The sequence below is a fragment of the Paenibacillus sp. UASWS1643 genome, from assembly GCF_008693195.1.
Taxonomy (GTDB): Bacteria; Bacillota; Bacilli; order Paenibacillales; family Paenibacillaceae; genus Paenibacillus; species Paenibacillus amylolyticus_B.
This window is the reverse complement of the sequence record NZ_VXKZ01000109.1, coordinates 1-112,916: the sequence shown is the minus strand read 5'-3', so window position 1 is coordinate 112,916 and position 112,916 is coordinate 1. Positions and strand designations below refer to the sequence as shown.

At 46.4% G+C, this 112,916-nt stretch carries 144 protein-coding genes, 3 tRNA genes and 1 pseudogene (1 of these 148 running past the window's edge); 133 read left to right on the top strand and 15 right to left on the bottom strand.

What is annotated here, in order from left to right; genetic code table 11:
• The 3 genes from FE296_RS16325 to FE296_RS16315 all read left to right on the top strand — a co-directional run.
• Positions 1-42, top strand: the end of a protein-coding gene (locus tag FE296_RS16325) for a hypothetical protein (protein WP_150365673.1). Its footprint begins 156 nt before the window's first position; the window shows 42 of its 198 coding nt (coding positions 157-198); its start codon lies off the left edge, out of view; its stop codon occupies positions 40-42.
• A gap of 127 nt (positions 43-169) precedes the next feature.
• Positions 170-568, top strand: coding sequence for a sigma factor-like helix-turn-helix DNA-binding protein (locus tag FE296_RS16320; RefSeq protein WP_223868908.1), 399 nt, complete (start codon positions 170-172; stop codon positions 566-568).
• Positions 568-1,374 carry a hypothetical protein gene (locus FE296_RS16315; protein ID WP_150365671.1) on the top strand — a complete coding sequence of 269 codons (807 nt, stop codon included), beginning with the start codon at positions 568-570 and terminating at the stop codon, positions 1,372-1,374. The genes FE296_RS16320 and FE296_RS16315 overlap by 1 nt, the downstream gene beginning before the upstream one ends.
• Positions 1,375-1,388: 14 nt before the next feature.
• Here FE296_RS16315 and FE296_RS16310 read toward each other — a convergent pair whose 3' ends face one another.
• Positions 1,389-1,610, bottom strand: coding sequence for a helix-turn-helix domain-containing protein (locus FE296_RS16310; protein ID WP_150365670.1), 222 nt, complete (start codon positions 1,608-1,610; stop codon positions 1,389-1,391).
• A 108-nt stretch (positions 1,611-1,718) separates the two neighbouring features.
• On the opposite strand from FE296_RS16310, the gene FE296_RS33770 reads away from it, so the two are divergent.
• Complete coding sequence (locus FE296_RS33770) at positions 1,719-1,850, top strand: hypothetical protein (protein WP_263364219.1); 132 nt, start codon at positions 1,719-1,721, stop codon at positions 1,848-1,850.
• A 36-nt stretch (positions 1,851-1,886) separates the two neighbouring features.
• Here the strand turns inward: FE296_RS33770 and FE296_RS16305 are convergent, their stop codons facing one another.
• Positions 1,887-2,258, bottom strand: coding sequence for a hypothetical protein (locus tag FE296_RS16305; protein ID WP_150365669.1), 372 nt, complete (start codon positions 2,256-2,258; stop codon positions 1,887-1,889).
• 50 nt (positions 2,259-2,308) lie between these two features.
• Between FE296_RS16305 and FE296_RS16300 the strand changes: the two genes are divergently transcribed.
• The 34 genes from FE296_RS16300 (at position 2,309) to FE296_RS34065 (ending at position 29,920) form a co-directional block, all read left to right on the top strand.
• Complete coding sequence (locus FE296_RS16300) at positions 2,309-2,515, top strand: hypothetical protein (RefSeq protein WP_150365668.1); 207 nt, start codon at positions 2,309-2,311, stop codon at positions 2,513-2,515.
• 563 nt (positions 2,516-3,078) lie between these two features.
• On the top strand, positions 3,079-3,897 hold the full coding sequence (locus FE296_RS16295; protein ID WP_150365667.1) for a hypothetical protein: 819 nt from the start codon (positions 3,079-3,081) through the stop codon (positions 3,895-3,897).
• Positions 3,898-4,313: 416 nt separating this feature from the next.
• Positions 4,314-4,514 (top strand): hypothetical protein, encoded by a 201-nt coding sequence (locus tag FE296_RS16290; RefSeq protein WP_150365666.1) that lies wholly within the window; start codon positions 4,314-4,316, stop codon positions 4,512-4,514.
• A 94-nt stretch (positions 4,515-4,608) separates the two neighbouring features.
• Positions 4,609-4,998 carry a phBC6A51 family helix-turn-helix protein gene (locus tag FE296_RS16285; protein WP_317889416.1) on the top strand — a complete coding sequence of 130 codons (390 nt, stop codon included), beginning with the start codon at positions 4,609-4,611 and terminating at the stop codon, positions 4,996-4,998.
• Positions 4,999-5,968: 970 nt separating this feature from the next.
• Positions 5,969-7,576: a phage terminase large subunit gene (gene terL / locus FE296_RS16280; RefSeq protein WP_223868907.1), complete on the top strand. Its 1,608-nt coding sequence runs from the start codon at positions 5,969-5,971 to the stop codon at positions 7,574-7,576.
• Between the two features lie 363 nt (positions 7,577-7,939).
• A complete protein-coding gene (locus FE296_RS16275) occupies positions 7,940-9,181 on the top strand; it encodes a phage portal protein (protein ID WP_223868906.1) in 1,242 nt (413 codons plus the stop codon).
• Positions 9,181-10,023, top strand: a complete 843-nt coding sequence (locus FE296_RS16270; RefSeq protein WP_150365664.1) for a phage minor capsid protein — start codon at positions 9,181-9,183, stop codon at positions 10,021-10,023. The genes FE296_RS16275 and FE296_RS16270 overlap by 1 nt, the downstream gene beginning before the upstream one ends.
• A complete protein-coding gene (locus FE296_RS16265) occupies positions 10,024-10,278 on the top strand; it encodes a hypothetical protein (RefSeq protein ID WP_150365663.1) in 255 nt (84 codons plus the stop codon). It begins immediately after the preceding gene.
• Entirely contained in the window at positions 10,278-11,285 is a 1,008-nt protein-coding gene (locus FE296_RS16260) for a glycoside hydrolase family protein (RefSeq protein WP_150365662.1), read from the top strand. Before FE296_RS16265 ends, FE296_RS16260 begins: the two co-directional genes overlap by 1 nt.
• Positions 11,285-11,965 (top strand): hypothetical protein, encoded by a 681-nt coding sequence (locus FE296_RS16255; protein ID WP_150365661.1) that lies wholly within the window; start codon positions 11,285-11,287, stop codon positions 11,963-11,965. Before FE296_RS16260 ends, FE296_RS16255 begins: the two co-directional genes overlap by 1 nt.
• 78 nt (positions 11,966-12,043) lie before the next feature.
• Positions 12,044-12,733: a phage scaffolding protein gene (locus tag FE296_RS16250; protein ID WP_150365660.1), complete on the top strand. Its 690-nt coding sequence runs from the start codon at positions 12,044-12,046 to the stop codon at positions 12,731-12,733.
• A 66-nt stretch (positions 12,734-12,799) separates the two neighbouring features.
• Complete coding sequence (locus FE296_RS16245) at positions 12,800-13,891, top strand: SU10 major capsid protein (protein ID WP_150365659.1); 1,092 nt, start codon at positions 12,800-12,802, stop codon at positions 13,889-13,891.
• 60 nt (positions 13,892-13,951) lie between these two features.
• The gene (locus tag FE296_RS16240; protein ID WP_150365658.1) at positions 13,952-14,191 is read left to right on the top strand and encodes a hypothetical protein; all 240 of its coding nucleotides are present in this window, start codon (positions 13,952-13,954) and stop codon (positions 14,189-14,191) included.
• Positions 14,192-14,206: 15 nt separating this feature from the next.
• Entirely contained in the window at positions 14,207-14,593 is a 387-nt protein-coding gene (locus tag FE296_RS16235) for a hypothetical protein (protein WP_150365657.1), read from the top strand.
• Positions 14,593-14,913: a hypothetical protein gene (locus FE296_RS16230; protein WP_150365656.1), complete on the top strand. Its 321-nt coding sequence runs from the start codon at positions 14,593-14,595 to the stop codon at positions 14,911-14,913. Before FE296_RS16235 ends, FE296_RS16230 begins: the two co-directional genes overlap by 1 nt.
• On the top strand, positions 14,913-15,317 hold the full coding sequence (locus FE296_RS16225) for an HK97 gp10 family phage protein (RefSeq protein ID WP_150365655.1): 405 nt from the start codon (positions 14,913-14,915) through the stop codon (positions 15,315-15,317). Before FE296_RS16230 ends, FE296_RS16225 begins: the two co-directional genes overlap by 1 nt.
• A complete protein-coding gene (locus FE296_RS16220; protein ID WP_150365654.1) occupies positions 15,317-15,691 on the top strand; it encodes a minor capsid protein in 375 nt (124 codons plus the stop codon). Before FE296_RS16225 ends, FE296_RS16220 begins: the two co-directional genes overlap by 1 nt.
• 55 nt (positions 15,692-15,746) lie before the next feature.
• Positions 15,747-16,277, top strand: coding sequence for a hypothetical protein (locus tag FE296_RS16215; RefSeq protein WP_150365653.1), 531 nt, complete (start codon positions 15,747-15,749; stop codon positions 16,275-16,277).
• 66 nt (positions 16,278-16,343) lie between these two features.
• On the top strand, positions 16,344-16,739 hold the full coding sequence (locus tag FE296_RS16210) for a hypothetical protein (protein WP_150365652.1): 396 nt from the start codon (positions 16,344-16,346) through the stop codon (positions 16,737-16,739).
• A gap of 77 nt (positions 16,740-16,816) precedes the next feature.
• Positions 16,817-17,023, top strand: a complete 207-nt coding sequence (locus tag FE296_RS16205) for a hypothetical protein (RefSeq protein WP_150365651.1) — start codon at positions 16,817-16,819, stop codon at positions 17,021-17,023.
• Positions 17,024-17,029: 6 nt separating this feature from the next.
• A complete protein-coding gene (locus FE296_RS16200) occupies positions 17,030-21,304 on the top strand; it encodes a phage tail tape measure protein (RefSeq protein ID WP_150365650.1) in 4,275 nt (1,424 codons plus the stop codon).
• A complete protein-coding gene (locus tag FE296_RS16195; RefSeq protein ID WP_150365649.1) occupies positions 21,301-21,843 on the top strand; it encodes a phage tail domain-containing protein in 543 nt (180 codons plus the stop codon). Before FE296_RS16200 ends, FE296_RS16195 begins: the two co-directional genes overlap by 4 nt.
• 11 nt (positions 21,844-21,854) lie before the next feature.
• Positions 21,855-22,253: a phage tail fiber protein gene (locus tag FE296_RS16190; protein WP_150365648.1), complete on the top strand. Its 399-nt coding sequence runs from the start codon at positions 21,855-21,857 to the stop codon at positions 22,251-22,253.
• Between the two features lie 22 nt (positions 22,254-22,275).
• The gene (locus tag FE296_RS16185; protein ID WP_150365647.1) at positions 22,276-24,129 is read left to right on the top strand and encodes a lactonase family protein; all 1,854 of its coding nucleotides are present in this window, start codon (positions 22,276-22,278) and stop codon (positions 24,127-24,129) included.
• 10 nt (positions 24,130-24,139) lie between these two features.
• Complete coding sequence (locus FE296_RS16180; RefSeq protein ID WP_150365646.1) at positions 24,140-24,445, top strand: hypothetical protein; 306 nt, start codon at positions 24,140-24,142, stop codon at positions 24,443-24,445.
• A complete protein-coding gene (locus tag FE296_RS16175; protein WP_150365645.1) occupies positions 24,445-24,660 on the top strand; it encodes a hypothetical protein in 216 nt (71 codons plus the stop codon). Before FE296_RS16180 ends, FE296_RS16175 begins: the two co-directional genes overlap by 1 nt.
• Entirely contained in the window at positions 24,653-25,174 is a 522-nt protein-coding gene (locus FE296_RS16170) for a phage distal tail protein (protein ID WP_223868905.1), read from the top strand. The genes FE296_RS16175 and FE296_RS16170 overlap by 8 nt, the downstream gene beginning before the upstream one ends.
• 20 nt (positions 25,175-25,194) lie before the next feature.
• Positions 25,195-27,348, top strand: a complete 2,154-nt coding sequence (locus tag FE296_RS16165; protein ID WP_150365643.1) for a phage tail protein — start codon at positions 25,195-25,197, stop codon at positions 27,346-27,348.
• 50 nt (positions 27,349-27,398) lie between these two features.
• On the top strand, positions 27,399-27,938 hold the full coding sequence (locus FE296_RS16160; protein WP_150365642.1) for a stalk domain-containing protein: 540 nt from the start codon (positions 27,399-27,401) through the stop codon (positions 27,936-27,938).
• A 76-nt stretch (positions 27,939-28,014) separates the two neighbouring features.
• Positions 28,015-28,230 carry a hypothetical protein gene (locus FE296_RS16155; protein ID WP_150365641.1) on the top strand — a complete coding sequence of 72 codons (216 nt, stop codon included), beginning with the start codon at positions 28,015-28,017 and terminating at the stop codon, positions 28,228-28,230.
• Positions 28,231-28,297: 67 nt separating this feature from the next.
• On the top strand, positions 28,298-28,519 hold the full coding sequence (locus FE296_RS16150; RefSeq protein WP_263364217.1) for a hypothetical protein: 222 nt from the start codon (positions 28,298-28,300) through the stop codon (positions 28,517-28,519).
• A 28-nt stretch (positions 28,520-28,547) separates the two neighbouring features.
• The gene (locus FE296_RS16145) at positions 28,548-29,426 is read left to right on the top strand and encodes a peptidoglycan recognition protein family protein (protein ID WP_150365763.1); all 879 of its coding nucleotides are present in this window, start codon (positions 28,548-28,550) and stop codon (positions 29,424-29,426) included.
• Position 29,427: 1 nt separating this feature from the next.
• Positions 29,428-29,673 (top strand): hypothetical protein, encoded by a 246-nt coding sequence (locus FE296_RS16140; protein WP_150365639.1) that lies wholly within the window; start codon positions 29,428-29,430, stop codon positions 29,671-29,673.
• A 43-nt stretch (positions 29,674-29,716) separates the two neighbouring features.
• Complete coding sequence (locus FE296_RS34065; RefSeq protein ID WP_150365638.1) at positions 29,717-29,920, top strand: DUF2614 family zinc ribbon-containing protein; 204 nt, start codon at positions 29,717-29,719, stop codon at positions 29,918-29,920.
• A 71-nt stretch (positions 29,921-29,991) separates the two neighbouring features.
• Here FE296_RS34065 and FE296_RS16130 read toward each other — a convergent pair whose 3' ends face one another.
• On the bottom strand, positions 29,992-30,393 hold the full coding sequence (locus tag FE296_RS16130) for a YhjD family protein (RefSeq protein WP_150365637.1): 402 nt from the start codon (positions 30,391-30,393) through the stop codon (positions 29,992-29,994).
• Between the two features lie 275 nt (positions 30,394-30,668).
• On the opposite strand from FE296_RS16130, the gene FE296_RS16125 reads away from it, so the two are divergent.
• A tRNA-Ala gene (locus FE296_RS16125) sits at positions 30,669-30,741 on the top strand.
• A 48-nt stretch (positions 30,742-30,789) separates the two neighbouring features.
• On the opposite strand, the gene FE296_RS16120 is transcribed toward FE296_RS16125, so the two are convergent.
• The gene (locus FE296_RS16120) at positions 30,790-31,971 is read right to left on the bottom strand and encodes a site-specific integrase (protein WP_150365636.1); all 1,182 of its coding nucleotides are present in this window, start codon (positions 31,969-31,971) and stop codon (positions 30,790-30,792) included.
• Positions 31,972-32,154, bottom strand: a complete 183-nt coding sequence (locus FE296_RS16115; RefSeq protein WP_150365635.1) for a hypothetical protein — start codon at positions 32,152-32,154, stop codon at positions 31,972-31,974.
• 117 nt (positions 32,155-32,271) lie between these two features.
• Between FE296_RS16115 and FE296_RS16110 the strand changes: the two genes are divergently transcribed.
• The 3 genes from FE296_RS16110 to FE296_RS16100 all read left to right on the top strand — a co-directional run bounded on the left by FE296_RS16110 (position 32,272) and on the right by FE296_RS16100 (position 34,602).
• On the top strand, positions 32,272-32,973 hold the full coding sequence (locus FE296_RS16110) for a hypothetical protein (protein ID WP_150365634.1): 702 nt from the start codon (positions 32,272-32,274) through the stop codon (positions 32,971-32,973).
• A 63-nt stretch (positions 32,974-33,036) separates the two neighbouring features.
• The gene (locus tag FE296_RS16105) at positions 33,037-33,894 is read left to right on the top strand and encodes an ATP-dependent DNA ligase (protein WP_150365633.1); all 858 of its coding nucleotides are present in this window, start codon (positions 33,037-33,039) and stop codon (positions 33,892-33,894) included.
• A gap of 36 nt (positions 33,895-33,930) precedes the next feature.
• Positions 33,931-34,602, top strand: coding sequence for an SOS response-associated peptidase (locus FE296_RS16100; RefSeq protein WP_150365632.1), 672 nt, complete (start codon positions 33,931-33,933; stop codon positions 34,600-34,602).
• A 35-nt stretch (positions 34,603-34,637) separates the two neighbouring features.
• Here FE296_RS16100 and FE296_RS16095 read toward each other — a convergent pair whose 3' ends face one another.
• Positions 34,638-34,847 (bottom strand): hypothetical protein, encoded by a 210-nt coding sequence (locus tag FE296_RS16095; RefSeq protein ID WP_150365631.1) that lies wholly within the window; start codon positions 34,845-34,847, stop codon positions 34,638-34,640.
• Between the two features lie 303 nt (positions 34,848-35,150).
• Here FE296_RS16095 and FE296_RS32795 point away from each other — a divergent pair, with 303 nt between their 5' ends.
• The 41 genes from FE296_RS32795 to FE296_RS15895 all read left to right on the top strand — a co-directional run bounded on the left by FE296_RS32795 (position 35,151) and on the right by FE296_RS15895 (position 64,163).
• Positions 35,151-35,312 carry a hypothetical protein gene (locus FE296_RS32795; protein WP_190945281.1) on the top strand — a complete coding sequence of 54 codons (162 nt, stop codon included), beginning with the start codon at positions 35,151-35,153 and terminating at the stop codon, positions 35,310-35,312.
• Between the two features lie 31 nt (positions 35,313-35,343).
• Positions 35,344-35,411: transfer RNA gene (locus FE296_RS16090), tRNA-OTHER, on the top strand.
• A 46-nt stretch (positions 35,412-35,457) separates the two neighbouring features.
• Positions 35,458-35,928 carry a hypothetical protein gene (locus FE296_RS16085; protein ID WP_150365630.1) on the top strand — a complete coding sequence of 157 codons (471 nt, stop codon included), beginning with the start codon at positions 35,458-35,460 and terminating at the stop codon, positions 35,926-35,928.
• A 3-nt stretch (positions 35,929-35,931) separates the two neighbouring features.
• A complete protein-coding gene (locus FE296_RS16080; RefSeq protein ID WP_150365629.1) occupies positions 35,932-36,936 on the top strand; it encodes a glycoside hydrolase family protein in 1,005 nt (334 codons plus the stop codon).
• Positions 36,937-36,939: 3 nt separating this feature from the next.
• Entirely contained in the window at positions 36,940-37,674 is a 735-nt protein-coding gene (locus FE296_RS16075) for a hypothetical protein (protein ID WP_150365628.1), read from the top strand.
• 80 nt (positions 37,675-37,754) lie between these two features.
• The gene (locus FE296_RS16070; RefSeq protein ID WP_150365627.1) at positions 37,755-38,063 is read left to right on the top strand and encodes a hypothetical protein; all 309 of its coding nucleotides are present in this window, start codon (positions 37,755-37,757) and stop codon (positions 38,061-38,063) included.
• Between the two features lie 25 nt (positions 38,064-38,088).
• Positions 38,089-38,346: a hypothetical protein gene (locus tag FE296_RS16065; protein ID WP_150365626.1), complete on the top strand. Its 258-nt coding sequence runs from the start codon at positions 38,089-38,091 to the stop codon at positions 38,344-38,346.
• 307 nt (positions 38,347-38,653) lie between these two features.
• On the top strand, positions 38,654-39,151 hold the full coding sequence (locus tag FE296_RS16060) for a hypothetical protein (RefSeq protein ID WP_150365625.1): 498 nt from the start codon (positions 38,654-38,656) through the stop codon (positions 39,149-39,151).
• 458 nt (positions 39,152-39,609) lie between these two features.
• Positions 39,610-40,137: a hypothetical protein gene (locus FE296_RS16055; RefSeq protein ID WP_190945280.1), complete on the top strand. Its 528-nt coding sequence runs from the start codon at positions 39,610-39,612 to the stop codon at positions 40,135-40,137.
• Positions 40,134-41,993 (top strand): phage terminase large subunit family protein, encoded by a 1,860-nt coding sequence (locus FE296_RS16050; protein ID WP_150365623.1) that lies wholly within the window; start codon positions 40,134-40,136, stop codon positions 41,991-41,993. Before FE296_RS16055 ends, FE296_RS16050 begins: the two co-directional genes overlap by 4 nt.
• 27 nt (positions 41,994-42,020) lie before the next feature.
• On the top strand, positions 42,021-42,260 hold the full coding sequence (locus FE296_RS16045; protein WP_150365622.1) for a hypothetical protein: 240 nt from the start codon (positions 42,021-42,023) through the stop codon (positions 42,258-42,260).
• Complete coding sequence (locus FE296_RS16040; protein ID WP_150365621.1) at positions 42,257-43,939, top strand: phage portal protein; 1,683 nt, start codon at positions 42,257-42,259, stop codon at positions 43,937-43,939. Before FE296_RS16045 ends, FE296_RS16040 begins: the two co-directional genes overlap by 4 nt.
• Positions 43,939-45,033, top strand: coding sequence for a head maturation protease, ClpP-related (locus tag FE296_RS16035; RefSeq protein WP_150365620.1), 1,095 nt, complete (start codon positions 43,939-43,941; stop codon positions 45,031-45,033). Before FE296_RS16040 ends, FE296_RS16035 begins: the two co-directional genes overlap by 1 nt.
• A complete protein-coding gene (locus FE296_RS16030; RefSeq protein WP_150365619.1) occupies positions 45,033-45,428 on the top strand; it encodes a head decoration protein in 396 nt (131 codons plus the stop codon). The genes FE296_RS16035 and FE296_RS16030 overlap by 1 nt, the downstream gene beginning before the upstream one ends.
• A 15-nt stretch (positions 45,429-45,443) precedes the next feature.
• Positions 45,444-46,490, top strand: a complete 1,047-nt coding sequence (locus tag FE296_RS16025; RefSeq protein ID WP_150365618.1) for a major capsid protein — start codon at positions 45,444-45,446, stop codon at positions 46,488-46,490.
• A gap of 24 nt (positions 46,491-46,514) precedes the next feature.
• Positions 46,515-46,727, top strand: coding sequence for a hypothetical protein (locus tag FE296_RS16020; protein ID WP_150365617.1), 213 nt, complete (start codon positions 46,515-46,517; stop codon positions 46,725-46,727).
• 19 nt (positions 46,728-46,746) lie between these two features.
• Positions 46,747-47,088: a hypothetical protein gene (locus tag FE296_RS16015; RefSeq protein ID WP_150365616.1), complete on the top strand. Its 342-nt coding sequence runs from the start codon at positions 46,747-46,749 to the stop codon at positions 47,086-47,088.
• Between the two features lies 1 nt (position 47,089).
• Positions 47,090-47,650 carry a phage tail protein gene (locus FE296_RS16010; RefSeq protein ID WP_150365615.1) on the top strand — a complete coding sequence of 187 codons (561 nt, stop codon included), beginning with the start codon at positions 47,090-47,092 and terminating at the stop codon, positions 47,648-47,650.
• Positions 47,647-48,210 (top strand): hypothetical protein, encoded by a 564-nt coding sequence (locus FE296_RS16005; protein ID WP_150365614.1) that lies wholly within the window; start codon positions 47,647-47,649, stop codon positions 48,208-48,210. Before FE296_RS16010 ends, FE296_RS16005 begins: the two co-directional genes overlap by 4 nt.
• Complete coding sequence (locus FE296_RS16000; RefSeq protein WP_150365613.1) at positions 48,194-48,523, top strand: hypothetical protein; 330 nt, start codon at positions 48,194-48,196, stop codon at positions 48,521-48,523. The genes FE296_RS16005 and FE296_RS16000 overlap by 17 nt, the downstream gene beginning before the upstream one ends.
• A complete protein-coding gene (locus tag FE296_RS15995) occupies positions 48,523-49,980 on the top strand; it encodes a phage tail sheath family protein (RefSeq protein WP_150365612.1) in 1,458 nt (485 codons plus the stop codon). The genes FE296_RS16000 and FE296_RS15995 overlap by 1 nt, the downstream gene beginning before the upstream one ends.
• Positions 49,981-49,996: 16 nt before the next feature.
• Positions 49,997-50,515: a phage major tail tube protein gene (locus tag FE296_RS15990; RefSeq protein ID WP_150365611.1), complete on the top strand. Its 519-nt coding sequence runs from the start codon at positions 49,997-49,999 to the stop codon at positions 50,513-50,515.
• A gap of 15 nt (positions 50,516-50,530) precedes the next feature.
• Positions 50,531-50,887, top strand: coding sequence for a hypothetical protein (locus FE296_RS15985; protein WP_150365610.1), 357 nt, complete (start codon positions 50,531-50,533; stop codon positions 50,885-50,887).
• A gap of 163 nt (positions 50,888-51,050) precedes the next feature.
• Positions 51,051-52,205 (top strand): phage tail tape measure protein, encoded by a 1,155-nt coding sequence (locus tag FE296_RS15980; RefSeq protein ID WP_150365609.1) that lies wholly within the window; start codon positions 51,051-51,053, stop codon positions 52,203-52,205.
• Between the two features lie 14 nt (positions 52,206-52,219).
• The gene (locus FE296_RS15975) at positions 52,220-53,287 is read left to right on the top strand and encodes a GIY-YIG nuclease family protein (protein WP_190945278.1); all 1,068 of its coding nucleotides are present in this window, start codon (positions 52,220-52,222) and stop codon (positions 53,285-53,287) included.
• Between the two features lie 146 nt (positions 53,288-53,433).
• Positions 53,434-54,990 (top strand): hypothetical protein, encoded by a 1,557-nt coding sequence (locus FE296_RS15970; protein WP_150365607.1) that lies wholly within the window; start codon positions 53,434-53,436, stop codon positions 54,988-54,990.
• Positions 54,987-55,205 (top strand): tail protein X, encoded by a 219-nt coding sequence (locus FE296_RS15965; protein ID WP_150365606.1) that lies wholly within the window; start codon positions 54,987-54,989, stop codon positions 55,203-55,205. Before FE296_RS15970 ends, FE296_RS15965 begins: the two co-directional genes overlap by 4 nt.
• Positions 55,198-56,370, top strand: a complete 1,173-nt coding sequence (locus FE296_RS15960; protein ID WP_190945276.1) for a phage late control D family protein — start codon at positions 55,198-55,200, stop codon at positions 56,368-56,370. The genes FE296_RS15965 and FE296_RS15960 overlap by 8 nt, the downstream gene beginning before the upstream one ends.
• Positions 56,361-56,888, top strand: coding sequence for a phage baseplate assembly protein V (locus FE296_RS15955; protein ID WP_150365604.1), 528 nt, complete (start codon positions 56,361-56,363; stop codon positions 56,886-56,888). Before FE296_RS15960 ends, FE296_RS15955 begins: the two co-directional genes overlap by 10 nt.
• A 12-nt stretch (positions 56,889-56,900) precedes the next feature.
• Positions 56,901-57,314 carry a phage tail protein gene (locus FE296_RS15950; RefSeq protein ID WP_150365603.1) on the top strand — a complete coding sequence of 138 codons (414 nt, stop codon included), beginning with the start codon at positions 56,901-56,903 and terminating at the stop codon, positions 57,312-57,314.
• Entirely contained in the window at positions 57,314-57,637 is a 324-nt protein-coding gene (locus tag FE296_RS15945) for a hypothetical protein (protein ID WP_150365602.1), read from the top strand. Before FE296_RS15950 ends, FE296_RS15945 begins: the two co-directional genes overlap by 1 nt.
• On the top strand, positions 57,638-58,771 hold the full coding sequence (locus tag FE296_RS15940; protein WP_223868904.1) for a baseplate assembly protein: 1,134 nt from the start codon (positions 57,638-57,640) through the stop codon (positions 58,769-58,771). It abuts the gene before it with no gap.
• A 2-nt stretch (positions 58,772-58,773) separates the two neighbouring features.
• Positions 58,774-59,331, top strand: coding sequence for a phage tail protein (locus FE296_RS15935; protein WP_223868914.1), 558 nt, complete (start codon positions 58,774-58,776; stop codon positions 59,329-59,331).
• 97 nt (positions 59,332-59,428) lie between these two features.
• Positions 59,429-60,346, top strand: a complete 918-nt coding sequence (locus tag FE296_RS15930) for a pyocin knob domain-containing protein (RefSeq protein WP_190945274.1) — start codon at positions 59,429-59,431, stop codon at positions 60,344-60,346.
• Complete coding sequence (locus tag FE296_RS15925; RefSeq protein ID WP_150365599.1) at positions 60,347-60,985, top strand: hypothetical protein; 639 nt, start codon at positions 60,347-60,349, stop codon at positions 60,983-60,985.
• Positions 60,985-61,515 carry a hypothetical protein gene (locus FE296_RS15920; RefSeq protein WP_150365598.1) on the top strand — a complete coding sequence of 177 codons (531 nt, stop codon included), beginning with the start codon at positions 60,985-60,987 and terminating at the stop codon, positions 61,513-61,515. The genes FE296_RS15925 and FE296_RS15920 overlap by 1 nt, the downstream gene beginning before the upstream one ends.
• 222 nt (positions 61,516-61,737) lie before the next feature.
• On the top strand, positions 61,738-62,136 hold the full coding sequence (locus tag FE296_RS15915) for a hypothetical protein (RefSeq protein ID WP_150365597.1): 399 nt from the start codon (positions 61,738-61,740) through the stop codon (positions 62,134-62,136).
• Positions 62,137-62,967, top strand: coding sequence for an N-acetylmuramoyl-L-alanine amidase (locus FE296_RS15910; protein WP_150365596.1), 831 nt, complete (start codon positions 62,137-62,139; stop codon positions 62,965-62,967).
• A 3-nt stretch (positions 62,968-62,970) separates the two neighbouring features.
• Positions 62,971-63,405, top strand: coding sequence for a hypothetical protein (locus FE296_RS15905; RefSeq protein ID WP_150365595.1), 435 nt, complete (start codon positions 62,971-62,973; stop codon positions 63,403-63,405).
• A gap of 115 nt (positions 63,406-63,520) precedes the next feature.
• Positions 63,521-63,814 carry a hypothetical protein gene (locus tag FE296_RS15900; RefSeq protein ID WP_190945272.1) on the top strand — a complete coding sequence of 98 codons (294 nt, stop codon included), beginning with the start codon at positions 63,521-63,523 and terminating at the stop codon, positions 63,812-63,814.
• Between the two features lie 13 nt (positions 63,815-63,827).
• A complete protein-coding gene (locus tag FE296_RS15895) occupies positions 63,828-64,163 on the top strand; it encodes a YolD-like family protein (protein WP_150365594.1) in 336 nt (111 codons plus the stop codon).
• A 59-nt stretch (positions 64,164-64,222) separates the two neighbouring features.
• On the opposite strand, the gene FE296_RS15890 is transcribed toward FE296_RS15895, so the two are convergent.
• On the bottom strand, positions 64,223-64,429 hold the full coding sequence (locus tag FE296_RS15890; protein ID WP_150365593.1) for a YqaE/Pmp3 family membrane protein: 207 nt from the start codon (positions 64,427-64,429) through the stop codon (positions 64,223-64,225).
• Positions 64,430-64,589: 160 nt separating this feature from the next.
• Between FE296_RS15890 and FE296_RS15885 the strand changes: the two genes are divergently transcribed.
• From FE296_RS15885 to FE296_RS15865, 5 genes are read left to right on the top strand one after another with little or no spacing between them, the layout of a single operon-like run.
• Complete coding sequence (locus tag FE296_RS15885; protein ID WP_150365592.1) at positions 64,590-64,904, top strand: hypothetical protein; 315 nt, start codon at positions 64,590-64,592, stop codon at positions 64,902-64,904.
• A 15-nt stretch (positions 64,905-64,919) separates the two neighbouring features.
• On the top strand, positions 64,920-65,501 hold the full coding sequence (locus FE296_RS15880; RefSeq protein ID WP_150365591.1) for a hypothetical protein: 582 nt from the start codon (positions 64,920-64,922) through the stop codon (positions 65,499-65,501).
• Complete coding sequence (locus tag FE296_RS15875; protein WP_150365590.1) at positions 65,498-66,040, top strand: accessory gene regulator ArgB-like protein; 543 nt, start codon at positions 65,498-65,500, stop codon at positions 66,038-66,040. The genes FE296_RS15880 and FE296_RS15875 overlap by 4 nt, the downstream gene beginning before the upstream one ends.
• Positions 66,033-66,161, top strand: a complete 129-nt coding sequence (locus FE296_RS15870) for a cyclic lactone autoinducer peptide (protein ID WP_150365589.1) — start codon at positions 66,033-66,035, stop codon at positions 66,159-66,161. The genes FE296_RS15875 and FE296_RS15870 overlap by 8 nt, the downstream gene beginning before the upstream one ends.
• Positions 66,162-66,176: 15 nt before the next feature.
• On the top strand, positions 66,177-66,572 hold the full coding sequence (locus FE296_RS15865) for a hypothetical protein (RefSeq protein WP_150365588.1): 396 nt from the start codon (positions 66,177-66,179) through the stop codon (positions 66,570-66,572).
• 259 nt (positions 66,573-66,831) lie between these two features.
• On the opposite strand, the gene FE296_RS34060 is transcribed toward FE296_RS15865, so the two are convergent.
• A complete protein-coding gene (locus tag FE296_RS34060) occupies positions 66,832-67,059 on the bottom strand; it encodes a helix-turn-helix transcriptional regulator (protein ID WP_150365587.1) in 228 nt (75 codons plus the stop codon).
• A 173-nt stretch (positions 67,060-67,232) separates the two neighbouring features.
• On the bottom strand, positions 67,233-67,616 hold the full coding sequence (locus FE296_RS15855) for a helix-turn-helix domain-containing protein (protein WP_150365586.1): 384 nt from the start codon (positions 67,614-67,616) through the stop codon (positions 67,233-67,235).
• Between the two features lie 200 nt (positions 67,617-67,816).
• Between FE296_RS15855 and FE296_RS15850 the strand changes: the two genes are divergently transcribed.
• The 34 genes from FE296_RS15850 (at position 67,817) to FE296_RS15695 (ending at position 85,837) form a co-directional block, all read left to right on the top strand.
• Complete coding sequence (locus FE296_RS15850; RefSeq protein WP_150365585.1) at positions 67,817-68,065, top strand: hypothetical protein; 249 nt, start codon at positions 67,817-67,819, stop codon at positions 68,063-68,065.
• Between the two features lie 92 nt (positions 68,066-68,157).
• Complete coding sequence (locus tag FE296_RS15845) at positions 68,158-68,625, top strand: hypothetical protein (protein ID WP_150365584.1); 468 nt, start codon at positions 68,158-68,160, stop codon at positions 68,623-68,625.
• 25 nt (positions 68,626-68,650) lie between these two features.
• Entirely contained in the window at positions 68,651-68,905 is a 255-nt protein-coding gene (locus FE296_RS15840) for a DUF7667 family protein (RefSeq protein WP_150365583.1), read from the top strand.
• Positions 68,902-69,276 (top strand): type II toxin-antitoxin system PemK/MazF family toxin, encoded by a 375-nt coding sequence (locus FE296_RS15835; RefSeq protein ID WP_150365582.1) that lies wholly within the window; start codon positions 68,902-68,904, stop codon positions 69,274-69,276. Before FE296_RS15840 ends, FE296_RS15835 begins: the two co-directional genes overlap by 4 nt.
• Positions 69,273-69,419 (top strand): hypothetical protein, encoded by a 147-nt coding sequence (locus tag FE296_RS32790; protein WP_190945269.1) that lies wholly within the window; start codon positions 69,273-69,275, stop codon positions 69,417-69,419. Before FE296_RS15835 ends, FE296_RS32790 begins: the two co-directional genes overlap by 4 nt.
• A 5-nt stretch (positions 69,420-69,424) precedes the next feature.
• Complete coding sequence (locus FE296_RS15830) at positions 69,425-69,640, top strand: hypothetical protein (RefSeq protein ID WP_150365581.1); 216 nt, start codon at positions 69,425-69,427, stop codon at positions 69,638-69,640.
• A gap of 222 nt (positions 69,641-69,862) precedes the next feature.
• Positions 69,863-71,443, top strand: coding sequence for an ATPase (locus FE296_RS15820; protein WP_150365579.1), 1,581 nt, complete (start codon positions 69,863-69,865; stop codon positions 71,441-71,443).
• Positions 71,440-71,832 carry a hypothetical protein gene (locus FE296_RS15815; RefSeq protein ID WP_150365578.1) on the top strand — a complete coding sequence of 131 codons (393 nt, stop codon included), beginning with the start codon at positions 71,440-71,442 and terminating at the stop codon, positions 71,830-71,832. The genes FE296_RS15820 and FE296_RS15815 overlap by 4 nt, the downstream gene beginning before the upstream one ends.
• On the top strand, positions 71,829-71,981 hold the full coding sequence (locus FE296_RS32785; RefSeq protein WP_179132668.1) for a DUF6906 family protein: 153 nt from the start codon (positions 71,829-71,831) through the stop codon (positions 71,979-71,981). The genes FE296_RS15815 and FE296_RS32785 overlap by 4 nt, the downstream gene beginning before the upstream one ends.
• 14 nt (positions 71,982-71,995) lie before the next feature.
• Positions 71,996-72,883: a RecT family recombinase gene (locus tag FE296_RS15810; protein WP_150365577.1), complete on the top strand. Its 888-nt coding sequence runs from the start codon at positions 71,996-71,998 to the stop codon at positions 72,881-72,883.
• Positions 72,884-73,025: 142 nt separating this feature from the next.
• Positions 73,026-73,244: a hypothetical protein gene (locus tag FE296_RS15805; RefSeq protein ID WP_150365576.1), complete on the top strand. Its 219-nt coding sequence runs from the start codon at positions 73,026-73,028 to the stop codon at positions 73,242-73,244.
• Positions 73,245-73,850 (top strand): hypothetical protein, encoded by a 606-nt coding sequence (locus FE296_RS15800; RefSeq protein ID WP_150365575.1) that lies wholly within the window; start codon positions 73,245-73,247, stop codon positions 73,848-73,850.
• Positions 73,847-74,608, top strand: coding sequence for an MBL fold metallo-hydrolase (locus FE296_RS15795; protein ID WP_150365574.1), 762 nt, complete (start codon positions 73,847-73,849; stop codon positions 74,606-74,608). The genes FE296_RS15800 and FE296_RS15795 overlap by 4 nt, the downstream gene beginning before the upstream one ends.
• Positions 74,605-75,324, top strand: coding sequence for a hypothetical protein (locus FE296_RS15790; protein ID WP_150365573.1), 720 nt, complete (start codon positions 74,605-74,607; stop codon positions 75,322-75,324). The genes FE296_RS15795 and FE296_RS15790 overlap by 4 nt, the downstream gene beginning before the upstream one ends.
• 13 nt (positions 75,325-75,337) lie before the next feature.
• The gene (locus FE296_RS15785; RefSeq protein WP_150365572.1) at positions 75,338-76,237 is read left to right on the top strand and encodes a replication protein; all 900 of its coding nucleotides are present in this window, start codon (positions 75,338-75,340) and stop codon (positions 76,235-76,237) included.
• Positions 76,167-76,571 (top strand): hypothetical protein, encoded by a 405-nt coding sequence (locus FE296_RS15780; protein ID WP_190945309.1) that lies wholly within the window; start codon positions 76,167-76,169, stop codon positions 76,569-76,571. Before FE296_RS15785 ends, FE296_RS15780 begins: the two co-directional genes overlap by 71 nt.
• Positions 76,564-77,949 (top strand): replicative DNA helicase, encoded by a 1,386-nt coding sequence (locus FE296_RS15775; RefSeq protein ID WP_150365570.1) that lies wholly within the window; start codon positions 76,564-76,566, stop codon positions 77,947-77,949. The genes FE296_RS15780 and FE296_RS15775 overlap by 8 nt, the downstream gene beginning before the upstream one ends.
• Positions 77,946-78,323, top strand: a complete 378-nt coding sequence (locus FE296_RS15770; RefSeq protein WP_150365569.1) for a hypothetical protein — start codon at positions 77,946-77,948, stop codon at positions 78,321-78,323. The genes FE296_RS15775 and FE296_RS15770 overlap by 4 nt, the downstream gene beginning before the upstream one ends.
• Positions 78,324-78,334: 11 nt before the next feature.
• Entirely contained in the window at positions 78,335-79,015 is a 681-nt protein-coding gene (locus FE296_RS15765; RefSeq protein WP_150365568.1) for a hypothetical protein, read from the top strand.
• Between the two features lie 20 nt (positions 79,016-79,035).
• A complete protein-coding gene (locus FE296_RS15760; protein WP_150365567.1) occupies positions 79,036-79,482 on the top strand; it encodes a hypothetical protein in 447 nt (148 codons plus the stop codon).
• 4 nt (positions 79,483-79,486) lie between these two features.
• Positions 79,487-79,891: a hypothetical protein gene (locus FE296_RS15755; protein WP_150365566.1), complete on the top strand. Its 405-nt coding sequence runs from the start codon at positions 79,487-79,489 to the stop codon at positions 79,889-79,891.
• Positions 79,888-80,430, top strand: coding sequence for a dUTP diphosphatase (locus tag FE296_RS15750; RefSeq protein ID WP_150365565.1), 543 nt, complete (start codon positions 79,888-79,890; stop codon positions 80,428-80,430). The genes FE296_RS15755 and FE296_RS15750 overlap by 4 nt, the downstream gene beginning before the upstream one ends.
• Positions 80,431-80,453: 23 nt before the next feature.
• The gene (locus FE296_RS15745; RefSeq protein WP_150365564.1) at positions 80,454-80,771 is read left to right on the top strand and encodes a hypothetical protein; all 318 of its coding nucleotides are present in this window, start codon (positions 80,454-80,456) and stop codon (positions 80,769-80,771) included.
• Positions 80,772-80,804: 33 nt separating this feature from the next.
• Positions 80,805-81,665, top strand: a complete 861-nt coding sequence (locus FE296_RS15740) for a DNA cytosine methyltransferase (protein ID WP_150365563.1) — start codon at positions 80,805-80,807, stop codon at positions 81,663-81,665.
• Positions 81,666-81,729: 64 nt separating this feature from the next.
• Positions 81,730-81,900 (top strand): hypothetical protein, encoded by a 171-nt coding sequence (locus tag FE296_RS32780; RefSeq protein WP_190945267.1) that lies wholly within the window; start codon positions 81,730-81,732, stop codon positions 81,898-81,900.
• A 35-nt stretch (positions 81,901-81,935) separates the two neighbouring features.
• Positions 81,936-82,211 (top strand): hypothetical protein, encoded by a 276-nt coding sequence (locus FE296_RS15735; RefSeq protein WP_150365562.1) that lies wholly within the window; start codon positions 81,936-81,938, stop codon positions 82,209-82,211.
• Between the two features lie 32 nt (positions 82,212-82,243).
• Entirely contained in the window at positions 82,244-82,867 is a 624-nt protein-coding gene (locus FE296_RS15730; RefSeq protein ID WP_150365561.1) for a hypothetical protein, read from the top strand.
• On the top strand, positions 82,864-83,364 hold the full coding sequence (locus FE296_RS15725) for a hypothetical protein (RefSeq protein WP_150365560.1): 501 nt from the start codon (positions 82,864-82,866) through the stop codon (positions 83,362-83,364). The genes FE296_RS15730 and FE296_RS15725 overlap by 4 nt, the downstream gene beginning before the upstream one ends.
• Complete coding sequence (locus FE296_RS15720; protein WP_150365559.1) at positions 83,357-83,575, top strand: hypothetical protein; 219 nt, start codon at positions 83,357-83,359, stop codon at positions 83,573-83,575. The genes FE296_RS15725 and FE296_RS15720 overlap by 8 nt, the downstream gene beginning before the upstream one ends.
• Positions 83,576-83,802: 227 nt before the next feature.
• Complete coding sequence (locus tag FE296_RS15715; protein ID WP_150365558.1) at positions 83,803-84,180, top strand: hypothetical protein; 378 nt, start codon at positions 83,803-83,805, stop codon at positions 84,178-84,180.
• 56 nt (positions 84,181-84,236) lie between these two features.
• Positions 84,237-84,920: a putative metallopeptidase gene (locus FE296_RS15710; protein WP_150365557.1), complete on the top strand. Its 684-nt coding sequence runs from the start codon at positions 84,237-84,239 to the stop codon at positions 84,918-84,920.
• Between the two features lie 59 nt (positions 84,921-84,979).
• The gene (locus tag FE296_RS15705; protein ID WP_150365556.1) at positions 84,980-85,441 is read left to right on the top strand and encodes an ArpU family phage packaging/lysis transcriptional regulator; all 462 of its coding nucleotides are present in this window, start codon (positions 84,980-84,982) and stop codon (positions 85,439-85,441) included.
• 2 nt (positions 85,442-85,443) lie between these two features.
• Positions 85,444-85,638 (top strand): helix-turn-helix domain-containing protein, encoded by a 195-nt coding sequence (locus FE296_RS15700; RefSeq protein WP_150365555.1) that lies wholly within the window; start codon positions 85,444-85,446, stop codon positions 85,636-85,638.
• 126 nt (positions 85,639-85,764) lie between these two features.
• Positions 85,765-85,837, top strand: a tRNA-Ala gene (locus tag FE296_RS15695).
• A 521-nt stretch (positions 85,838-86,358) separates the two neighbouring features.
• Here FE296_RS15695 and FE296_RS34055 read toward each other — a convergent pair.
• A pseudogene (locus tag FE296_RS34055) lies at positions 86,359-86,541 on the bottom strand (JAB domain-containing protein); the annotation flags it as partial.
• 114 nt (positions 86,542-86,655) lie between these two features.
• Complete coding sequence (locus tag FE296_RS32775) at positions 86,656-86,817, bottom strand: hypothetical protein (protein WP_190945265.1); 162 nt, start codon at positions 86,815-86,817, stop codon at positions 86,656-86,658.
• A 200-nt stretch (positions 86,818-87,017) separates the two neighbouring features.
• Between FE296_RS32775 and FE296_RS15685 the strand changes: the two genes are divergently transcribed.
• The 6 genes from FE296_RS15685 (at position 87,018) to FE296_RS15660 (ending at position 95,316) form a co-directional block, all read left to right on the top strand.
• Positions 87,018-88,175 carry an ABC-three component system protein gene (locus FE296_RS15685; protein WP_150365554.1) on the top strand — a complete coding sequence of 386 codons (1,158 nt, stop codon included), beginning with the start codon at positions 87,018-87,020 and terminating at the stop codon, positions 88,173-88,175.
• 1 nt (position 88,176) lies between these two features.
• Complete coding sequence (locus tag FE296_RS15680) at positions 88,177-88,680, top strand: three component ABC system middle component (RefSeq protein ID WP_150365553.1); 504 nt, start codon at positions 88,177-88,179, stop codon at positions 88,678-88,680.
• On the top strand, positions 88,680-90,665 hold the full coding sequence (locus FE296_RS15675; protein WP_150365552.1) for a DUF3732 domain-containing protein: 1,986 nt from the start codon (positions 88,680-88,682) through the stop codon (positions 90,663-90,665). Before FE296_RS15680 ends, FE296_RS15675 begins: the two co-directional genes overlap by 1 nt.
• A gap of 360 nt (positions 90,666-91,025) precedes the next feature.
• Positions 91,026-91,790: a hypothetical protein gene (locus FE296_RS15670; RefSeq protein WP_190945263.1), complete on the top strand. Its 765-nt coding sequence runs from the start codon at positions 91,026-91,028 to the stop codon at positions 91,788-91,790.
• A gap of 12 nt (positions 91,791-91,802) precedes the next feature.
• Positions 91,803-92,531 (top strand): hypothetical protein, encoded by a 729-nt coding sequence (locus tag FE296_RS15665; protein ID WP_150365550.1) that lies wholly within the window; start codon positions 91,803-91,805, stop codon positions 92,529-92,531.
• Between the two features lie 145 nt (positions 92,532-92,676).
• The gene (locus FE296_RS15660) at positions 92,677-95,316 is read left to right on the top strand and encodes an nSTAND3 domain-containing NTPase (RefSeq protein ID WP_150365549.1); all 2,640 of its coding nucleotides are present in this window, start codon (positions 92,677-92,679) and stop codon (positions 95,314-95,316) included.
• Positions 95,317-95,833: 517 nt separating this feature from the next.
• Here FE296_RS15660 and FE296_RS33405 read toward each other — a convergent pair.
• Entirely contained in the window at positions 95,834-98,089 is a 2,256-nt protein-coding gene (locus FE296_RS33405; RefSeq protein WP_223868903.1) for an S-layer homology domain-containing protein, read from the bottom strand.
• 44 nt (positions 98,090-98,133) lie between these two features.
• Positions 98,134-99,405 (bottom strand): sugar-binding protein, encoded by a 1,272-nt coding sequence (locus tag FE296_RS33400; RefSeq protein ID WP_223868902.1) that lies wholly within the window; start codon positions 99,403-99,405, stop codon positions 98,134-98,136.
• A 497-nt stretch (positions 99,406-99,902) separates the two neighbouring features.
• On the opposite strand from FE296_RS33400, the gene FE296_RS15650 reads away from it, so the two are divergent.
• Positions 99,903-108,212 carry an immunoglobulin-like domain-containing protein gene (locus tag FE296_RS15650; protein WP_150365548.1) on the top strand — a complete coding sequence of 2,770 codons (8,310 nt, stop codon included), beginning with the start codon at positions 99,903-99,905 and terminating at the stop codon, positions 108,210-108,212.
• Between the two features lie 94 nt (positions 108,213-108,306).
• Here FE296_RS15650 and FE296_RS32770 read toward each other — a convergent pair whose 3' ends face one another.
• Positions 108,307-108,507 carry a hypothetical protein gene (locus FE296_RS32770; protein WP_190945261.1) on the bottom strand — a complete coding sequence of 67 codons (201 nt, stop codon included), beginning with the start codon at positions 108,505-108,507 and terminating at the stop codon, positions 108,307-108,309.
• A 536-nt stretch (positions 108,508-109,043) separates the two neighbouring features.
• Between FE296_RS32770 and FE296_RS15645 the strand changes: the two genes are divergently transcribed.
• Positions 109,044-109,712: a Type 1 glutamine amidotransferase-like domain-containing protein gene (locus FE296_RS15645; RefSeq protein WP_150365547.1), complete on the top strand. Its 669-nt coding sequence runs from the start codon at positions 109,044-109,046 to the stop codon at positions 109,710-109,712.
• A gap of 234 nt (positions 109,713-109,946) precedes the next feature.
• Here FE296_RS15645 and FE296_RS15640 read toward each other — a convergent pair whose 3' ends face one another.
• Positions 109,947-110,567 carry an FAD:protein FMN transferase gene (locus tag FE296_RS15640; RefSeq protein ID WP_223868901.1) on the bottom strand — a complete coding sequence of 207 codons (621 nt, stop codon included), beginning with the start codon at positions 110,565-110,567 and terminating at the stop codon, positions 109,947-109,949.
• A gap of 199 nt (positions 110,568-110,766) precedes the next feature.
• Between FE296_RS15640 and FE296_RS15635 the strand changes: the two genes are divergently transcribed.
• The 3 genes from FE296_RS15635 to FE296_RS15625 all read left to right on the top strand — a co-directional run.
• Positions 110,767-111,576 (top strand): alpha/beta hydrolase, encoded by an 810-nt coding sequence (locus FE296_RS15635; RefSeq protein ID WP_150365546.1) that lies wholly within the window; start codon positions 110,767-110,769, stop codon positions 111,574-111,576.
• Positions 111,577-111,623: 47 nt separating this feature from the next.
• Positions 111,624-112,139 (top strand): MarR family winged helix-turn-helix transcriptional regulator, encoded by a 516-nt coding sequence (locus FE296_RS15630; protein ID WP_150365545.1) that lies wholly within the window; start codon positions 111,624-111,626, stop codon positions 112,137-112,139.
• Positions 112,140-112,341: 202 nt separating this feature from the next.
• On the top strand, positions 112,342-112,916 hold a 575-nt coding region (locus tag FE296_RS15625), incomplete at its 3' end, for an FAD-binding oxidoreductase (protein WP_150365544.1).

Here is a 112,916-nt window from a genome sequence, read left to right as displayed (position 1 = left end):
TACGTAGAGAACGAGTTGGGGATTACGCGGTCATACGTATGAAAACGTAAGTGTTCAAAAAATTCACGATAGAGGAGCGGCAGGCTCGGGCGGTGTCTTGTTAACGTGAGATCATCCGCTCGGCCTGCGCCTTCTCATCGTTAAAAGGGAGCGGATTACCATCGGTCATGTGAAGATTGACATAGAAAAGGGTTCGCGCAGCTACAACGTTAGATACTCGCTAAACGACGCGGCCGGAGTTAAGGCGTTATTACGCGATCGCCACCGGATTAGCTCGGCTCGCTTTCGCGGCGATTATGACGCGGTCTGTATCCTCGTTGATTTGCATAGCGCAATTAACAGCGCTGCCTTGACAGATCGCCAGACGGAAGCGATTGCGTTTGTATACGGAATTGACGTTACACAAGCGGAAGCAGCGCGTCAGATGGGAATTACGCAGCAGGGAGTCGCCAAGTTGATCGATGACGCGGCGGAGAAGATGGCGGCGGTTTATAAGCGTTGGGAGTACGGAGAGGTTAGCGTTGAGTTTGACGGAGAAATCGAAGATAACGAAGAGGAGGCGGTTTAATGACAACAACATATCGCGAGGATACGGTACAGGCAACGGAGGCTATGGAGTTTATACTACGCGCAAGGTTCAAAGCTGCGGGTTGTCCGCAAATTCCGTTCGAGTACGGAGGGATTACGCATGACTTGCGGGATCGGGAGACGCGGATGCTACTGGTTGCTGCTATTCAAAAAGAATACTACGGCAGTCATGGTGAGTTTAATCAACGGATTGTCGATGAGTGGTTCGCTGCGGGCGCTAAAGGAGAGCGTCCTGCTGCAGTACCAACTGATATGAAGCTAATGGATCGGCTAACTAACATCGTCCTCCACGAAGAGCTTGTAGACGAAGACCCTTATAAATGTGAGCATAATGAGTACCCGATATTCTCTGATACAATGATGGCGCGCAGAAGAGAAGGGAGGAGAGGAACCGAGGATACCAATATGGGCGGGGAGACCGGTCTTAATGTTGAAGGAGATGGTGGGACGGCGGAGATGCACTCTAAAACAGGCGTACACCTGGCTACTGACGGAAAGGATTACCGAAGACCCATTCGCAGGACTCGTTCAATGAGCGAGCTGTTACACGTGGACTCGTCCGCTAAGATACGGAATAGGAAACGTGCGATCCAATACTTACGCGACATCGCGCCTGGTAAAGTAGTTACGTATAATCTCTACGAAAATGGCGGCGAACTTACGGAGCCCTTCGTTAATTGCGTCGGCATTGGCAAGCGTTGGGCTACCGAGATGGGCGCGATGAATGAAACGGAGATAGTGCGTGAGGAAGCGGAAGAAGTTGCCGAGCTATTAACGGCCGCATAACGAAAAGAAGCGCCTCATTCCGGGGCGCTTTCGTCGGTTTCTTCGATATGGAATAGCGCCTCGACCGGAACGTTCAACGCGCGGGCTATTGCGATAATATTAGCGTATGAACCTTGTGACGCGCGGTCAAAACGTGATATTGCGGCCTGCGGTATCCCGGCCTTTTCTGCGAGTTCTACCTGTGTCATGCCGGCGGCTTTGCGTAGTTCGTCGAGGCGTGGCGTTACTTTTAACATACGTGACACCTCCGTTCTCCTCAATTATAACTATTATTTAATTTTAGTCAAACTATTGACTATTGAATATACACTAGTGTATAATTAGTATATAAGGAGGTGAACAACATGCAGGTTTTAGAGTGGGTCTTGCTCCTAACGGCAACCGTAAACATGACGACGGCTATCGTCAACTTACGAAGTACTGCTAAGAGCAAGAAGAATGGAACCCGAAACAAGCGTAAACGGCGCAAGCGTTAAGGGATTCCAAAAGAGGGCGGCTAACACAGCGCCTTCTCACTCCAATATACCACAATGAACCGCGCATGTTAAACATATATGGGAGGTAATCGATATGACAACGGTAATAACGATCATCGGAGTAGTCGGATTGGTGATATCCATCGTAGCTCTGACGCTATCAATTCGGAACAGTCGGCGGAAGTAGCCTACGTACGCTGCGAACGATGCAACGGAACCGGCCGCTACAACGAAACCTACGTATGCTACGGATGCGCCGGCACAGGCAACGCTAATACGCCGACTAAGCGCGTTATCTGCGTTAAGCCTTTCGCTAAATTCGGATTCCCGCCGCGCACCTTCGCAATCGCCCGCATGACAACGCCGGCCGCTTACACCGGTGAGACTCGCTGGATCATCCGCGGCCATACGTTACTTGATCGCCAGGTTAACGAATACTTTCGGGAGGTGGGCGGAAGATGAGCAAAGAAATGTACGCGTCAATCTTATTACAACACGTTTATGCGTTCGATCCCAGCGAAAGAGAGCGCATTTCGCTAATCTCCGCGACATTCATCGGTATCGTTGACTCTATCGTGAATCAAGCGGACTATACAACCGACCAAAAGATAGCGAAATTACGTAACTTAAACGATGCGCGCAAGGAGGTACTTGCGTATGAATAAGCGGATGTTTGCGGCAGGCAAACGTATAGGTGGGCGGAGCTATATACGGGTAGCAGGCGGCGAGTGGCGTGAGGTTAAAGCGGCGGTGTCGGATGAAAAAGCGCGTTGATGTGCGGAAGATCGCTAGGCAGACGGGATTGGCGCGGAAATGGCGGAGGATATTGCGATTGATACGAAGGTGGGACCGGAGCTAATCCGGTCTTTTTCGTGCCTGCTGCGCCTTAAATACGAAGATATCGCGCCTGAAATACGTGCCGGCGATCTTAACGTAATCTGGCGTATACTTTTCGACTGTACCTCCGTAATCTGCGATCGTATGTGCGCCGGGTTCGTAAATAGTAACGCGGACTTGTGCGAGGGCGGCGGTCTGTAATTAGCGTTTTCATACGAAAATAAATTCGTCAAATTGGCGGAAAATCCTTCTTGGGAGGTTGTTTTTTACGCATTCTGCGGACTTAGAAGATAGGGGCCGCCACTGAGCGGCTCATCCCGTTTGGGGAACGAACGATGCGGGTATATTCCGCACGCCCTTACGTTAATCCAACGTTAAGGAGACGATAAGATTGGCCGAATATAAACGCTTAATGGACCCGGAAACGGGCGAAATATACGATCGAACAGCGGTACTTGCGGACGGTGACCGTGTTACCAGCGCCGCACAACGAGAGTCTTACGCAAAGAAACAGAGCGGGCGCACAGCGGAGTTTACCGTGACTCAGATGCGCAATATTGACGAAGTAATCGAGAGGGTATCCGATAAACACTGCGGGTACCTTCTTTATTTGCAATGCTTCGTTAATTACGACGCGATCCTTGAGAATCCGGACAAATCCGCTATGAGCCGCGAGGACATGATGCGTACACTCAAGATCGGCCGAACTACGCTGCACCACTTCCTGCGGGAGACAACGGAGGCTGGCGTGATTGAGGAGGACGGCGATAAATACCGCCTTAATCCGCGCTATCACTTCCAGGGTAAAACGGATAACACTGCGGTAATCAAGACGTTCGTTGCGAAGGTGAAGGAGTTGTATACGGAAGTTAACGCGAAGGATCTCGGCTTCGTGTATAAGTTGCTTCCGCACGTGCACCTCGAAACGAATACGATCTGCGCAAATCCTTACGAGCGTGACGTTGAGAATACGCTGCCGCTTACGAAAGAAGATATCGCACAGTTGACGCGTGTTACAGAGAAATCGGTATATACGAAGTTGCGTAACTTGCGATTCGGCGATCAATACGTATTTGCCGAAGTGAGTTACGGGAATGCGCGTTATTACAAGATTAACCCGTTCGTATTCTACCGTAAATCCGGACAACCAGACGCTACACTCCGTGAGATGTTCTCTATCCGAAACAACTTTGCGAAGCGCTCAGCGTGAATCTATCGGTAAAAACGCGAACAAAAACGGGCATCTATCGGTAAAAACGCGAACACGAAAAAAGTGGCCTCCGCCTTACTGCCGCAAGGGTTTGCGCGTTTTATGGGGTCAAATTTATTCTTAGTCTTTAGATAACGGATTTAACGCGCAGTTAGATATGCGAGACAATACAGACATTCGGGCAAGAGCGGCCCGACACTTCGGACTTAAAACATGTCCTTGTGAATAAGGAATAACGCGTAATCAAATATATGTTCCAGAGCCGCTAGGCGATGGGCAAGGCGAAGCCGCAGCATTCTTTAATCTCAAACCTTTGTCTGTAAGAAGCATGAAGCGTACTCTTCGAAGTCCCTCATGTAGTCAAACATCTAACTACGCGGATTAAATTACGTTAAGCGAACGGAGAGTGAGCGTATATGGTCGATTTATCAACGGTAAGTAAGCGTGATTTACAAGCGGAACTGTTACGTAGAGTAAGCGTTGATCCGCTCTATGTAGGTCCGGATATTCGCGTTACTGTTGCGGGCCAATTCGGAGGTCATATCGAAATGCAAAGCGATAAGCCGCGTGAATTTACAATCGTAGGTCCTGCGTTTATCACGGTAAATATCGATTAAACAACGTACAAATAGCGCGTCTATCTTACGCCTTGCCTGAGCGTGGGATGGCGCGTTATTAGCGTTAAATACACGGAAGGAGCCTGACGTAATTATGGCAAAGCAATTAACGTCTGAACAGTTCATCGCGATTGAATGGCTCGCTAAGCCGCGTAAGGGCGGTAAGACGTATGAGGAGATCGCTTCTATATGCGGAGTAACAGCGCGCACACTGGAGAACTGGCGTAAGGATGCGACGTTCGAAGCGGAGTTTAAGCGTGCTATTGTGCGTGAGAACAGCGCTAAGTTACCGGAGTTAGTCGACTCGTTATCCACGATAGCTATACGGGATGGCAATGCGGCAATGGCGAAGCTAGCGCTACAGATCAGCGGTATGTTGACGGACAAGATCGAAGTGGAAACGAAGGATGGCGAAGGAACGGATCTGGCTGCGTTGAAGGCACGGATAGAGGCCGCGAAGGTGAGATCCGAAATGGCGGAGTAGGTGGGGCACTATATGAAGGAAGATGCGCGGAGGGACTTCGGATGCTTTCGGATAGGTCCGAATAACCTACAAGCCGCTCATTCCACGCAGCCTCCCCGAAACTTTTCGCTTCATCACGGTAAAGCACAAAGGTTTATACATAGCGCTTATTTTTCGCTGTATATTGCCCGTATAATAGGCGCGATAGGCTCCGGGAAATAGGCGCATAACCTTCCAGCTACTAACGGGCATAATCCGCGTAGGAATGCGGGTTGCACGCGTTAATAACTGGAAATGTATATGCGATGTATAAGGTGCGTTTATGCAGCGGAAATAAACGTAGGCGGGGCGCGGGTTTGCGGAGCGGACTATTGCACCGTATACGGGATTTTGTGCACATGTCCGTGCATATCCGTGATTAAACGGGATCGTTACGATTATGCAGTACGGATGAATAAACGGGGCGAGGCGGATGGATTTCGGAGAGGGGCGGCGGTGCTTGCGTGACCCCCAAGGGGGCCTGCGCTGGACGGCCGGTCAGGTACATTTAAAATCCGCGTATCAAATTTGAACTTTGGACTTTACGGAGGTGCTCGTGGATGGGAACGGATAAAGACGTCTGGAGATTTATCGCGTTTATGCTGATTACGGGAGCTATCGTAGTCGTCACGGTGCCTATCGGACTGATTGCGTGGTTACTGTACGTAGTATTCACGTAGAATCACCGTACAAATAGCGCGTTTCACCCGTACGGAGTGTATCCGTTGGGGTCAGCGCCTAAACACGCTAATTTCACGCTAAATCAACGTAATTATGAAAGGAGGCGGTATCTATCGCATGGACTAACGGAAAATGGATCGGACGAGACGAGCGCGCGACGAAGCTTAACGAGCTGTCCGCGCTATTAGACGTTCTCGAAGGCGTAGATATCGCCGAACTTTCAGCGGATGACGCGGCGGACATTGACGCTCAGCTTGCGGAGTATGAGCGGTTGGAACGGATTCACCGATGCGAAACGGATCTGATCGAATTTGCGCTAGAGTACTTCTCGGAAGCGCGGAATCCCGGCAACGACGGAAACTGGGACGGCTTCGATATTACGGACGCGGACTTAGCGCCTGTATTTCACCGTGAAATTGCCGTGATAATGGACGATGTCTCCAACGTTACGACAAACGATAAGGTCGCGGTGGCGGCGCCCCGTTCTCACGCGAAATCAACGTATTTATCCAAGGGCTTCCCTTTGCGGGAGATTGCGTACAGGAAGCGTAAGTACGAGATCATTATTTCGGATACGCCAACGGTCAGCTCCGGCAACCTCGATTGGATCGCGATGCAGCTTAAAAGCAACGTTAAACTGCGCGCAGACTTCGGTCCGTTGTTGAGTCCGAAGCAGCAGGAGAATCCGAAGGACAACAGCTCGGAGTTTATCGCATGGGAGCCGCGCGAAGACGGTACTAAGAAGCTACTTACGAAGGTTGAAGCGGCATCAACGGGCCAGGCGCTCCGTGGACGTAACTGGAACGGCGTGCGTCCGGACTTGATCGTATGTGACGACTTAGAGGATGCGCGGCCAGGCGGTAACGCATCAACGCCGGACTTGCGTAAGAAGCTGCGGGACTGGTTCGCTCAAACGGTCGTACCGCTCGGAGATCCGAAAGGTAAACGGACGGCATTCGTTTACATGGGAACAACGGTCCACCACGAAGCTCTCCTCGTCGACGTGCTTTATAATCGCGCAGACTTTAAAAGCCGTATATATCGCGCAGTTATCGATTGGCCTGAACGGATGGACTTGTGGGAAGCGTGTCGGCTCGTCTATAAAGATCCGGACAGGCCGAAGGAAGAACGCGCAAAGGATGCGGTCGAACTTTACGAAGCGAATCGCGAGGAAATGGAGCGCGGAGTCAGCGTACTGTGGCCGGAAGCACAACCGATATGGCGCTTGATGAAATTCAAATGGGACAACGGATCGAAGGCGTTTAACACGGAGTATCAAAACAATCCGGTTGACGAGGAATCGATGGTGTTTAACCCGGAGTCATTTACGTATTGGGACGGAAAGACGGAGCTTGACGCGATCCTGCGAGAATCAGACGTCTACACCGGCGTTGACTTTGCGATGGGTAAACAGCGTGGAGACTATTCCGCTATTGTTACGATCGCGCGGCACAAGAAGACCGGCACGAAGTACGTTATCGATGCTTACGGGGAACGCGTTAAGCCTGACGAGTTTATTCGCGTAATCGTCGAAAAGGTCGTGCGGTTTCAGCCGGTTGGAATCGCGGCTGAGGCACAAGCAGCGCAGGAATTTTTCGTACAGAAGCTAAAAGAGGCGCTGAGAGCTGCGGGATATCCGGCGGGAACTCGCGTTAAGGAGATACATCAGCGGTCGCGTAAAGAGCTTCGGATTGAGGCGATGCTGCCGGATATCGAAGGCGGCGCGATACAGTTTTCGAAGAGGCACGCGCTGTTACTAGAACAATTCGAGTATTACGGAACCGGTAGCCATGACGATTTACCGGATGCGGCGGAAATGGCGATCAGCATATCGAAATCAGGACGCAAGAAAGTCCGCAATAAACCACGCGGAATGTAACGGAGAGGAGGACGCAAATTGACCGAATTTTATACGGTGAAGGAAACGAAGCTGTTTTACCCAGGCGCTCAATATCCGCCACAAACGGAGATACGACGCTTAGCTAAGTACGAACGCGGACGTAAGATATTCGAAGGCAGACACGCTGAAATATACGATAGAGCATCCGCTTTATTGAAAGATACGCCACACGCACCGCAACTTAAGACGTTGTTTATCGCGGTGAATATCGTGGACGTACTCGTAACGAAGCCCGCGGACCTATTAGTCGGCGAAAAACCTACGTACAACAGCGGAAAGGGGCCGGATTCGACCGAGCAATCACGGTTAAACTCGATCGTAGAGGAAAACGACTTAAATCAAATGATTCACGAGACTACGGTTGGTGGCGGTTATCGCGGAGACTCGTTCGTGAAAGTCCGGTATGACTACCGCGACGACTTTACGGAAACGGATCAGCTCGAACTCGAACGTCCGCCTACGAAGAAGGAACCGATCATCGAAACGGTTGACCCGTCGATTGTATTTCCGGAATTAGCGCGCGGATCAAAGAAACGGTTTAAGGCGGTTAACGTTGCGTGGGTAGAGTGGGAGATTGAGCAGACCCGGAGCATTATGTCGTATATTCGCGGTAAAGTTACGCTGAACGAAGCGCCTTTTCTGAACGTTGAAAGACACATTCCCGGTTACATCGTATTCGAACGTTACAAGCTCATTCCGAACGGAGTCGATACGTCAGAAGGAGTCCCAATTCCGCTATATATCGTCGGAGAGAAGGTCGAGACAGGACGCGAAGTAAACATCATGAAGACCGGAACGCCACACTTGAACATCGATCATATTCCGCATAAGACAACGGATGACCACTGGGCCGGTATCTCGACAGTTGAGAAAATGGAAAGTAAGCTGGCCGCGATTAACGACCGCCTCGTGCAGATCGATTATATTCTCTGGAAGCATTCCGATCCGACCGCTTTTGGTCCGGACATCGACGAAGAGGACGACCGATCTGTACGGTTTGGTGGCAAGTACATTCCGCTTGAGAAAGACGACGTCACGCCGGGCTACATGACATGGAACTCGCAACTAGACGGCGCGTTTAAAGAGCTTGAGCTCCTTCTCGGACTTATCTACCAAATGGCAGAGACTCCGCAATGGTTATTCGGGACGACAATCACTTCCGATAGCGGCGGAACAGGCACGTCTCACACTGACGGTGCGGCGATTAAAGCTCGTTTCATGCCGATACTCAAGAAAGTCGAACGTATCCGCACTCATGTAGATCGCGCGGTTAGAAACGCACTTTGGAAAGCGATGCTACTTGAAAATATCGCGAATAAAGGCGTTCCAACGTTCGAAAAGTACGATGAAGTTTACCCGACGATAGGGTGGCGCGATGGAATACCGCGCAACGAGAAAGAAGCGGCTGAGGTCGCAGGCATCCGTACAGGTAACAAACCGACATGGTCCGTAACAGACGCAATCAAAGACCTCGACGGAGTAACCGACGCAGAGGCGGAGGAAACGATACGCCGTATTGACGACGATGAGAAACGCGTAAACGGAACGGTCGATAGCGAAATATTTAACGAGGTCACCGTATAATGGCGATCCTACCAGATCCGAATTACGACCGCGACATCGCCCGCCTCGTCGACGCATACAAACGCGGAATCCTCGCCATCGCAACGGAGCTATCACGCTTAGACATATCCGATATATCACGCGCAAACGCAAAGGCCGCCCTCGCTGAGGTTGCGGTTATTTTGCGTGAACTAAACGCGGAGTCGGCCGCCTGGGTTGCGGAGCACATTCCGAAGGCAGCAATAGACGGAGTAACGCGGGCAATCGTTGAACTCGGCGTTGCTAAGACGGTAGTCGAGGCGGAGAAAATCGTTAAGTTTAATCGAATCAATCGTGAACTTGTTGCGTCGGCGATTGCGGATACTCAGGCGGATTTACTTGCGGTAACCCAAAACATCGACCGCCGAGTTCGTCAAGCCGTCCGCCAAGCAACTGCGGAATCTTTTCGCGCTAATATGGCGTCAGGCATTAACGGGCGCCGTACGATTAATGCGGACACGCTCGCAGGCATCCGTAAGACTCTAGGCAGTGCGACAGACACCGGCATTATTGACGCGGCTGGACGGCGCTGGAAGCCGGAAGTATACGTCGATACCGTGACGCGAACTAAACTGAATTCCGCGCACCGAGACGCAACGATAAACGAAGCGATCGGACGCGAAGCATATTACGCCAGGATATCAAGCCATGGCGCGAACGATGCGTGTGCTCAATGGGAAGGACGCATCGTTAAGTTAATACCGGATGCTCCCGGAGAGTATCCTTACGTAGGCTTCCTACCTCGTCGCGAAATATTTCACCCACGTTGCCGTCACGTACTGACTCCGGTCCGCAATCCGGAAAATATCGGAGGAGGAATTTAGATGGCGGACCCAATCGCAAGAGACCCGTTTTCAGGAACGGGGACGGCGAACGTACCAATCAAGAACACCGCAAATTACATCGTTGTCTTTAACGATGGGACAGCGGACATTACCGTGACAGCCGGAAAGTTTGTAACAGTAGTAAAAGGCGGGGACGCATTGGATGAGCGCGTTGATCCGTTCACAACGCTTTCTATTAGCGGAAATTCAGCCTACCGAGGTTATGTTCGCGTTATTCCGGGAGGTGTCGGCTAATGGCCGGACGTGACACGATCGCAAGGAATAGCGCAAGAAAGGCGGCCCTCACCGCTAAGAGAGCGAATGATGGCGTAGCGCCATACGGATTTGGTGCGCAAGTTGAGTCGTACGCGCCGAAGTTTACGAAGCTGAACGGACAACCGATATTTACTGCGGCGATGTCCGGGAAGCCAAGTATATATTGGTTCCGCGTAATTAAAGTCGACGGACTGATCCCGAATGCACTCGGCAAGTACTACGCGACGTTCTCTACTAACCATAATGCGCGGGGCGGTATCGGACTTGCTTACGCAGACGATCCGAAAGGTCCGTTCAAGAACTACGGTGAGATTTACGTTGATACCGTTGTGGGAGATTCGACCGAGACACCGTTCGTAATTTACAACGAAAAAGAACGGCTGTTTTATATGTACTATCAGCAATCAGGAGCAGGAATCAACCAGTCTACGCTACTTGCGACCTCTCCCGATATGTTGACGTGGACGCGGATAGGAATCGTACTCGACAAACCGGATGGCTACCCAGGAGACGGACACACCGGTTACTTTGCCGTATTCAAGTTCGCGGAAAAGTGGGTCGGATACAGCGTTATGGGCGGCGGAGATTATGGCCGTAAAGCGATATCGTACTCAAACGACGGAAAGTTTTGGTACTCTGATCCTCGCGCTATGCTCGGCGGTAATGACGCAACGCTATCCTACGGTGAGAATTTCTCACGCTCTAACGCCGGACTCTTCATGTATCGCGGACAAATGTGGTGGATCGGAATGATGTCCGCGTATGCTTCTGGCGGAGTCACAACCGTAGCCCGTCCGGCCATTGCACGCATAAGTCCTGATTTGCGGCAGCTCCTTCACCGTCCGATAGATCTCGTTCCATTTCCGACTTTACCGTGGGAGACGACGAATATGCAATCGATGATGGTATCCGTATTGGACGGAAACATCTACGTCTACTACAACACGGACAACAATGTCGGACTTGTTCATACGGAGGTGGCGTAATGTTACATCGCGGACTAGACGGTAAAGAGATACCGAGCGGTAAGATACACAAACAACTCTGCGCTGACTTTTTAGACGGCACGCTGCCGGCGTGGCTGACAACCGTAGGAACTCCGGCATTTGAGCCGCCACCAGGTCGTGGGCTACTTCGCCTGACGACGGCCGCAACCGCAGGCAGTTCCGTAGAGTTAAAATCGACGGCAGTGTTCAATAGTACGCAGTTTACTGAAATTGCGTACACAATCGAAGGTCTGCAGTTTAACGGGAACATCCAGATATCGGCGCAGATAGGTATTAAGAGCGCGGACAGCAAGGCGGGGATAACGTTTTTCCACAACGTCAATCAGCCGAGTGGCATTATCCGCGCATACAAAGCGGACGGGACCTATACTGATTACCCTACGAAGATGGTATTTTTCACGGTTAACACGGCGGGAGACGAAGGACAGAACCGCAAGAATTTGACGGTCCGCCTCTTTACCGGACAGCAGTACGCAACGTCAACCGGTAGGCGCGTTTATGTCTACGTACAAAATGACGACCAGGTCGGAGCCCTTGCGGACGTAACCGACTCGTTTACCGACGGGGACTTACAGTGTATTGCGCGGCTCACTACAAGCGCTGCCGCAGCTAAGACGTTGGTCGCATCGCAAGTCAAGATCGATTTATGGAGCAATTAACGCAACACGACCTACGATAAGTCGCTAAACTGACGGATACTATGCGCTACGCGGCGCTAAAACGCGGGAGGAAACAATATGACAAACGTTAAGTATCCGATGAACTTGCAACTTTTCGCAGATGAAGACCCGAATCCGGAACCAACTCCGCAAGACCCGCAGGCTGATCCGCAGCCACCGAAGACATTTACGCAGGAGGATATGGACCGGACAGTGACGGAGCGCCTTGCGAGAGAACGCAAGAAGTACGGAGACTACGACGATTTGAAGGCCGAGCTCGCCAAGTTAAAGAGCGCGGAGGAAGAACGGCAAAAAGCGGAGATGTCCGCAACAGAGAGAGCCGAAGCTGAACGGACTCAAGCGTTAGAACGCGCAGCAGAAGCCGAGAAAGCGAAGGAAGACGCGATGTCAGCCGCTAACCAGCGCCTTATCAAAGCGGAGTTCCGGGATGTTGCCCGCGAGCTTAAACTTCGTCCGGAAGCCGTTAAATCTGCGCTGAAACTCGTCGATCTATCCGCGGTAGAAGTAGACGGTGACGGCAACGTAAAAGGGCTACAGGACGCGGTTAAGGCGCTGATCGAAGATAATCCGTACATGGTCGAACAGGCACCGGTCGAACCGTTAACAATCGGAGCGCCGTCCGGAGGCGAAGCAAAACCTTTGAAGACAAAAGAGCAGATCCTGGCGGAAGCCAAAGCAAAGGCCAGCGAGAATCCAACACCAGAAGTAATCGCTAAGTTTACACAATTAAAAAGAGAACTGAGCTAAGGGCTGTCCAAAACTGGGCAGCCTTTTTGTTTACTCAAAAACCCACATAAACGGAGGAACTAAACAATGACTAAGATTTTTAACGTAGACCTGATCGGTAAACCGGAATCCGTAACAGAAGAGATTTTGCTACTCAACCCACACCAAACGCCAATGTTGGCAATGCTCGGATTCGCCGGTGCCGTTAGCCAGGTTGAACACAACTGGTATGAGGACGCAATGTTCTCGACGGAGTCCACAATCACAGCGGACATTGCAAACAGCGCAACAGCAGTCGTTGTCGCGTCCGTAGAGCCTTTCCGCGTTAACGACGTAGTAAAACTCGGCGATGAGCTGCTGAAAGTTACCGCGATCAACACGGGTACTAAAACGTTGACTGTAACGCGCGGATACGCAGGTACTACCGCAGCAGCCGGAGTAACTGGCGACGTAATCGAGTTCCAGTTCACGGAATCCGTAGAAGGTCGCGACGCAATCGACGCGCGATTCAAGCGTAGAGAGCGCAAGTCGAACCTGACGCAAATCTTTACGGATACTGTGGAGATCACAGGTACAGCCGCAGCAGTCGCTAACTACGGTATTTCCGACATGTACACGTACGAGCAATCGAAGAAACAGTTGGAACTCGCGTTGCAACTGGAAAAAGCGCTGATCAACGGTATCAAGTATGAGAACGGAAACGTTCGCCAAATGGCCGGTCTACGTAGCTTGATCAATACCAACGTTAAGGACGCGGCAGGTGCGGCGCTGAGTCTGGACATGGTCAACGATAGCCTGCAAGCGATTTATACGAAAGGTGGATTCGCAACAGGCGGCATGTACGAAATCGTCGTTCCTGCGAAACAAAAACGCGTAGTTTCCTCGTTCGGAGACGATAAGATCCGCATCGACCAAGCGGACAAACGTCGCGGTACCGTTGTATCACAACTGACTACCGACTTCGGTGAGTTCCCGGTGTCCATTAACGACAACCTCGCGGCCAACGAAGTATTCATCGTCGATAAAAACCGCGCGAGCATCCGTAACCTGAACGGCCGTGACTTCCAACACGAGTACCTCGGCAAAAAAGGCGACTACTACCAAGGTATGATCGTCGGAGAGTACACGTTCGAATTGCACCAAGAACAAGCACACGCACGCATCAAAGGTTTGGCGTAAGCCGACCGCAAATAACCGGGAGTTCTTTCGGGAGCTCCCGTTAAATACGGAGGTTTTACGATGGCAAAGTATAAATCGCGCTATCTGGAACTCGCGTTTTACGTTAACGGCGTAGAGCGCAAGTTTTCCGGTGGCGCATACGAAGCAAAGACTGCGGAAGAAGTGACGGTACTTAACCGCTTATCTGACGCTGAACCAGATACGGAGGAACCTGCGCAAGTAGACGAAGTGGATGCGGAAGACAAACCCGCTAAAGCTCCGGCTAAGCGCAAAGCTAACGCTGCGTCCTCCGCAAAATAAACGGAGGTGTAACGGATGGCAATTACGGTAGACGACGCAAATGAGTATATCAACGCGAATTGCATCGATATTGAAGATTGGGCGGAAGCAGAAGACGCGAAAAAACAACGAATTGTTACGCGCGCTTCCTTCGTGCTAACGAACAAATATCCGAAGTATACGATACCTGACGCAGCCGTATACGAATTTGCTAACGCACTCGCAACGGCATTTAACGATACGAACCGCCTGCAGCAACAAGGTGTAGCGTCATTCGGAGTAACCGGTGTCGCTAACTTTACGTTTAAGGACTGGTCAAAGAACGGAGAGGAAGCGTGGATACCTGACGCAGCTCTCGATATTATTGGCGCGGAGAACGGCGTTAAGATCGGCCGTAAAACCGCGAAGTGGGTGACGTTGTAATGGGGTTTATTCAACTCAAACAAACCGTTATTGTGTCGCCCTTTCTCGGTAATGATCCGGATTACAACGAGCCTATCTACGGAGACGATTACGCAATGAAATGCCGCTTTTCCGAAGGCGTCAATCTTGTTCGTAACCTGCGCGGAGAGGAAGTTGCTAGCATAGGCTCGTTCCTCTTCGATAGGCTGCCACGCATTAGTATCTCGGACAGACTCACGTACACAGACGAAAATATGCGGACGATAACGTACACACCCATATCGATAAGCGTAAAGCGGTGGATCAACGGTAAGCCGATATTGACGGAGGTGAACGTGTAATGTCGATCGAGTTCGATATGGACGGATTTTTTAAGGCGATGGACTTTTCGAAAGCAAACGTACAGGCGGCGGCTGTCCTTGGGATGCACGATGCAACAGACGCGCTGCTTGCGGAGTCGCGCGATGAGGCACCGCTAGATAAAGGTACGCTGAGGGAAACGTCAGGTAAACGGGTTACTGCGAATGCGACCGGTGTACGCGGGGAGGTTTACTTTTCCGCAGTCGAGAAAGGCACTGGAGGAGGACGCGTTAACTATGCGTTGATTGTTCACGAAATGAGCGGTTATCAGAATCCGACTACGCCCGGAACGAAGCCGAAGTACCTCGAAGATCCGTTAACGCAAAACGCGTCGCTATATCAGCGCCTGATTGCGGACGCGATACGGAAGGGGCTGGCGAAGTAATGGCGACCCTTGGGATACCGGACATTACCTCATATTTGCGCGTATCGGTGCCATTTACCTACGTAGCTAACGAGTTTGCAGCAGGCAATCCGGACGACTGCGCCTACGTGCGTATGAGCGGCGGATATGAACCAAGCGAATGGACGAGTAAACGAAGGCCGGCGTTTCAGGTATTAGTGCGCGCCAAGTCACCGGCTAAGGCTACGCAAATAGCAGACGCGATATTCGATGATCTGGCGAGTAAGAGCGAATTTAACTTCGGAGCTATTCGCATAGTTAAATGCCGCGCCAATCAGTCATCTCCTATCTATCTAGGCAAAGACACGAATGAGCGCACGATGTTTTCACTTAATTTCACATTGACAACAATCTAAGGCGGTCCTAGTGGGCGGCCTTTTTGCGTTGTCCAAAATCGAGGAGGACGTATAAATGGCACAAGATTTTTCGAAGATTGAACTCGGTCCTGCAATCGTTGAGTACGGTACCGGCGTAGACATGATTACGTTTGAAACTACGATCGGCGGCGTATCTTTCACGACTGAGACAACGTACCGTGATCAACTGACGGACCAAACGGGCGAGACCGTAGTCGGCAAGCGGATTACTGGACGTAATGTCAGCGTAACGATTCCGTTCGCGGAGTACGAGTTGTCCGTTATTCCGAAGATCATGACGGGCGCGGCAGTAGTAACGGATGGTACGGATTCCAAGATCGAAATCATGACCGGCGTCGGCATGAACTTGATCGATACCGCGAAGAAAGCCGTAATCAAGCCGCTGGCTAAGCGTAATGACCCGAATTACTGGGTGACGATGCCGCTTGCGTACTCTGAGACGGACCTGTCTTACGCGTACGATAACGATAATGAGCGGATCACAAACGTTACGCTCCGCTCAACTCCAGACGAAGACGGAGTAGTCGCGATTCTGGGAGACAGCTCTATTACAGCCACACCTTAATACCGCGACAAATATACGGGACGGCTCTTCGGAGTCGTCTTTTTAAAATTAACGGAGGCGATAATATTGCGACTAATTGGCGCGAACAAATACAAGATCGGCGGTAAGACGGTAACGCCGCGCAAGATCACGATTGCACAGTGGCGCGACCTTTTCGATAGCATCCACGCAGTACCGCAACTCATCGTGAGTGTAATGACCGCTGCTCCCGGAGACAAGGCGGCTTATTTCGTTGCAGCTATCCGCGAATCCTTTGACGATATCGTGCGCGTGACGGCCGTCCTGACGGGCATTGACGAGGAGTACATCGAACAAAACGCGTCAATTGACGAACTAGTTGCGTTCTATGGCGCGGTAGCAAAGGCTAACAATTTCGGTGATCTGTTAAAAAACGGACGGGGCGTCCTGAGTCTGGCGGGCTTGAGCGGCATACCGACTCCGGACGCAGTGAACGCCGAGTAACGATAGACGAGTTTTTCATAGAGTGCGCGGTTCGTCTCGGCAAAACGCAGGTCGAGTTCGAATCGGGCTATTTCGTCATGGACTTATTTACCGCGCTGGAAGCTAAACGCAAAGTCGAAGCGGAGGATTGGCTTACATCCTTATCCGTTCAGCATGCGACAGGCGATGACATGAAGAAGCTGGTCGGAGGTTTGCGGGAGCGCGCCGGCATGAATGGCGCAAGTAAGGCGGAATTTGACGAATCAGGATTCGAGGCGATGCGGAGACAATTGCGCGGCCATTAACGAGAGGTGATAACGATTACTACAGTAGATGTCGGAGGAATACGCGCGGTTATTACCGCAGATGTCAACGGATATAACCAAGCGATTGATAAGGCGAAGTCGAAGGCGCGCGAGCTCGGTGACTCCGGAAAGGCCGCGTCCGCATCGTTTGGGGCGCTAAACTCTCGCTTGTCCGAAGTCGGCGCGTCGTCAAAACAGATCGAGAAGATTAACGCAAGCCTGCGGAAAGCCAATCCGGAATTACTACGCAAGCAACTCGAAGCCGTACGTGAGGAAATGAAGCGGCTCGGAGCAAGTAGCGCGGAGATCGACAAGGTTACGCAGGAATTAGAGAAGAACGCAAACTCAACTAACCGCGTAAGTGGCGAAGTCAAAGCGCTCGGCGTTGCGTATGCCGCGCTATCCGTTGCGATGGCTGGAGTAATAACAAAAGCGGTACAGACGGCGGCTACGTTCGAACAGTCGATGGCGAAGGTAAAGGCGATTTCCGGAGCAACTGCGGATGAGTTCGCAAACTTACGTAACCAGGCGCTAGAACTCGGTGAGACAACGGTATTTACCGCGTCACAAGCGGCGGATGCTCAGGGATTTCTCGCTATGGCCGGATTTAAGACGGAACAAATTATGAGCGCGATGCCTGGCGTATTGAACCTCGCAGCGGCGGGCCAGATGGAAATCGCAAGGACTGCGGATATCGCATCGAACATATTAACGGGGTTTCAACTCGAAGCTGGCGAAACGGGCCGCGTAGTTGACGTTATGGCAAAAGCGATGACGAGCTCTAATACGAATATTGAGCAACTTGGATACGCGATGAAATACGTCGCACCTGTCGCGGCATCCTTGAGCACATCTATCGAAGAGACAGCGGCAGCGGTCGGCATTCTGTCAAACGCCGGTATTCAGGGCGAAATGGCCGGTACGCAGCTACGTATGATCTTGCTTCGTTTAGTTAAGCCGCCGAAACAGGCGCAATACGCAATGGAACAGCTCGGAATAACCGTAGCAGATGCGGCCGGTAACCTCCTCCCACTCGGCAACATAATCGGACAGTTGGAACGCTCATTTGCGAATTTGACCGAAGCGCAACAAGTACAGGCGGCCGGTATGATCGCGGGCGTCGAGTCAACTTCGGGCCTATTAACGCTGATCAATAACGGGCAGGCTTCGTTTGATTCGTTCACGAACTCGCTACTAAACGCGGGAGGTACGGCGCAAGAGATCGCGGAGATCCAAATGGATACGCTAAAAGGCGCCATTGACGAAATGCAGTCCGCGCTTGAAGGCGTCGGAATTACGGTAGGTGAAATGTTTGCGCCGGCCGTGCGTAAGGTTGCGGAAGAGTTGACGGGGCTTCTCCTCGGATTCAACAACCTTAATCCCGCTATGCAGGCGTCAATCGTAACATTTGCAACGGTAACTCCGCTTATCTTGGGCGCGATTGTGGCTATCCGAGCATTATCGGTTGCTCTTAAAGCCTTGGTTGTCACGAATCCTATCTTACTCGCGATATCTGTAACACTCGGAATTGTTGCGGCGGGGATTTCGGCACTAGTATCCAGTAATAACTCCGCGGCAGAAGCGGCACGTAAACATGACGAGGCTCAAAAGTCGTTGAACCAGACGCTTAACCAGTCTCCGATGGAGCGTACGATTAAGGACGTTGAGCTGCTACAGGAGAAGACCGAAGACTTGAACACAGCACTCGATGAGCGCGCTAACCTCCAACAACGGCTATCTGAAATCGAATCGCTACAAGAACAAGGGCTCGGAACACCTGCGTTGTTAACGGAGATGCTGGAAATCAACGATCAACTGTCGGAAATGGACAATAAGCTTCGCACGATGGGATATGACGGAATCGAGGACGCGACTAGCAAGCTTGGCGAAATGAATGACGCAATTAACGAATCAACGCCGGCACTCCTTGCGATGAAAGAGGCGGAGATTGCGGACATTGCCGCGAAGTACCGTCAAGTGGAATCGATGGAAGCGTTACTGGAGCGTTTCAAAACGTTGTCATCGGCTCAGACGTTGGATGATGCGCAGAAACAAGAGCTAATCAACACAACGGAAGCACTCCGCAAACAGTATCCGGACCTAAACGCCAAGATGGACGAATCCGGACGAATCCGCGGCCAGAACATCGACGTTATCGAGGATCATATCGCGGCGGAACGGTCGTTTATCGATCAGTCTGCGGCAGCGGCTAACGCGTATATCGACAACCTGCAGGCGATGGCTAACGCGAACAAAGCGTCTATTGAGGCGCAGATAAGTAACCTCGAAAGTCTTGCGAAAGCGATGAGCGCTGTTGCAGGCGTACAGTCCGCTCCTTTCAAAAAGAGCGTAACTGCTGTCGGTGGATTTAGTGTGAACAAGTCGTTTGAGACGTTTGCGAGCGGAGGGGCGGAAGAGCAGCTATCCGGATTGTACGATCAGCAGGTCAAGGCTCAACAAGCCGCGCTGGAAGTGGCACGTGCAAAAGAGTCGCTTAAATCGGGATCAGCCTACGCGAAAGCGAATCCGACCGGTAAATTCTCCGCGGTCAAGGAGAAGACCCCGAAATCCAAGAAGGCAGCATCGAGCAAGGCTAAGAAGGAAAAATCCGCTGCGGAAGTCGCTCAAGACCTACGCGATAAAGCCTATAATGCAGACCTCGCATCTATTCGTTATCAAGCGGAGATGTACGATTGGTCGGCGGAACAGCAGATTAAGGCGTACGAGAAGTTGCGGAAGGCTCACGCGCAGCACCTCAAGGAAACGGTTGAGGATGCGCGTACACTCAATTTGCAGCTCAAGCGGCTGCAGGAGGATAGTGTTAAATCGCGCTATGACTTCTCGATGACGTGGATCGACAAAGAGGAGCGCCGCATGGAGGATTCCGGCAAGTCCGAAGTAGCAATCGCGGAAATGAAGATCTCCGCCCTCACTCGCGTACGTGACCGCTACAAGAAAGACTCCGACGAGTACAAAGACGTTGACGAAGCGCTGTACAAAGCGCGCAAGGATCTCGTTAAGGCAAACGAGCAAGCGGTAGCCGACGCATACTCCGCATCCGAGAAATGGATCGGTAAGGAAGAACGCCGTATGGAAACCGCCGGCAAATCGGAACTCGAGATTACGCAGATGAAGATTGACGCCTGGACGCGCGTAAGAGATCGCCATAAAAAGGATTCGGAGTACTACGAGAAGGCGGAGGATCAGCTTTATAATCTGCGTAAGAAACTCGTCAGCGAAACGGAGAAGATTGCGGATCAGCTCTTGAAAACGGAGAAGACGAATATTGACGCCGCGTTAAAGGCCGACCTCGCTGCGATTGATGAGCGTAAGAAGGCGTACATCGCGGAAGTAGACGAGAAGATTGCGGCGATCGATCGTCTGCTTGCGAAAGAAGCGGAATACAACTCTGACGCGGATTGGGAAACGCAACGTGCGGAAAAGCTTGCGCGCATAGACTTGTTGTCGTCCGCAGTTGGTCCGGAAGGAATCCAGGAGCGCGAAGACCTCATCAAAGAGGTTGAACGCATGGAACTCGAACACGACCGCGAACTCCGCAAGCGCGAACTCGAATCGCAGAAGCAGGCGCTACAGGACGCGAAGGACGAACGCAGCTCCGCCTTTGACGATGAGAAAACGGAGGCGCAGCGCCAATACGATAACTTGAAGGACGCGTTCGAGAATCATGCGGATGACGTTAAGTTTATCGAATCGGCAATCTCCGAGTTCCGCAAGAACGCTAACGCAGAGGCCAACGCAACTATACTCACGTCGCTAGATTCGTTCGTCACCGAGTATAACGCGAAGATGGCTACGCTCAGTGCCGGTCCTTCTGGCGTAGGAGCGTCGTCCGACCTTACGGAGTACAACGCGAATAAAGACGCGTGGGCGGCGGCTAAGTCGAAAGGTGATAGCGCAGAGATGGCGCGGTTGACGGCCCGTAATGAGGAGCTGCGTAAGCTCTACGGCATCGACAAGGATACCGGGAAGCTGCAGCAATTTAAAGTAGGCGGCGTTGTTCAAGGCGCGTCAGGTTCTGCAGTTCCGGTAATCGCGCACGCAGGCGAAATGATCTTGAATGACGCGCAAATCGGTAACCTCTTCCGGATGATTGCGGCAGGTCCTTCGGATACAACTGCGGCTCCTACGCAAGTCGTCAACCATATCGATATGTCCGTTAATGACGTCACACTTACGGATCGCGCTGACACTGAGACACTGTATAACGAGCGCGCCCGCGTAGCTCAACGTCTTCAAACGCAAGGGGTGAAAACGCGATGAAACCGGATGTAAAAGTGAATAACGTATGGCTATCGTCTGTAGGCGCTGCTCTTCTTGAGCGGCGTCTTCCTGTTTTGCCAGAGTCTGACGACTATACCGTTAAGCTTGCAGACACGGACGGCGAATTGGATTTCGGCAGCACCTACGGAGCGAGGACGATCGGACTGACGCTATTTATTACGTCGCCCGGCACTCAGTTCCATGCGACGCTGGCGCAATTAGCGCGTATGTTCAACGCAAAACGCGGCGAAATTACGTTAGAGTTTGCGGATATGCCCGGCAAGTATTATCGAGCGGTTTATAACGGGACGCTTGCGCTCGGAGCTACCGGATCGCGAGAGCTTACCGTTGAACTTAAGATGAACGACCCGTGGCCGACTGGCGCGGAGAAAGTTACGGAAGTTGAGATCACAAAGTCGCCCGAAACAATAACCGTTGATTCTGCGGCAGACGTTAACGCGCAACCGATCATTACGCTGACGAATACCGGCACGACAACGATCCGGAGTTTCCGAATTACGAACGAATACACAATTTAGGAGGCGTTACTTTGAATATTTCGAATTATCTATCGGCCGCAATCCTCAACCACGTATTGCGCGGAATTACGTTTACTGCGCCCACTACGATATACGTCGCGTTATACAAGTCCGACCCAACTCCGGCGGACACAGGCTCGGAAGTAACAGGCGGTGGCTATGTAAGGATTCCGATTACCTTCGCGGCTCCTGCGCTAGAAACCGGCAATCAAACGGTGAAAAACGCGGCTGACATCGAATTTCCTACGGCTACGGCGGATTGGGGCCTCGTAACTCACGTCGGGTTACGGAGCGCGTTGACTGGCGGAAATCTCCTGTGGTCAAAAGCGGTCGACAATCCGCGCACGATTCAAACGGGCGACAAGCCGAAGTTTCTAACGGGCGGCACATCCGTTAAATTTACGAATTAAGGTGGAGAAAGGAGTAGATTAGATGGCGCAATTACCGATGTACGCGGCGATGGTAAACAGTCCGGGAACGGAGCTCGCCGCAGATATTACCGCATCAGCTACGAGCATTGACGTACTCGACGCGTCTAAACTGCCGACGGCTCCGAACCTCGTAACGGTGGGCGGCGATGAGACTGCCGAAACGATCTTATATACGGGGAAAACGGGCAACACGCTCACCGGATGTACGCGTGGATTCGAAGGAACTGCGAAAGGGTGGGCGGCTGGATCACCGGCGGCGCGGAATCACACGGCGTATGACTACGAGGCCGGCCGCGCTAATATTTCGGATGTTATCGTTTCCGCGCAGAGCTTTGCGGATGAGGCGTTGGACGACGCTAATACCTATACTGACGAGAAGATTGGCGCGGTTACTGCGAACTACATCCGTCAACCGGGGTACGCCACGACTGCCGGAACGTCCTCCGCATATGTAGTTACGTTAAATCCTGCGCCTGGATCACTACCTGACGGGTTTGGGATAACGCTAGTACCACACGTAGCAAGTGCGACAAACCCTACTGTCAATATCAACGGTCTAGGTGCGGTTTCGCTCAAGAAACAGGACGGCACAGCCTACGGATCTGGTGATCTGTTGGTTGGAAAGCCGTACACATTCCGCAAAGTAGGGTCGGATTTTTTAGCAGATAGTGGCGGAGGGGAGGTGGAAATACCTGGTCAGACGGAAATGACAGTCACCTATAGCGAGGATATCGCGCAAGGGGATATGGTAAGGATGTATACTCCGCCATTAGAACTGTTACCAGCTCTGTCAACAACTCCTCCTGCGGCAAGCATCGGAATAGCCATGACAAACGATTATATGGCTGTAGGGTCGAATGCTACCCCGTTTCTATTGATATACAAGCGCTCAGGGGATGTATTCACCAAATTAGCCAACCCGAGTGTTCTGCCTGGAGGCATACCAAACGGATTGGCATTCTCGCCGAATGGAGATTACCTTTATGTAGGTGTTAATGGATCTCCTTACTTTATGATCTATAAGCGTTCTGGTGATACCTTTACTAAGTTGCCTGACCCGACAGTGTTACCGGGAGGATCTGTAACATACATCCGTGCTGCTAACGACGGAACTTATATTTATATGACACTTTCTGTATCTCCTTATTTTGCGATGTATAAGCGTTCAGGTGACACTTTCACAAAATTGGCTGACCCGAGTGTTAATCCGCTTTCTAGCACACCTAGAAATATTGCAATCTCACCTTCCGGTGTATTTATAGCAATTTCTTACACAGTAGCCCCGTATATCTTGATTTACAAACGATCTGGTGACATATTGTCAAAGATCACAGACCCTTCCATAGTTCCTCCCGGACTAGGTGGAGGTCTTGATTTTTCATATGACGAAAATTATCTAACAGTTGCGCATTTCGGCGGAGCTACATTAATAACATACAAGCGTGTAGGAGATGTTTTCAGTAAAGTTCCTGATACTCAGACTAAAACTCCTGTTCAATCATCGGATGTAGTGTATCATCCGAGCAAAATGAAACTATTCTTAGTCCAGTCTAACAACAGTCCAGACATTCTGACATATAGCCAACGAGGAGATCAGGTGTGCCGGGCTACTGACTCAAGAGATGCAAAGAGTCAATCTGCAAACCGATTATCGATATCTCCTGACGGAAGTTACTTAGCTCTCGTATCTAATACTTCTCCATATGTCAACGTATTTAAAGTACCCAATGAGAAGGTCGCAAAGGTAGGCAGCATGGGTGCTCTTATGTCAGAGACAGACGTTGGAGTTATTGGTTACGCCAAAGAAGGCGGATCATCCGGAGACAGTCGTAAGATCATCGCTTTAATTCAATAGGAGGTGCCTTATGAAGTTTTATATCAAATTGGATGGCGACATCATCCGCGATATTATTGAGTACGAATATGTAGGTTACCAGGAAGTTGATATCCCAACACCGCTACCCATCGGGATAAACGCTGGATACTTTCGTTGGCAAAACGGAAAAGCGGTGTTGGACGAATCGTTGAAATCTGAATCAGAGCAGGGTACACCAGTTGAGGGGTTAACGGAGTTGGAACAACGTGTTTCTGCCACTGAAGTAGAAGCGGCCAGCCTTAACCTTGCGATCATCGACATTTGGGAAACGCTGGCTAACGGAGGTGCTGCGTAATGGCTATCATCAACTCGCTAAAAGTCGCGTATTCAACCGCAATCTACCGTCACGGCACGAAGTCATTTCCGGACATCATGACCGTCTACGTCACGCCAGTTAAAGAGTACGCGTCGGCTACGTATACCAAAACGGATTTCGACCGCGCTCTCGCTAACGGATGGATCACGGAGGATGAATACGCGGAAACGGTCGGTGGCGGTCCTGATGTTTAATCGCGCGCCGTTCAACCGTTCGCCGTTTAACCGAACACTCTCATTCGAGGCGCTATTCACCGTAGCAATCGAATCAGCGACGGACTTGTCTGCGCGAATCAGCGTGGACTTTCCCGTTATGGTTACATTCGAAAGTGCGACGGACTTAACCGCGGAGTTTATCCGCGAAATGGCGATGACGGCGGAAATAACGACAGCCACCGAGATGCTTGCGCAATTAGTCCGTGAGCGGTTATTTGGCGCGTCCATAACTACGGCGACCGATTTCGTCGTTACCGTAACTCACGCGCATATTAACGAAATCGGATTAACGGGAACATTTCGACCGGGCGACGTCATCGTTATTGATACCGCACGTCAGACGATTACGATTAACGGGGAGAACGCGCTGCACTTAATGACCGGCGACTTCTTCGACCTCGTTTATGGCGCGAATAAACTGACGTATAGCGATTCGGAAACGGCGCGCAACGTTCGGACACGCGTAACGCATCGCGATAAATTCCTCTATTAATACGGAAAGGAGGCGCACACTTGGCGAAGAAATACCTCGAATCCTACGATAAGAATCGGAAGCGTATCGGCATCCTCGTAGACGCGGGCGATATTCAGCGGACCCGACGCATCAACTCGGACTACTCGCTATCGTTTACGGTTCCGATGACATCCGCGGACTACCTCGATAAAATCGTACTCAAAGGCCATGTTCGGGATGATCGCGGCCAGTATTACGTAATCAACAACCGGAGCCGTGTGCGTGAAGGTCGCAAACTAACCGCGCGCATCGATTGCTCACACGTATTATTTAAACTAGCGGATTACAAATACCCGTACGCATCGTATATATCGGAAGCTTACGGCGTTCACATTTCGCAGCTCACGACGGCAATCAGCGCGGCAACTGGCGGCAAGTACACGTTTAGTATTGACGATACATTCCCGCTATTCGACGTTAAGGATTTCGGGCGAGGCAACGCACTTGAGGCGCTGAACTCCGTCGTATCAATGTATGGCGCGGAGATTGAGCCGGACAATTACGTGATCCACTTGCGTAAGAAGATCGGCCGAGATGTCGGCTTGCAGTACCGCATCCGTAAGAATATCGTATCATCAACGTTCAATGACGATGCGAACACGCTTGTGACGCGTATGTTTGCGCAGATGAAAGATGGGCGGACTCTTATCGGACAGCCTACGTCGATGTTAACGGCTGATGAGCGGGCGCTGCTAAACTCCGTGCCTGGCGCAATTGTTGGCGGCAATCTCGCGGTCAATTACCTGATTTCTCCGTATGCGCAATATTGGGCGACCGATGTGAACACGTTTTATGACGGAGAGATTATCGAGCAGAACATTACGTCATATACGGAATTGCTCGAAGCCCAACGGAAGGCTCTCCGTGAGAGCGAAATACCGGCGCTAGAAATATCCGTTTCGGCTGCGGACATTCACAAGTTAGATAGCGCGGAACCTGCGCCCGGCCTCGGCGATACGGTTAAATGCGTTGATCCTGCGCTTGGCATTGACGGGATTAGTGCGCGGATTACGGAGCTCGTCGAATACCCGTATAGTAACGAGCAGCAATCGCAAGTTACGATTACTAACGTGATGCTGCGGGATATGACGGATATTATCGCGGATCTTGAGAAATCGAAGAATATCGTTAGCAATCTGATAAGCAACGGAACAATCCGGACGGATGTATTCGAGGCGTTCGCTAAGGCGGCGGTTAATGATGTACACAATTCGAAGACCGAAGTTAAGTACGATAACCGCGGTATCGTTCTCCAGGACAAAACGGATGCGCGCAATCAAGTCATCATGACGTCTAACGGAATCATTTTCAGCAAGGACGGCGGAGCTACGGCGATGACAGCGATCAATGCGAACGGAATAGCAGCGCCGGCCATTGTCGGTCAACTCGGTTCCTTCGTATCGCTACTGATCGGCGCGGGGAATAACGTCACGCAGATTAACACGAACGGGATCGCGTCAGGCCACGCGGTATTTAACTCCGCGCCTTTCCGCGTTGATATGCAGGGAAACGTCACAGCTAACCGTTTGACCGCGAACTCAGCGAATATATTCTCGTCTAACTTTACGAATGGTGCGATCGTCGGCTCGTCGATCAACGTCGGCAACGGGAAGTTTACGGTCGATAGCGCGGGCAATATGTACGCGGAGGGAAGTACGACGGTCGGCGGAACGATAACCGGGTCGCTCATCCGGACGGCTGCGAGTGGGCGTCGTGTAGAGTTGGACGTACAAGGATTCCGTTCATACGATGCCTCCGGACGCGTACGTATTCAGATCGCTACGACAGACGACGCGACGGCTGCAGCGCTTATATTCCGGGATACGAACGGTTCGTCCGTCGGAGAGATCAACACCTACGCGAGTAACGGAACGCTAACGATGTACGGAAACAGCATCGTAATCGGGTCGAATAATACTGCGAATCCTATCCGTCTGCAGGGCGCGGTTACGTTTGGCGGTGCGGTTAATGGATTGAGTCTAGGTATCGGAAGCATATCCGGATTGCGTGCGGAACTTGATTCGATCTGGAACGCACTAAGCGGGAAATCATCCGTTGGGCATACGCATACTGTATCGGTACCGAACCACAACCACGGTAATCCAGATAACGCTACATCTGGCGGTGGAACCTTCACAACAACCGCCGCGTAATGGTAGTATAGGAAATATGAACCATACACCAATTCGCGGAGGGGTTAAGCATGAAAAAAGTAGCATACATCGCCGGTGGTATATTGATCGGATTCGTTCTTTCGACATCCGCCGGCGCGTTTGCGGACAACGTTAAGTCACTCGTCGGCAAGAAGGTTAGCGGAGAGTATACCGTTATAGTTAACGGGGAAAAGCTCGCTGACAAAGGTGTTGTTATCGACGGGAAGGCCAACGTACCTGTTCGCGGAATATCTGAGGCGTTAGGGGCGGATATAAAAGTGAGCGGAAAGACTATAAACGTGACGACAAGCGAGGAGGAATCTCCGGTCGAAGCAACTGAGAATAAGTACTCCGGAAGATCAGCCGCGAGCATACAGGAGTCTTTGGCGATACTACAAGACCGCATCCTTGCTCCGAATCTTAAGGAACGCGAAGAGGTCGCGGAGGAGTTGGCTACGTTAAAGAAAGATAACGCAGATTCAGCGCTAATCAAGGAGCGAGAAACACAACTGGCGGGCTATGACGAAAGAATCGCGTCAACAAGAGCGGATATCGCGCAAGCCGAAGCCGCACTCGCCGCGCTAAAATAAACGAATAAATAACGCAGGGTCTCGCCAACATTGGCGGGGCCTTATTTGCGTTGCATAGAAACGGAGGAATCGCGCAATGAAATCACGCACACTACTCGAATGTACCGTAGACCTGGCGCAACCGGCACCGGAGCTTGCCGCAGTCATATCCGCAGTCCTTGCGTATCATACGGACGGTCAGGCGGAAATTCTCCGCGCATTAGATTACGAAATTGGAACGGCATTAGCTGCGTTAGAAACAAAAGCGGCGGCGGAAAGCGAGGCGGCCGGCGATGGAGCAAGCGATATTTAATAGCGCGGTTAAAGAGGGCCTATTTGCAGTCCTATTCGTCGTGGCGGGATTCCTTTTGTGGCGTCAGATGGCGCGGATACAAGACGACGGGCGCGCACGGGAAGACCGCATGATGGCCGCCGCTAAAGAACGCGAGGATCAGATGTATTCGGACGCGCTACGGAGAGAAGAACGACTCATGCGTTTGGCGGAAGATTTAACGGGACGATTCGAAACGCTTGCGTCTCAGTATGAAGGGCTTTCGTTAGATGTAACGGAGATCAAGTCCGTAATGAAAGGGGAGAGATAACGTGATTACGAAGGGTAACTTCCTACTAATGGATCAGCGAGAGTTCCGCGATTGGCTCAAGGCGCAGAATATTACGCGTAAAATTGAACGCCTCCAAGTTCACCACACAGCCGCGCCTAACTACATCACGCGTAGAATGGTCGCCGGCCTCGCGCAACAAGATCATTTCGATTGTCTTGAAGGCATGCGGAGGTTTCACTTATCACAAGGGTGGTCCGGAACAGGCCAGAATATCACGACGTTCGAGGACGGAAAGATTGCGATTAGTCTCGACCGGAATCTCAACTCAACGCCAGCCGGCATTAAAGGCGCGAACACTGGCGCGTTGTGTATCGAGCATGTAGGTAACTTCGATAAGGGCGCGGATACGATGACGGAGGCGCAGCGGGACACAATCGCTCACATGTACGCTTGTCTGTGCGAAAAGTTATCGATTACGCCTTCCGTTAACACCATCGTTTATCACGCGTGGTATAAAGCGGACGGAACGTGGCTCGGCGATTATACGGCCGGAAAGTCATCGAAGACGTGTCCGGGCACAGCGTTTTGGGGCGCAGGCAATTCGAAAGAGGCTGCGCAGAAATCGTTCATTCCGGACATTGTGGCCGAGCTTGCGAAATTAAAGAACGGAGATGATGACGCGATGACAATCGAAGAGAAAGCCGCGTTTAAAGCGCTACAGGAAACGGTAGCCGCGCAGGCCAAACGGATTGAAACGTTAGAGGGACGCGACAAAATGGCGAAAGTGCCGGCGTGGGCCGAAGCTGCGTGCGTGGCTGCGAAAAAGGTTGGCGCAATTGATACCGCGAACGACGGAAGCTATGACTTTTACCGCGTTATTACCGTAATGTATCGGCGCGGATTCTTCGGAGCTGTTGACGCTGTTCCCGTAAAGGAGGCGAAGTAATATGTACGAAATCGGCGTAGTGGTTGCGGTGATTATTGCGATCGGTGAGTTTGCGAAGTTATACGTGGCGGCGAAATGGATTCCGCTGTTATCGATGGCGCTCGGATTAGGCGCGGGACTCTTCTACATTCCGGTGGACTCCGTTGCGGACGGAATTATGACGGGGCTCATGACGGGACTGGCCGCGTGTAAACTGTATGATATCGGGCGAAGGCGATTAAGAAAACTTCGTGACGCGCGCAATTAGTTGGTGTATACTGGAAGTAACGTAAATAAGAGAGGTGACCGCAATGTTTCTTATCGGATTTATTATAACTCTTTTCGTAGCCGCGCCAATAGTAGCGATATGGGTAAACATAAAATACTTCCGCTCGGAAAAGATATCGTGTCCACATTGCGGTCACTCCTTCCGGTTAATGGACGGCAGCGTCAAATGTCCGAAGTGTAAAACGCGTGTTACTCGCGCAGCAAGCGGAGAACTCGTAACTTCATAACGCAAGACCTAGCGCTCATCTCTCCGGAGGTGGGCGCTCTTTTTTTTTGTATGCGGAGCATCCAGCTACGTTTACGGATCGCGCTGCAACCATTCCGGAACCGACGGGTCCACGTATTGGTCCGTACTCACACCGAGATACTTCCGCATCAACACGCCAGCCTCCGCCGCCATAAACGCCCACCGTATCCGCTTCTCCGACTCATAGCCGCGGCATTTATAGCGCGCCGTTACGCCGTCGTTATCCGCCACCTCTTCGTAGACCTTGATACCGCGTGTACGGAACTGCTTGCGGATCTCGTAGAGGTCTGCGGTGAGTTTACGCTGAGCCTCCGCGATTACGTCGACGTACGGACCCGGCGTCTTGAGCGTTTCGTTAATAAGCGCGATGTCCCGTTCGAATGCGGTCAATACGCGCGGCAGTATGATATGCGATTTGATTAGCGCGTGGTCGTGCGGGGTGATGTCGATCATTTGCGGCGGGCCTCGCTTTCTCCTTCGTAGTTAGCGTTATAGAACGTTTGTTCTTAGTATAGCGCGGGAGTGGCGGAATATACAAGCGGACAAATCGTTCGACGTCGAACGAAATGAATTGCGCAGATATACGAAATTAATAGTTGCAGCGATGCGCTCCCGTATGCTATATTAATCGAGCGGAAAGAAAAAGAACGGATGACTGAACGCTGACAAAACGTTGATACAACGAGGTTTGTACGCTGACTGACCGTTGACATTCCGAAGTAAAATACGGGGCCTTAGCTCAGCTGGGAGAGCGCATCGCTGGCAGCGATGAGGTCAGGGGTTCGATCCCCCTAGGCTCCATACTCGAAAAACTCTTGGTACACAAGGGTTTTTTACTATTTATAGGGTCTAAATAAGTTCTCTATTTTCGGTGTCTGGTGCCGAAATGGTGCCATTCGTATTTTTGGTGCCTAAATTGGTACCAAACAAGAAATCCCCAAATCGTTCCGCAGTCTCTTTCTGCATATTCGGTAAAACATGGCTATAAAGATCAATTGTTATTTTAACGCTGGCATGTCCAAGTCGCTCCTGAACGATCTTCGGATGCTCACCTTGCTTGAGTAACAGAGTGGCATGTGTATGTCTCAGATCGTGGACTGTGATCTTTGGTATCTCCAGCTTCTCCATGTATCTATAGAACGTCCTGAGTAGGTTTCTGGGTGTAACAGGAGTTCCTACAGAGGTTGCCACAATCAGGTCGTTGTCTTGGTATACTCCACCCGCTTTTAACTTCTCAGCAGCAACCACCCGCTTTCTCTTTTGAATCTCCTTGATGATTTTATCATCCACAGAAACCAATCTCGTTCCTGAGGCAGTTTTTGCACCCGTTCTGATCTTCTTGCCATCATGTGATAAGGTTTGAACAACAGATATAGTTTTGCTTTCGTAATTGACATCCTTGAATCTGAGTGCCAATGCTTCTGATTGTCTCAAGCCAGCCCCATAAGCAAGAAGGAAGGCAACATAATCGTGATGTTCTTGTATGTGCTTATCAAACTCCCGAACCTGATCAGCGTTCCAGACCATGATTTCTTGACGCTCGACTGCTGGCATATCAATGAGGCGGGTAACATTTCTTTGAAGCTTACTCTTCAGCACAGCCCAATCAAGAGCCGAGCGTAACACTTTGAATACATCTTTAACTGATCGAGAAGCGAGTTCCTTCTCAACACGCAGATGCTTGATGAAATCAAGACAGTCCTCGTCAGTCAAATCCATTGCTTGGAAATCTTCGAAATAGTCATTTATGTGCAAAGATATGTGTCGTCCATAAGTTTTGTATGTGACATCCGCTATAGAGTGTTCTTTGGTCTTGAGCCATAGATTCATCAGATCCGGAAGGAGTGTCTTTTCACGTTTTATAAACGTACCGTTGTTAACGTTGTTTTCGGCTTCAACAAGTGCAGCCTGAGCTTCTTTCTTTGTTTTAAAACCGCGCTTTTTAGTCCGCTTTCTATTTTTCCCCTTGCCAATTTCCAGCACATAAAACCACGGATTTTTCTTTACATTCTCATCCTTATAGACAGGCATTTACTCAGCCACCTTTCTTTTGACATCAATGTACTTCTTCAGTACATCATTACGGTTGTCCGCCATAAACATCTGGCATAAAAACTTAATTGCTTGATCGTCAGACTTAAAATCAAATTCATCTTTCACTTGGTTCAATAGTGCTCGCGTATCCTCGTAAACATTTGCTACTTTACGTTCCATAGATTTCACCTCTTTATTTTATGAAATCATTATAACAATATTTGAATTCAAAATAAAGATTTATAATTCCTTATTTTTGCATTATACTGGAAGCGTACAGAGAACAGGAGGGGTCACTTGTTAAATTACATTTTAGAGTTCATTGAGCGAAACCAGGACAGTGTCATCATAGTTCTTCTTGTAGCAATTATTCAGTTATACATCACAAATCGTTTTCAAAAAAAGTTAGAATCCCACAAAGGTGATGTGAACAGAGAGATTGAGGGTGTTAAACACAAGCAACAAAAGGCACTAAAAGAATTTGATTTATATTCCACTAAACGATATCAGATCTACCCTGAACTATATAAGGAAGTCGACCATGCTTATAGAGAAGTGATTGGATTGCGTGGAGTGTTCCATTCTGTAGATTTACGCCAATACGATGAATTGGAAATTGAGGAGTATTTAAGAAGTCATAATTTTATTAGCAAGGATGTTTTACGGATCAAAGCCTTGTTCACAGTGAGAAAGGATGAAGCCATTGAATTAATCCGTTCAAAAATACATGAACAGAATTATTATAAGGCAGGGGAAATTCACGCTAAAGCACTGGACTTTTTCAAGATAAATGAACTTTTCCTAACTGATGAGATCGCAACAGTTACCCATAACTTATTACAAAAGTTGTACGAATATTGGATAGATTTACATCCTGACTATAGATTCGACTCGGACATTCGTAAGCAAGCTCAAGATATAAGAGAGAACTTACCAGGTCTGCTTGATGAATTCAAAGATATACTGAAGGCAGATCTTCGCAAAGCATTTTCTGAGTAAACCAAAACTTACCGTCTCAATCCTTTGTAGCAAACCGCTATAATTGGGTTGAGGTGTTTTTTTATGTTTATTAGCCCTATGTTACTTGAAACAGCACCGGGTCCATTCTCGCATTCGGATTACATCTTTGAACCGAAGGTAGACGGTCACCGGCTTATATATTCGCAACAATCCGGCAACGTCCGGTTATATACACGCCACAACAATGATTGCACTCGGCAGTACCCTGAATTACTACTGCCCTTTGACTCTGACATTATCTTGGACGGAGAGGTTGCTTGCACCGATCCAGAGACAGGATTGAACGACTTTGAGGCAGTCATGAGCCGGTTCAGCACTCGGCAACACTCGAAGGTTCAGCAGCTCACCAAGACATTGCCGGCTACGTTCGCCATATTTGATATTCTCTTTTTTCGAGGCCAGGATCTCCGCAAACTACCTCTTATAGAGCGCAAGGCAATTCTGCTAGGGCTCCAACTACCGTCTAATAGCTTTGGAGTGGTACCGCATATTGAAGGCGCAGGAGAGGCACTATACGCCCAAATAGAGGCAATGGGTATGGAGGGTGTGGTTGGCAAGCACAAGGACAGTCAGTACGTCAGCAGGCGGTCCAGAGAGTGGCAGAAGGTCATTAACTGGTCATATGCTGATGTGTTCATTACAGGATACAAAAAGTCTGAATTCGGGTGGCTTGCTGCTGTTCCAGATCCGTCAGGCAAGATGCGTCCGGTAGGAATCATCGAGCATGGCCCAAGTCCTAAACATAAGCAGGCGTTTCGTGGAGTATGCCAGCAGCTCGTTACTGGTGAGGACAAGAACAACGTTTACCTGGAGCCAAGGATACAAGCCAGGGTCAAAATACGAAACTGGACCAAATCCGGCTTGCTACGTATCCCAGTGTTTGATCAATTTATAGTGTGATTATATATTGTAAAGACAATACAGGAGGTGCTTTGTATGTGTGGTAGATTCACAATTACTGACCCTTTAGACGCAATAATGGACAGGTACTATGCTTCCGTTTCTGAAGGATTTGAGTACAAGCCTAATTATAACGCAGCACCCATGCAGTACATCCCGACAATTATAGGCAGCAAGGAAGGAAATCGATTGGGTTCGCTCCGATGGGGCCTGGTACCCGTTTGGGCAAAGGATGACAAGATCGGGAATAAGATGATCAATGCTCGAGCCGAGACACTGGCAGAGAAGCCAGCCTTCAAACGTCTGATCAGTTCCAAACGCTGCATCATCCCCACGAACGGATTTTATGAATGGAAGAAAGAAGGAACGGCAAAGCAGCCAATGCGCATCTTGATGAAGGATGACCGTATATTCTCGCTTGCTGGTCTGTATGATACCTGGACGGATCCGGACGGAAACAAGCTGAGCACATGTACAATTATTACAACGGAGCCAAACAGTCTCATGGAAGACATTCATAATCGTATGCCGGTTATACTGCGGCCCGAGGATGAGGCTGAGTGGCTTGGAAAAGATAATGATGATGTCGAGTCATTGCTCGGAATGCTCAAGCCGTATCGAGCGTCAGAAATGCGAGCTTACGAGGTACCGAAGGAAGTCGGTAATGTGCGGAACAACAGTGAAGACCTCATAAAGAATGTTGGATAATTAAAAAGAGCAGGAGGGATTAACCTCACTGCTCTTTATCCTTTTATTCTGAACTCGAAAGTTCCTCTCAAATACCTCTTGCCCATGATATTTACAGCTATTGGACTATACCCTTCTACAATCCCTCCATAGTCAATCAGATGATCCTCATCCTCCAAGACATGCCAAACCGCTACCCGATCCTGACTTAACGCTGCAACAAAAAAATCTATGTCCTCTCTCAACACCCTATATGTATGGTTCATACTGTTCACCTCAAACGGTAATTCTATAAATCACCGTTCCAATCCTGCCATATTCTTAGAAAATCGCATTAACAAACATTTAAGAAAGTTTTACGATTTATTTAATAAACCTATAAACCGTTAGGTTATTTATAGTTTATAGTTATAGCATGGAACAAAAAGAGAACAGCACCCGACACTAACCAATACCTGTTTGACGGTCCAGAGCCGCAAGGGTAGCAAAAGCGGGAATGCTGTTCTTTTTTGTTGCATGTAAATTTTAGTGTGGTATAGTCTTCCTGAAATTCATAAGGAGGGTTGTACATGTTATGTAAAAACTGTGGCGAACATATGGGTCGTCTTGCGGGACCAAATAAAATGGGTAGTGAGTTTCGTACAGCATACGAATGCAAGAAGTGTGGTGTATGGGTCAATGTTATTGAAGATTTAAAAGGCAAAGTTATTGATAAAGTTTGGAGTAAGTAGCGAAGTCGCCAAAGGCGGCTTTTTTTATTGCGCTCCCTTAACTCAACGGTAGAGTCCGGAGAGATCCGGCATGTGGTGGTTCGATTCCACCAGGGAGCCTTACAACGTGACGAGTCAGACAAATAATAACAAAGGAGTGGTATCAGTGTCGAAGTATGATGGTAGTCATTTGCTTGCAAATCAGCAGATTTATGCGCGAGACGAAAACGGGAAAATGAGGGCGGTGGGTGCAGACTTCCCGCTACCGATGAAGCAAGTTGAAGGCGGTTCTTCTGGTGGCCCTAGAACGGTGACTATTTTAGGTGCTGGATCGGCGGCAGGTAGTGCAACGTATCCACCGACAGCCGAGAGTGCAGTAGCCAAAGACACGGATATCACTATCTATTTTGGTGGTGGAGCAAGCACAACTGGAACGTTTACATCATGCTTAATCGACATCAACGATCGGAAAACGGCCTTGCCTGGCATTCGCGAAAACGGGGCAAGTATCTCGCAGGTGAATACAGCCAATGTGGGTGACGTTGTTTCATACACTATCCCGGCTCTTTGCAGACTACGTATTGAGTACACAGCGCCAACAGGTGGCGGTACGCTTTCCATCAAGGGGGTTGTGTAGGCGATGGCTGATAAAGGCTATAAGATGGGCGCGGCGGCGATGGGCGAAGCCCAGAAAGCCAACAGAGGTATTGCTCCTTATGGATTTTCCGACACCAGGGGCAGGGAACAGTACATTCCTAAGTTCGTAAAGCTTGAGGGTGACCCAATCTATACGGCGGCAAAGGCTCAAACAGGGAGTATATATTGGTTCAGACCTATTGAGGTCGGTCATTTGATCCCGAACGCTAAAGGCCGTTTTTATGCAACGTACTCCACGAACCATAATGCCCGTGGTGGCATCGGATTAGCTTATGCCAACGATCCTAAAGGGCCGTGGATCAGACATGGTGAGGTGTACGTCGATACAGTCGAAGGTAATTCAACGGAAACGCCTTTTGTCATGTGGAATGAGACGGAAAAACTGTTCTTCATGTACTACCAACAAAGTGGACTTGGTATAAATCAATCAACGGCACTTGCGACATCTACGGACATGATCACATGGACAAGAGTCGGACTTTTGCTTGATAAGCCCCCAAACTTCCCAGGAGACGGACACACAGGGTATTTCGCAGTGTTCCGCACAGCAGAAAAATGGTACGGGTTTTCTGTAATGGGCGGCGGTGACTTTGGTCGTAAGGCCATGTGGGTATCCCACAACGGTAGACAATGGTTGTGTGATCCGAGAATGATGCTCGGCGGAAATGATGCAACCCTCAATAGTACCGAAAACTTCTCTCGGTCCAATGCTGGATTATTTGTGTACCGAGGACAAACGTGGTGGTTGGGTATGCTTTCCGCATACGCTTCTGGCGGGGTAACAACCGTAGCCCGTCCCGCCATTGCCCTAATATCGGATGACTGGCGAACGCTCAAGGATAAGCCGAAACTTATTATGGACATTCCGACACTGCCTTGGGAAACAACCAACATGCAGTCTATGACAGTCGCGGTTTTCGATGGGACAATCTATGTGTATTACAATACGGACAACAATGTGGGCCTTGCCTACTCAGTGGAGGTGTAGGTCATGCATATTACTGGACCTGATGGCAAATTAATCCCATACGGTAAGGTGTACAAGTCTTTGGTGGCTGATTTCACAGACGGTACAATCCCAGCGTGGCTAGAAACGGCTACCAAGCTTGCGGCGGACGCTACGGAGGTTGTGGGAGCTGGTACGACATTCGAACCATTGCCAGGCAGAGGTGAAATGACTGTCACAGCTCCACGGACCAACAACTCATACGCAGATATTCGCACCAAGGTAAAGTTCGATCCGACCAAGTTTACAGCGATTAAATTCACGCTTGAGTCGTTGCAGTTCGCCGGGAACACATGGCAGACAGCGCAAATAGGCATAAAGACATCCGACAGCACCGCAGGCATCACAATGTTGCAGTCCAACACATCGGGAGCTGGTGCGGTGATCAGGATTTATCGTTCAGCAGGAGCAGGTGGAAATGTGGACAGACCTATCAAAATGGCACTGCACACGGTTGGTCTTGCAGGCGACGAAGGACAGAACAGAAAGAACATTTCCTTGGTGTTGCTCACAGGAAAACAGTACAACGCGGCACAGGAAAGACAATTTGTACTGGTAATGAATGACGATCAAGTGGGAGCATATGAAGAGATAACCGGATTACTTACACCAGGAGAATACATTTGCACAGCTCGTCTGAGTCCTTTGGGACTTCCAGCAGAACAACCAGAACGATACATCAAGACATCTAAAGTTAAGGTGGAATTGTGGAGTAACTAAACCAGGGTAAATCTATACCTGAAAAGCTGTTAGAGGTGGCGGCGAAGTAGGGCGTACCCTTAAATATCGGAGGTGTAGGAATGGAGGTTATCAGAGCAGACATCACGGTCGGGGAAGCATTTGAAAATCTCAGGCAATCAATGAGGGAGTTAGAGAAAGCCTTGTTGGTCGCTTTACAACCACTTGTGGACTATTACGACGTGGAGTTGGAACGCCTTCGCAGGATGGCGGCGGGTATTTTAGAAATGAAAGAGGAATACATGGAGTATATCAGCACTCCAGAAGTACCGTCGTTCGCGCTGGAAACTCCGTATTTCAAAGCCAAATTCAACATGCCGAAACGGACGTATTTCCCTAAAGTCCGGGCTACCGCTCGCAGCACTTGCTAACAAATTACATGAAGAGGTGAAGAGCATGAAAGAGTACAGACAACATGTGCTGACAGGTGTAATCTTTGCAACCGTCGTCTGCTGGTTCATCTCCGGAATATTGTTTTCGATCGAACGCCTGGAAAGGATCGAATACTACAATGAAAGCACGGAACTGCTGCAACAAACAAAAGAACTGAACAAGCGCAATGAGGAATTGTCTCAGCGTTCCATTGAGGTTCAGAAAAAGTCCCTTGAGGTCGACAAGGAAGCACTTGAGTTTTATAGGGCCATGAGTAAATGAAGATAATTGAATCCGTCGAAAAATGATGGACTTGTTATACACTTTATTCATGTTTTATGCAGATTCATGAATATTTGTGGTGGACAATCATACACCACTAAATAACACCATGAAAATATACTTAGTGGTGGACAATTGTACCCCTCTAGTGGTGGACGATTATACCCCCAAGAAAGAAAAAAGAAATAAAAGAATAAAAGATATAAAGATATATATAAGAGAATCACCAACTGCATATCCAATCCATGCATAAACACTCGTATAAAAAGCGGGTGTTTTTTATTAAACAAAAAGGACTGTGATTTAAATGCCATTTGAACCATACAAAGTGCCACTGAAGATACTCATAAATAATGTTATGGCTCATGGTGGAGAGTTCGAAGTATATCGGCCTACTGAAGTGCCTATATCTGGAGAGGTAACTATACCACTGCCTTATTCATACACACATAGTGTAACGCTAAGCGATATGACCATTAACACAGCTATTATGGATAGGCTCATGGATATCAAGCGTGGCAATCTATACCCTGATATAGACCAGGCAGATGCGCAGGCTGCAATCATGTACCTCATCGAGACACGTACACCGATTAAGTATTGGGCACTCAAGCTGCTGTTCACCATAGCCAGATGTGATATAGGTCGATATAAGTGGTCACCTGTAGAAGTTAGGCCAGGCGAGACTATGGAACATGCATACAGGCGTGTACAGCTAGGTAGCACATCCGTTACAGATAGTGTCGAGGTTATCATTGTTTCACCTGATCAGTTGATAACCAACGCATCCAACACATTGTTCTGAGAGGTGAGGATGTAAGGATAGATCAATGATTCAATACGTACTCATCAATAACACCAGCGTCCCTCTATGCTTCTTCTGTAACGAACCTGTTGAGCTTGACCCCATGCCCTATGCCAAGCCAACAGCGAGGATGCTTTGTAGAAAACACGACAAGATTATTGGTTCAGTTGATAGCATTTTGCCTGAGAAATTCAGGAAACGTCCGAGGTTTTGAGAACTTTGGGTCCCTCTGGAGCTGGGAAATGAGTGCGGGTGCTTGCGAGCCCAAAATACCGCCAGTTTTTAAATTTCAAAATCACTTTCACTTGAAAGGCGTTCACAGGCCGATAATTAGGTCATGAGCGCCTTTTTTATATCTAATCAATATAAATTTACCTTCATCTAATGCGCGGCCTGAAAACCGCCTTAAAATCGGTCTGACGAGGTGTGTGAATATGGCGCTCAAAACAGAAAGTAAGATGACGAAGAAAAGGAAACAGCCCTCGAAAGAAATTGAAAAAAAAATATCCTCTGAAGCCATCGTTGGAACCTCCGATATTGCTGCTTGTATTGGTAAAACAACACAGTGGGTTGCGCAGCTTACGAGGGATGGAGTTTTGAGCCAGATATCGAGAGGTAAATACCTGCTCGGCCCAACGATCAAGGCTTACATCAATCACGTTACAGGCGTGGCGGAGGAAGGGAAGATAAGTTACAACGACGAGAAAGCCCAGCATGAGCAGATCAAGAAAGAGATTGCCATGTTGGAACTGGAGGAAAAGCGGAAGAACCTTCACAGCACCAAAGATGTGCAGGAGGCGTGGGGCGACCTGCTGGTTAATTTCCGCGGAATGCTCATGGTTTTGCCTCCGTCCATTGCTGCTAAGTTAACGTACATGACAGACGAAAAAGAGATTAGGACAATGCTGGAACAACGAATAACCTCAGCTTTGGTCGCTCTATCCAAGTACGATCCGTTGAACGGCTCTGGTGGTGATGCAGAGTGAATGCAGGTAAACGGCAAACGCTCGGATTATTGAAGGAAACGATGTACCTTGTGGCTCCGCCTGAACCTTTACACCTAACGGATTGGGCGGATGAGCACAGGGTTTTGTCTGCTGAGGACTCGGCGGAAAAAGGTCCATGGCGTACTGATCGTGTCCCTTACATGGTTGGGCCGATGAATGCTGTATCTGACCCCACCGTTGAGAAAGTTGTCTTAATGATGGGAGCGCAGCTTGGTAAAACAGCCTTTCAACTCAATGTCATTGGATATTACACTGGTCACGATCCTTCGCCTATCATGATGGTTCAACCGGACCTAGGGGTCGCCAAGGATTTCTCTAATGACCGACTCATGCCGATGTATCGGGACTCGCCACAACTCAACAGGCTGTTTACAACCGCCAAGACGCGAGACAGCAGGAACACTATTTATTACAAAAGCTTCAAAGGCGGACGGATAAATATAGCTGGGTCAAATGCTCCGGCTTCTTTGGCATCCAAACCGATCAGAATCCTACTAGCGGATGAGGTTGACCGTTTCGCAGCATCGGCAGGAAACGAGGGTTCGCCTATCGATCTTGCTTTTAAGCGGACGACAACCTTTTACAACAGGAAAATGATTTTCGTTTCCACTCCAACAACCAAAGATCACTCGGAGATTGAGAAGCAGTATGAAGACAGCACCAAAGAGCGCCTGCACTTCATGTGTCCGAGCTGCGACCACCTTCAAACGCTGAGTTGGCAACGGATGAAATACACCTACGATGAAGAAACGAGCCAGTGTACAGAAGTGACACACGCTTGCGAGGAATGCGGGGCAATGCACCATGAACACGAGTGGAAGCGAGATTATGCGGATCGTACTCAGTGGATAGCCGAGAAAAAACACGCCACAACTCGTGGATTTCACCTTTCCGCACTCGCTGCAACCATCAATTACACATGGAAAATGGCAGTAGCGGAGTGGGTAGCGGCAAATAAGAAGGGGAAACAAGCCGTAAAAGTCTTCATAAATACGGTTTTGGCAGAGCTTTGGGAGGAAGAAGGGCAGAAGCTTGAACACGAAATCCTTCTTAATCGCCGCGAAATGTACCGCGCAAGGGTGCCGGAAGGGGTTAAATTCCTGACAATCGGGGTCGATACGCAGGATACACGCTTTGAAATTGATGTAGTTGGGTGGGGTTCAGGCTTCACAAGCTGGAGAATACAGCGCCACATCATCCCTGGCGACCTCAATCAACCGCAAGTCTGGCAGGAGCTACGGGAATTTCTCTCCAGGACGTGGCACGATGCAGAGGGCAGGCCATTCAGATCTGTTCGAACGCTGATAGACTCCGGGGGGCACCACACTTTGAGGGTGTACAAGTTTTGCAGGCCGCTGCAAGCATTGAACGTTTACGCCTTGAAGGGCGAGGAAGCCGGAGACGGAACACAGACCCCGCTACTGAACGGGTTCAGCACGAACAACGTCCCGAAAGCGACAGTTATTCGTGTTGGGGTATCCGAAGGTAAGGCGGCAGTTTTTGCGTCCCTCAGCCTCGATCCTGGAGAGCTTGGTTCGTGTCGTTTCCCTCTGCCTCACCCCGACAATCCCGATCCGTTCGTTTATGACGAGGAATATTTCAAGCAAATGACAGCGGAGCAGCTTGTTACGAGGTACAAGGGCGGAAAACCATATACTGCATGGGTGCAAACAAGGGCACGAAACGAGGCACTTGACCTTGCGGTTTATAACCGAGCAGCAATCGAGATGGCAAACCCTAACTTTAACCTTCCTTTGCCTGATCCGAGTAAACCAGGAGCAGGACGGAAGCAGCCGAAAAAGAAAAAAGGCGGCATGGTTTCTAGTGGAGTGTAGACCAAAATAAGGGGGTGAAAAGGGAAAATGCGAAAGATTACATTGGAAGCATACGAGGACGCAAAGCGGAAATACCAAATGTGGTCAGAAGCCGAGGACGCTCGTTCAGCAGGTGCCAGCTATAACATTAGTGGTAGAGGTGTGACGTACTCCAGTATGGAGGAAATCCAGATGATGAAGCGGAGATATAGAAGGATCATTGACGCTTACGAAAATGGAGGGAAACGCCGCTCTCGCACATCATCGTTGTACCCTGTTGACTCATGAATATTATCGACAAAGCAATTGCAGCCTTCGCTCCTGGTGTAGCTGCTAGGCGCGAAATAGCACGTACAGAAATTGTCAGACAACAGGCCATCCGTAAGGTGACGAACAACTACAGTGCCGGAAGTAATGGTAGAGGTTACGGAAAGCATGGAGCCAGTCGCACCAAAAAGAATATGTTCTTTTGGGGAGCGAAGGCAGGGGATGCCGATACGGATATCCACAAGAATGTTAAGACCCTGCGCGAACGTTCCAGGGACTTGCACATGGGTTCCGATATCGTCGCCGCTGCCCATAAGGGTTTACGTACAAACATTGTTGGTACCGGACTCAAACTCAGCCCTGCTTTTGATGCTGAGAGGTTGGGATTGGATGAACAACAGGCCGAGGAATTGCGCCGGTCCATTCAAAGTGAATGGGCGTTGTGGGCTGAGACAACCAAATGTGATGCAGCCGGGGTCAATGACTTCTATGAGCTTCAAGCCCTGGCCTTTATCTCGACCCTTATGAGCGGTGATGTGTTCGCGCTTATGCCGTTTCTGCCTCGTAAGTGGTCGGTTTATGACCTCAAAGTGAATTTGATTGAGGCTGACCGCTGTGACACACCGAACAGCAGCGCCAACACCGATGGAAACAAGATTCAATCCGGCGTGGAGGTAGATAGTGACGGGATGGTTGTCGCGTATCATTTTAGCAATCGACATCCTGGAGCCAGTGGATACAATCTGACCGGGGCAAATGACTGGCAGAGGGTGCAAAAATACGGTTCCAAGACCGGAAGGGTGAACGTTATCCACCTGTTCGAGTCCGAACGGCCTGGACAGCGCCGTGGTATCCCCGTGGTGTCTCCGATCATTGAATCCTTGAAGCTGCTGGAGCAATACACCCACGCTGAGTTGACCGCCGCGGTGGTCACGTCAATGTACACCGTATTTATTACAACCCCAACCGAGGATGACGGAGATGATCCGTTTGAAACGGTAGGTATGCCGATGGATGAATTACCGGAGGCGCAGGAAAGGCCAGATGCTACAGGCAACGAGTTGAAAATGGGAGCTGGAGCTATCGTCCGCACCGATCCGGGTGAGGATGTTAAGTTTGCAGACCCTACCCGACCAAACCCGAACTACGAGGCGTTTGTCCGGGCGTTGCTTAAGCAAATAGCAGCGGCGCTGGAACTTCCGTATGAGATTTTGACAAAGCAGTTCACCAGCTCTTACTCCGCTTCTCGCGGCGCGCTCCTGGAAGCTTGGAAAATGTACCGCATGCGCCGCGCCTGGTTGTCAAAGAATTTTTGTCAACCGATCTATGAGGAATGGTTTGTTGAGGCTGTAGCAAAAGGACGTATAAGTGCGCCGGGAATCTTTGATGATCCGGCTATTTTTGCTGCGTACACAAAAGCTGAATGGCATGGTCCGAGCCAGGGGTTGCTCGATCCAACCAAGGAAGTGCAAGCCTCAGTCATGCGTATGGAGAACAACCTTTCCACCGCTACCAGGGAGACAGCCGAGATCAACGGTGGATCGTGGGAGGACAACGTCCAACAACGATCCTACGAGAAAAAGCGCCTGAAAGAACTTGGATTAACAGAGGGCGCTGCACCTGCAACGCCTTCTGAACCATCAAATATAGACGATGAGGACAACGACGATGAAGACGGGGAAGGGGGTGAACAAAACTAATGGCGATTAGGATTAATATGTTTGGGGCTATCATTTCCAACGATGATGCATGGTTATATGAATGGTTCGATATGGATCATGTCACACCTCGATCAGTTTCCAAACAACTTGAACAGGCAGCCGGACAGGACGTTGAGGTATATATTAACTCTCCTGGTGGTGATGTTTGGGCGGGGTCAGAGATTTACACAGCTCTAAGGGAGTACACCGGAAAAACAGTCGCTAAGGTTGTGGGAGTTGCTGCCAGTGCTGCGTCTGTAGGAATGTGTGGAGCTGACACTGTGCTAATGTCACCAACAGCGCAGGTTATGATCCACAGGGCGTTAAGCGTGGCGCGTGGCAACAAGGATCAAATGGATCAGGCTGGGCAAATGCTGGACAGTGTAGACGAAGGAATCATTAACGCTTACGAGCAAAAAACCGGGAAAAGCCGTGAGGAAATCATGGGTTTGATGAAGAAAGAAACATTCTTCAACGCTCAGGAAGCGGTAGCCAACGGTTTAGCCGATGAAGTTATGTTTGCCCAAACAGAGAAAGTCGCAGCATCTTTTGCAGCACCGCTTTTCTCTAATGAGGTCATGGACAAGATCAAAAACAAGCTTATACAGGCTAAGTTAACACCGGCTGACATTAAAAACATGGTCAGCGAACAACAAGAAAAACCAACAACGATACAACCGGAGAAAACGCCGGAAAACAAGGAGGAACCGAAAAAGATGGATATGAACCAATTTAAAGCCGAACATCCTGATTTGTTCGCACAGATTTCAAACGATGCTGAGAAGGCAGAGCGCGACCGTGTGGTTGCCCTGCAAGCTTACGCCAAGCATCCAGGTGCAGAGTCTTTCGTGAACGAGGCTATCGCTAACGGCGGTGACGTTGCTAGTGTAGCGCTCAAATTCATGGAAGCATCCATGAAGCGGAACGGAGCCGAGCTTCAAAACCGCAAGGACGATGCAAAGGATTCTGGCGCAGAGGGTGTAGAGAACTTGGAAGCTAAGAACGATGACCAGAAGAAAAAAGAAGAAAAAGACGCTGTAACTGCTCGTATGGCAGCAAAAGCAGCAGCGTTCAAAAATGGAGGTCGTAAATAATGGCTGAGTACATTTCCCCAGGTTTTGACGAGTTGTTTGCAGGTGGCGGTGATAGATCGGAACGTATGACGGCTTTTATCATCAAGGCTGGCTCCGGGCTTGTAACTCGCGGTACTGTTGTCGGTGTTTCTTCGCAGCTTGCTGAGTCTGATTTGTACGCTGGTACACCTGTTGGTGCTCCGGTTGACTCCACTAAAACGGATGGTACGCAGAATGTCTATGCTGTCCTGGCTGATACTGTCGTTGATGCTACTACAGCGGATGCTCGTTGCTCCGTTTACCTTGACGGAGAGTTTAACCGCGATGCTCTTAAGTTCGGCGGCACTGACAAAGTGGCACAGCATGAACAAGCATTGCGCCGCATCGGTATCATCACAAAACGGATCGTTAAATAAGGGAGGATTATAAAAATGGCTGATTATCATGAAATTTTAGAGATTCCAACACTTATTCAAACTCTGGAATCTTTCCCACAAGATTCATCTTACCTGACCGACAGTTTCTCAACAGAGGGAACGAAGTTCGAAACAGAAGAGGTGGAAATCAGAACGAAGAAAGGTAACCGTCCGCTTGCACCATATGTTAGCGAACTACTTCCAGGTAAAGTTATCGCTCGTGGAAAATGGTCTGCAAAGACATTCAAACCTGCGATGCTCAGACCTTCTCGCATCATTTCGAAGCATGATTTGAAGGTTGCAGGAGTCAACGAAACACTGATTAATCCTAAATCTCCAGCAGAGCGATACGAGGATTTGATCATTCAAGATTTGGCTGATCTGAAAGCGTCTATCCACCGCCGTAAAGTGCAACAATTGGCGCAAATCATGTTCACTGGTAAAACAGAACAAATCGGTGAAGGTGTATCTCAAATCCTTGATTGGGAATTCGAAAACATTGAAATCCTGTCCGGTACATCTTCTTTTGCTGACGATTCGTTTGACGTTGTTGGATACCTTACACAGAAGAAACTGGATGTTATGAAAGGTTCAGGTTTGTCGACCCGTAAAGTACTGGCAACATTCGAGGTGGCACAGCGTATCGTTACTCACCCAACATTGCTCGCTTTAATCGATGCTAAGAAAGAAACGCTTGATGTCGGTAACCTGAATCAGCAAGTGGACGGCCTGCCCAATGGTGTTATCTATCACGGTTACCTGCGTCAAGCAGCGCTGCATATCTGGTCCTACACCAATTCCTATACGGATGAAGCGGGGAATGAGGTTGATTATATTCCAGAGGGAACACTTGCAATGCTTCCTGATGGAGAACCATTCCGGTTTGACTACGGCGCAATCGAAGTTATGGATGATGAAGGTAATGTGAAATACGCAGACACAGACATGTACCCGCAAGTATTCACGCAAAAACGTCCGATCAAACGAGAATTGGAACTGCTGTCCAAGCCACTTTGCATCCCGGAAAACGTCAATGGCTGGTACGTTGTTAAGGCAATGTAATTAAAAAATCGGAGGTATTTAACCATGGCATATAAAACGACAATGAAAATCAAGCACGATGGAGTTCAGTACGAAAAGGATGTTGATTTCCCGACAAAAGGTGTGGAAAAGGCAGACCTTGAACGGTTAATCAAAGCAAAGGCGATTATCAATCCTGATGCTGAAAAAGAGCGGGTTAAAAAGGCTGAGGCAGAGCGCCTTAAGCAGCTTGAAGAAGGAGGAGCAACAGAGGATTAAAAAAGGCGGGTGATTGTCCATGTCTCTTAGGGATCAAATGAGGATAGATATCCAGAGGGTTTTCTTTAATCCGCTGGAGTTTGCTGAGCTTCATTCTTGGCAAAACGATCCGAAAGACGAGAGGACTGCCCGTAACCTGCCGATGATCTTCGAGTCATTCGATTTCAGCGGTAAACCTGTTGTTATGGTTGAGGGTGTTGTTGTAAATAACGCCGTTGTTCATATCCCCCATGAACATTTGGCCTACACCCCTTCCGATGGCGATATTGTCAAAGTCGACGGACAGCAGTACGAAGTTACGGGCGCATTCAACGAGTTTGGAGTCATTAAAATCTCATTGATAGCAAACAGGACTTTTTAAAATGAGGATCAGGATTAAAAGTAATGCCCGTAGAGTAAGAAACTTTGGATCGAAAGTAGAGACTTCCGTCCCTAAATCAGCGGCCTCAGCCATGAACAGAGCTACACAAATGGCTCGTACAGCCGCTTCTCGGAAGGTGAGGGAAAAGTACACAGTCAAGGCCGCATCGATTACCAAGACGTTCAGCGCAGGCAAAGCGAGCGCAGGTAGTTTGCGGTCTAAGCTGGTATCATCTGATGGTTCTATGCCTCTGATCAGGTTCAAGACCTACCCGAGCAAGCCAACGCCTAAAAAGCTTCCTAAAGTACTAAAAGCCTCTATCCTAAACGGTGGCAAAAAGGTCGTTCCTGGTGCATTTGTGACCAAGGTAGGAAGCCATATCGGTGTCCTTGAAAGGAAGACTAAGAAACGCTTACCGATCAAAGAATTGCTCGGGCCTGCTGTCCCTGTCATGGTCAACAAGCAAGAGGTACGAGAAGAGACTGAAAAGGTACTGAAAGAAGCCTTTGAAACAAGGATGATGCACGAATTGGGACGCAATTTAGGGAGGATTAACCTATGAGCCTTACGCCACTTGAATTATTGGATTACATGAAAGAGCGATTGATTGAATTGACCAGAGATATGCAGATCGGAGACAACAAAAAGGCTCCCAATGTACACATCGGATATTTGCCGCAAAAAATCTCAGGTCCAAAAGAACAACCGCCCGATCCCGCTGTTCCTGTCACAATCACCGGGGTCAACAAAAACAATCAGGTATTAGACAAGGAGCTTACCAAGGACGTTTTCCCGTTTATCATCATCCGCGCAACCGGAGTCGATGACTCGGAATACGACCAAGACGGACAAGCGCAGGCTGATATTCCCGTAAAAATCCTCATTGCCACGTATTCGTACGACGAGGATGGGTATCGGGATGTTATGCACCTGGCACAAGTGATCAGACAGAACTTCATAACAACTGGAACAATGGGGGCGGCTGCCGATTTACAAAGGCCCGTCTCTTTTGTTTTGCATGAGGAACAAGCCTATCCTTACTGGTCTGGTGAGTTCATGACCACATGGGCGATACCAACTTTAGAACGAAAGGTGGACTTTATTAATGGCTACACCAGATGAGAAAGAAGTAAAGGTGACAAAGCCGGCTACAAAAACAGCATCTCCGCCAGTGGAGACGTTCGCAACAGGTAAAGAAACATGGACGTGGTTGGGTCCGCAAATCTCCAGCATCAAGCTCCGTCCCGGAAACATGACGAGCGGTTTCCCTGAAAGAGCACGTCCGCTTTATGACAAGCTTTATCAAGTCAGAGCATTGTTGCTACCCCTCACGGGATCTCTGTCGGCTAGCATCGCGATGAACTACGAACCGGACTCGTTTGAGGCTGGATGCTACAAAGATTTACAAGACATGATCAAGAGAGGTGAGATCTAATGGCTATTGAAAAACATGGTTTTACGCTCACTGAAAAACCGATGTCGCCGCAGGCTGCACGACCGCCAGCGTATAGCACTCCTGTTTTCGTGGGTACGGCTCCGGTGAACTTGTTGAATGATCCTTCATCGGCTCTCAACGTCCCGGTGTTGGCTCGTTCATATGACGAAGCTGTTGCTGCATTTGGTTTCTCTTACGATTTCGAAAACTTCACGCTGTCCGAGGCGATCCATTCACATTTCGAGTTGCATAAATTGGGTAGCCCGATTGTGTTAATCAACGTTCTGGATCCGGCTGTTCATACAGAAGTTGTTGCTGCTTCAGTCAAACCGATCATTAAAAAGACAGTGACAATCGAGGAGCAAGGCGTTTTACGTAACAGCCTGGTTGTTAAGTCCGCCGATGCTGCTTCAACATACACGCTCGGTACGGATTACGGCGTTAAATTCGATGCCAATGGACAAATTGTTATCTCGGTTCTCGGATCGGGAACAATTCCAGCCGATGCGAATTCCTTGAGTGTTGCATTCAGTAAATTGGACGCTTCTGGCGTAACCGGGACTGACATCATCGGCGGTACTGATGATGAAACTGGGATCCGTTCTGGACTGGACTTGCTGGAGGAAGTTTTCCCACGATTTCAACATGCCCCTACTTATCTTGCGGCTCCTGGTTATTCACAAGAGCCTATGGTTGCAGCGGCTATGGTTCGGAATTCACAAAGCCTTAATGGTATGTTCAGGGTTCGTGCTGTTACTGACCTTGACGCTTCAGTTCGCTGGAATGCCATCGCTCAGTGGAAGCAGGATAATGGATACCGAGATGAACGCCAGATCAATACGTACCCGATGGCGGTTCGATCCGGTCGCAGGTATCGTATGTCCACTTTATACACCGGCGCTGCATGTGCAACTGACGCAAGTAACGATGGTGTACCTGCTGAATCTGCATCGAACAAGCCTTTGATGGCTGATGCAATCATTTACTCTGATGGTACAGAAATGGTTATCGGCAAGAGTATTGCCGATGAAATCAACGCCGAAGGTATCGTAACCGCGATTAACTTCACAGGTACCATTGTTGCCTGGGGAAATAGGACTGGTGCATTCCCTGACTTCCGTGACCCGCAGCGCGGTTTCATTCCGGTTCGAGGCATGTTCGATTGGGTGGAAAACAACTTTGCAATTCAGTTTTGGAGCAAGGTTGATGACATGATGAACACTCGTGTCGTCCAAGAAGTTACGGACGGTGCAAACATATGGCTTAACGGTTTGGTCGCTTCTGGATACCTGCTTGGGGGTCGTGTTGAGTTCCTGGAGACAGAGAATCCAATCGCGGACCTGATGCAAGGTAAAGCACGGTTCCACTTCTTTATCACGCCACCAGGACCTTTCCAAGAAATCGAAGGTATTTTCGAGTACGACACATCATATATGAACGCCTTTTTCGGCGCATAAAGGAGGCTAACGAAGTATGGAAATTCCTTTGAAAACAATCGACTTCTCAGTCTTCGAAGAAGGCAAGGCTGACCGTCTCGCAACCGCAAATATCGAGCTTCCGGGTTTTGAGACACTGACAACTGAGATCAGCGGCGCAGGGGTTATGGGTATTATCGAGGTACCTTCCCCTGGTCAATTCGCTTCTCAGACATTGACCATCAACTGGAACGTTATCGTGCGGCAAGCTTTCAGCATGATGAAGTCCGGTCAAATTGCATTGGAATTCCGGTCCGCTCAACAGATCGTGGATAACACATCCGGTGCGGTGCTTGCTGAAGGTATCAAAATCACATTCCGTGGACTCAGCAAAAACAGTAACCTGGGTTCGCTTGCTAAAAATGAGTCGACAGGCGGAACGACCGAATTGGAAATGACGTATATCAAAATCTTTATCGATGGCGTTGCTGTTCTGGAGGTTGACAAGCTCGCTTACGTCTTCCGGATCAATGGCGAGGACCAGAATTCAGATATCAAAAAAATCTTAGGATATTAATCGGAGGGTAAACACATGAGCGACTTGGATAAAAAACAACCTGAACAGGCAGTAGAAGATGCGAAACGACCAGGGATTAAGTTTCCCTTATCTGAACCTTTGGTGGATGGCGACACAGTACACAATGAATTGTACCTTGATTACAGCAAACTGAATGTGCGCGGCCTCATCGCTGCTGAAAGCGACTTGCTCCAGGTGTTGCCTGCACAAGAGGTGGCGACCATGATCCTCAAGGCAACGAATTTCGCTTATCAGATGGTTGTGGCGGCTCGCGCTGCTGGAATCACTCCTGACGTTATGCTCAACCTCAACGGACCTGATGCTCTTGAACTCGGGGGTCAGATGCAAGGTTTTTTGCTCTCGCGGGGTTAGGGGATGAGCCGAGGCGAAACGCTTTTAAAATTGTCGCCTCGTGTTCTCACCACCTCAACGGCGGATTTGAATACTTCATGTCCTGCCCACTCCTGGAACTTTGGCAGTGGCAAAAGGCCATAAATGACATAAGCCCTGAGGACAAGAAAGAAGGGGATAAATAGTGGCTGGAGGTCGCAAGGAATACAAGATTAATTTCGACATGACAGCGGCTATGGACTCCACGTTTCACACGGTCTTTAACAAGGTGGAACGGGATTTTGAAAAGCTGGAGAGACAGATAAAAGATATCGAGGGAACACGCATAAGCGGGACCCTCCTACAGAACCTCCAGCGAGAAACCGCTAAGCTGGAACAGGACATGAGGCAGATCAACCGCATTCCTGGTCCTAACGATTATTTCACCAAGCTGAAACAACAGATCGGTCATGTCTTGCCTGAGCTGCGCCAGATACAACGTGCCATGGAAACGATCAGCCGTATCCGTCAGCCTAATAACAGATTTAACGATGGTATCGAAAGATATGTTCGTCAAATTAGAGAGCTTGAGGAACGCATGAGGCGCATCAACCAAAACCGCGGTCCTGGAGGTGGCGGTGGTGGAGGCGATGAAAACAGTGATGATGGTGGATCTGGAGGAATAGTTGCTTTGGGCAACCCGTCATTAATGGCGGGAGTTGCTGCAGGTGCTGGCGCTTTCGCTATCGCTAGTGCATCTGACCAATATCAAAAAGCGATGAACCAAATGCAAGTTGCAACAGGTATGTCCAACAAAGAGTTGGAGGAAATGAAGAATATCGCCAAAGACTTGTACAGCCAAAGTTTAGGCGAGAATTGGAACGACATGGCGCAATCCATCTCCACGGTAAAGCAAGTCACGGGTTTGTCCGGTGCAGCACTCCAGCAGGCCACCAAGGACGCTATCGCCTACCGAGATACGTTCGGTGAGGATGTAACGCAGTCTATACGTGCAGCAGATCAAATGACCAAGCAATTTGGAGTATCGCAGCACGAAGCATTTAACCTCATGGCACGGGGGACACAGCAGGGTTTGAACACTTCCGGCGAGCTTTTAGATAGCATTTCCGAATACTCAGTTTACTTTAAAACGCTTGGCTATGATGCAACGGACATGTTTGATATGTTCGGTGCAGGGGCTAAAGATGGGGTATTCCAGCTCGACAAGGTGGGTTATCGTATAGCTCACGTTAAACCTCTCTTTATGCTGGGAAGTCTTAACCCATCCAAAAGATACCATCAAGGAATTAAGTTTGGTATGATTGGTTTAGGGAAGACAATCAGCAGGGAAGCTGCCTGAGGGGGATTTATTCCGTGTATGATATATATGTAATCACAAATAAAGTGAACGGCAAAAGATATGTAGGATACACGTCAAAGGGATATGAGTCGAGATTCAATGATCATATCAAACAATCTCGTGGATCAAGCGAAAGGTATCTCTGCCGAGCTATAAGGAAATATGGGAAAGACCAATTTTATACCGAGTTAATTGAACAAGTCGAAACACTCGCGGAAGCTGCTGAAAGAGAAAAACACTTCATTGGAAAAATGAAAACCTTTGCTCATAACAAGGATGCGCATGGATATAACGCGACTTTGGGGGGCGAAGGAATGAATGGGGCGGTTTTCTCAAAGGAGACGAGGAAGAAAATCAGCGTCACCCACAAGAAGCGCGGAAGCTGGTCTGGGGAATCTAATCCTAAGTATGGAAAGGGACACCTTGTTAGCGGAATAAACCATCCTCTATTTGGAACTAAGATGTCAATAGACACAAAAGAGAAGATCGGTAATTCAAATAGAGGACGCTTAAAAGGTAACGCTAATCCATCTATAAAGGCTGTAATATGTTATTCCTTGGAGTGTTCGACTGGTTTAATTGAGAAATTCAACTCTTTTTTTGATTTAAGAGATTCATTTGAAAAGAGAGGTATAAAATTGAGCCGTAGCGGTGTTCTTGCAGTCATGCGAGGCGGAAAAGGTCGAAAGACTTTTAAAGGTCATATGTTTTTTCGCCAAGATGTCACAGATCACCGAGTCCTAACTGAGATTGAACATAAATTCAAACACGGAATCATTGAACCAGTTGTAATAAAAGATCATAGACAAGGCAGTATCCATCCAAATGCAAAATCAGTCTCTTCTTATGCTGTGGACGTATCAAACGGAGAAATTTATAAGTTTGACTCGTGGTTTGATTTGAAAAGTTGGTTTGATGTTCGAGTCGGTTCCAAGACCAGTTATTCCAACTTATATAATGCCTTAACAGGCAAGTATCGTCATACCAGGGGATACAAACTTTTCAGAGAAGATGTGACTGACAAAGATACGATGGATGATCTTTTATTTAAATACAACGAGGGCAGAACCTTCAACGACTAGTCGAAAGACGTAGGGCCAAGCGGCTCGAAACGGGAGGCATCCAAGCCTTCTTTTTTTATTGCTTGGATGAAGATATAGTCTGATCTGTATGGAAACATACAGCTGCCGATCGGCGGCATGGTATTAGCGACACCATGTGAACAGAAATGGACGCGATCAAGGAACTTGGTATCCGTACTAAGGACCAATCTAAAACAAGTTACGAAGGTTACGAAGCCCTGGGACTCAATGCCGTACAGTATGAACAAGCCATCGCAGGTGGCGGGGATGCCGCCAAGCTTGCGACGCAGAAGATTTTCCAAGCCCTATCCAAAGTGGATGACAAAGTTAAGCGTAACGCCGCAGGTGTTGCGCTATTTGGCACGCAGTTTGAAGACCTGGAGTATTCAGCGATCAAGGCCATGGGTGAGGCCGGGGGTCAGTTTGATAAGACCAAGGATACGATGAATGAGATTGCCAAGATCAAGTACAGCAGTATGGGAGATGCATTCAAGGGGATCGGTAGACAGATAAGCACCTCTGTTATTATCCCGATCACGGAACTGGCCTTGCCTGCCTTGTCTGCATTTTCGAGCTGGTTCGGTGATGTCATGCCGAAGGTTAAGAAGTTCATAGGTGCCATCGATTTCAAGAAGTTATTTGGCGGGGGAGGCGGGGGATTCGACAAGATCAAGAAGGATGTCCAATCCTTTGTCAAGGCATCGGCTCCGGCTCTTGAAAAGGCGAAAACGATCTTTATGAACGTGTTCAATGTTATCCGTGACAATGTCAAGCTCGCGGCTCCAGTGATTGCAGCGATGGCTAAAGTCGTTGTCAACCTAGGTAAACAGGTTGTTGGTGCTTTGACCCCAATCGTAACTTATATCGCTGGTAAGGTTGGTCCGATCATCGGACAGGTCTTCACATTCATTGGAACGTCTGTAATACCGCAATTTCTGGCTGCATGGGGAAGAATGGTCCCGCACATCCAGAACGTGGTCAACCTTATAGGGCCATTAATTACAGCGATATGGAATTCCATAAAGCCTGTTCTTGACAGCCTGGTAGCGGCGTTTAATTATGCTTGGCCTCTCATTAAATATTCGGTAACAACAGCCATAGCGACCATCATGAACGTTGTGAATGGATTGTGGGATACTTTCGGCGGCATAATCACGTTCATAACAGGCGTGTTCTCGGGCAATTGGTCCACGGCTTGGGAAGGTATCGTCCAGACGTTCGGCGGTATTTGGGGAACGCTCAAGGGCTTGGTGGCAACACCTATCAACGCCGTTATTCGGTTGATCAACAAAGCCATTGACCGGATTAACTCTATTTCCCTGGATATACCTGATTTCCTCGGCGGAGGTACGTTTGGTGTTAGCGTGGCGAAGATACCGGAGATTGAGGGATACGCCAAAGGCGGAAGGGTATCAGGTCCTGAAATCGCTCAGATAGGTGAGGGCGGAAATCCAGAGTATGTTATCCCGATGAACAACAAGCCTCGTTCGCATGCTCTCTTGGCTTCTGCCAATAGAGAAATGGGTTATGGTGGTGGCGGTTCTTCTGAACCAATGCAAGTCACATACGCCCCGAACATCGTTATCCATGGCAATGCAGACAAGAATACTTTGTCTCAGGCTAACGCCACAGGATTCCAAGAGTTCAAGAACTACATGGCCCAATATGAAAGAGATAGAAAGCGGGTGAGCTTATCGCAATGACGACATACACAACTATTCAAGGCGACATGTGGGACCAGATAGCGTATAAGCTCACTGGCTCCATCGCTGGTACAACAGCACTGCTGCAATCCAACCCGGATTACATTGAGTACGTTATTTTCCCGGCTGGAATAGTTCTTCAGGTTCCTGATTTTGAGGTGGAAGTTGCTTCTGACCTTCCACCATGGAGAACGGAGGCGGAAGGCGTTGAGTAGTATCCAAAATGCTCGAAGGGCAACTGTTGCTGTTAAATACGCCGGGAAGAACGTCACGCAACAACTGGCGGCGTTCTTAACTGGATTTTCTTACAATGATGCTGCCCCAGGTGAACAAGACAAAATCACTATCAACCTGGACGACAGGGAACGTAAGTGGATAAAAGCCTGGAAACCTGTTCTTGGTGATAGGATTGTGGCTGAGGTCAATACAACAGATTGGGAAAAGGCGAAGGACAAAGGGAAAATCAAATGCGGATCGTTTGAATTGGAATCAATTGACCTGTCCGGCCCTCCTAACCTGGTCACCCTGACAGCTACAGCACTGCCTAAAGGCGGTTCGGCTGCACTCAGACAGGTTAGGACGAAAGGGTGGGAAAAGGTTAAGTTCCGTTCTGTAGCCCAGGAGATTGCCAATCGTTGCAAACTCAAGCTGTCTTATAACATCAAGATCAATCCGACATACGACAGGTTGGACCAGAACGAACAAACTGACCTGGACTTTCTGACCAAGCTTTGTTCAGACGAAGGTGTGGCGATCAAGATAACAACCGGGTCACTGGTTCTTTTTGATGAAGCAGAGTTCGAGAAGACAACCCCAGTCATGCAACTTGAATATGGCAAGTCTAATATCCTGAGTTGGAGCTTTTCAATGTCCGATTCCGACACGGCTTACAGTGCTTGTGTGGTCACTTACAAGCCTCCTGTTTCTTCAGCCAAGAAAAAGAAAGCAGCGGACAAGAAGAAAAAGGGGAAGACCGACAAGCCGGACATTCCTCTTGATCCTGACTTACCTACACCCAAAACATTCTCCATCGCAGCAGCAGCGGACAAGAAGAAGGAAGCCAAGAAAAAGGTACCGATAACGGCGACATACAGAATCCCTGGAGTTGATGGTCCGGTATTGAGGATCAATCAGGAAGTTGCTTCTGTAGCCGAAGCCCAAAGGCTCGCAAAGAACAAGCTTCGCGAGAAAAACAAAGGCGCTGGTGTTGCCTCGTTCAGTTTGGACGGGAACACGCAGCTTGCTTCCGGCGTTACTGTATGGGTGAAGGGTTACGGGATGTTCGATGGCAAGTACCTGGTTTTATCAGTGGACCAAAAGGTTGTCGGCGGAGCGTTTCAAACGGATGTGAAGATTAGGAAGGTGTTAGCATGGGGATGAAACCTGAAGACATGATCAGGGTTGGCGAGTGTGATTATTCTGACCAAGAGAACAACATGGTTACCGTCACATTTGCCGACCGTGAAGATGCTGTATCTGAATTGATGGAATGCGTTAGGCCCGGAGGGTTCGGGGTTACGAACAATTTTCCGCAAGTGGGAGACACCGTTGTCTGTCTATTCCTCCCAAACGGGAAGTCTACTGGCGTTTGTCTTGGCGTGTTGCCGGACGATGACTTGCCTGGTGAAGAGGGACAGCAAGGGACGTATTTCGAAGATGGGAGTTACGTCTATTACGATCAGGAAGCCGGAAAACTCATGGTCAAGGCCATGGGGGGCGCGGAACTTGAAAGCCCAGAAAGTGTACTTGTAAAGGCCAAAAGCGTAACAGCAGAGGCCGAAAACGTAATTTTAAAGGCCACAACCGTAGCTTTAGAGGGAACAACCAGCATTAAAGGCAATGTGAGCATAGACGGCAATCTGAGCGTCACAGGCACGGTGTCTGGAACGAACATATAAGGGGGGGTATCAATGGCATCGCCTGGACTTGGTAGTCTCGGAGACATCGGGTTCATATCCGTTATGAGCCGCAACCGGGTAAAAGTTAGGACATTCAAGGATTTCACCAGGGTAACGGCTGATCGCTGGACAGCCTCAGATATACACCTCAAAAAACCGCGCCAACAATACCTCGGTCCGGGGCTTGATGCGATTTCTTTCATCATCGTGCTGGATGTGAGCCTTGGCATGAATCCCCGCAAAGAAATGGATAAGCTCGTGGGGTACAGTCGGGATGGAAAAGCACTGACGCTTGAGATCGGCGGGAAGAAGCTAGGCGTTAACAAATGGGTCATTAAAGGTCTGTCACAGACCTGGACCCACGTAGACCCCAAAGGCGATGTTCTTCGCGGCGAAATCTCTATAGATTTGGAGGAATACGCCTGATGGAAATTACAGTACCGGCAACCATGCCTGAAACTAAATTCGGGCTGACTGGCATTGAGAGCCTTAAACAAAGGGTGCGAATCATTGCTACCCTTGTGGCTGGTGAGGCAGTGTTGGACAGGGAAATGGGTATCGATGGTTCTATATTCGACCAACCGGAAGGGAGCGCTAGGTTGCTGCTCCGGGGTCGGATCATTGATGCGGTGGAACAATTTGAGCCGCAAGCAGAAGTTACAGAGGTATATTACATTGAGTCTGACGATGCGAACGAATCAGGAAGCGCGATTGCATACGTCCGGTTCCGGGAAAGGGGTGCTGAATAAATGGCTTTGGTAGACTTGCCAGATATCGAATTTACAGAACAGGACGTACTAAGTATCCAATCCGAGGTTCGTACATTATTCGAAGGGGCTACAGGTAGGACACTGAACCGGGCAGACCCGGAAATGTTGGTCCTGAATGCCCTGGCTAAAATGATCTTGCTTCAGCGGGTGCTGATCGATCAGACAGCCAAAGCGCAGCTACTCAGGCATGCGAGAAAAACCATGCTTGATTACCTGGGAGACTTCGCAAACACCCCACGCCTGGCTGCAGCATTCGCAACAACCACATTACAGTTCACTTTGACAGCGCCGCTTGCTTCAGCTCAGGCCATTCCAGTAGGAACCAGGGTAAGCCCCGAGGGTGCGGAGGGTGAAATATACTTCGCCACCAACAGTACAATTGTAATACCCGCCGGACAGCTAATAGGCACCGTATCGGCTCGTTGCTTGCAGGCTGGAGACATCGGGAATGGATTCCTTCCGGGAGTCATAAACACGCTGATTGACCCCGTTCCGTTCGTCTTATCAGTATCCAACCTGACCGAGAGCGCAGCGGGTGCAGATGAAGAGGAAGACGAGCCGTACCGGGAACGAATTCGGTTATCAAATGACTCTTATTCCACCGCTGGACCGGAAGACGGATACATCTATTGGGCCAAGACAGCCAGCGCCGCAATTGTTGACGTTGCCGCAGTTACTCCCGCCCCTATGGAAGTCACTATCATTCCTTTGCTGGAGAATGGCGAGCTCCCAACTCAAGAGATATTGGATGCGGTCACTTCAGCACTCAGCCCACGTAACCGCAGGCCGCTGACCGATAAGGTTACAGTCCAAAGGCCGGAGATTGTCGCGTACGATATTGCAGTCACCTATTACGTGCATGAGGACAACATTGCCAATCTGCTGTCGATACAGACCGCAGTGGAGCAAGCGGTGGGCGAGTATATTATTTGGCAGAAATCAAAGCTCGGGAGGGATATAAATCCTTCCGAGCTTGTTCGGCGTATGATCAACGCCGGAGCTGATCGGGTTGAACAGACTGGATTGTTGCCGCTGTATGCAGAGGTCACCGATTTGCAGGTGGCGAGAGAAACGGAAAATACAATCATCACGTTCGGGGGTCTGTCCAAGTGAAGATGCTCAAGGACACCAGCCTATACGATTTACTTCCGCCTAATGTGCAGGGTGACCGCAATATCGTTGCTGCTGCCCGGTCACTTGACGGGCAGTTGGCTGACCTTTATGAGCGGATCGATAAAATCAATTTCTTCCGGAGGCTCCAGAACGGTAATATTACGGATGCTGAAGCAGATGAAAGAGCCTGGCAGTACAAGCTCGCTTACTATGACGATGCGTTGCCCATTGAAGTTAAAATTGAATTGCTCAAGACAGCATTCGAGACTAATCAATCGAAGGGTACGCCTGCTGCAATCGAGAACCTGGTCAAGATACTTTTCGGGGATGGATACGTACAGGAATGGTTTGAGTATGGAGGCGAACCTGGGTATTACCAGGTTATCACCAACAATTCAGATGTAACAGAAGAACGGGCGCAAGAGTTTGTTCGGGCCATTCGATCAGTGACCAGGCTTTCAGCTTGGTTGGAACGAGTCAGCTTGTCACAGACTGAACGTTTAGACCTGTACATCGGTACGGGCATACACACGGGTAAACGTGTAGTTATGAGGGGGTAGAAGTATGGCTTTTGATGCAAAGGGTTTAACAAGCAAGGGGCGTAACCTCCAAGCCAAAGCTCAGGCCGGGGCGGAATTAAAATACACTAAATTCGTCATGGGTGATGGCGTACTCGGGAACCAGTCCATCGGCAACCTAACCAATGTTATCAGTCCCAAAAAGACAGTCACAGTAACGAGAGTATTTGTTGTCCCTGCTGATCAACGGGCCAATGTCGGCATGTACTTCACGAATGCAGACGTGACCACGGCGTTCACTTGGAGGGAAATTGGATTGTACGCTCTTGATCCAGACGAGGGAGAAATACTTTACTGGTACGGCTACGATGTGACTGGTACCGTGATCCCTGTTGGTGGCGGAAGTGAAATCCTAGAACAGACTTTTGACACTATGGTATTTGTGGGTACTGCTCAAAATGTAAGCTCTACGGTGAGCCAATCACTTGTATTCGTGACTATCACAGAAATGAACCAGGTTCTCACAGACTCCAAAGCGTACACGGATAGCAAATTTGCCAGCGCAACTATACCGGATGCATCACTAACACAGAAGGGCAAGGTACAACTATCTAATGCGATTGACAGCACTAGCCAATCACTTGCGGCGACAGCAAAGGCCGTTAGTGACGCAAGGCAGGCGGCTATTATAGCGGCGGAAGAATTCGGAAGAACAACAATCCTTAACTTAGCTGGAGAGAACACCGCTACTTACGTCAACGAACGACCGTGGCAAAAATTCAAGCTGACACAGGATAACGGCATGGTGAAAACCTTGTCTGGTGGTTATGATCTTAATTCAGCCAAAGAAACAGGTCATTATTACGTATTTAACCCGGTGAATGGTCCTGCTGGTTTCGGTCCTTACCATGTCGAAATCATGGCGCAGAGTGCAACTAACTTAGTTCAAAAAGCTACTTTTCAAGCGGCTATACCCGAAACCTATGTTCGAAGTCTAGTCGGAACAACATGGTCCCTATGGGTGACGCAAAACAAAAGAGTATGGGGGGCGTTGTAATTGGCTGAAACTCCAGTTTTGTTATACGGAAACAATCTCTCTACTACAGCAAATACAGTTATCTATACAGCGCCGATTAACAAAGTTGTTGTTTTAAAATCCGTTATAGTTTGCAATTTACAGGACACGCCAATCAATTTAAACATGCAAATTGAGGGAACCCCGGTTATAGGTAGCAGACCGCTGAAGGGCTACGAAACTTTGGTAATTCCTATTGCCGACTTAGTTTTAAGACCTACCGCACAACTCAGAGCGTGGGTTTCTTCTGGTACTTGCGCTGTTCGAATCACTGGCGTTGAGCTAGATGGAACAATGGATCAGAACGGATTGTATCTGATAGCTACCTCATCGGGTGTAAACGGCACTCCAAGAGAAATCATAACAACAAAAGGAAAACCTAGCATTATTAAATCAATGGTGTTTTGCAACAGTTACAGCATACCGCTCAGCTTGAATATGAGGATTGGTTATTTCGCAGACAATTACACACTAATAAGAAATTACAAACTGGCCCCGTATGAGACAATTCACATCCCGTTTGTTGATACTATCTTGTTAGGAACAGATACTTTAACCGCCTGGGTCAATGAGAGTAACGTTATATGGTGTCACATCGTCACAAAGGATGTGACGATCTAATGCCGACACTTGATAATTATTCACTGGGCAATTACGGGTTGGGTGGGTTTGTACAAAGTAGTGCGCTAGTACAAACTCCTTCTATAAGTGAAACTATAGCAATCAATCCTGCATCCGTTGGTAACGTACGTACAATTGCTGATATACCTCCGTCTAGTTTAATATCAATATCGTCTATCAACGCATCTAATGGGAAGATAGGCGTTACATCGAGTAGCACCAACTTAAGCTACCATTTAGCTTTGCTTGATGATGCTAACCGAGTATGGATAGTGGGAGCTACATCTAATACTTCTATTTCTTATTATGCCTTGCAAATATCAGAAGCAACAAGCGCAATTTGTATTTTCGAAAATAACAGCGCCTTATTGAGCAACGCAACAGCTAAGACATCAGTATCCAATAATATGCCAACAGGTTTTAACATGAAGGGCAACATGAAATTATGCTTATACGTGTCATATAATACAGTTAATCCATCTGCCAATCTACAACTTTTTTGTTCTAATGTGAGGGTGGTTTCGGCATAGAGAGATAGCAGGGGGAAAGGGTGTGACGTTGTGAGCCGGGAAAATTCATTGATAGGGGAATGTCCTGGTGGTGTATAGCTCAATAGAAAAAGAAAGAGTTTCAAGGGGGTGATTGGAAACTTAATCGAGTATGTAACACGTCCGGGATCCGGAGCGTGTTTTTTGTTGTGTCTGGAGTGGTCTGTAATAAATCAAATTCAGAGAGAGAGCGGGGAGAAGGTCATGCCAGAGGAGGTGCTGACAATTGAAAAGTTGCGCACGAAGACAGACGAGTTAACAGCACAATTAAGTAATTTAAGTGCTGAATTCACACGATTGACAGCACAGACATTATCAGACGAAGCCAGGTTTAAACTTATCGAACAAACAACAGGCCGGCATGATGACGAGATCCGGCAGCTCAAGGATTCCACTCGCATGATGCAACTGCAATTTGATCAGGTCATGACGAAGATCGATACGCTTGAAATGAAGTTGTTTAGCTGGCTCCAGCAAACACAACAGGACAGTGTGAAGGAGAGGACAACCAGCCAGAAACAGTGGATGAGCTTCCTACAGTTTGTTTTGGGCGGGACAGTCATTGCAATTGTAACGGCTATTTTTGTTAAGGGGGGATTGTAGTTGTATAAGATCACTCAGAAGGGAAATAAGAACACCAATTTCAGTAGCCGGGATGGTAACGTCCCGGTTATTATCGTTAACCACATCAGCGGCGGCTCTATGTCTTCTATGGACTCATGGTTCCAATCTTCCGGCAACACTGTGTCATCGGCTCACTTCGGCGTATCGAAGTCCGGAGAGATTCACCAGTATGTTGCAATTGACAAGATGGCCTGGGCGAACGGCTTGAAAGTTGATGCAATCAAGAATGCGACAGCTCCAATTATCAAAGAGCGCGCACCGACTAATCCAAACAAATACTCAGTGTCAATAGAGCACGAGGGTACAGACGGTGAATTGACAGATGCACAGTTCCAAGCATCTGTTTGGCTGCACTTCTACATCCAAACCGAAGTTAAGAGGATCTACGGCAAAGATATGATTCTGGATGAGCGACATGTCATTGGACATTTCCAAGTGGATCCGAAACGTAAACCATTCTGTCCAGGTCCTAAGTTCCCATGGACTCGTCTGTATCAGGCGATTAAACCGATAATCCTACCAGCTACACCATCAAAGGAGGGTGAACCCATGACAGCAGATGAAAAGAAGGAATTTGAACAGCTCAAGGCGGACGTGAAGGACCTTCAGACGCGCGTAAACATCAACGGTGACCAAACACCACCTAAAGTCTATCACGAGGCGCTAGAGGCAGCTAAGTTTGTTAAAGCAATTACCACTACGAATGACAAGGATCAATCTGCATTGAAGATCCTTCAAATGATGTACAATATGGGTCTTTTCGAACCACGGTTCATTGAGATGGTCAGATCATACAAAAGGAAGGTGTAAACGATGAACGAAATAATCCAATCGGTTGTGACAAATGCCCTTATCTCTATTGCGTGTTTGCTGGCTGTCCTGCTGTTCGTGTTCCTGCTGAAAGAGTGGCGTCAACTTGGGGCGTGGATCACAGCACGAAAGGCAGCGGCAGAAGCTAAGTCTGCTGAGTCTATCCAGAATGCATTGTGGAGTGTTGCACAGGAAGCATATGCTAAAGCTGAGGCGGCACTTGGTGAATTGGCTGGATCAGATAAAATGGATCTGGCTATTAATTATGCGGTGAAACGTCTCCGGGCTTTGGGGATCACGGTTAGTGCTGATGTAATTAGGGCAAAGATACAGGAGGCTTGGGTTAAGTTGGACAAGATCCCAAATCAAAAATCTATGGATCCGGATCAACTAACTGAAGCGTTGCGAGCAGAGATTGAAAAGGCAGTTCAGCCTTGAATGGGCAACACTCTAACTCCATTGGCCTATCGCTGATGGAGTTATTTTCTTCTTGAATAACGAACGATTGTTCGCATATAATACAAACAGTTGTTCTTATTCAGGAGGGATGAATATGTTATCTGATTACGAGCGAAAGGTGTTACGGATCTTATATAACTACAAAAGCGGACGGCGGCGTTTTCCTACTGTCCACGAATTAACCGTTAAAACAGGCAAGTATAAAGCAGACGTTATGGACGCACTGGAGGCTCTAATAACTGCACGATACATACATTGGGAGGATAAGTCGGATACGGCTAATCTAGTCATTTTGGAAGGTTGGGAACGAGAGGGAGAACGTCCTAAGGTTGAGCACAGGAAGCCGCCAGTCAACAACAGTAATACTGACTATTGGACTCAATACTAAGGGGGCGCTTATTATGAGTAGCAAGTTGGCGGGAAACGGATTGTTTGAGTCATCTCGGATGATATTGCCTGAGCACAGGGAGGCCTGGCTTGAGCATCAAGCGAAAGCATTGGAGAAGGAAAAACCGATTCTGGATGAACAGGAGATGCAATTAATTCAAGGGGCAATAAATGATTCCTTTCATCAACGGTTACGTATACAGATCACTGAATTCGATCCAATAGAGGATAAGATGTATGAGGGTGTTGTATCTGTTGTAAACACGGTTCGAATGGAAATCAAACTTGTTTTTCCTGATAAAGATTGGAAGTATATAAAAATCGCTGATATTATGTCGGCTACCACTTAAATAATAGTAAACGCCCGATCCAGAGAGAATGGATACGGGCGTTTTATGTAGTAGATAGTTTAAACTGGTGGACGCTGCTGATGTTGAATGGCGCGGATAAGCTTGTCGTTACGTTTATCTGCGTTGTAGGAGTTAACGACCAATATGGCGTGGATGACACCAGGAACATAAAAGAATAGCGTTAGGATACAGCTAAGCAAGAACTGACCAACTTTACCACAGGACAATACTGCAAGTGGTGGCAAGAAACAAAGTAAATAGCGCATAGTTATTTCCCCTTCGAACGTTTTGGGTATAGTCTAACAGAACTAGGAAAATGTTTCTATATTTATTATGGGAATCAGGAAAATACTTCTTGCAATACATACGGCTTTACCGTATATTTATGGCAGACAAACAAACAGGAAAATTAAGGAGGTATGAGCATTGACCTTGAATCAGTACCGAGATTTGGCGGACCAACTGGGAGGAGAGGTCGGAGAACGGATCGCTGCACTGGTCGAAGAGTTAGAAGAGTCCAGACAGATCATACGTGGTAAAAAGTACCCACCTCTCCTGGGGAGTAAGGAAGTAGCAGAACAGATTGGCGCAGACCCAAAGAACATGCATCATGTGCGCAAAAACAAGATGTTCCCAGAGCCTGACGTTATGGTTGGGACAAGGCCGTTCTGGTTTAAACCGTCGATTGATGAGTACCAAGAGCGCATGGAAGAGTGGCGTAGCAAAGACAAGCCAGAATAAAGGGGATAAGGCACGATGGAACTGGTCACGTTTATGTTGTTTTCAACAATAGAAGTACTGACGGTATTTATATTCATGATGGTGTTATACAGGGAGAATCCAATGGAATTCATCTGGCAGGCACTGTCAGTGTCTGTACTCATGGGCATGCAGAGTCATTTCTTACGAGGGCTAGATCTGGGATTTCTAGCTGTGGTGATAAACTTAATGTTCTATGTCCTGATACTTGCAACTATTGTTCGGCTTCCGATCCTATGGTCAATAATTATATCCGGTAGTGGATTCTTTCCCTACGGAGTTGCACAAGCATTGCTATTTGAAAAAATTGGCGGAGAGCTCCTACAGCTTGTGACAAGTATTCTGTTTTTAATAGCTTCATATCTCCTCTACAAATTCGGCTTGGGCATCGAGGCGCCATATCAAAAACTGAAACTCCCCCGAGAGAAAGCTATTGTCGTGACCGTCATTATTACGGCATTCGTACTCACTGCAATCACAATGTACGTGCAAGAGTCATGGGCTAACATATTGTTTTTCGGGGGAGCATCTGCACTGTTTCTGTACTATGCATTCAGAAAGGATCGTGAAGCACGTTGATTGAGGTAGTGGCGGGGAGAATGGCGCGTCATATCAAGTCAGTAGTTCCGAATCACCCAGTACCAGAAGACAGCATGCGGCACTCGCTAATCATTATTCTTAATTTTGTTTCAGTGGTCGTTTTAACAGTATTGGCAGGCTTGGCAACTGGTCGTTTGAATGAAGCAGTAATGCTGTTAAAATGCTTTGCCTTTCTACGCTTGTTCTCAGGGGGAGTACACCTACAGACAAGCATGGGGTGCGCAATCATAACGGCTGGTGCAGCAACTGCACTGTCTATGTTCAGTATTGGTTCAGAGTGGACTGTTATCCTTACAGTAATCAGTATGTTTATTATGCTTTTCTATGCACCAACAGGAATTGAAAACCAGACCCGTATTCCGGAGAGGTTCTATCCAGCCCTTAAAATCGTGTCCTTTTTGATCGTTGCATCAAACCTTTGGTTCGGATCGTCTATGGCAGCAATAGCATTTTTCGTACAAGCTCTGACATTAGTAGCCAACGAACATTTCATGAAGGGAGGTGACAAACATGTTTAAAACAGCTATCTATGGTGCAATCGCAACTGGATTGGGTGCAGTAGCAGCTCTGTCTGTAATGCCAGCAAGCTTGATCTTCGTAAACAACCCTAAGCCACCACAACACTTGCTTAAAAAATAATGGAGGACAACATATATGGAATACGTATCACTTCTGGCTGATCATAAAGGAAAAACCGATGTTATTCAGGTTAAGATCGCCGACATACTGTATCTTTCTTATATAAAAACGTATAGGAAGGTCGCTTTTTACACTTCCGATGCAACCTATTATTTTGTGGGAAGCAAGGAGCATTGGACTGAGGTTATGAATAACAGCGGTGGAAATTTCATGGACGTAGACCGGCATAATTCGGTTAATGTGATGAAGGTAAGGCGGACTGAGACAAAGCCATATTATGCATACTTCGAAAAGTTCCGGAGAATAAACGAATTGCGATGCTCTATGTCCGCAAGAGGATACACCGATCTGGAAAAAGAACTATCTGTTGCGACTAAACAACAACAAAAACTTGTTCCAATACTCCAATGAAAAGAGGGGCCTCCGTCGTAATGCGGGGGCCCCTCTTTTTTGCGTTCGATTATAAACTATAGCACAAGTCTAATGTAATATGTTGTCGAATGGTGGTGTCGAATGGATTCAATTCGGACGACCCAATTTTAATTTACAAATCTTGTGATGTGGGGTTAAATGGGAAATAGGAACATGATTTCCTGTTGACGTTTAATCAACTTTACAACGGGGTAAAGAAAACCTCCGGGTGGAGCAGTAAATGCCCCGGCCTGTTACGCTACATCGGCCACTCGTATATGTCCTTTTCATTGCATCCGAGAATAATGCAGATCCCGCGCATAGTAAGGCTTGGGATGGGTCGCTTGTTAGTCTCGTAAAAGGACAATAGAGTGGTGGATACATTTAATCCGCACACTTCAAGCAGTGCCTCAGATAGTTGATCCTGAGTGTAACCGGCTTGGATGCGGATGTCGCGCAACAGGCACTTCCCGAAGGTAAGCGCCATATTATGTATGCCTCCATATTAAGTTTTAAGTCTTCCATAGGAACAATCGTTCGTATATAATTACAATACTACATACCGGGGGTCTTGCCTTATGAACAGCATTGATGCCGAGCATTTTTTGAAATCCATTGCAGCCGATACGCCAGAAAACCAAAAGTTGATTGATGAGTTTCTTATTTCCCTTGTTGATACTGACTCAGAAGTAGACGAGCCATAGCCTGTAGCTTGCGCTTCTGTTCCTCTGTCAGTTCCTTTCCGTCAAAAGTAAAATCTCCCTTGATGAAAGAATCATCGTTCAATTCCACTTTTTCAACCATAACCCTCTCAGCCTCGGTTAACTTGCTGTGGGGGTTATTTGTGTGTCCCAAAACCCAATCCGTTGTAACTCCATATAAGTCGCACAATGCTTTTAATGTTTCATAATCCGGTTCACTGATTTTGTTCTCGTATCCACTCAATGTCTTGTTGTTGATCCCCGTATGATCTCTCACTTGAATTTGTGTCAAACCCGCCTTTAAACGCGCTTCTTTTAGGCGTTCACTGTACAACTTGAGCATGGTTTTTCTTCACCTCTCCTTGGTTATTGATATTACCATAATGTCCTAGAAACATGGAAACCATTCTTAGTTTTTCGGATAATCAGAAAATTAATTTTAAAAAGGGGGTTGCATTCTTAGATACTAGGAGTTATATTTGACTCACGGATTCTTAGAAATTAGGAATTCACACAGAATACCTAAGAATTGGAGGTGACCTAATGAGTCAAGTTGCTGAGGATAAAAGCAAACCTTACCTGACTCCTTTGATCAAACGCATTCGTGCTCACATCCTTACATCCGGCACTTCTATGAAGTCTATCTCAGCAAAAGCTGGTATACCTGAAAAGCGTTTTTATCGCTTGATGGATGGGACTTCTATGATGAGCGCAGATGAAGTTGAACTCTTATGTAAGATTGAAGGTCTTGAGTTAGACCCGAAGGAAATTTTTTTGGCTAAGAATTCTTAGAATCTAGGAATAACTTTAATAGAAGTATACGGCAAAACCGTATGAAAAGTCAACTAGATTGTCCGTATTTTCTTAGAAAGACGGGGTGTTACATGAATCGACAAGCAATTGCATTAACTGACGATCAGGCAGCGATAGTCATACAGCGAGGTACAGCAATCACCTTGAACCTTATGGAGGTGGCATGTTCGGACTTTGAGACAGGAAAACAAACGCCAGCTTCTTCCTTCTCCATCAACAACATAGAAGGGCTACGAGAATTGAGAGACGCACTCAATAAGCTTCCTTTAGGAGAAAAGAAGGATCAGGAAAAGGCGTTAACTCAACTTGATCAAACAAGTCCAGCGATTTGGAGACCGATCAAGGAAAGTGCTTTAGAAAGACTTACTCCTCTCAGTTCACCGAATCGATATCAAATGATTAATGCGTTGTCCGTGATAGTGAGGAATACGGTCGGTATCCCAAAAATAAACGACCTGACAGAAGAAGATCAACCAAAGGCACAGGCAATTGTTGATGTCATTGTAGATGCCATGATCGAACTTAGGTCAGAAGATTAAACCGAATTGAAAGGGGCACACACACATGTCTATCGCAATTCACCCGGTTCATCGCCGCTTGGCAGAACTGACGATCAAAGCAGGAAAAACAGGAGGAACGTTTAAACTTCCACCTGCCGAATGGATGGAGTTAATGCACTGTCTGCAAGCTAACGCCACTTTGGTCCACAAGTTAGATGGTTACAAAGAAGCTGCTTATGCCGCTCAGTGCAATGACCAAATGGATTTAGTTCAGCACTTCACGCAATTACTCGATGAGCTGGAGGCGCAACTGACATGATCAAACGCGGTGGGCTGTTCATGATCAATTACGGAGACGGCGAAGGGAGCGAACAACAGGGTTACCGTCCGGGTCTGGTTATCCAGAACGATGTGGGCAATGAGTTTTCCCCAACAGTCATTGTTGTAGCGATCACAGATGGTGAGGACAAACGCTTGATGCCGACTCACTTCCCTATCGGGATCAAAGAGGGGATGCGCAAACCATCGGTTGTAATGTTTGAGCAGATTCGGACGATTGACAAAACCCGATTAGATTACCAGTTCGGGTCGCTCACACCTGAGATTTTGAAGCAGATGGAGCATCCATTAATGATCAGCCTCGGATTAAAAGCAGCGCCTAAACCCAGAAGAAAGACGGTGACCAAATGAAAACGGAACAGCAATTGCAGGAATTATGCTCATTCTTTGAAACCTTCGAAGGCAAGATGTACCAGCAAGGCCGTCTGCTAATCGCCCTGCATGCCCGGGGGCAGTACAACAAGTACAACCGGCAGCTTTCCGGCAAGCGGTGATGGTTATGAGCACTCCATCCAATCCGATGCACCTGTCAATTCGAATCAAAGCAAGTGACGATCCGTTGGACCTTAAAGCACTGGCTCAATCTGGAGGACAGCACTTGTACGATCTGCGCTATCCCAAGTTCGCTTTCCCAAGCGAAGCTCACCAGATGAAGTACAACCGAATCAGAAAGGAACTGAGAGGAGGTGAGGGGAGCAGTGAGAGTAAATTGTAAGTGCGGCAAAAAGGGTGCCGAGTATGCGGTGTATGAATCAGCACAGCCGCACTGTCTGAGGTGCATGCTAGTGGCTGTCAATTGCACGATAGCAATACCGGTTCGCAGACTTGATCCGTGGGAAATGGAACGACCAGAAGACACAAAAAAAGCCGCCCATTAGAGAGCGGTCCATAAGAAAACTATTCGCAATCATCATATCACAGGAAGCGAGGAAAGCAAGTGGCAAAGCATGTGCGCTTAATCGAATCAGAGGTTATCAACTTCGCGGGACTCCGGTCCAAGAAAGTGGAGTACGGGGATGTTACTCGCCTGTCAGGTAAGAACGGTCAGGGTAAAACTTCAATTGGTACAGCTCCAGTCTGGACACTGTACGGAACAGATCTGTTCGGCAACAAATACAACCCATCACCAACCAACTATGAGTTTGACAGGGTGTTTGCTTCTACGATTCTCCAAGTTGATGGGGTGCCTATCAAGTTTGCTCGGGAGATCGAGAACGGAACCAACTCGTTTTACATCAATGACGTTCCAACGAAGGCCAAAGAGTTCGAGGCTGCGGTAGCCGAGTTGTTTGACAAAGATGAATTCTTGTCCTTCTACAACCCCATTTACTTTTTCGGGAAGCACTGGAGCAAGCAGCGGGAGCAGATTATGAAGTACACCACACAGCCTGCCAAGAAAGAAGTCTCTCAAGAAATGAGCCGGACAGCACCAGACCAGAAACCAAAGGAAATCACACTTAACCCTGCAGCTGAGAAGTTGAATGAGCTAATGAAGAAACACACACTGGATGATCTGCAGAAGATTCACGGCGGCACCGGGGGGCAGAAATCGAAGCTGGAGAAACAGCACATTGCCGCTCAGAGCCGGACAAAGACGCTACAGGAGCAACTTGATAAATTACCCGCAAGTTCAGGTGAGAATATTGAGTCATTGCAGGCTTTGGAAGCTGAATTGCGAGAGCAGATCAAGGTGGCTGATGAATTTCCGGCTAAAGCACATGAAGTTCAGAAAGCCCAGTTTGAACTGAAAAGCCGGATTGCACTGCAACAAGATCAAATTGCACAAAGCAAGGAACGATTCCTGGTACTTCACGGGGAAGCGATTGAAGATAAATGCCCGACATGTAATCAGGGATTAGATGAAAAGGCAGTCACCACAGCACGAGAAAACAAGGACGCTCGTGTAGCTAAAGCCCGAGAAGCACATCAAGCCTTGATCGACAAGCGCAATGAACTGGAAACAGAGCTCGCCGCCATTGTTCCTATCGATGTGGGTGACCTTCCAAAACAGGTTCGTGAGTTCGAGGATCAGTTGGAAGTTGTTCTGTCTGATATCCGAAATCAGAATGCCCGGGCTCAACTTGAGGCAGATGTTGCAGCAGCGAAGCAGGCCGAAACAGACACGCTTACTACCCTGAAAGAATCGGTCTTTATCCTGGACGCAATTAAGTCCTATAAAGCCAAAGAAGCTGAACTGCAAGCCAAGAAGGTGCAATCCCTCTTCACAACTCTTACGATCCGCCTTTTCAAGTACGTGAAGACAAAAGGCGAATACGAACCTGATTTCAGCATCCAAATGGACGGCAAGGATTACCTGGCGTTATCCACTGGTGAACGCATTGAAGCAGGTCTTGAACTGACAGAAGTTTTGTTCAAGCAATCAGAACTGATCGTACCGACCTTTATCGACAACATAGAGAGTTACACAGGCCGTGTGGCTGTGTACGACCAACTGATTACAGGGCGAGTAGTTGAAGACCAAGAACTGAAAATAGATGCGGAGGTAGCGTTGCGATGATTAGAACAGTAGTTTACAAAGGTTGGACCGCCTTTAATAGAGCATTGAACCTAATGGTGCTTAGGAAAGTGGAGCGGGAGGGAATTGTCCAAGTTGCATTCCCTTTCCTTGAAGATACTCCGAATTTTGACCTGACTATAGCAGAGGCAATGGATCTGAGGGATGCCTTGAACGATTTAATTGGAGAGGTTCTTGCACTTCCAGCCCCGGCAGCAGAGTTGTTTCCACCAACACAGGTATCTGTTTCCGATCAGAGTGCATTCAGTGGCTTGTTCGATAGATTTTCGACCAACTCCGAAAAAGATCGGGGAGCACGTATAGCGTTAAGAATGGCCGCTGATATATTGGGATTGCCAATTGCCTGGTCACCAGAGGATAACGTTCGATGAAGAACGGAAAGAACCCATCACGCCGCCAGAAACAGGCCATTGCTGCTGCCAAACTTGTTCCAGACAACTGGCTCGTATACAAAGCAGAACCTGGCTCACTGCACATCGTTAACCGCAATACTCAATCCACCAAAATCATTAAATCATAGGAGGCTACAAGCCCATGTCAAATTCCAATAACCAACTGCAAGCCATTAATGAAGAGGTGGTTGTAGGTAGCTACACACAAAAACACCTGGACACATTGAAATCAACCATTGCAAAAGGAACGAGCAATGAGCAATTCGCTCTATTCGTTCAGACTTGTGTCAGAACAGGTTTGGACCCGTTTCTTAATCAAATCTTTTGCATCGTATACAACGGAAAAGACGGCCCTGTCATGAGCATGCAGATTGCTGTTGAGGGGATTGTGGCCCTCGCGAAGAAGCACCCACAGTACAAAGGCTTTATTGCTTCTGAGATTCGAGCTAATGACCTTTTCAAAGCTAAGATGCATACGGGAGAAGTGGAACACGAACCGGATGTAATGAACCCTGGGGAAACCATCGGTGCGTACTGCATCGCTTACAGAGAGGATGCACCTAATATTCTGGTCATCGTCCGTAGGGATCAAATTGAGCATTTGGTTAAAGGCCGTAATGGTCAGATGTGGAAGGACTATTTTGACGACATGATCGTAAAGCACGCCATTAAAAGAGCCTTTAAACGCCAATATGGAATCGAGGTATCAGAGGATGAACCAACTGCAGCACCTGCTGAAAACTCACCATATGAGCGTAGAGACATCACACCAGAAACTCCACCAACTCCAGCTATTACACAGCCTGAAACTACTGACGGTGGTACAGAAGAATCGGAAAAACAAAAACTGAAAGCTGAAATGAAGCAGAAGTATAAACAGCTCGGAATTACTGACAAAGAAGCTATGGGAGCTCACATGCAGGAGTTTTGCAAGACAAAAGGTTCGGAACCGACCATTGCAGAGATCAAGGGCTATCTGAAAATTATGGATCTTCAAATCCAAGCTGCCGCCGACGACCTTCCTGTGTAAGCCATGGGGTACAAGGTCGAAATATTCAGGCTTTGTCCGGACTGTCAGGTGTGCGGGAAAGAAATATCGTCAGGGCGTGAGCAGTACAATAGGGGCCGGCGCGTATGCGGCGATTGCAAGACATCACTGGAGGCGATAACCGATGAAAGACGGCAAGCCCGTGCAACTCGACTTGTTCAGCAGCTTGACCGAACCAAAGGGGCCGCCTCCGGCCCCAGTACTAAACGGAATGTATTACGAAAAGGCCACTGACAAGTTTGTATCTTTCATGCTTGGCAAGCGGCATTACGAAGAGCCTGCCCTCGGGTGCAAACATCCGAAGGAATGGCAGAATCGAATAAAAAGGGAGCGTGCTATATAAATGGCTAAATTGAAAATTGAATTGGAATTAGATTGGTTTGATGAGGAAAGTGGAACTGTCTCAGATGCAATCAAAGATCAAGTAATAAGCGGGTTGCAGGATCGCCTTATACGTAAAGTGGAAACCCAGACTCGTGAATCTATTGAAACAAAAATTAAAGAAGCTGCTGATAAAGTATCGGATGAATTCCTTGTGAAAGTGTTTGAAGAACGGATTAAGGACATCACCATCCCAGTCAAAACAGGTACCTGGAGCTCTGAAACCAAGCATTTATCGTTTAGTGAGTTTGTGGGTGAGAAGTATGACGACTTCCTTAAACGGAAAGTGTTTGACGAACATGGCAGAACTCCAAGCTACGACAGGGACGCAAAGTTCACGATTCATGAGTACTTTGTCAAAGATATGCTCGGCAAAGAACTTGAGAGTAAAGTATCTACATTAATTGCGGAAGCACGGCAAAAGGCAGAACAAAGCGTGATTAACACACTTGAAAAGAATCTGCGTGACCAGTTGTCTGCCGATATGATCGGTCGATTGAATATCCCGAGCATGCTCAAAAGTTTACAAGAGAAGGCGGCCTTGTTTGAAGGACAATCCGAATCATGAAGGTCGATATCATTGCATCCGGATCAGGCGGAAACTGCATCGCACTCACAAATGAAGGACGCACGATCCTGATTGACGCAGGTGTTGCCAAGACCAAGATTGCCAAGCGGCTGCTTGAGTGTGGTATTCGACCAGACCAGGTAACGGACATCTTTATCACTCATGCCCACGGTGACCACATCAAGGGCCTTCCATTAGCGAACAAGTACCGGATTAAAGTATGGGCAACAGATGGTGAGTGGAAAGGTATCTCTGGTGTAGACGAGGATCTGCGTCGGGTGGTTGAAACCAGGTACAGCAAGTACGAAATGATAGAGCTTGGCGGGGTGCATTTGTACCCCTTCAAGACTCACCACGATGCATATGAGCCAGTAGGCTATGCGATCGAACCAGATAATAACGGACTACGGACTTGTGTGGTGTTTGATACAGGTAAGGTAGATGACGATATGTTGTCGCTCATGGAAGGACACATATACATCGTTGAAAGCAATCACGACCCAGACATGGTGGTCGCATCGGATTACCCTCTCAGCGTCCAATCTCGTATCCTCAGCGACTTGGGACACCTAAGCAACCAACAGACAGCGGAAGCCCTACAGAAGCTTATCAGAGGCAAGGGAGAACGCATATATCTGACGCACTTATCCAGTAATAACAACAGTCCGATCCTGGCGGAAATGACCGTGAAAGCGGCGCTCCGGCAGAAGGGTTTTATAGCAGGAACACATTATGAAATCGAGGTGGTCAGCACATGAATACAGTTCAAATTAAAATAGTGGCAAATTATAAGGCAAAAGGTGGCGTGTGGTTCCATGCAGGGGAGAAATACAACGCCCGCAGATTGACAATTGGAGTGCTTGATTTAACGACTCCATTCCAACTCATTGATGGGAACCGTTCTGGTCACGAAATCCCATATAAAAATGCAATCGTCCTGAAAGAAGTTAAAACATACAGCCAGAAGCAATATGACGAAATCTTGGCGCAACGGGACGAAGCACTGGGGCAGCGTGACAGGGCGTTATCAGATCTGACGAAGCATGGTCAGACAATCGTTGAATTGCATAACGACAAGCTTGCACTGCTTAACACTGTGGAACGTGCCGTCACTCACAACGAAATTCAGACGTTACCACGCGAGGTAGTGCAGGCGCTGGAATCATTCAAGCGTAACGGTGATGACTTGGATACGGTCATGAGATGGATGATTAGTCCTTATCAGTGTGATGACATATGGCGTGATGAAATCAACACTCTTCGTAGGTTCTCTATTGAGAATGGACGGAAACTCATTAACGGAATGATTAACGGATATGTGGTTGAGCCGCAGTTGGAAGACCCTTCAGGCATTGCAGAAACGGTGCTGGAGTGGTGGAAGGAGCACGACATTGACGCGAAGGAGTCTGACTTAGAGAAATTGGTAGATCGGCTGAGAGGACGTATTGCAGAACGTCATACAACAGTACAGTAAGCGGGTGAATTGAATGGCAGGACCGGAGCTTTCCGATGGATTCACCCGAGTGGCAAACGAGGTCATTGAAGAGGTTGCCAGGCACAAATTTAACGGCACACAACTTCGAATTCTCTTGATCGTCTGGCGCCAGACATACGGGTGGCGCCGGAAATCTGCCGAGTTGTCAGCCACCTTTCTTGCTACTGCCTTGCAGAGCGACCTACGGGGTGTAAAGAAAGAACTTAATCACTTGTTGGATATAAAAGTGTTGGTGGTTCACAGACCAGCCAAGGGAAAGTATGGGCGCTATATTGGATTCAATAAGTACACGGATCAATGGCTAGTGGGTGACAATAGTCCACCACAAGAAAATAAATCTACTGGTGGACAGTTGCCCACCTATGAGGTGGACGATCATACACCAGAAGTGGTGGACAATAGACCACCTAAGAAAGAAAAGAAAGAAAGTATAAAGAAAGATAATAAAAACAATAAGGGAGCTGCTAAAGAAATGGCTTCTAAAACCAAGCTGGCAAAGAGTCGTGAAGGCAAGCAGGAGTACGCAGAGGAAGTGTGGCTCAAACCGGAGGAACACACAAAGCTACTGAATGAGTTTGGGCAAGAAGGATTTACCTGGATGATAGATGTACTCAGCTCTTATAAACTTTCCGTTGATAAATTTTACGCAAGCGATTATGCAGTCTTCAAGAAAGGTGGTTGGCTGCGAATGAAATACGAGAAACATCTTTCTGACCAACAGAAATCAGGTGGTTACAAAAACCGTAGTCAACAGGCTCATGATGATTTTGAGGACATGAAACAATTGTACATGAACGAGGTGAACGGTAATGGTCATAACGATGGCGGAGACAATCGGACTGCTGTCCAAGATCAAGAGAGCTTACCCGAACTTTACCCTTATAACGAATAAGGATGGGCAAGGAAGAGTCGTTTCCAGCCCTACTGCTGAGATATGGCATGAACGGTTGAGTTTGAACGGAATCACGCTTAATGAAGCGTTAGAGGCGTTGAACACGCATATTGATAACGTCCACTTTGAACCAACCATTTCAGACATCTTAAAAGGTAAAAAGCAGTTATCAGTTTACGATCAGCAGGCGATAGAGCATAAAGAACTCATGCTTTCCATCGAAACACCTGAAAATGAATGTGTGCCTATGCCGGATGCGGTGGAAAGAGCTATTGATCAGATGGGAAGTAGAATGTCTGCTACGCGGTTCGGTGGTGACGATATAGATGACTGACCACTTTGACGATCCTCGTGACGACAGACCGATTGTACCGGAGTACAACCCACTGTACGAAGCTGAATTACAGTACCTGGGTTCCATCTTAAAGAACAAAAACAGGATGGAAGATGTGAGGTTAACAAGCCAATCATTCAGCCCTGCATGGAATCATGGAACGATCTTTCAAATGCTCAAGTTTGCTTACAAGAAGTTCGGTAAAGAACCCGACCCGTTTAACTTAGCAATTATGGCAAGCCATTGGAAAGAAAAGTTGTTCGAGGTCGGCGGTCCATCGTATTTTCTCAAGATTCATGAAGCAACGATTACAGAGAATATCGAAAGCTTCCGGCACTTCGAACAGATCATAAACACGGCCCACGCTGGACGGGAAATGGAAAAGGCTCGGAATGAAATTGCTAACAGTGGACTTAGTGCCAAGGAGATTCGGGAGGAACTGGACCGGATTGAGGACATAGCGCAACGTACGGCAAGGGGCAATCCTGCTGCAAATATCGCTTCTCTGTTCGCTGAACACAAGAAGGAGCTTCGCAGGCGTGAAATGATCAAGGGCGAGGTCACTGGTATCAAGAGCTGTTCGGACGACTTCAACCGATTGAGCAAGGGCCACCAGAAACAGGATTTGATTATCGTTGCTGCAAGGCCATCTATGGGTAAGTCGGCGTGGATGTGTAACGATGCCTTTGCCAGTACAGAAGATGGTACGGCTGCTCTGATGATATCCGGTGAAGACAAGTCAATAAATATGCTTGAAAGAATGATTTCAGCAGTTGGCAGGATTGAACTATCCCGAATGAAGTCAGGCCAGATGCGTGAATCGGATTGGAACAAATACCTCTTGGCTCTTGAGTTAATAGGAGAACGAAACATATTCATTGATGATACAGTTTCGCCTAAGATTGAGGCAATTCGAGCTATGGTTGCTGAAATGGTCAAGATTTACCCGAAAATGATTCTGTATGTTGATTACTTGCAACACCTTACTACGAACGAGAAATTCAGAAGCAACGCCGAAAAGTATGCTCACATTTCCGCAGAGCTCAAAAAGATTGCTCGTGACTTTGATATCCCGGTTGTGGCCCTGGCTGCTATGAACCGTGAGGTTGAGAAGAAGCAAGATAAGCGTCCGAGTATGAGCGACATTCGAGATTGTGGAAACATCGAGTCTGACGGCGACGTCATTATCCTTCTGCACAGAGAAGATTACTATGATGCTTCAAGCCGCAGGAAAGGGCTGATAGATCTGATTGTTGCTAAAGGTAGAAACGCTGGTACTGGAACAGTAAGCATGGTCTTCGACAAACCGTTCATGAAGTTCCTGAACATTACTGAAGAGATCAGGAAGCAGCGGAGAGAAAAGGACCTGGCATCATGAGTCGTCGCATAGAGAATGACACACAGTTGGCAAAGGCTATCCAGGGTATGCAACGGTTGTCTGATGAGATCGAAGACTTTGAAGACACGCCTGACCCACTCAACCACGACAAACACGAGAAGAACAGGAATGTGCTGATTGTGACATCGAAACTGGTCCAGGAATATAGCCGAGGCAAGGAAGTGCAGGCGGACCCATCAAGGGCTGCATATTACGACCAGATGGGGTGGTCGTATCAGGACCTTTCAGAGCCTACTGAGACACCTCAAACAGCACCGAAAACAAATACACCGACCGAGGCGAAACAGGCTCCAAAACAGCCGGCGGAGCCGCCAAAAACAGCATCTAAAGTATCATCATGGTTGGATGATTAGAGGTGAAGAACATGAGATTTGTTGGTGTAGATCCAGCAACGGAAACGGGAGTAGTAGCATTGGACGAAGATGGTAACCCGGTGCTTGAAACCAGCTTTAGAGGTAAAGGTAAGGATCGGCCGGGAGGGATCACCCTTGAACAGCGTATCTCACTCGAAAACCAATTGTTTAGACTTTTGCTACCGGGCGATCAGATTTTGAAAGAAGGAATAGCGAACGGAAATAAAATGTTGATCACCACAGCTAAGATCCATGGCGGCCTTGAGAGCATGATCGTTCGGAAAGGTTTGTTTCTTAAAGAAGTGGCGCCGACTGCAGTTAAAAAATACGTCGGAGTTACAGGCTTTAAAATTGTCGATGGTAAGAGCGTCAGGCTTGAGGGAGAAGAAGAAAAGAAGGGAGCAATGTCGGAAGGTGCGCTTAAGTACTTTGGATATTCTCATCCGAACAATAACGTGGTGGACGCATATATCATCGCCAAAATATGTGAGGCAGTCTACCGAGTCCGGCAGGGAAAACCGTTATCTGATTATCCAAAGCATCAACAGGAAGTCATTGATTCGATTATTAATCCACCTCCGCCTAAAAAGAAGCCGAGGAAAAAGAAAACTGAAAACACGAACCAACGGCGGGGGAAGCCCCGTACGGCGGACAGTTGCGCCCAAAATACGGAACAGACGTGCTTATTTTAGCCAGAAAGGAGCGAATACCCTTGGGAACACCAATTCCAAACCGAAGAATTGAATCTATCTCATCGGGTTCTAGCGAGGTCATAAAGTACAAATTGACTCCTGAAGAATTGGCTGCTTTACCACCTACTCCACCAATGACAGGCAAAAAGGATAAGCCTCCTATCAGTCTGGCGAACAGAAACGTCGATCCAAGTCAAAGAAAACGCGGCAGACCACCAAAGGTAATTGCCGAACCAAAAATCAACTATGAGCCACGCGGAAAGACGGTCCAAGTGAGTCCTGAACAGGCGAAAGCGATCGTTTTCCTTCTCCAGCCTATCGAGGGCGGTTGGAATGAGGATGAACTGGTTGGAGAGCATGCCAATGCACCAAATGACTGGCGGGATGAAGCAGAAGCCTTGAACGGCATGACACTGGGGGATCTGATAAATGCCTTGTATGTAGGCATGGACATTAAGGAGGGATAGCAGTATGGATGAAGATCAAAAGCGCCGGACATTCCAAAAGGTGAAAGCCATGTCGAAAGATACGTTCTGGTCATGGATGAACCAGTTGCACACCCGAGCTTATGCACTTGGTATTGAGCACATGACAGATGCCATGAGTTGCCACCCACGTATCAGCAAGCCGATGATCAATCAGGTGTTACTCAAGGCAGAAGAGATCCGGGAAGTGTGGGACGGCTTGAAGATGGTAACGGTCGATGGTACCGAGGGAACGGAGTTTAAAACGGCTGACCAAATCGCACAAGGCTTTGATTCAACCGAAGCCGCTATTTATAAGTTAACTGAGCCGCACATTCTGCACATTGGAGATAAAAAATTCGTTATCCGGCCTGCAACAGAGGCTGAGATTCAGGAGGCTGAAACTGCATGAACATAGCTAAATTGTACGAAATGCAGAAGACACTGGATGCAAGGATTATTGAGGAAAAGGGACTGCGGGGTAAAGACTTGCTCCCGAACACGATCCTTGCACTTCAAGTTGAACTGGGCGAGATGGCGAACGAATGGCGCGGGTTCAAGCATTGGTCTAACGATCAGGGACCAAGGGTAAAGGTACCCGCAACAGCATGGGGCACGCCATACAGAAACCTGCTTCTTGAGGAATACGTCGATTGCGTCCACTTCTTCTTGAGCATCGCCCGGCAACTTGGCCTGGATGAAACAGACCTTACTATCATTGACGATTACCTAGAAGGTAGCACAACTAATGTGCTCACCCGATTGATCTATCACGCTGGCGGCATTGGCATGGAGTACAGCCCGTATTCCAGCATTACGTCATTCCGTATGGCATTTAACATGTTCTTTGCTCTTGGTCAGCAGCGATTCAACTTCACACTTGAACAGATCGAGGCGGCGTACTTGGATAAGAACAAAGTCAACCATGAGCGCCAGGCAAACGGATATTAAACCATCTAAGGGAGGATACAGCCATGAAACTCAGGTTTGCTTCCCGCAAGATAAAAGAACCTTGCATCTACTGCGGGAAGGCGTTTAAAAAGGGTGATCCGTATTGGCAGCATCGCCAAGTATGGACAGACGACTATGACGGTAAAATCTCGGGCTTCACTCACCACATGTGTCCAAGATGCAAGTACCAAGAAGAAGATCGAGAAAGACGCTCACGCAACTTGCAGGAGCGTTGCCAGCATCCCGAGCATATGGTCGAACTGCAATACAGTTACATCCCAGGCGAGGCGGTTATGCAGCCTGACCATTACGCATGCAGGATATGCAACAAAGTGGTTTAGGGGAGCATCCCCAGGAAGGGAGTACAGACACACATGATTACAGCGAAAAGTTATTTCAGCGGAGCTGGCGGAATGGATCTCGGCATGATGGAGGCCGGCATTCACATGGTTGAATCCTTCGAGATTGACAAAACAGCCTGCGACACGCTGCGGCAGAACTTCGGACACGCGGTAAATGAATCAGACATCACCAAAATCACCGTCTTGGACCAACAGGACGCAGATGTATATATCGGGACATTCCCTTGCACGAAATACAGCACGATTGCAGACATTCATGGGACCCGGACGGGTGACGATTTGTTCCTCCACTTCTTTCGGCATGTAGCACTGGCACAACCAGAGATGTACATCGTGGAGAACGTACCCGGGATGAAGAAGTTCCAAGTTGTTATGGAGTGTTTGACCCGACTTCCAAACTATTACGTCCGGGTCGAGTGTCCGGTTAACGCAAATATGTGGCTTCCACAGGAACGCAAACGGCTAATTGTGATCGGTAGCAAGCGACCAATAAACGATCTGCCTTATCCCGAATCAAGCCCGGCAAGCATGAAGGACATCATCGATGTAGGAACAGAAGTATACGCTCCAGATTACGTCCAGAAGCGTTTGAACGGCGAGTACAGGGATTTACCAATCATCACGGACTTGGAAGGCAGAGCGCCAACGTGCGTGGCGCATTACGCAAAGGATCGGTCAACGCGGCTGGTCAACGATGGGCAGTCCATCCGACCGTATTCAGTTAGAGAGTATGCTCGGCTGCAAGGATTCCCTGATTGGTTCCAGTTCGCCGGCACGGATAACGATGCTTATCGACAGATTGGGAATGCAGTTGCGGTGCCAATGGGTAGATGGGCCGGAGAAGCAGTCAAACGTTATTTCGGAGTTGCATAAGGGATACCAAAGAGGAAGGGGCAGAGCCTCTTCCCACCACATACCACATAAAGGAGCTGTGAGCGTGTATCGAATCGACATATACAACAGTGCTGGCAAGATCATCAAAGAAGTTAATCACGAATACGGCATGCTTAGTTGCATGAAGAAGGCGCTCGACTTACTAAACATTCCGGGAAACATGGCAGTTGAGATATACAAGGATAACCAGTGGATCAAAGGATTTAAAAAATAGGTTGGGTTTAGGCCCACCAAAGGAGAGATAACACAATGGAGTATTACATTCTCAGTCTCAAATGGTCGAACGGTAAAGGCAAATACGTTTGGTGGGGTCCTGACTCCGCTGGGTATACCGAAGATCTGAACAAAGCAGGAGTCTATACGGAAGAAGACCTTGCAAAACGTCCTTTCTATTACCGCAATACGAGCACTTATCCAGTTCCAGTTGAAACGGTGAAACAAATGATCACACAAACGGTTGTCCCATCCTACTCAGAGAATTGGGACCTGATGAAGATAAATCTTGCTGAACTGAAAGAGTATTGAGGCTACGGCCTCTAACCAAGGAGGGATATACAATGTCAAAACGACTTAACAAGAAAATTTACAAACGTGTTGTTATGGATCAGCAGCAGGGGCAGGAAACACCGAAATTCTACTTGTCCAAGGCACGTAAGTTGATGCACGCATGGTATGACCGGAGATATTTAACAATCATCGGCCCGGAATGGTGGGAAGGATTCGAACAGATCCCTGAATCAGACTTCAAGGCATACCTGAAGCAAGCTTATAGTGATGCTGATGTAGTTTTCAAAGAAGTATCTTACGGATTGCATCCACAACGTCTGGCGGCTGATTTCAAGAAGGTTAAACGCAAACAGGCACGCAAGCCAAGGAAGATCAAAGAAACACCTGTACGCAAGCTGAGAAAGCCCGAGACGTTCCTCATAACCAATAAGCACTACGAGAAAAGTGAGGTTACCGGGGAAGTGGTTTTCACCAAACGCGATTATAAATTCTTCATACATCGGACAGAAGATCCATGGGGCTGGCGTTGGACAGTATCGGATGCAGCTTGTGGGATGAGAATTGCAAGTTCGGATAAATACAAGCAGGCCGTCAAACAGGCTAAGGAAATCATTGATAAGAACTTTGAACGGTATATAAACACAGTTAATGTGAAGGAGGAAGAACAGTCATGAGTGAAACGAAAAAAGTTTTGTTAACCAAAAAATATGAAATCACGGGTCTGGGTAGTTTCCACAAAGTGATTCCTGTTGGAATTTATGAAGTTGTAAGCTATGCGAACGTTTATAAAATCGTTTCCGATGGGATTTACAAAGGCGACAACTTGCCAAAGGATCTTTGCCAAATAGCTAAAGAGTACTCCATTGAATACGTAACAAAGCTTGAAATTAAGGCCGCGAGAGGCGACCAAGAGTTGGAACGGCTCCGCAAGGAGCTTGAAGAGGTTCGGCAAAGTATAACCGAAGAAGCTAAACAAGCCGATTCTTGGCATGAATTGTACTTGGAATCGGAACGCGCCAAGAATGTAATGTCGATCTACCTTAACGAGCTAATGCACAACACGTCGAACATGGTGATTGCATCGCAGATTTATAATGTACTGCGTGAAGCTGTTGAGCGTGAAGAGATTGATCCGGTGGGTCAGGAAGGAGAGGGGAACCAAGATGGGTAGAGAGCTGAAAACGGGGCGCGTGCTTTGGGATGAAGTTGAGAAGTTGTCCAGAGAAGAAAATGGAGTCGGTGAGGACTGGTCGCTGACAGGTGTTAACCTTCTGGGATCGACAAAAGCAGATATAGCGCGTTGCTCATATGAATTGTTCAATCGAAAAGAAGGTGGATTTTTAACAGGAATAGTTAGTTTTGATCCATTTATCAAGGGTTGAGGCGTGGGCCTCTCCCTACTAAGGAGGATATACAACACTGTCTGTAGGCATGCGAAAGGACCGCCACTTGTCCCATACTAATTAATGTAACGTGTTCAGGTTATCTAGAATAGCCCTACTAACAACGGAATGTAGGCGTGTGCGGCCCTTATTAATTTATATCATTCATTCAATAGTGAAACAACGAACTAATATTACCAATTCAATAATTGGGAGGAATGGAGCAAATGACAACAGTGATGGTAACTCAAGAACAATCAGAAGGTGTGAAAACACTGCTTACAACAATGAGTCGGGAAACGATTCTGAACAAACATACCGAGGCAAAGGCGAAAGGCATGACAAAGTTTTGGGGCATAGCGGGTCTGAATGATCTGTCAAACGAGAAGATGGCCCTGCTGCTGTATAACCCGGACAAAGTTACAGTTGAACCCTCGCTTGAAGACAATTTGCGGGATGCTTACATTGGTGCCAAGAGTCAAGATTTTGCGGACGGACTGGTGAAGGCAGCCACCTTGTACGGAATCAATCCAAGCATGTTTGAGGGACTGGTCGAATGGGTCCCAGATGATAATGAACCGGCAATAGAACCCGATCAGCAATAGAACACGACTTTATTCTACTAATCTTATAAAACCTAAATTGAGAGGGGAAACAACCCATGGCAAACGATAAATTCATTACAGATGCACCAGCAGGAGTTAACGAATTGCTTCAAGATATTATTTCAAAAAATCATACACACCTTGATGACAGTGAGTTTTTAGTGATTATGAAACATGGAGGATGGAAGTCCAAAGGGAAAACAAAATTCAGTGGTGTTGCAGTTCTCAATGAGGCAATCCGCATGAGCATGGATAAGGACGCAATCTTGTATCTCAATGCGGACATGTGGAACCAAATGACTGACCCTCAGAAACGTTATGTAATTGATCATGCTCTCTGCACTCTTGATGTCAAAATGGATAAACACGATGATGTCTTGGAAGCTCCTGACGGTCGCCCATTGCTTAAAACTCTTCCGCCTGACATTGAAGCGTTCTTTGCAGTAATCACACGTCATGGTGCTGTAAGCGAGGATGTGAAACGCCTCGCATTCGCAATTAAAGAGGTCAATGTTGAACAGCTCACAATTGAAATGGCTGCTGAAGAACAGGCGAAGCAGGAGAAAGAACACCAAGAACAACAAGGTCCAAAAACTGATGCAGAGGGTAACATTCTTATCACCGATCCGAACCAGGCAAAGATTCCGATTGAAGGTGAAGAAGCCACAGCCGCCGCAATCATCGCAACAACTCAAGAAGGTGTTAAGGTACCTGTCTCTGACGATGATCTGCCGTTCTAATATAGTTTCACTCCCCGGCTCCGGTCGGGGAACCATCCTTACATTGAGGTGATACAAAGGTGGGTCAACAAAGCTTCTTACCGGAGATTGACCGGAAACTGACTCAAGCTGCTGTAGAGGCTGCATTAGAGAAGTACAGGATATTTAAATACATGACATTCGAGGCGCGGGAAGCAAGTACAACAGCAGGATACTCTGAACGGTTTCACGGTCCAACAAACCAGACAAGCGACCAAACAGCCAGTATCGCCATCTATAACGCTGACCAAGAAATGTATCGACAAGACTACTGTGACAGGGTGGAACGTGCTGTGAAGCGTATGCCTCGTATGGAGCGGTTTCTGATTGAAGCACGATATATGACAACTGAGCATGATTACATCACGGATCAAAAGGTTTACACCTTCGAGTTCAAACCGCCGATCAGTGCACCGAAGTACATCGAAATTCGCTGGAGAGCATTTTATAAGCTGGCCTTGGATTTAAGAATTGTTGTGGAAAAACCAACGGAAGGAGAGTAGCTATGGACAACAAGAAGAAACGTTCACTAGATGAATACGATGAGGTTATGGAAACGAAAGACGTCAGGGAGTATCTTGGTATCAGCAGGGATAAGGCATATGAACTGATGAGCTCTGGTAAATTCTATGTGGTGCAATCGGGAAGAAGTAAACTAGTTGCAAGAGAGGTTTTCCGTGCTTGGCTCCACGGGGGCTGAGGGTGATAGAATTCTAAATCTGGTGCCATAAATGGTGCCAGATTATCAAGTTTCACTAAGAATGAACACGGATTAGTAAGTAAACACAAAAGTAAAAACCCTGATGTATCAAGGGTTTCAAGTACAGGGCCGTATTACTAAGGAAGTAATCCCATCGCTGGCAGCGATGAGGTCAGGGGTTCGATCCCCCTAGGCTCCATAATTAAGAACGCCATCACGTTATGTGATGGCGTTCTTAATTATGTAAAAAATGGATTGGATTTGTTGTGGTCACACGAATAGGTCACAGAGGAGAATTCTTTAAATGATTTTTTATATTGTGTGAGTCCAAAATGGTACATAATATTCCCCAAATTCACATAATACTTTGATGAATTGAAGTCGAATTATTATTGCGAACCAAACAACATATCCTCATATTGAGAAGCAGTCTGTTGATGAACGACAGGTAAAACATGAGAGTAAATATCCAGCGATACTCTTCTTATGCCCGAATGCCCAGCATTATTACACGGAAAAGGTAAAGCAACTAATGCAGGCATTTTCCTCTGATGAACAACAACTGAATTATGAGTTTTAGATTTTACACGTTTAGATAAGATGAATTTAAAGGAATAGGGTTTCTCACGTAGATTGGTATAGCTGTTATGGCCGATAATTTCGTGATCGAGCACGTTCATCCCAATAGTTTCGCCAGCTTCTACAAGTCGATTTAATTATTCAGATCTTCTGGAGATGGTGTCTAGTCTCCGCTGGGATGATTAGAAGCACAATAATAGAAGTACTACAATGCTTGATAGCGCATGAAATACTCCTCTTGAGTGAACAAACAATGGTGGCATTCAATGAGCTGATGGAAATAACTTCTTTACAGATTACTTTATTTTTGGTGTTTAAGAAGAGGCAGACAAAGTGTCCCCACTTTTAAGAAGTGGAACTCAGATTCGAGGAACTGGACAGACAGGTGATGCTAGCATTTGGCAAGTTTCAGTATGGCACTCAATTGACGTGTTTTGTTTAATCTGATCCTTTAATGTAAACAAGCTGTTGCTCTGAAACATCCATAAGCTCTTGAATAGTAGGAAATTGTTCAAGTAAATCTTCAATGAGATAACTATTCGTATACTCATGCAAACATTCTGAGAGCAACTTCTTCATTTCCTCAGTGCGGATGTTCATATTTTTCCTCCTGACTATTTATTATCAATACTTTTCTTTTTAATCCTAAGAATATAATATATAGATGAATTTTGTAGTTCTACGAGACTGGAAGATAAAAATATTGTTGGATAAAGAGGAAAATAGTCCTATTATGTAGAAAATGTAATTATGTATTTTTAGGAAGTGTAGTAGCTATATCGTTTTATGGAGGGCAATATATGAAATCGAATGCTCCTGGTCAGTTATTAGGATACGCACTACAATTTCCTAGGGCACTTTATCATCTTCTTAGGAGTGCGCCTAATGATGTTGTTTGTGTTGAAGTTGTTGGTGATGTTGCAATCCGATACTCTAATGGTGAACTTCTTACAGAAGAAGATAAGTCGTCAGTATTAGGGAATGTATTGACCGATAGATCAAAAGATTTATGGAAGACACTATCTAATTGGATAGAAGCTTCTAATTCAGGATTCATTGATATAGAAAAGACCCAATTTGTACTATATACAAATCAGTCTGGAAGAAGAGGGCTGGTTAATGAGTTTGATGAAGCACAAGATCCATTGAAAGCTTCAACTGCTTTGAAGAAAGCAAAAGATAAACTTAAAGAGTTAGACGTTGAACATGAGATATGGAAATATTATAACTACGTAGTAAATGAAAATGAGATTCAATTCATGGAAATTATCCAACGCTTTAATTTGCAAATAGAGAGTGGAGCCGGATACGATGCTGTTAGAATTGAAATACAAAAAAAACATGTTTCTGAAAAACAAATTGACTTTATTATGGAAAATTTAAACGGTTGGGTATTAAAGATTGTTGTTGAAAGTATAGCAGCACGTAGAAGTGCGATCATGACTTGGGAAGACTTTGATAAACAATTCAAAGTGTTGCTTGATCGCTCACGTTCTAGAGAACTCATTGATTTTACTATGAATTATAATAAGGAACATGACAAAGTCAAAAAACAATTTAAAGAACGGCCAATATACTTAAAACAGCTTGAAGCTATAGAACTTACTGAAAATGAAATGCTCGAGGCAATTTCTGATTTTTTAAGAGCAGATGCAAATCTTGAAAGATGGATAGAAAATGAAACTATTGATTATGATATTGCTTTGGATTTTGAAGATCGTTTGACTAAGTTTTGGAAGAATCAAAGGAAAAGAATTGGAATTACTGAAAAGAATTTAAATGCGGTAGAGCAGGGGCAATTACTTTTGTCTGATTGCAATTCAAGGTTAGAAACAATAAGAGATATGACTCCCCCAGCCTCTACTATTCCTGGCACATATCATGCGTTAGCAGATGAAGCAGAAATAGGATGGCATTCAGAATGGGATAAAATATTTATTAAGGAGAAGGGGGATTAATTTGGGGAGATTGGTGGATGAAGTAAAGCTCTGGAATACTCCGATACTTGGAGCTTTCATACTTTGGAGATTCACCCAGGGGTATTGTGCTGGTCATTCTAATGGAGATGCTCCCATTGGTCTTCTACACTTTGTAGCGTCTGCAATACTCACAAACAAAAAAATGCTAAAACCTGTGACTAATCAAAGAGATGGTTTACAGTCTTACGCACGAAGTTTTGAAGAGTCTAAGCAGTCAGATATCTTATTGTCTATTCAGCAAAGAGTTAAAGATAAGCGAGAATATACACTTGCTTCCATAGATATTGCCATTTCAGAAGGATTAGTGATGTGGGATATGGAAAGCGGAAAAATATATCCGAGAGCTTTGAATAAGAAACCTAGTCGGGGAAAAGGTTTGAAGGCACCGATTAAACGCATAGGAGATCAGGCTGAAATTCTGGGGAAATGGTTTTCTAAACATGATTTAATTACGATTGAAGCATATTTAAAGGTGGTGTTCTAATGCAGTTCCAAATTTTCAAATTAATCATCTGGCCTAAATCTCCAGAGTTCCCTCCTCAAGTTATACCATTTGAATTAGGCAAAGTGAATGTAATCACTGGTTCATCTCGTACTGGAAAATCAGCAATTATTCCTATAATTGATTATTGTCTTGCTTCCAGTGATTGCTTTATTCCAATAGATACGATTCGTGATTTTGTATCATGGTATGGAGTGGTTATTCACACTGAGGCTGAACAAATATTAATAGCAAGGAAAGTACCATTGGGAAATAAAGTTTCAAATGAATTTTATTTGTCACGAGGGAGAATCGTAAGTATCCCTCCAATAATTGAAGAACCTAATGAAAAAACTGAAGGAGTTAAACATATTTTAAATGCTATTGCTTCAGTACCGTATTTCAACCTGAGTGGTAGCGAAGATGAGAAGGAAAACTATCAAGCTAGACTTAGTTTTAGAGATTTAATGGCCTTAATATTCCAAAATCAAGATATCGTGGCTAATCAAAATATATTATTTTATAAAACACATGCTCATGAACATAGAGAGAGATTAAGAAACTGGTTTCCTTTTATTCTAGGTATTGAGAATATTGAAATCCTCGTCGCTAGGCAGCGGCTTCAATTTGTGGAAAAACGTTTAGGACAGTTAAAAAAGGAATTTGAAAAGATTAGGAATGTATCAGCTTCTTGGATGGCGAACATGTTAGGTCATATAAAAATCGCGCAAGAGTATGGAATTCTCAATCAGGAAATTTCTGATGATACACCTTCCGATGAACTTTTATTAATTGCCAAGAGGATTTTCGAAGATATCCCTAAACATTCGAATACAAAAATTGAAAACATAGAATCGGCAAATAAGGAGATTATTCAGTTAGAAATTGAAGAGAGAAATATTAGCGAACAAATTGCGGAGGCAAAAAAAAGGTTGAATGACGTAAAACGTCTGAGAACCAATTTGATAGATTATGGAAATTCTCAACAGAAAAGAGCAGATCGGTTACACATTTCAATGTGGTTGGAAAATGTTTCATCTGAATCAGTTGCTTGTCCAGCTTGTGGAAGCTCAGAACATCCAAAATCAACTTCGGAGTTGTCAAAAGTAATTTCTGCTTTTAAAAAATATGAAGACCAATCAAGAAATGTTGCCGAAGTTCCAACTTCATTTTCGAGAGAAGAAGAACGGACTAAGCTAGAGTTACAAAAACTTCTAGATCATAAAGAAAAAATACAAAAGAGGTTTGATTTATTGATCTCTAGAGATAAAAAAGCACAGGAGGAGTTCCAACGTAACCAACAAATGTTTATTTTTTTGGGTCATTTAAAAGCTTCAATAGAAACTTTCGAAAAACTTGTTGATGGCGGTGACCTACAAAAGGAAATTACATCGTTGGAGATGGAGTATAGTGATTTACAAGTAAAAGTTGATAAAGGAAAAATGCAACTAAGAATTGAAAAGGCTACTACAACTATTTCGCAAAAAATGCTAAATCATTTAAAAACCCTTGATGTAGAAGAAAAATATCGTAGGGTAGCTCCAAGATTCATTATTAAAGACCTAAATATCTCAATCCTCAGTAATGATGGTAATTGGCATTATCTTGCTCAAGTTGGCAGTGCATCAAACTGGGTTTCTTTTCACATAGCACTGATGTGCTCATTACAAGAATTTTTTCTTGAAATGGAAAATTCTTGTGTGCCTAGTTTCGTTATTTTTGATCAGCCTAGTCAAGTATACTTTCCTAAATTAAAGAGAATTAATGAAGACACTGAAGACGAACCACAATATGATAACGAAGACATCACTGCTGTGAAAAGTATATTTAGCACTATCGCAAACTCAGTTGTAGCGAGCCAAGGTGCGTGGCAGTGCATTATTCTGGATCATGCAGACGGTGATATCTACGGAACTATTGAAGGGGTTCATGAGGTAGTTGAATGGAGAAATGGAAAAAAATTAATACCGGAAGAATGGTATTCTTAAAAAGGCTCAATCTAACAATCAGTGCTTGACAAATTGTATCCAACCAAATTTAGCTATCTGAGCATCCATAAAACCTGATTTTCACAAAAAACATGCTCCAGCATAAGTGCTTTATTAAGTCAAGAACTGATTATTGTTTTGACCCCTTAAAAAATGTATTTTCTTCGTTATTTAAGATAGATAGAGCCTATATCTATAAGAGGGTAACAGTGAGTTCAGTACTTTCGCTGATTTTGGAAGCAAATCTTGCTCATAGAGACAATTTAAGTTAACTTGATTGAACACTAAAAAGATAGTAAGGGCACTATTTTGTTTTAAGGATGGTGAAACCATTTGTTTGAAAAGTTAATTAAATCAATAATGGAATATATTGTGATACTTTTCTTGATTCTTTGTTTTATAACCCATACATTCTTTAATCAGGATTTTTCTTGGAATTCTCTTGCAAACACTGATGGACTTACTTTAGTAGGGATTATTCTCGCACTTTTAAGCTCGATATTGGTTAAGTTACCTTTTTTTAGGATGGTAATAGGGGCTATTTTACTGAAGTTAAATTATCATAATCTAGACTATAGTGTAGATATTTTAACGTTTGCTCCTGAAATAAGCAATGTGGCAGAAATATTTGATTTTTTTTCTCATTCTGTCGTGAGTAGTGATTTATCAAGTAATGATTTTAACGTTAAATATGAAGACTCAAACAAAATAGTCTTTTATCACAGAGCATTAGCTGGAAATGTAGAAATATGTAAAACCACAATTGTTGAAGAAGGCAAGAATTGTTTTCAAATTAAACTAGATGGTGGAACAACATATCGGATTATAGAAAGAAATATGAAGTTTTTAGGGAATGTCTTTCTAGAAGATATCATGAATAAAGGATACAGACTTAAATCAATAAACACTAGAGTATTCAAGAAGAATTCAGAATACAAAATATCCCAAATGGGGAATTTGTTAAGTGTTAGAAAGTTTAAAATAAAATACTCGCATTTAGAAATTCAATCAAGTAGAACTACATTGATAACTATTGACTCGAATAAGGGGGTATCAATTAGTTCAACAAATAAAGGCGATTTTTCGAATTCTATCGATACATTGAAAACAGTTTTAATGAGCTGAGGTGAATTTCCATTGAGTACAGTAGTTACCATCAGTACAATTGTTGCTTTTCCTGATATGATCGAGGAAACAATTGTGGGTCAAGAACAAGTTCAAATTGAAGGTGAAGCAGCTACGGCTGAAACTAGATTTTTTATCGCAAAAGATCAAACGGAAATGTTAGAGGGATATGAACGATTTAATATTCGGCATACTCAAAAATATAAAATTGAAGGTCAATTAGGTTTGAGAGAATTTAAGTCTATCTTGAGAATCATTAATTTAAGATTCTATAAAAAAAATAACTATGATTATACTTTTACTATGGGTAGTTCTAAAGCGGATATTACCCATAATGCATTAAACAGATTGCGTGAAGCAACCCCAGTTAAATTACAACCATTTGAAGTTAATTTAATCGAAGCGATAGAGAAATTTATTAGATATTCACCTAATGATATTAAAATTGTTTCGGGGTGGTTTAGTAATTTGAATCTACCAAACTTAACGAATGCTCTTCTTACTGGAGTTGATGCAAACTTAGGCGATGACTGGCAGAGATTTAAAGATACACAAGGTGTAACTTTATCTAATATAGAGCTTCAAATCACAGATAATGATTTCAATAATGGATACGTAAAAATTTCTTTGAGTAAAAGAGGAATCCTTTTCAGCCATTCTAATATCACCACTAAAAAAGTACTAGAATTAGCTGAAAAAATTCTAGCCATTTTGGCTAGATCATTGCCTCTTACAAGATAAGATGACTTGACTGCTAAGGCTTCCATTGTACTTCACTTATACTTCAGAACCCTATCGTCTCTTGGGAGCGATAGGGTTAGGGGTTCGCGACTCCCCTCCAAAGTTAAAAAGGCGTCTAAACATAGATTTGATAAGGAGAAAGGAAATGTCTTATGATTTTCTACAATTATCACCTGTTGAATTCGAACGATTATGTTGTGACTTAATTCAAAAAAATACAGATTTGCAGTTTCAGCTATTTAAGGAAGGAAGAGATAATGGGCTTGATCTATGTCATGAAGGTGACGATGGGTCTTTATGTATAGTACAATGTAAGCGGTATTCAAACATAAGTAATTTACTCACAACACTAAGAGAAGAAGTGAAAAAGGTAAACGAGCTGAAACCAGCAAGATACCTTGTGGCTGTTTCTTTAGGGCTGACACATAAAAACAAGAAAGAAATACAAGAAATGTTTAAGCCATATATAAAGTCAACAAGCGATATTTACGCAAATGATGATCTAAATAAATTGCTCCGCCAATACCCTCAAATAGAAAAGAGTCACTTTAAACTTTGGCTTTCTAGTACAGTTGTCCTCGATCAGATTTTCAATAAAAAGCAATTGAATCAAGTATCAATGTTAAAGGAAGAAATAGAGGATGATAAAAAGTATCTTGTATTAAATGAATCTTACAATAATGCATTAGAAATCTTGACTAGGGATCATTTTGTAATCATATCTGGCGTTCCTGGCATTGGAAAAAGCACTCTAGCTCGAGCATTATGTTATTACTATATTGATCAGGGATATATGCCTGTCGAGATATCGGACATTATTCAGGATGGCTTTGAGTATTTGGACAATGATAAGCAACAGGTGTTTCTTTTTGAAGACTTTTTAGGAACAAATTTTTATAAAACATTTCTTAGTAATACGCAACAGCAACAGTTAATACGTTTTATTACGAAAATATCAAATGATTCTTCAAAGAAATTGATTATGACAACTCGCGAATATATTATGAAACAAGCCGAAAATGAATGTGAGATTATTGCTTCTGCTGATTTGAGTATTTCAAAGTGCCATCTCGACCTTGGGAAATTTCACATGTTGTACAAAGCACGATTATTATATAACCGTCTGTTTTTTTCAAGTTTACCTGTCAATTATATTAATGCTTTGATAGTTGATAAGCAGTACATTTCCATTTTGAAGCATCCAAATTTCAATCCACGTATTGTACAAGTAATGACTAGGCCATCAGTGGTTAATAAGTACTCTTTGAATAATTATCCTGGGGCATTTATTGAAAGTCTTAATGATCCAAAAGAAGTATGGACATTTGCATTTAATAAACATCTTTCTTCATGTGCGAAATATATATTATATTTACTGCTTGTCTTCGATGTAGAAGTAACAGTCAAAGAAATGGGATATGCCCTCAAATCTCTCCTGACGAGCCTAGGAGAAGATGTTCATTTTTTTAATGATACTTTTAAGGAAGCATTGAACGAGCTTCAAGACACATTCGTTAACTTATCAATGCGAAATAATATTTTATCAATTCGGTTTGAGAATCACTCAATTCGCGATTATTTAATTAATAAGCTTACATCAGAAAAAGATATGATAGAATTACTTATCAGCAGTGCTGTTTTCATTGAAACTTTGTTTTATTTTAAAGCAGAAGCCGAAGTTATTTTACGAGTAACACCTAGTTTGTATAACCCAAATGTTGTTACAGAACCCATTCATTTAGAGGATGATCTTGTAGATCTTCTTGAGAGTTCCTTAATAACAAAATATAAATCATTGAAGAGATTATCTAATAGTACTCTCTCTGCTAACGAGCAAATTGGTATGATATATCATATGTATAACTTTGGAACTAGAGAAGGGATACGTAGCATACTTCAAAACGATATCCAGGAGAAAAGAGCCGAGAATTCTATTTCCAATGCTAACTATATTAAAGTAATTGAGGATTTAATTGTGGATTCTTTAGATAAACAAAAGATATTAGAGAATGTATATTCAGGAGTAACAGATTTGATGGATTTAGGGCTTTTTTTTAATTTATCTAATATTGTACCAAAAGAAATGAGAACTTTTTTAAAGAAGTTTGATGATGTTGAACTTGGAAATCTAAATTCTATGATAATGCATAACGTAGGTGAAGAGCTTTATGATCCTATATTCAAGAATTTCGAACCGATAATTAATACTTTATTGAAAGTTGAAGAGCTATGGTCTATAGAGACCTATAGCGAAAGGTTAGCTATGGCTGGAGTACATTTTGTGCATCAAATTACCAGTACATCTGAAAAAATAAGTACTATAAATAATTTTGATTTTAAAATTGAAAAACTTATACTTTCTGCTTTTGAAAATCTCTTCTCAGGTCATTCTTTTGAAGAGCACATTCAGGTGAAATATATCTTTCCTAATGAATTCAATTCATTTTGTTTAAATAACAAGGAGCTAATTATTGAGCAATTAGTAGATTATTTAGAGTTCGATGAGACCGAGAAAAGTCAGGTTGAAAAAATAGCTAAAGACTACAATTTAATTGGGAGTGAAATTGATTATATATGGGAAGAAGGTTTCAACAAATCTTTAAGAAGAAATAGTAAAATAGCCAAGCAAGTTGAGTCAAGTCAGATTAAACATATAAATTCGAATGTGCCCCTCTTTGACTACGTTCCTTTTAATACTGATAATTTTGTATATATTTCCAAAGAATCTGCAATCGATATAGAAAGAATGTTTAGTTCTCTTGTTATGAGTAGATATGGAATCTAGTCAGTTATGTAATACGATCCCTCATGGAGTATATGTGCATATTACTTGAAAGACTAAATTTTTTGAATGCTTTATAAAAAGAACTGTGAAAGTTATACTGAAATCAACTATTCGTTGGTCACAATTATGGTCACACTTTTTCTTTTCCGAGCTTTACACGAAACTCGAACATAGAAACAAAAAACTAAATAAAGCCTTGTCACTAAAGTCTTTCCTCCGCGTTTCTCTTAACGCTCAGAACCCTGTCGCTCCACTGGCAGCGATGAGGTCAGGGGTTCGATCCCCTAGGCTCCATAATTAAGAACGCCATCACGTTATGTGATGGCGTTTTTTTGTGGTGAAATAAATCAGACACATGCATTAATTAATTAATTAAATAAGTAGAATTTTTGGATTTGGGGACGAGCTTGGGGACGAATATTCTAGATGTCAAAAAAAGTGCAGTTTGAAAATAAGGAGACCCTTCCGGCTAGATATTGTCCAGCCGGGAGGGGTCACCTTAATTCTGTATACGCTTTCAATTAGCCAGATATTCAACGAACCGTACAGCGATTGTGGCTACTTCGGCGCGGGTGGCGGTGGCTTTGGGAGCAAAAAAGTTGCCCGGTTTGCCTAATACAATGCCGTTGCCTTGCAGCGCCTGAACGGCCTCCAACGCCCAGGAGCTGATCTCACTCTCGTCCGTGAAGGATTTAGAGTGGCTTTCAGGTATCTCATAGCCCTTGTACTTCATGTAGTTGTACAGTATCACCAGCATCTGTTCGCGTGTCATCGGTGAATTGGGGTCAAACAGGTCTGCATTTGCACCGTTGACTATGCCTTTTTCGGCCGCCCACTCGGTTGCCGCCGTGTACCACTGTCCGTCCGTCACGTCGCTAAAGCGGGAACTTGTGTAACTGGAAAGGTTTACGTTCTGAAGATTGGCCAGTACCTGCACGAACATGGCACGCGTCATTGCGGTGCCCGGTGAGAACGTCGTGGACGTCGTGCCATTGAAAAGATCGTATGTGTAGGCGAAATTTATATCGTTGTAGAACCAGTCGTTCATGGTGGCATCCCTGAAAGGGTTGCCCGATACCACCAGGAAGCCGATTGGGGTGGCGTCATCGAACGACAGCTCCGTACCCTCACGTATGTTCAGCGACAAGCCGTTGTCTAAGCTTACTCTTGCGCCGGTCAGTCCTACCACAACCGCGCCGCTACTCCGTATCTTCGATCCCACGTTGATATACACTTGATTACCGTTTGGCAGATTCACATGCGCACCTTTGCCGCCTACTGTGATCGTACCGTCGCTCGCGATCGTCGAGCCGCCCGAGATGGTCACTGTGCTGTTGCCGCCGGGTAGTGTAACTTCGGCGCCTTTGTCTACTGGAATGGTTACCTGACCGTTTGCGTCTATCGTTGTGCCTTCGGGCACCTTAATCTTCGTCCCGCCTTTGGTCGCAATCTCGCCGCCACCGGGGAGGGTGGTGTTGCCATTTTTGTCTGTGACCGCGGGTTTATCCTTCGGTGTATTCACTGTGTAGGTCGACTTCGACGTTCCAGCGTCTGTCCCGGTGCCCATATTGTTCGTGTTGTGTGTATTACCACTGTTGTTTGTATTACCGGTGTTGCCCGTATTGCCGCCAGAATCAGGCACAGTGGGAGTCGTCGTCTTCATTGGTGTCGCCGTAGCACTGATCTCCGCGCCGTCGCCCTTCGCGTTCACCGCGATGATGGTGAAGTTGTAGCCTTGGCCGTTTGTCAGCTTGTTGAAGGTATATTTGGTCTCCGCCGCATCCAATGCAACCGGTGTTACATTTCCATACCATACCTTGTAGCCCAATATCGCGCTGCCACCATCGTCAGCAGGAGCATTCCAGCTCAATGTGACCTGTCCGTCACCCGCTGTCGCTTTGAAGCCGCTCGGAGCACCGGGCACGACTGGTTTTCTTTGCGCGAACATCCAATCAAAGACGTCTGTGTAGTCATTGTTCCAAGCCGGCAAGTTAGAGGACTGCGCCGTGGGGGCTATACTCCAAGTTCCCATAGTGATCTGGTTATAAAGCACCGCCGCTTCAACTTCATGCGCTATATAATCAGCCAGAACAGGTGTGTTGGCAGGATTCGGCCTCAGATTCGGCTGATCAAACTGATTGTAGGGCCACGTAAGTGCCTCATTACTCTCAAAGCGCGAAGCCCTCGCGTTGATCATTTTCGGCATATTGTTATTGATAAAGTTATTGAGGTTAGTCTGGTAGCCTCCGACATTATGAGCATTTAAAAACATCCAATAGGCCAGGTTGTTGTGAGCGTCATTGTCCTTAGCGTTCGGTGAACCGCTTACCGGGGCCATAGGTGCGGCGGCAGCGAAGAAGCCAGGGTAGCTGTTAACTAAGTTGTTCGTATACTGGCCGCCCCAGGAGAAGCCTGCTGCGTAAACACGGTTAGGGTCTACTTCGCCGCTGGCAATCAGGGCGTCCATGACCTTCTTAACATTCTCTGTGGAGGGAACAGATACGCCATTATAGGAAAGATTCAGTACATGGCTGGCGTACTTATCGGGATTTTGCTCCATCTTTTTCATTAAAGCGACGGAGCCGTTAGCGGATTTCATGGCGGCTTTTTGGTCTGTCGCAGCGTTTGTGCCGCCGCGTGACATGCCGTGGGTATATACATAGAGCGGCAATCCGTTCATCACGTTACCGTCTTCATCCTTGTGAAGGTAGAGCGAACGATTGACCGAATTGTCCGTGAATGTTGTAAATTTATCAAGGATTGGATTCACCACTTTTTCCTGTTCAAAAACTACGTTGTGAAGCGGATTCCCTTCAGTCAGTATGATCTCACCCTTTTGGACAAGAGTGTAGACCTGATTTGTCGAGTTACTGCTGCCATCCAGCGTTGTACTGCCGCCGCTCTCTGAATAAAACTCAGACTCAACAACGATGTAACGACCGCTCGCCAGTCCGTCCTGATAATCTGGGAATGGCTAATCGGCCCGACATAGCCGCGTACCTTTGGCTCGTCATTAGCGTATACCCTTGTGATTTTGCGTGGTCCTTCAAAGGTCACTGCTTCGCCGTTCAGGGTCGTGTTCCTAGCCGATAAGGCAAACAAGTCCGGATTAAGCGCGGAGCCTAACGCCGACTTCCCCTCGCCTAAGTCGATGATAACAGCCGTTGTGTACTCGCCACTGGCGAAGTTGTCATTCCATACGATAAAGGGAAGTATCCCCGCGTCCGGATCGTTTTTGAATGTCACATGAATAGTATGATCAGCCTCAATATTCGTAAAGGTATAAGTGCCAGCAGATAGAGTGACGCTCTCGCCGTCTACCGCTACGGTATCCACAATTTTGCCGTAATCGGGGGCAAACGTAATTTCTTTGTTAGAGCCCCGATCTACTCTCAGGACATCGCCGGGTGGGTTCGACATGATTGAGCCGCCCGGTCCCGCAGTGGCGGTAATTGATAATCTGGTGTCTAATTCATTGGCTGGGATGAGCTGCAGGCCGTCTGTAAATGAATCAGAGCTGGTATAAGCTGTGTCTGGAACTCCAAAAGAGGAAACGACTTCATAGCGATCACCGCCGTTTTCCGTCGAGTTATTGATGTAAACCTCAAAGGTAAGCTTTCCCTCCTCAAAGGTCAAATTTCTTTTTGGTATTCTCATTTCCACAATATATCCGGTTTCCGTGATCTGGGTCCATGCAGCCCTGCCTGGAGCGGCCTGCCCTGAAAACACACCCGTCGAGCTGACGCGCCATTGATTCGAGCCTCCGGTTCCGGCACCAACATAAAACTCCAGGCTGTCATACCGGTGATCTGCGCCAGCTCCCTGATATAGATTACTGTCATTCACAACTATGCGGGCATACAGGTAGTCATGATCCCAAAGGATTCTTGCTGTGCCCGTGGCATGGGGTCTGGGGTCGGTAGGTACCGTGCTTTTGTTGATGTGATGCTCCAGTGTTTGGCCCCAAAGTGGGTCGTTTGCCCCGAGTTCGGGAGTTCCAAAAATGGCGGTGGGTGTTTCATTCGCTTCTGCGTTCCCGATGTTGTCAGTGGCGGCAGCATGGCTGGTAGGCATTAGCGACGCCACCATGACCAAGCAACAGAGGAACGCGAGCATTCTGCAAAGTCGTTTTGGCATAAATGAAAATCCTCCTTATTTTTTCGATCCGGTGCGCTCATGGCTTGCCCGCATCGTATTCGGACACGTTGTCAATATTGACAAGCGCCCAACTATATATATTAAGTTCATCAGGGGTTCAATCCTTTAATTTACAGATAAACCATACGTATACATCCAGGACGGCAGAGATGCCGTTTTATTGTTTTGATAATCTTGTAGCATCTGTGCATGTAGATTGCTTCATATGAATGGTGTTGCAGTCTGCAATCATTTCAAATTGCAATAAAATAATCCACCTTATGAACAAGAAACTACATTGAATTGGAAGGGTGGAAGACGTAATATGAGAAGAAATGTAAGCGTATTCATTTTAGGATGTTTCTTTAGCTCCTTGATCGAGGTGGTCTTGTTTTAAAGGTGAAATAAGGATTACGTGCTTTTGAATATTAAACGAGGGGAAGAATGCTATGCGAAAGCGGATTTCAATCATAACGTTAGCTTTACTTTTGACCTTCAGTAACTGTTTGAGTCTTGTTCTGCCATTTAATAATCAAGCTTCAGCGGACGCCATAACACCAACGATGTTGGCTCATTATCCATTGCTTGAGGATGTACAGGATACATCCGGTAATGGCAAACATGGAACGGCTATAGGCCACATTACATATGCCGATGGTCTTACTCTACCTGGAGGAACAGATAGTACTACGAACTACGTGCAGCTTCCTATTGGATTGTTTGATCATCAAGAAGATACAACGATTTCTGTATGGATCAAAAGTAACACGGGAAGCGGGAACTACGCAGCATTGTTCTACGGTACGCCAGCAGCTGAAAATAAATTGCCAACGAATTACTGGATGTTTAATCCATCGAATCCAAGTGGTGATTTCAAGTCCGTATTTACGGATCGCAATAATATTGACCAGCCTTGGACGACAGAGGTAGGAGTATCAGGCACTTCTACGTCACAGTACGAAGGTCAATGGGTTCATTATACGACGGTCATTACAGAACGCTCTATTACAGGTTACATTAACGGTGTAAGTATCGGCACGGCCGCCAAAGAGAAAACAACAGCCAGCTTTGGTACGGATTTGCAAGCTTACATCGGTCGCTCCAATTATCTAGGGGATGCTACTTTTGCAGGTAGCTTTCAAGATTTAAGAATTTACGGAGAGGCACTAAGTAGTGAATATATCGCTGAAGTATATGAACAATCATTTAATGAAAAGCAAGTACAACAAGGCAAATTAGAGCTAACGTTAGGTGATGTATCTGCCGTGACAGAATCTCTTGAACTTCCTTCTGCCAATAAGTATGGCGCATTGATATCATGGACTTCCAGTGATGAAAGTGCGATGAGTCCAACCGGGGAAGTGTTCTTACGAGAAATGGAGCAACAAGTGAGGTTAACTGCAACCATTTCTTTAGGTGGAAGCCAGGCAACGAAGGAGTTCGTGGTTACCTTACCACCTAAGGATGACTCTACTCAGCAGATTGCCGTTAAAGGTGTTTCGCTTAATGAATCTACACTTCGTTTATCCGTGGGGGACAGCGAGACATTAGTGGCTACGATTTCACCTTCAAATGCAACCAATAAAAGAGTCGTCTGGACATCTAGTGACTTAAGTGTAGCGGTTGTCAATTCAACGGGTAAAGTTACAGCGGTTAGTGATGGTAATGCCACAATTACGGTACAGACTGAAGATGGAGAGTTTACAGCTACATCAGCCGTTACCGTTAAGGGAAATTCGCTAAAAGATGATCTGCTTCTTCATTATGACATGAAAACGACTACAGAAGTAGACGGTCAACTCGTACTAAAGGATGTTGCCAACAAGGAAGTTACCTTTGATGGGATATTTAAAAATCCAAACAATGGACAATTCATTTCAAATAGTGAAGTTGGCTTTATTTCCTTCAATGGTGGAAGTTCTACATCGAATAGTGGATATGTTGAGATCCCTAAGGGCTCCAATGGACTAGATTTATTACAAGGTCTGAATGAAATAACCGTATCTTCCATCGTGAACTGGACGAATGATGGTACGAATCGCTGGATTTTCGGTCTGGGTACGGTGTTAACACCGGAAACGAACAAATATTTTTTTGTAACCCCACGTCACGGTAGTGGATCAGGCAATATGATCGCTACAGGTATCTCCAAAAATGGCTGGCCGAATGAAGCATTAGTTACAGGTGGCGCAAACTCAAACCTGATCGGTGGACAGTGGAAGCATGTATCGGTGTCCTTCTCTGAAGCTAGCAACAAGATGATATTATTCGTGGATGGAGCTAAGGTTGCTTCAGGTAATACGAAGGGACTAAAGCTGTCAGACATTATTAATCCGGATGCTACGTTCTCTGGCTTTATCGGTAAGTCCATCTTCGAGAACGATCCATACCTTCAAGGTAGCGTGGCTGATTTCCGAGTATATGATCGTGCGTTGACGGAGCAAGAAATGAGCGAGTTATTTCAACAAGAAGCAGCAACTCACATCTTAAAAATACGTCAGCTCACTGTTGATGATGCAGCGAATCAACTTAACATCGGTCATTATTTAGACGAGGCAGATCAGAGTGCTGACAAGATAACGAGAAACGTTAATTTACCAAGAAGTGGTAAAAATGGCGTAAACATCACTTGGAGTTCTAGTCATCCTACGGTCATTTCTAACAGGGGCACTGTACAACGTCCGGCTGTTCAAGCAGGTGATGTTCAAGCAGAGCTTACGGCTACTTTAACGTATCAAGGCGTATCTACAACTGCTGTATTCCCTGTTACGATCTTGAAGCAATTCGATGATCAGCAGAAGGTTGATCTGGACGCTGAACAATTAGAGATCTACAACGCGGACAATGTTAAAGGGAACTTACGTCTTGTCACTACAGGTGAACAAGGCTCCACCATTACATGGACATCCAGCAGGCCGGCGGTTGTTAAAGGAACGGCTGAAGCGGCTGGTAACGCTACACAATTAGGCTGGGTGAGCCGTCAAACTACGGATATACCCGTTACGCTAATCGCTACGATTACGAATGGTACAGCTTCGAAAGAGCTAACGTTTAACGTTACGATTAGAAAAGCAGCTGCGCCAGTAAAACCTGATGCGTACTTCTTTGCGTACTTTACAGGTGAATATGAGGGTGGTGAAGAGATCTCCTTCGCTACAGCGGAAGATCCATTGTTCTGGAAAGCGCTGAATAATGGAAAGTCGATCCTGAAATCGAATATGGGGGAAAAGGGACTTCGTGATCCATTCGTTATTCGGTCAGCAGAAGGTGATAAATTCTATATGCTGGCAACCGATTTGAAAATGGGTGAAAGTACAAATTTCGATCAAGCTCAAATAACAGGCAGTCATTACATGATGGTTTGGGAGTCAGAGGATCTCGTGAACTGGAGCGAGCAGCGAATGATCAAGGTGGCTCCTAAAACTGGAGGAAATACGTGGGCGCCAGAAGCGATCTATGATCCGGTAACTGGAGAGTATATTGTATTCTGGGCATCATCAATGAAAAACACAGAGACATATGGTGACTATAACGGAAGACCGGAAGGTCAGTACAATGTGATGTACTACGCGACAACACGAGATTTCTACACCTTTTCTGAGCCCAAGGTCATGATTGATGAATCACTTCCGACCATTGATACGACATTTATTGAGCACAATCATATGTTGTACCGATTCACCAAATCAGAAGTGAATACGAAAGTGTATGTGGAGAAGGCACCAAATTTCTACTATGACAAGGACGGTATTGCAGCAAATGGCCTTCAATACGAGGCTGTTCCGGGTACACGGGATAACAAACTCGGCTTGATCGGAAAAAACGGAAACAATGAAGGACAAACGATTTTCAAGGACATTCATAAGGACAAATGGTATCTGTTCCTTGATTCATGGCCATATCATGTACGTTATACAACAGATCTGGATAGTAGCACGCAATATATAAACAATGTGTTAAGTAGTGAACAATATGCACTTCCGCCAGGACCACGACACGGGACGGTAATTCCAATTTCACGTGCGGAGTATGATGCTTTGCAAGAGAAGTATGCATGGAAAGGTCCAGCACCATCAGCAGATCCGGTTGTACATTACTCATTTGATGCAAATACAGTGAATGGTACAACGTTGAATGACATTTCTGGTAATGGTCATCACGCAACACTCGTAGGTGGAGCAACGATTAATGAAGAGGATCGCATCGGTAAAACGGGTGGTGCATTAGAGCTTAATGGATCAACAGGATATGTGAAGCTGCCAGATCACTTGATTCAATCCTTGAATCTGGAGAAGGCTACGTTCTCTACATGGGTTCAAATGGACAGAAATCAGGCAAATCAAAGAATATTTGATTTTGCTTCCGAAACAGGCAGACAGGTTAACCGCAACACCATGTACTTGAGCACACAAGGGGATACAGGTAGTCTGGAGTTCGCTGTTGTAACCCCTTTTACAGAGAAATTTAGCAATGACAGCACGCGACTGGGACCAGAATATAAATATGCGGTGAGAAATTCCGGGTTATTACCAACGAAGACTTGGCAGCATGTTGCCATAACAATGGATGAATTTGATGCCGTATTGTATGTGAATGGTCAAGAGGTTAAACGCAGCTCGACATTTAACGTGGAGCCGCGAATGTTACTGGAAACAACGATGAATTATATTGGGAAATCGAGAAACAGCTCTCATAGTCTATTTGATGGTAAATTGGATGATTTCCGTATTTATAATCGTGCATTATCTGTTGAAGAGATTGCAACTTTAGCTAATGAAGACGTTACTCCTCCAGTTGAGCAGCCATCTGGGGCAGAGCTCATTCTTCACTACGATATGAATGATATCGATGGTGCAACGGTTGTTGACCAAACAGGAAACTTCAACGGAAAATGGATGAATCCGTCTAAAGCAGAATGGATTCGAACACAAGAAGCTGGTGTACTAAGCTTTACTGGTGGCACAACTAACTCTTATGTAGAGCTGCCACAAGGAGTTCTAGATGGATTAACGGATATGACCGTTTCATCCATTGTGAACTGGAGCGGTAAAAACGCTGCGGAGTGGTTATATGCATTAGGAAGACCAAACAATAATACGCACTATACGTATTTCACACCACGTTATAACGCTAACGGTCTGGCTCGCTTAGGTATCGCGACGAATGCCTGGAATAATGAGTCTTCAACTTCGACCACGGGCTTAAAGAATAATGAATGGAAATTCGTTACGACTGTTGTTTCAGGTACAGCTGGTACACTAACGCTTTATATTGATGGTGTTGCTGTTGCATCAGGATCAACGAATGGTATGACGTTAGAACAAATAAAAAATATCTCAGGCAGTAGTGGATACATTGGGAAGTCATTCTATGCAGCTGATCCATACTTCGGCGGGTTGATTGCAGACTTCCAGATCTATGATGGTGCTATGACTGCTGCGGATATTACATCACTTAAGGCTCAGGCAGATCAGAAGATTGCTTTACTGGAGGGCATGCTTGTATCGGCTGCGGCAGAGAAATTAACGATTGATGATCTCCTTGCTTCAAATACATCCAAAGATGCGATTATAAGCAATGTAATGTTGCCAACATCAGGTGCTTATGGCACAACAATAAGCTGGACTTCGGATAAGGGGAATGTAATCTCAACTACAGGGGCCGTAACCAGACCAGCGAACGCAACGGGCGATCAAGTTGTAACCTTAACAGCGGTATTTACAGATGGTACAGAGACAGTTAACAAAACCTTTACGTTGATGGTTAAGGCATTGCCGAGCGATGCCAATTCTGTAGATGAAGCAAAAGCAGCACTAGTCGTTCATAACATTACTGATGTGAGAGGTCATCTCTCATTACCAGCATCTGGACTGTATGGAACAACGGTTACTTGGGCTTCTGCTCAACCAAACGTCGTTTCAGTGACTGGTGAAGTACAACGTCCGGCGTACGGTAGTGGAGATGTAGACGTGAAGCTTACAGCTACGATTACATTAAATTCAGCATCCACTACAAAGGAATTTATGGCGAAGGTGAAGGAACGGCCTGCTGATGAAAAATATGCGGGATACTTCTTCACATATTTTACTGGAGAAGGTAGCTCAACAGGCGAGCAAGTTCACTTTGCACTAAGTAACGGCAATGATCCGTTGAACTGGCGAGAATTGAATAATGGTAAACCTGTATTGACCTCTACCTTAGGGGAGAAGGGAGTACGTGATCCATTCATTATTCGTTCGCCTGAAGGTGACAAGTTCTACATGATCGCTACCGATCTGAAAATTAACGGCAATGGTAACTGGGGCAGAGCACAGACATGGGGCAGTCGTTCCATTATGGTGTGGGAATCGAATGATCTGGTCAACTGGACAGATCAACGCATGGTAGAGGTTGCACCGGAAGAAGCGGGTAATACATGGGCACCAGAAATTATGTACGACAACACGACAGGTGAATATATCGTATTCTGGGCTTCAAGAATGTTTGATGATGCATCCCATACAGGTAGTGCATATCAAAAAATGATGTATAGCAAGACAAGAGATTTCTATACGTTTACTGAACCGCAAGTATATTTGGATTATGGATATTCCATCATTGACACAACGATGATTGAGCATGATGGAAAAGTGTATCGATTTACGAAGGATGAGCAGGACAACGGAGCTTCTGCTCCATTTGGCAAGATGGTCTTCCAAGAGGTTGGTAACTCGATCTTAGATCCAGGCTTCAAGATGATTAATCAAGGTGTGGGTAATATGAAATGGGTTGAGGGTCCAACGATCTTCAAATCAAATACAGATGAAAAATGGTATTTATTCGTAGATGAGTTTGGTGGAAGAGGTTATGTTCCATTCGAGACAACCAATCTTGCATCAGGTGTCTGGACATTATCTTCCAACTACAATTTACCCGCTAGTCCGCGTCACGGAACAGTAATTCCAATTACACAACGTGAGTATGATGCACTCAGTGGGAAGAACGTACCCGTTAGCGGAATTAGCTTGGACAAAACAACGTTGTCCATCGTAGAAGGTCAATCAGGGCAATTGACAGCTACCGTATTACCAGCTAATGCAACGAAAAAAGCAGTAACCTGGAGCTCTAGCAATCCAGCTGTAGCCACTGTAAGTGCGACAGGTCAAGTAACAGCTGTGGCACCAGGAACAGCAAGCATTACAGTAACTACAGTAGATGGTGGGTTATCATCCAGCGCTACAGTAACAGTAACACCATTGGTAGAACCGACTGCACCAGGAGAAGTGACAAGACCAAGTGTAACAGCAGGTAATCAGAAGCTGACTTTGAAATGGAGTAATCCTGCAGACATCGATCTGGTTGCCATTAAGATTACAGGTCTTGGAAATACAGAGTTTAAGACGGTAACGCTGAATCATGCCGCTAGCAGTTATGAAGTTACAGGACTTGCGAATGGTACGCGTTATGAATTCCGTATTACTACGGTAAACGCAGCAGGGAATGAATCCGCAGGGGTTGTGGTGTCAGGAACACCACAAGCACCAAGCAGTGGTAATGGAAATGGTGGCGGTGACGGTAATATCCCTGCACCTACAGCACCACCAGCTGCAGGTGGAAATGAGCCAGTGGTAATGGATAACGGCCAAATAAACATTAAGCCAGTCGCAAGTGAAAGCGGTGCTTTTAACGTGAAGTTAAGTGCGGATACAGTGAAGCGTGCGCTTGATCAAACAACAGGCGGTAAGCTACAGGTGCGAGTTGAAGGTGATCAAACATTGAACGGGCTAACGATTGAGTTAGCAGTAGATGCGCGCTTAACAAGTGGATCTTCTACGGTAGATCGCATCGAGATCAACACAAGCTCTGCAGTCGTAACCGTGGCAACCGAACTGCTCGGAACAGGAACAAGTGCAGGGAAAACGTTAGGATTGTCGATTAAGAAAATAACAGCTAATCAATTGCCAGCTAGTGCACAAGCGGGGCTAACCGGTGAGGTCGTATACGATATCGAGTTAACGATTGATGGTAAGAAGCTTACAGCGTTTGACGGCAGAGATGATCTCGTGATTGCATTGCCATACACCCTAAAAGCTGCCGAAAATCCAAACAACGTCATCGTATACGATGTGAAGGACAACGGAGAGCTAAGAGTGGTGACGAACGGTAAATACAATGCAGTGACAGGAAAAGTAGAGTTCAAGCCAACGTATCCAAGCAAATATACGGTAGCGTATGTTACAACGAGCTTTAAGGATGTGACCCAAGACTGGGCGAAGGATGCGATCTCGGGATTGGGAGCAAGAGGCATTGTGAAGGGTGTAGGCGACGGCGAGTTTAATCCGAAGGGTCAAGTAACAAGAGCAGAATTCATCACCATGCTGATGAAGTTGTTTGAGCTATCGGATGAGAGCGCAACGACAAGTTTTAGTGATGTGAAGCAAGGAGAATGGTACCATGGAAATATCGCAACCGCGCAGAAGCTGGGGATTGTGAATGGGAAACCAAATGGACGATTCGGAGTTCATGAGAACATTACGCGAGAAGATATGGCCGTTATGGTATACAAGGTGATCCAAATGAAGCAACTAGCGTTAGCAAGTGGGGAAGCTACTGCTTTCAAGGATGAAGCAAGCATCGCAAACTATGCGAAGCAAGCGGTAGAGGCAATACAGGGAGCAGGCATAATCAACGGTGTAGGTAACGATGAGTTTGCACCGAAGAAGAATGCCAGCCGTGCAGAAGCAGCAGTGATGATCTATAATGTGTTGGGTTTGATGTAGACACGTTAAGCAAAGGAACGCCATCACATTAAGTGATGGCGTTTTTTATTTGGAATACTGGGGAACTCAGTGTACAAGGAAGAGTTTTTGTTGTCTATTCAGAGGTACGCGCTTTTTGCCTTGTCTCAATTAATTTGAATACGTCATTCACGTCGAGGGAAAACATCATGCTCTCGCACGTTATCGGCTGGAAGTGGAATTCCAGCTTTTCTTTGCCGAATTGCTTCTCTAACTCCGTCCACTGCTCCGTTGACAATAATAGAAATGCCAACGTGTCACTGCCCAGGGATTCCATAAACCATCGAATCTAATATTGGGGAGCGATAATCTCCTCCATAGCCCGAACGGCACTGTCCCGATCAGTCCGATCATCGGCGAACGGAATCGTCAGTGTACGCTCGTCCGAACTTAACACGATATCGATGCCCCTTGGTTTGTCAATTCCATAATTTTACACTGGATTTGGTGAGATTCCGGCAGTTGACCGTTAAAGTAATGGATGATATCTCCTTCGTCTTCTCTCCAATCAATCCAGATTAACGACTCGTACTCGAAAACTGTTCTATGACGTCTTCATCAGACGAATGTTGCAAGATATGAATAATCGGTTGAAGCGTACTCATTGCCATCCCATTCCTTATATAAAGTTGATATACACTCTATATTATCTTATAGGATGGTCAGTTCTGAATAGGGCAACGGGCACACTGCCTTTCGGAAGTGGAACTATTCTCATCATTCAATTCGATGTTATGATAATGCAGAGTTGTCTTTTAAGTTTTTTTTTCAAAAATAGAAACATGTCAATTATACATATGGAGGTAATATCGGTTGAATACTCACTACTATTTCAGTTGGTTTAATGATTTTTTTCCAGAGAAGCTGGTCAAACGGTTGCAAGAGGATATCACAGTTAGAAAATCACTTGTGATGATAAGCGCTAAGCCGTCTGATTATGAAGGGGAGCAAGTGAACTTTGATGATATTACGGAATGGACTTGGTTAACGCAGGCTAACCTTAGTTTTGATGAATATCACTTCATTGATTATCGTATGCAGAAAGAAGAGGCTCATCAGTTGATTCGGAACGCTTCTGTCATTTTTATGTGTGGAGGATATCCTGTTCAGCAGCACGAGTTTTTGGCGGAATATGAACTATCCGATATTATTAAGAACAGTAACGCCGTTATCCTCGGTGCAAGTGCCGGTGCATTAAATATGGCTGCAAAATGGATATCTTCGGCAGATATTAACCCTAAGGATGAAACAACTACGTTTTATGAGGGTTTGAGCTTTGATCATTTCGCCTATGAATCTCACGCTAGACGCGACTACGGTACGTTTGTTGAAGGCTACTTGTCTCCACTATCTGAACAGATGAATGTTTATGCGGCAGAGCAGGAGAGTGCTATTCGTGTAAAGGATGGTAAAATTGATATCTTAGGCCCTGTATATTTAATTTCTGAATCTAAAATTCAGAAATTAATGGAAACGCTCTGATATACATACGGTTTGTAAACAGCTGCAGAGAATGAGCATTTTTAGACCGCCTTCAATGGCGGTTTTTTTTAGCTTTAAAGGTTTTGGATGCTCCTAGGGAATCAAAAAATATCTGGGTATAACAGCGATAGGAAAGTTATTCTGTCATCGGAGTGACTTGTGTAAAAAGGAAAAATTAGCTTGTTGCCTCTATCATCTTTTTCGGAAATGTAGCCAATCAATGATCTCATTACTTTAGCCTGATATCGGCTGGATTCTTCCTTGCAGATTTTCGGTATAGGCCAGATCACCCTCAGTAGTGATGGCGGCAGCCTCGATATGTTTCATTTGATTCACTTTATGAATAATAGAAAGCGCATCTAACCCGAATAATTCTGTCGTATAGATGTCGCAGTCCAGCGAACTATCCGCAATAATCGTTAAAGAAGCAATATTACTTTCGATCGGATATCCTGTTTTACTACTGAATATATGATGGTAATGCGTTCCTTCCTTCTCTAAAACTCGCTCATATATGCCGGAGGTAACGACGGATTGTTCCCTGATGCTAACGAGTGCGGCTGCATTGCCCCTGGGTAAAAAGGGATTCTGTATTCCCACGTTCCAGTGACTAGAATCGGAGGGGGAATCGCCATGAACAAGAACATTTCCGCCCATATCAATCATAGCGGAAGAAGCTCCATTTTTCTTGAAAAATGCCATAACTTGATCGGCAAAATAACCTTTAGCGATAGCTCCAAGGTCGATCTCCATGCCTTCTTTTAATAAATGTACTGTTTGCTGTTCATCGTCAAGTTGTATATGCTCCGGATTCAGGAGCTCCAGCATCGCTTTAATCTCTGTGTCCTCCGGCACATGTGCCTCACGGATACCAATTCTCTACTTGAAAGCGCTTCATTTTTGTGTAGACAAGAGAACATACCAGATGATATATTGTTTCTGTAAGAAACAATATTATTTTTGGTGAGAACTATATTATACGTGTCCATGGTGGGGCGGAGGAAATGAACTCTCGATGCTTAAGCTTGGACACCACAAAAAGGACGGGGAAAAGATGACTAAAATCGAGACAACAATTCAATCCTTTGACGGCACACAGCTTTATTTCAGCAAGGATACAGTGGAAAATGCCAAAGCCGCTGTCGTTATTGTACACGGATTAGCTGAACATACCGGTCGATATAATTATGTGACAGAGAAGCTGAGTCAGCGTGGATTTAACGTATATCGATTCGATCATCGCGGTCATGCCAGATCGGAAGGACAGCGTACGTTCTACAGTGATTTTCACCAGATCATAGAGGATGTCAACGTTGTGGTGGAGACTGCTTTGCAAGAAAGCGGCAATCTTCCGCTGTTTGTTATCGGACATAGTATGGGCGGCTTCGCAACCTCGTCTTTTGGAACGAAATATCCAGGCAAGGTTAAAGGTATCGTGTTATCCGGAGCGCTCACTCGTTACAATACAAAAGTTGCCGGAGAATTGCCTATGGATCTGCCTACAGGCACGTATTTCCCGAATGAGCTGGGAAGCGGCGTATGTAGTGATCCCGCAGTTGTATCTGCTTACGCGAATGACCCACTAGTGGAAAAGCAAATCTCTGTAGATTTGTTTAACAGTCTGGGAAATGGCATAACATGGCTGAAGGAGAACGCTGAACAGTTTATAGATCCCGTACTTGTTCTGCATGGGGCGAATGACGGACTAGTCAGTGAACAGGACTCTCGTGATTTTTACGGTGATATCGCTTCAACCGATAAAACACTCAAAATTTATGCTCATCTGATGCATGAGATATTTAATGAACCAACCCGTGATGACGTTATTGAAGAAGCGATTGCATGGATTGAAAAACGGATCTGATTTCAGTAGAGTAAGAGAGAGAATCTGAATGATGAAAGGGATTACCCATGAAATTAGATTGGATGGGCGACCATCGGGAACTGATTGAGAAAATTATCAAATACGGTAATGCGTACTCGAACACCTATAAGCTGCAGCGAAGTTATGGTACAGACATGATGTTCTCGGCTTCACAGATTCAGACGCTGGAATACATTCTGGAAGCCGAGGACAAAGAAGAGAAGATGTCGGAAATGGCCGCACGCCTGGGCGTAAGCCGCAGTACATTTTCCAAGAACGTGAAGAATCTGACGGAAAAAGGTCTGCTCGAAAAATTTCATTTAAGCGGCAATCGCAAAGACATATACGTCAAACCTTCGACGAAAGGTCGCGAGGTATATGCGAAGTATACCGAATTTGTAAGGGAGCTTTGCTTTGATGAGATTTTCAAGTATGCAGATCAGATTTCAGAAGCGGATAAGCAGAACTTTGTTCGCATCATGGATCTTTTTGCCGACGTGCTCGTCTGGTATGGTGAAAAGGAACAGGAAGCGCGCAAGTTAATCAGAATTGATTCCGATTAGGGCAGCGCCTAGTTTCGAGATAAAAGGGATTTTCCTCAAGGCTGTTCTGTGGCCGGAAAGGAAAATTCCTTTTTGCTTGCTCTGAAACACGAACCTTGAAATTAAGGGCACCAGCCCATTCCCTCCGCGAATGTCCGTCATACAGTATAAAGTGCTCTCGTGAACTGCTGTATGACAAATGTTGAATAGGGAGATGGATAGATTGAAATCAAAAACGAAACTGACCGGACGAGTGATCTTCAGAGGTGATCCAGGATATGAGGCCGCCCGAAAAAACTGGGACCCGCATACGGACAGATTTCCTAAAGTTTTTGTTTTTGCCCAACGGACGAAAGATGTCTCCAATGCCATCCGATGGGCCCGTGAAAACAATGTACCGATCAGGCCGCGGAGTGGCAGACATGCGCTTGAAGTCAACCTTTCACAGGTTAACGGCGGAATTGTGATTGATGTGAGTGATCTGAATTCCATCAAGCTTGATAAAAAAAATGGAACGGTTGTTGTTGGAACAGGAAACCGAGTGGGAAGAATTGCGAATACCCTTGCCAAGCAAGGTTTCATAGCTCCTTTTGGTGACAGCCCTACTGTAGGGATCGGTGGAATTACATTAGGTGGGGGAATTGGGCCTCTCCAGCGTACCATCGGTCTCATCAGTGATAACCTGCTTGAGGTAGAGATGGTGGACGCCAAAGGAAAAGTGCTTCGGGCTAATAAAAATCATAATGCAGATCTCTTTTGGGCCTCGCGGGGAGGCGGCGGTGGTAACTTCGGAGTATA

Bases quoted from the DNA above. Each gene is read 5' to 3' on its own strand.
- FE296_RS16315 (WP_150365671.1), top strand. From the start codon at position 568: ATGACAACAACATATCGCGAGGATACGGTACAGGCAACGGAGGCTATG.
- FE296_RS16310 (WP_150365670.1), bottom strand. From the start codon at position 1,610: ATGTTAAAAGTAACGCCACGCCTCGACGAACTACGCAAAGCCGCCGGC.
- FE296_RS33770 (WP_263364219.1), top strand. From the start codon at position 1,719: ATGCAGGTTTTAGAGTGGGTCTTGCTCCTAACGGCAACCGTAAACATG.
- FE296_RS16305 (WP_150365669.1), bottom strand. From the start codon at position 2,258: ATGGCCGCGGATGATCCAGCGAGTCTCACCGGTGTAAGCGGCCGGCGT.
- FE296_RS16300 (WP_150365668.1), top strand. From the start codon at position 2,309: ATGAGCAAAGAAATGTACGCGTCAATCTTATTACAACACGTTTATGCG.
- FE296_RS16290 (WP_150365666.1), top strand. From the start codon at position 4,314: ATGGTCGATTTATCAACGGTAAGTAAGCGTGATTTACAAGCGGAACTG.
- FE296_RS16285 (WP_317889416.1), top strand. From the start codon at position 4,609: ATGGCAAAGCAATTAACGTCTGAACAGTTCATCGCGATTGAATGGCTC.
- FE296_RS16275 (WP_223868906.1), top strand. From the start codon at position 7,940: ATGATTCACGAGACTACGGTTGGTGGCGGTTATCGCGGAGACTCGTTC.
- FE296_RS16270 (WP_150365664.1), top strand. From the start codon at position 9,181: ATGGCGATCCTACCAGATCCGAATTACGACCGCGACATCGCCCGCCTC.
- FE296_RS16265 (WP_150365663.1), top strand. From the start codon at position 10,024: ATGGCGGACCCAATCGCAAGAGACCCGTTTTCAGGAACGGGGACGGCG.
- FE296_RS16260 (WP_150365662.1), top strand. From the start codon at position 10,278: ATGGCCGGACGTGACACGATCGCAAGGAATAGCGCAAGAAAGGCGGCC.
- FE296_RS16255 (WP_150365661.1), top strand. From the start codon at position 11,285: ATGTTACATCGCGGACTAGACGGTAAAGAGATACCGAGCGGTAAGATA.
- FE296_RS16250 (WP_150365660.1), top strand. From the start codon at position 12,044: ATGACAAACGTTAAGTATCCGATGAACTTGCAACTTTTCGCAGATGAA.
- FE296_RS16245 (WP_150365659.1), top strand. From the start codon at position 12,800: ATGACTAAGATTTTTAACGTAGACCTGATCGGTAAACCGGAATCCGTA.
- FE296_RS16240 (WP_150365658.1), top strand. From the start codon at position 13,952: ATGGCAAAGTATAAATCGCGCTATCTGGAACTCGCGTTTTACGTTAAC.
- FE296_RS16235 (WP_150365657.1), top strand. From the start codon at position 14,207: ATGGCAATTACGGTAGACGACGCAAATGAGTATATCAACGCGAATTGC.
- FE296_RS16230 (WP_150365656.1), top strand. From the start codon at position 14,593: ATGGGGTTTATTCAACTCAAACAAACCGTTATTGTGTCGCCCTTTCTC.
- FE296_RS16225 (WP_150365655.1), top strand. From the start codon at position 14,913: ATGTCGATCGAGTTCGATATGGACGGATTTTTTAAGGCGATGGACTTT.
- FE296_RS16220 (WP_150365654.1), top strand. From the start codon at position 15,317: ATGGCGACCCTTGGGATACCGGACATTACCTCATATTTGCGCGTATCG.
- FE296_RS16215 (WP_150365653.1), top strand. From the start codon at position 15,747: ATGGCACAAGATTTTTCGAAGATTGAACTCGGTCCTGCAATCGTTGAG.
- FE296_RS16205 (WP_150365651.1), top strand. From the start codon at position 16,817: ATGGACTTATTTACCGCGCTGGAAGCTAAACGCAAAGTCGAAGCGGAG.
- FE296_RS16195 (WP_150365649.1), top strand. From the start codon at position 21,301: ATGAAACCGGATGTAAAAGTGAATAACGTATGGCTATCGTCTGTAGGC.
- FE296_RS16185 (WP_150365647.1), top strand. From the start codon at position 22,276: ATGGCGCAATTACCGATGTACGCGGCGATGGTAAACAGTCCGGGAACG.
- FE296_RS16180 (WP_150365646.1), top strand. From the start codon at position 24,140: ATGAAGTTTTATATCAAATTGGATGGCGACATCATCCGCGATATTATT.
- FE296_RS16175 (WP_150365645.1), top strand. From the start codon at position 24,445: ATGGCTATCATCAACTCGCTAAAAGTCGCGTATTCAACCGCAATCTAC.
- FE296_RS16170 (WP_223868905.1), top strand. From the start codon at position 24,653: ATGTTTAATCGCGCGCCGTTCAACCGTTCGCCGTTTAACCGAACACTC.
- FE296_RS16160 (WP_150365642.1), top strand. From the start codon at position 27,399: ATGAAAAAAGTAGCATACATCGCCGGTGGTATATTGATCGGATTCGTT.
- FE296_RS16155 (WP_150365641.1), top strand. From the start codon at position 28,015: ATGAAATCACGCACACTACTCGAATGTACCGTAGACCTGGCGCAACCG.
- FE296_RS16150 (WP_263364217.1), top strand. From the start codon at position 28,298: ATGGCGCGGATACAAGACGACGGGCGCGCACGGGAAGACCGCATGATG.
- FE296_RS16145 (WP_150365763.1), top strand. From the start codon at position 28,548: ATGGATCAGCGAGAGTTCCGCGATTGGCTCAAGGCGCAGAATATTACG.
- FE296_RS16140 (WP_150365639.1), top strand. From the start codon at position 29,428: ATGTACGAAATCGGCGTAGTGGTTGCGGTGATTATTGCGATCGGTGAG.
- FE296_RS34065 (WP_150365638.1), top strand. From the start codon at position 29,717: ATGTTTCTTATCGGATTTATTATAACTCTTTTCGTAGCCGCGCCAATA.
- FE296_RS16130 (WP_150365637.1), bottom strand. From the start codon at position 30,393: ATGATCGACATCACCCCGCACGACCACGCGCTAATCAAATCGCATATC.
- FE296_RS16120 (WP_150365636.1), bottom strand. From the start codon at position 31,971: ATGCCTGTCTATAAGGATGAGAATGTAAAGAAAAATCCGTGGTTTTAT.
- FE296_RS16115 (WP_150365635.1), bottom strand. From the start codon at position 32,154: ATGGAACGTAAAGTAGCAAATGTTTACGAGGATACGCGAGCACTATTG.
- FE296_RS16105 (WP_150365633.1), top strand. From the start codon at position 33,037: ATGTTTATTAGCCCTATGTTACTTGAAACAGCACCGGGTCCATTCTCG.
- FE296_RS16100 (WP_150365632.1), top strand. From the start codon at position 33,931: ATGTGTGGTAGATTCACAATTACTGACCCTTTAGACGCAATAATGGAC.
- FE296_RS16095 (WP_150365631.1), bottom strand. From the start codon at position 34,847: ATGAACCATACATATAGGGTGTTGAGAGAGGACATAGATTTTTTTGTT.
- FE296_RS32795 (WP_190945281.1), top strand. From the start codon at position 35,151: ATGTTATGTAAAAACTGTGGCGAACATATGGGTCGTCTTGCGGGACCA.
- FE296_RS16080 (WP_150365629.1), top strand. From the start codon at position 35,932: ATGGCTGATAAAGGCTATAAGATGGGCGCGGCGGCGATGGGCGAAGCC.
- FE296_RS16075 (WP_150365628.1), top strand. From the start codon at position 36,940: ATGCATATTACTGGACCTGATGGCAAATTAATCCCATACGGTAAGGTG.
- FE296_RS16070 (WP_150365627.1), top strand. From the start codon at position 37,755: ATGGAGGTTATCAGAGCAGACATCACGGTCGGGGAAGCATTTGAAAAT.
- FE296_RS16065 (WP_150365626.1), top strand. From the start codon at position 38,089: ATGAAAGAGTACAGACAACATGTGCTGACAGGTGTAATCTTTGCAACC.
- FE296_RS16060 (WP_150365625.1), top strand. From the start codon at position 38,654: ATGCCATTTGAACCATACAAAGTGCCACTGAAGATACTCATAAATAAT.
- FE296_RS16055 (WP_190945280.1), top strand. From the start codon at position 39,610: ATGACGAAGAAAAGGAAACAGCCCTCGAAAGAAATTGAAAAAAAAATA.
- FE296_RS16045 (WP_150365622.1), top strand. From the start codon at position 42,021: ATGCGAAAGATTACATTGGAAGCATACGAGGACGCAAAGCGGAAATAC.
- FE296_RS16040 (WP_150365621.1), top strand. From the start codon at position 42,257: ATGAATATTATCGACAAAGCAATTGCAGCCTTCGCTCCTGGTGTAGCT.
- FE296_RS16035 (WP_150365620.1), top strand. From the start codon at position 43,939: ATGGCGATTAGGATTAATATGTTTGGGGCTATCATTTCCAACGATGAT.
- FE296_RS16030 (WP_150365619.1), top strand. From the start codon at position 45,033: ATGGCTGAGTACATTTCCCCAGGTTTTGACGAGTTGTTTGCAGGTGGC.
- FE296_RS16025 (WP_150365618.1), top strand. From the start codon at position 45,444: ATGGCTGATTATCATGAAATTTTAGAGATTCCAACACTTATTCAAACT.
- FE296_RS16020 (WP_150365617.1), top strand. From the start codon at position 46,515: ATGGCATATAAAACGACAATGAAAATCAAGCACGATGGAGTTCAGTAC.
- FE296_RS16015 (WP_150365616.1), top strand. From the start codon at position 46,747: ATGTCTCTTAGGGATCAAATGAGGATAGATATCCAGAGGGTTTTCTTT.
- FE296_RS16010 (WP_150365615.1), top strand. From the start codon at position 47,090: ATGAGGATCAGGATTAAAAGTAATGCCCGTAGAGTAAGAAACTTTGGA.
- FE296_RS16005 (WP_150365614.1), top strand. From the start codon at position 47,647: ATGAGCCTTACGCCACTTGAATTATTGGATTACATGAAAGAGCGATTG.
- FE296_RS16000 (WP_150365613.1), top strand. From the start codon at position 48,194: ATGGCTACACCAGATGAGAAAGAAGTAAAGGTGACAAAGCCGGCTACA.
- FE296_RS15995 (WP_150365612.1), top strand. From the start codon at position 48,523: ATGGCTATTGAAAAACATGGTTTTACGCTCACTGAAAAACCGATGTCG.
- FE296_RS15990 (WP_150365611.1), top strand. From the start codon at position 49,997: ATGGAAATTCCTTTGAAAACAATCGACTTCTCAGTCTTCGAAGAAGGC.
- FE296_RS15985 (WP_150365610.1), top strand. From the start codon at position 50,531: ATGAGCGACTTGGATAAAAAACAACCTGAACAGGCAGTAGAAGATGCG.
- FE296_RS15970 (WP_150365607.1), top strand. From the start codon at position 53,434: ATGGACGCGATCAAGGAACTTGGTATCCGTACTAAGGACCAATCTAAA.
- FE296_RS15965 (WP_150365606.1), top strand. From the start codon at position 54,987: ATGACGACATACACAACTATTCAAGGCGACATGTGGGACCAGATAGCG.
- FE296_RS15955 (WP_150365604.1), top strand. From the start codon at position 56,361: ATGGGGATGAAACCTGAAGACATGATCAGGGTTGGCGAGTGTGATTAT.
- FE296_RS15950 (WP_150365603.1), top strand. From the start codon at position 56,901: ATGGCATCGCCTGGACTTGGTAGTCTCGGAGACATCGGGTTCATATCC.
- FE296_RS15945 (WP_150365602.1), top strand. From the start codon at position 57,314: ATGGAAATTACAGTACCGGCAACCATGCCTGAAACTAAATTCGGGCTG.
- FE296_RS15940 (WP_223868904.1), top strand. From the start codon at position 57,638: ATGGCTTTGGTAGACTTGCCAGATATCGAATTTACAGAACAGGACGTA.
- FE296_RS15935 (WP_223868914.1), top strand. From the start codon at position 58,774: ATGCTCAAGGACACCAGCCTATACGATTTACTTCCGCCTAATGTGCAG.
- FE296_RS15930 (WP_190945274.1), top strand. From the start codon at position 59,429: ATGGGTGATGGCGTACTCGGGAACCAGTCCATCGGCAACCTAACCAAT.
- FE296_RS15920 (WP_150365598.1), top strand. From the start codon at position 60,985: ATGCCGACACTTGATAATTATTCACTGGGCAATTACGGGTTGGGTGGG.
- FE296_RS15915 (WP_150365597.1), top strand. From the start codon at position 61,738: ATGCCAGAGGAGGTGCTGACAATTGAAAAGTTGCGCACGAAGACAGAC.
- FE296_RS15905 (WP_150365595.1), top strand. From the start codon at position 62,971: ATGAACGAAATAATCCAATCGGTTGTGACAAATGCCCTTATCTCTATT.
- FE296_RS15900 (WP_190945272.1), top strand. From the start codon at position 63,521: ATGTTATCTGATTACGAGCGAAAGGTGTTACGGATCTTATATAACTAC.
- FE296_RS15895 (WP_150365594.1), top strand. From the start codon at position 63,828: ATGAGTAGCAAGTTGGCGGGAAACGGATTGTTTGAGTCATCTCGGATG.
- FE296_RS15890 (WP_150365593.1), bottom strand. From the start codon at position 64,429: ATGCGCTATTTACTTTGTTTCTTGCCACCACTTGCAGTATTGTCCTGT.
- FE296_RS15880 (WP_150365591.1), top strand. From the start codon at position 64,920: ATGGAACTGGTCACGTTTATGTTGTTTTCAACAATAGAAGTACTGACG.
- FE296_RS15870 (WP_150365589.1), top strand. From the start codon at position 66,033: ATGTTTAAAACAGCTATCTATGGTGCAATCGCAACTGGATTGGGTGCA.
- FE296_RS15865 (WP_150365588.1), top strand. From the start codon at position 66,177: ATGGAATACGTATCACTTCTGGCTGATCATAAAGGAAAAACCGATGTT.
- FE296_RS34060 (WP_150365587.1), bottom strand. From the start codon at position 67,059: ATGGCGCTTACCTTCGGGAAGTGCCTGTTGCGCGACATCCGCATCCAA.
- FE296_RS15855 (WP_150365586.1), bottom strand. From the start codon at position 67,616: ATGCTCAAGTTGTACAGTGAACGCCTAAAAGAAGCGCGTTTAAAGGCG.
- FE296_RS15850 (WP_150365585.1), top strand. From the start codon at position 67,817: ATGAGTCAAGTTGCTGAGGATAAAAGCAAACCTTACCTGACTCCTTTG.
- FE296_RS15845 (WP_150365584.1), top strand. From the start codon at position 68,158: ATGAATCGACAAGCAATTGCATTAACTGACGATCAGGCAGCGATAGTC.
- FE296_RS15840 (WP_150365583.1), top strand. From the start codon at position 68,651: ATGTCTATCGCAATTCACCCGGTTCATCGCCGCTTGGCAGAACTGACG.
- FE296_RS15835 (WP_150365582.1), top strand. From the start codon at position 68,902: ATGATCAAACGCGGTGGGCTGTTCATGATCAATTACGGAGACGGCGAA.
- FE296_RS32790 (WP_190945269.1), top strand. From the start codon at position 69,273: ATGAAAACGGAACAGCAATTGCAGGAATTATGCTCATTCTTTGAAACC.
- FE296_RS15830 (WP_150365581.1), top strand. From the start codon at position 69,425: ATGAGCACTCCATCCAATCCGATGCACCTGTCAATTCGAATCAAAGCA.
- FE296_RS15815 (WP_150365578.1), top strand. From the start codon at position 71,440: ATGATTAGAACAGTAGTTTACAAAGGTTGGACCGCCTTTAATAGAGCA.
- FE296_RS32785 (WP_179132668.1), top strand. From the start codon at position 71,829: ATGAAGAACGGAAAGAACCCATCACGCCGCCAGAAACAGGCCATTGCT.
- FE296_RS15810 (WP_150365577.1), top strand. From the start codon at position 71,996: ATGTCAAATTCCAATAACCAACTGCAAGCCATTAATGAAGAGGTGGTT.
- FE296_RS15805 (WP_150365576.1), top strand. From the start codon at position 73,026: ATGAAAGACGGCAAGCCCGTGCAACTCGACTTGTTCAGCAGCTTGACC.
- FE296_RS15800 (WP_150365575.1), top strand. From the start codon at position 73,245: ATGGCTAAATTGAAAATTGAATTGGAATTAGATTGGTTTGATGAGGAA.
- FE296_RS15795 (WP_150365574.1), top strand. From the start codon at position 73,847: ATGAAGGTCGATATCATTGCATCCGGATCAGGCGGAAACTGCATCGCA.
- FE296_RS15790 (WP_150365573.1), top strand. From the start codon at position 74,605: ATGAATACAGTTCAAATTAAAATAGTGGCAAATTATAAGGCAAAAGGT.
- FE296_RS15785 (WP_150365572.1), top strand. From the start codon at position 75,338: ATGGCAGGACCGGAGCTTTCCGATGGATTCACCCGAGTGGCAAACGAG.
- FE296_RS15780 (WP_190945309.1), top strand. From the start codon at position 76,167: ATGGCGGAGACAATCGGACTGCTGTCCAAGATCAAGAGAGCTTACCCG.
- FE296_RS15775 (WP_150365570.1), top strand. From the start codon at position 76,564: ATGACTGACCACTTTGACGATCCTCGTGACGACAGACCGATTGTACCG.
- FE296_RS15770 (WP_150365569.1), top strand. From the start codon at position 77,946: ATGAGTCGTCGCATAGAGAATGACACACAGTTGGCAAAGGCTATCCAG.
- FE296_RS15765 (WP_150365568.1), top strand. From the start codon at position 78,335: ATGAGATTTGTTGGTGTAGATCCAGCAACGGAAACGGGAGTAGTAGCA.
- FE296_RS15755 (WP_150365566.1), top strand. From the start codon at position 79,487: ATGGATGAAGATCAAAAGCGCCGGACATTCCAAAAGGTGAAAGCCATG.
- FE296_RS15750 (WP_150365565.1), top strand. From the start codon at position 79,888: ATGAACATAGCTAAATTGTACGAAATGCAGAAGACACTGGATGCAAGG.
- FE296_RS15745 (WP_150365564.1), top strand. From the start codon at position 80,454: ATGAAACTCAGGTTTGCTTCCCGCAAGATAAAAGAACCTTGCATCTAC.
- FE296_RS15740 (WP_150365563.1), top strand. From the start codon at position 80,805: ATGATTACAGCGAAAAGTTATTTCAGCGGAGCTGGCGGAATGGATCTC.
- FE296_RS15735 (WP_150365562.1), top strand. From the start codon at position 81,936: ATGGAGTATTACATTCTCAGTCTCAAATGGTCGAACGGTAAAGGCAAA.
- FE296_RS15730 (WP_150365561.1), top strand. From the start codon at position 82,244: ATGTCAAAACGACTTAACAAGAAAATTTACAAACGTGTTGTTATGGAT.
- FE296_RS15725 (WP_150365560.1), top strand. From the start codon at position 82,864: ATGAGTGAAACGAAAAAAGTTTTGTTAACCAAAAAATATGAAATCACG.
- FE296_RS15720 (WP_150365559.1), top strand. From the start codon at position 83,357: ATGGGTAGAGAGCTGAAAACGGGGCGCGTGCTTTGGGATGAAGTTGAG.
- FE296_RS15715 (WP_150365558.1), top strand. From the start codon at position 83,803: ATGACAACAGTGATGGTAACTCAAGAACAATCAGAAGGTGTGAAAACA.
- FE296_RS15710 (WP_150365557.1), top strand. From the start codon at position 84,237: ATGGCAAACGATAAATTCATTACAGATGCACCAGCAGGAGTTAACGAA.
- FE296_RS15700 (WP_150365555.1), top strand. From the start codon at position 85,444: ATGGACAACAAGAAGAAACGTTCACTAGATGAATACGATGAGGTTATG.
- FE296_RS32775 (WP_190945265.1), bottom strand. From the start codon at position 86,817: ATGAACATCCGCACTGAGGAAATGAAGAAGTTGCTCTCAGAATGTTTG.
- FE296_RS15685 (WP_150365554.1), top strand. From the start codon at position 87,018: ATGAAATCGAATGCTCCTGGTCAGTTATTAGGATACGCACTACAATTT.
- FE296_RS15675 (WP_150365552.1), top strand. From the start codon at position 88,680: ATGCAGTTCCAAATTTTCAAATTAATCATCTGGCCTAAATCTCCAGAG.
- FE296_RS15670 (WP_190945263.1), top strand. From the start codon at position 91,026: ATGGAATATATTGTGATACTTTTCTTGATTCTTTGTTTTATAACCCAT.
- FE296_RS15660 (WP_150365549.1), top strand. From the start codon at position 92,677: ATGTCTTATGATTTTCTACAATTATCACCTGTTGAATTCGAACGATTA.
- FE296_RS33400 (WP_223868902.1), bottom strand. From the start codon at position 99,405: ATGGTGGCGTCGCTAATGCCTACCAGCCATGCTGCCGCCACTGACAAC.
- FE296_RS15650 (WP_150365548.1), top strand. From the start codon at position 99,903: ATGCGAAAGCGGATTTCAATCATAACGTTAGCTTTACTTTTGACCTTC.
- FE296_RS32770 (WP_190945261.1), bottom strand. From the start codon at position 108,507: ATGGAATCCCTGGGCAGTGACACGTTGGCATTTCTATTATTGTCAACG.
- FE296_RS15635 (WP_150365546.1), top strand. From the start codon at position 110,767: ATGACTAAAATCGAGACAACAATTCAATCCTTTGACGGCACACAGCTT.
- FE296_RS15630 (WP_150365545.1), top strand. From the start codon at position 111,624: ATGAAATTAGATTGGATGGGCGACCATCGGGAACTGATTGAGAAAATT.